We start from the raw sequence: 112,388 nt of genomic DNA, 5'->3' as shown, positions 1-112,388 counted from the left end.
TCATAAGCCCGCGCGGACAGGTTTTCGCCCAGATAGAACAATATTTGCGCGCGCAGGTGGCCGGTCGTCTTGGCCCAGCCTTTGGCACCATGCGCGGCCTCAACGGCGTTGCGGATGTCCTTGCGGCTGGCGATGCTGACCAGCCCCGCCAATGCGCCATCGGCCTGCCAGACGGGCTGGGAATAGCCGCCATCGGGCCGCGCTTGTTTGCCGCCGATGTACAGCTTGGCCGTCCGGTCGATGGCGTCCACGGGCAGGCCGTCACCCTCTTTGGGCTCGACCTTGGCCAGCTCACGGGGCTCGCGGTTCGGGCGGGTGTAGGCGCTCAGTCCCTCCCATCCGCCTTCGCGGCCAAAGCCACTCTCGCGCACACCGCCGAAACCGGCAGCTGCGTCGAAAAGGTTGGTCCCGTTCACCCAGACCACGCCAGCGGCCAGCTGCGGAGCCAAATCCAAAGCACGGTTGATATTCTCGGTCCACACACTGGCGGCAAGGCCATAGCGCGTGTTGTTCGCGATCTGCACTGCCTCTGACGGCAAGCGGAAGGTGGTCGAGACCAGCACCGGCCCAAAGATTTCCTCTTGCATCAGCGTGTCGGCGGGCGACAGGCCAGTGATCAGGGTCGGCGGATAATAGCAGCCCTCTGTGGGCATCTCGGCGGCGCTACGATAGAGATCACCCGAGGTGTTGCTACCAACCAGTTTCGTGATGGTTTCCACCTGCACGTGGTCCACGATCGCGCCCACGTCGATGCATTTGTCCAAGGGGTTCCCGACCCGCAGCCGATCCATCCGTGCCCTCAGCCGCGCATGGAAGTCATCGGCGATGCCCTCTTGCACGATCAGGCGCGAACCTGCGCAGCAGACCTGCCCTTGGTTAAACCAGATCGCATCGACGAGGCCCTCGACCGCGCTGTCCAGATCGGCGTCCTCGAACACGATGTAGGCGGACTTGCCCCCCAACTCGAGCGTCAGCCCTTTGCCAGCGCCAGCCGTCGCCTCGCGAATTTTGCGGCCAACAGAAGTTGAACCAGTGAACGCGACCTTATCAACGTCGGCATTCACCACCATTTCGCCGACCGCGCCGTCGCCTGTCACGATGTTCACCACACCCGCAGGCAGGCCGATCTGACGGCAGATGTCGGCAAAGCACAGGGCGGTCAGGCTGGTGTATTCGGCGGGCTTCAGAACCACGGTGTTGCCCATTGCGATGGCAGGCGCGACCTTCCACGCCAGCATCAGCAGCGGGAAATTCCACGGGATCACATGTCCGCACACACCCACGGGGGCACGGTCTGCCATGGTCTTGTCCATCAACTGCGCGTGGCCTGCGTGGTGGTAGAAGTGGCGCTGCACCAAGGGGATGTCGATGTCGCGCGACTCGCGGATCGGCTTGCCGTTGTCCAAAGTCTCCAGCACGGCAAGCAGCCGCCCGTGTTTCTGCAGCGCACGGGCGAGCGCGTACATGTACCGCGCACGGCCTGCCCCGCCCAAAGCCTCCCACTTCGGCTGGGCTGCGCGGGCGGCATCCACGGCGGCATCAACGTCGGCTTGGGTGGCTTGGGTCAGTTCGGCCAGAACCTCGCCCGTCGCAGGGTTGCGGGTTTCAAAGGTGTCGCCAACCTCGGTGAAGGCACCGTTGATAAAATGGCCAAAGCTGCTGCCATTATCGACCAGCCAAGCCAGCGCCTCGGCGGCGGATTCGGGGGCGGGACCGTAGCTCATGGTCTCAAAAATCTCTTTCACGGACATGTCGGATTACCCCATCGGGTGGCGGTAAGCGGCGGAATAAGCGCCGGTGATGTGGTGTTCGAGCTGGCGTTCAATGTCGCCGAGCAGGGACGACGCGCCAAAGCGGAACAGATCGGGGCGCAGCCAGCGGTCGCCGAGTTCCTCTTTGATCAGGGCCAGATAGTTGATCGCATCCTTGGCCTTGCTGATCCCGCCCGCGGGTTTGTAGCCGACAACATGGCCAGTCTGTGCGTAGTAATCGCGGATCGCCCGCAGCATCACCAGCGTCACAGGCAGGGTCGCGTTCACAGGCTCTTTGCCGGTCGAAGTTTTGATAAAGTCGGCACCCGCCATCATGCAAATCAGGCTGGCTTTGGCGACGTTGCGCAGAGTGCCAAGCTCGCCCGTGGCGAGGATCGCTTTGACATGGGCATGCCCGCAGGCATCGCGGAAGGCGCGCATTTCATCGTACAGCGCCTGCCAGTTGCCACTCAGCACGTGGCGGCGCGAAATCACGATATCGATTTCATGCGCACCCGATTTCACCGACTCTTCGATTTCAGCGATCCGCAGGTGCAAAGGCGACAGACCCGCAGGAAACCCCGTGGACACCGCTGCGACAGGAATGCCAGAGCCATCCAGCCCTTTGACCGCAGCTTCGATCATGTCGTGATACACACAGACGGCGCCAACGGTCAGCCCCTCCATGCCCAAGGCGCTCAGGATGTCGGCGCGGACGGGTTGGCGGGCCTTGGCGGTCAGGCGGGCGACGCGGCCCACAGTGTCATCACCCGACAAGGTGGTCAGGTCGATGCAACTGATCGCGCGGCACAGCCAAGCGGCTTGATAGTCTTTCTTCACGCTGCGGCGACCAGGCAAGGTCGCACATCGGCGTTGAATGGCGGGGGTGTTGGCTTGGGCGGCGTTCACCCATGCCATATCCAGCGGAACGCCCGGATTGCGGGCAAAGTCCGCGTCTGGCGCAAGATCGTAGGTCGAAGGCACGGTGCTTCCTGTGATCTGGAATTGACTCTTTGGTCAACTTGTCACGCCCGCGCCATCGGAACAAGAGCGGCGCAACGTCAGGCGGGCGGGTTAAACACCTGAGCCAACGCTTCGGCGGTTTCCCGATCCGGCTCCAGATCACTCTGTTGTTTGAGTTGGCGGTTGGATTTCCAGCCCGTGGTCGTCGACCGGCAATGCCAAAACTTGCCCTGCTTCGACTTGAACAGGCTCGGCAAAGGCAATCTTTCCAGCAGATGGGTGTCCCACTGAAAGCCACCTAGCGGCCCCGAAGGATTAATGCACCACTTGGTGGGACAGGGCTTCTCGCTCTTTTTCATGTGCGTGTGGCTGGAATGCAGCGAGGGATCGGATGCCTCTGGGTCGGGATAACGCCAGTATCCCGGCACTCGCACGAACCCGCCCCACGACTTCAAAGCCAGATCAAAGATCGTCGTCCCCGGCGTGTAGATCAGCTCGTCGACATCACAGCTTAGGACAGCGCGCGCCTGTCGCATCCAGCGCAGCCGGAGCACATTAAAGAGCGCAGTTTGCAGATACTTCTCCGTCCGCGCATAAGGTGCACGTCCCCGAGGACCATATTTCCAAGGGACCGACACCACCATGATCCGCTTCAAATCGGTCAAGGACAGCGCATCTTCGATGTCCTGAACGCTGTAACTCGTCGAGCCGTTGTCCAGCAGCACCAGCGCCTCGAGCCCGTGCATCTCGACATGGTAACGGGCGAAGTCGGTGATCCAACGCAACTCATTGTCCTTGGACAGACAGAGCGCAGTATTCAGTCCGGCAAATGGATCGGTTTCTTCGGCATGCACTGGGGACGTGATGGTTCCGCCGAAAGCCCTGAGACGCACCTCCGACGGACACGTGGTCGAGGGCAACTCGATGATATCGTGGCGATAAAACTGGCGGATACGCGCAATACGTACGGGCAAGCCATCCAGCGAAAAAGATCCCTTCTGAACCTCGGCCTTCAAGTTATTCAGCTTGGGACACACCAGATGCACGCGGCCCTTTCGATACACAGCGTCGTACCACAGGGTCGTATCGTCGAACGCTTCGGCATACCCTTCGCGGTGGTATTTTGCTGATAGCTTCGATGTGCGGCGTGCGCCATCGGGCAACGCTGCGTGTGCTAGTGTTCGGCCCTGAATTAAGCGCGCATTCAATACGTCTTTGGTCATAGCAGCGGTGTTTCCCGAGCGCCAAGAAAAGTCAAATCCTGATCTATGGCGCGCCTTCGTTTTTAAGACGCCAAACGCGCAGCGATGCCGTCCAGCATGTCCAGACACTCCGCCAGCTGCGAAAGTTCGACATATTCGTCCGGCTTGTGCGCCTGCGCGATGTAGCCGGGACCGCAGACCACAACATCCATGCCAATCGACTGGAACAGCCCACCTTCGGTCGCAAAGGCAACAACGTCCACATCATTCTCGCCGGTCAGCGCCAGCACCAGATCGCGCGCTTCATTGGTGTCCATGGGCTCCAGACCTGCGACCTCGCCAATGGTTTCGGTCACGATGTTCGCGTCGGGCCAATTCTTTTGCATTTCGGGCAGCAGAGTCTCTTGCACGTAGCGGCGCACTTCTCCGGTCACGTAGTCGTAGTCCGAGTTCTGCACCGGACGGAATTCCCATTCCACGTGAGCTTTGCCAGGGATCACGTTGTGGGCGACACCACCGTGCAATCCTCCGATATTCAGTGTCGTCCATGGCGGGTCAAACCTGCCATTTTCCGGTGCTCTGGCTTTCAGACCCTCGCGCACTTCAAGCAGGTGGCTCACGTATTTCACGGCATATTCCACCGCATTCAGGCCGGCATCCGGCGCACTTCCGTGCCCTTCGAGCCCGGTAAAGTGAGTGGTGTACTCGCAGCAGCCTTTGTGCCCTTCGATCACGCGCATGCCAGTTGGCTCGCCAATTACGCAAATCGCCGGTTTTAGTGGAAAACTCCGTAACTCCTCCACCAACGACTGCGCTCCAAGGCAGCCTGTCTCCTCGTCATAGGTGAACGCAAAGTGCAGAGGTCGTTGCAGCGTGTCTGCCTCGACCTTTTCCAATAGGGCCAGACAGCACGCAATAAAGCCCTTCATGTCGCAGGTGCCGCGACCATACAGCCGACCATCGCGCAGGGACATTTCGAAGGGGTCCTCGGTCCAGTCCTGATCTGCCACAGGCACCACGTCAGTGTGGCCAGACAGAACAATCCCGCCGTCCAGCTTGGGCCCTAGCGTTGCCCAAAGATTCGCCTTTGTCCCCGTCGGGTCCGACTGAATCATAACCTCGGCACCAGCATCGGTCAGGGTCTGTTTGAGATATTCGATCATCTGCAAATTGCTATCAACCGAGATCGTCGGAAAGCGTATCAGATCACCCAGAATGTCTTGTGCACGGGATAAGGTGCTCATGTTGCGTCACTTTTCGAATTGGTCTTTGCCCGCATACTGAAGGGCGCGGTTCAGGAATCAAGACACTTTGTGCAGCCCTGCCCACACACGCGCATGGACGGGACGTTAGCGGGCGAATCAATTGATTCGATTCGCCCAATCTGCAGGCAGCGGACCACGCCGCCGAGATTTCGGAAAGAGCGTCGCGAAAATTTTACCTTTCCGCGCTAAGGGCTTGTCGCGGGTATAATACGGCTTAGTTCCGGCCTCGGAGACATCCAGCCCGCAGCTATCTTCCAGTCGGAACCAGACCTCTGGCTGCGTCCTCATAGCCTTGTATGCCTAGGAAAAGTGCACCCTTGGTGCGCACCGGATTCACCGTATGGGTCGTTTTCGCAGTCCATTTGGTCGGCTTCCACGCAGCAAATTAAACGTTTGGACTGACTTGCTTGGCGAGTACCGAATTCACCAAAACCCACTGTTGCAAGACTCGACTGCACGGGTTTTAGTCGAGAGCGAAAAAGTGCAGCACAAAAGCTGCCGCATACACAGGGAGCCAGTTTTGGCGCAAACACATTCAAACGATGCGTTCGTTGCCTTCGAACGCGTGCAAAAAAGCTATGACGGCGAAACATTAGTCGTCAAAGACCTTAACCTGTCGCTGCCGAAGGGCGAGTTCCTCACGATGCTCGGGCCGTCGGGTTCTGGCAAAACCACCTGCCTGATGATGCTGGCAGGCTTTGAGACCGCCACCTACGGCGAGATCAAGCTAGATGGGAAGCCCATCAACAACATCCCGCCCCACAAGCGCGGCATCGGGATGGTCTTTCAGAACTACGCGCTTTTCCCCCACATGACCGTCGCCGAGAACCTCGCCTTCCCTCTGGAAGTGCGCAAGCTCGGCAAGTCCGAACGCGAAGCGAAAGTAAAGCGCGCTCTGGACATGGTTCAGATGGGTGCCTTTGGCGGTCGTCGCCCTGCGCAGCTCTCGGGTGGTCAGCAGCAGCGTATTGCTCTGGCCCGCGCTTTGGTGTTCGAACCCGAGCTGGTTCTGATGGACGAACCACTCGGTGCGCTCGACAAGCAGCTGCGCGAACACATGCAGTTCGAAATCACCCGCATCGCGCATGATCTGGGCATCACAACTGTGTATGTGACGCACGACCAGACCGAAGCGCTTACCATGTCGGACCGCGTCGCCGTATTTAACGACGGCCGCATTCAACAGTTGGCCCCACCGGACGAACTATACGAAGCGCCGCAAAACAGCTTCGTTGCGCAGTTCATCGGCGAGAATAACACACTGGACGGCACTGTGCAGGAGATCAGGGACGGCTATGCAATCGTCAAGCTGGACAGCGGTGAAACGATCGACTGCAAGCCTGTGAATGTCAGCAAGCCTGGCGAGCGCACGCTTGTTTCGATCCGCCCAGAGCGTGTCGAGATCGACAAATCCCGTCTGCACCCCGACGCACACACATTGCAGGCCGAAGTGCTGGAATTCGTCTACATGGGCGACATCTTCCGCACGCGCCTGCGTGTCGCGGGCCGCGAAGACTTTGTGATCAAAACCCGTAACGCTCCGGATCAGCGTCGCCTCAAGCCCGGCGAGATGATCGAAATCGGCTGGCTGGCAGATGACTGCCGCGCGCTGGACGCCTGATAATTAAGCGTTACACTCAGAGATACCGCAGCGAACAAAATCGCTGCGGCGCCTCGCAGACGAGGTCGGATGCGAGGGAAGGATTTCACGGCCTGTCCCGGGGCTGGGAATCATCAATATCAAAATCCGGGCGCCTATTAGGGAGTAAGAAATGAAACTCACCAAAATGATGCTGACCACCACGGCTCTGACCGTTGCCGCCGGTGCTGCATTCGCCGAAGGCCATGGCTCGATGGCTGACTCGATGACCGTTGTGTCGTGGGGCGGCGCCTATCAGAACAGCCAGGTGAAAGCATACGTCGAACCCTACGTCGAAATGAACGAAGGCCTCGAAGTTGTCACCGACGAAAGCTCGGCCGAAGCAGTGACCAAGCTGCGCGCGATGTCCGAAGCTGGCAACATCACTTGGGACGTCGTTGACGTTGTGGCCGCAGACGCGATGCGTCTTTGCGACGAAGGCCTGGCGCTGGAAATCGACCCTGACACCATGCTGGCAGACGCGCCTGACGGCACCAAAGCGTCCGAAGACTTTGGCGATCTGATCGTCAGCGAGTGCTTCATCCCGCAGATCGTCTATTCGACCACCTTCGGCTATCGCACCGACCTGCTGGACACCGCTCCGACCAGCGTTTGTGACATCTTCGACACCGAAACCTTCCCCGGCAAGCGCGCACTCGAAAAGCGCCCGATCGGCAACATGGAGTGGGCTCTGATCTGTGACGGCGTCGCAATCGAAGACGTCTACGACACTCTGGAAACCGAAGAAGGCGTCCAGCGCGCATTCGCCAAGCTCGACACCATCAAGGACGATGTTGTCTGGTGGTCGGCTGGCGCCGAAACACCCCAGCTGCTGGCTGACGGCGAAGTGACCATTGGTTCGACCTACAATGGTCGTCTGTTCTCGGCGATTGCCGAGCAGGGTCAGCCCATCGGCATGCTCTGGGACTGGCAGATGTTTGACCTCGACGGTTGGATCATCCCCGCTGGTCTGCCCGCAGACCGTGAAGCACGTGCGCTGGACTTCGTGAAGTTCGCGACCGACACTCAGCGTCTGGCAGATCAGGCCAAGTACATCTCGTACGGCCCTGCACGCGCATCGTCGGCACCGCTGGTTGGTCAGCACGCCGAACTGGGCATCGAAATGGCGCCTCACATGCCGACAGATCCCAACAACGCGCAGAACACCTTCCTGTTCAACTACGACTGGTGGGCAAGCTACCGCGATGACCTGGATGCACAGTACCAGGCATGGCTGCTGCAGTAATCTGCATTCGGAAGGGGGGCACCTGCCCCCTTTCCACCTCTCGCACTTTTCAGAGCATTCGGTTCTTGCGCCAAGCCGTCCGCGGCTTTGCCCAACAACCATTTAAGAGACGCCGGATAACTGGCGCTGACCTCAACAGGGATAACTATGGCTGATACCACGACCGATGGCCCGATGTTGGCCGCCGACGGCACCCCGCTAAAACAGAGCCTCGCTAGAGCTCTGCGGCGGCAAAAAATCCGAGCTTTGATGCTGACCGCACCGCTGCTGATTTTTGTTCTGGTGTCGTTCATCATGCCGATTGGCTCGATGCTGATGCGCTCGATCCAGAACACTGCAGGCACCGAATACGTGCCAGACATCCTGCCCAACGTTGTCGCCGAACTCGAAGAGTGGGATCCGACAACCGGAGAGTTGCCATCTGAAGCCGCGTTCAAGGCCATGATCATCGACTTTCAGGTGGCGTTCGAGAACAAGCAGCACACCCAGTTGGGACGCCGCTTTAACTACGAAACCCCGGGCATGTCCTCGCTCTTCCGTAAATCGGGCCGCAAAGTCTCTCGGATGGACGTAGCAGAGATCACCGATGCCAAGGCTGCGTTGCTCGACGTGGATGAAGACTGGGGGAATCTCCAGTATTGGGCCACAATCAAAGCGAACTCGGGCTACTACACGTCCAGCTACTACATGGCGGCCTTTGACGCGGAACGCACCATTGAGGGCGTTCAAATGAAGGACCCTGATCAGCGGATCTACCAAAAGCTGATGCTGCGAACCTTGTGGCTGAGCGGTTTGATTACCTTCTGCACTCTGGCGATTGGCTATCCTGTGGCTTGGCTTCTGGCAGACCTACCGCTCCGGACCTCGAACCTCCTGATGATCTTGGTTCTGCTGCCCTTCTGGACCTCACTGCTTGTTCGGACCTCTGCTTGGAAAATTCTACTGCAAGAACAAGGCGTGATTAACGACATCTGGATTGCCCTTGGCTTCTCGGACCGCCTGAGTTTGATCAACAATCAGCTTGGCGTGGTGATTGCGATGACCCACATCCTGCTGCCGTTTATGATCCTACCGCTCTACTCCGTGATGAAAACGATCCCGCCCTCGTACCTGCGTGCTGCCAAGTCGCTTGGCGCGACCAACACCACTGCCTTCCTGCGGGTCTACTTCCCGCAGACCACTCCGGGCATTGGTGCGGGCGCTCTGCTGGTCTTCATTCTGGCGGTTGGTTACTTCATTACCCCCGAACTCGTCGGTGGTGCTGATGGTACCTTCATCTCGAACCGGATTTACTTCCAGTTCTCGACCTTGGGCAACTGGGGTCTGGCCGCGGCACTTGGCACCATCATGCTCGCCGTCGTCCTTCTGCTCTACTACGTCTACGACAAGCTCGTTGGCATCGATAACGTGAAGCTGGGGTAATCTATCATGGCAACGACACTTCCTCCCTATGCGACAACGGGTCAGAAGATTTGGTACTACGGCTTCCGTGTCTTCTGCGGTCTGGTCTTCTTTTACCTGATCTTCCCAATCTTGATCGTGATCCCGCTCAGCTTCAACGCGCAGGACTTCTTTACCTTCACGCCGGAAATGCTGCGGCTTGATCCCGAAGGCTACTCGCTGAAACACTACAAGGACTTCCTCGGCGCGAATGGTGACTACAGCTGGCTGCAAGCTTTCAGCAACTCGCTGATCATCGCCCCGCTGGCGACCCTGCTCTCGGTGAGCCTTGGGACACTCGCTGCGATTGGCCTGAGCCAACCGCACGTGCCCTTCAAGCGTCAGATCATGGCTCTGCTGATTTCGCCGATGATTGTTCCGCTGATCATCACCTCGGCTGGTATGTTCTTCTTTTACTCCAGCGTCAGCCTGCAAGGCACTCTGTTCGGTGTTGTTTTGGCCCACGCTGCTCTGGGTATCCCGTTCGTCATCATCACGGTGACAGCGACCCTCAGCAGCTTTGACACCAGTTTGACCCGTGCAGCGGCGAACATGGGCGCCGATCCGGTGACCACGTTCTTCAAGATCCAGATGCCTTTGATCTTGCCCGGCGTCATCTCGGGTGGCCTCTTTGCCTTTATCACCTCGTTCGACGAAGTTGTGGTGGTGCTGCTCGTCGGCTCGGCTGGTCAGAAAACCCTGCCTTGGCAGATGTTCATTGGTCTGCGCGAACAGATCTCGCCCACAATTCTGGCCGTTGCGACAATCCTCGTGGTGATCTCGATCGCACTTCTGACAACCGTAGAACTACTCCGCCGCCGCAGCGAGCGTCTGCGCGGCATGAGCCCGGGCTAAAGTCCGGCGACATCCTGAAACACGCGAAAGGGCGCCCGTTTCGGAGCGCCCTTTTTGCTGCTGATAGGTTTGGTCTTACTTGGTCAGGATCAGCTTGCCCTGACGCGTGATGCGCAACGTGTAGATCTGATCCCCCAATTGGATCAGCGCCTGTGCGCCACCTGCGGTCAGCTCTTCGGCGATGTGCAGGGGCAGTTCGGGGGAATGCGGGCTGGCGGTGCGGAATGTCGAAGTCATGACGGTCATCGGAAAGTTCCTTGCGGTGCGCGCGGCATCAATGGTCGCGGGTTTCTATATGGTCCAGCAAACGTTCGGCACACAGGTCCACTGGCCATGTCAGCTCTGCAAGGATTGCGCGCAATTCTGATGCACGAGAGGTATTCTCCTGAATGCGGTCGGCCTTGGGCGGTTGGGTCATGGGATGTGTCCTGTTTGACAAAAACGCTGGCTGACCCGATTCAGGTTGGCTGACTTAAACCTGACTATTTTAGTCGCCTTCGTCAATCCCCTTCCTGATCCAAAAGAAAAGGCCCGCCAAAAACAGCGGGCCTTGCCTTAAGTCCATGCAGACAGGTCAGAGCTGTTCGAGGACAGTCTCCCCAGCCGACAGCTCGCAAACGCCCGGGTTCTCATCAACGTTCAGCTGCGTCACGACGCCATCTTCGGCAACCAGAGTAAAGCGCTTGGAGCGACCAAAGAATCCGACCGGGGGTGCGGTAAAGTCCATGCCGATCGCTTTGATCCACGCGCCCTCGGCATCACCCAGCATGGTCAGACCAGCCTCGTCCGCGCCGGTGTCTTTGGCCCACGCGGCCATCACAAAGGGGTCGTTCACGGAGACGCAGATCACCTCGTCCACGCCCTTTTCAGCCAAAGCGTCTTTGGTCCGCATGAAGCTGGGCACGTGCGCAGTGCTGCAAGTCCCAGTGTACGCGCCGGGTAGGCCAAAAAGAACGACTTTGCGCCCTTTGAACTTGTCAGCCAACTCCACGGTTTGCGGGCCTTCTGCCCCCAGCATCAACAAGGTGCCACCGGGCAGCGTATCCCCAATCGAAATAGTCATTTATTTTCCCTCTGAAGAATTGCGTTCGCAGTCAGGCTGCGTTTAATCAGATCCTGTGCAGACCCATTGAACTACATAGGAGCGCGCAGGGAAATGTCTCACATTGCTGTTATCGGGGCGGGCCAAGCCGCCGCGTCGTTGATTGCCGAGTTGCGCAAGCGTGGATTTGATGGGGACATCACTCTGTTCGGTGCCGAGCCCGTCCTGCCCTATCAGCGCCCCCCGCTGTCCAAGGCTTATCTCTTGGGGGAAATGCCGCTTGAGCGTCTCTATCTGCGTCCCGAACAATGGTATATCGACAACAACGTAACCCTGCGTCTGGGCACCCATGTGGATGCAATCGACGTGTCAGGCAAAACACTGACTGTCGAGAACGAACATATCGCGTGGGACCAACTGGTTTTGACCACTGGTTCGTCGCCGCGTCACCTCCCGGCCGCGATTGGTGGTGATCTAGAAGGCGTCTATGTCGTGCGCAACCTCGCAGACGTGGATGCGATGGGCCCCGAAGCAACAGAAGGCAAGCGCGTCTTGATTGTGGGGGGCGGCTACATCGGGCTAGAGGCTGCGGCTGTTTGCGCCAAACGCAAAATGGACGTCACCCTGATTGAAGCGGCTCCGCGCATCTTGGGCCGCGTCGCCTCGCCCGAAGCAGCAGACTATTTCCGCAATCTGCACCAATCAAACGGAGTCAAAATCCACGAAGGGCTTGGCCTCGCGCGCCTTAACGGTACTGATGGTCGCGTCACATCGGCCGAGTTGGCCGACGGCGCCACGTTGGACGTCGACCTTGTGATTGTTGGGGTCGGCATCACACCGGCAACTGGTCTGGCCGAAGCGGCTGGCATCGCTTTGGATAACGGGATTGCTGTTGATGAACAGGGCCGCACCAGCGCGCCGGACATCTGGGCCGCAGGCGACTGCGCCAGCTTCCCCCATGGCGAGGGGCGGATGCGGCTGGAAAGCGTGCCGAACGCCATCGACCAAGCCGAATGCGTTGCACGGAACATCTTGGGCGGCACAGAAACCTATGTACCGAAACCATGGTTCTGGTCTGATCAGTACGACACAAAACTGCAGATCGCGGGCCTGAACACTGGCTATGATCGGATCATCACCCGCGAGAGTGGCGATGGTGCGATGTCCTTCTGGTACTATGCGGGCGACACCCTGCTTGCGGTAGACGCCATGAACGATGCCAAAGCCTTTATGGTCGCCAAACGCCTGATCGAGGCAGGCCGCAGCCCCTCGGCCGAGGCTGTCGCTGACCCGAGCACAAACCTCAAGGCGCTGTTGAAATGAGAATTATCGCAGGACAATGGCGCGGGTTAAAACTGGCCGATGTGGGCGAAGGTGATGCCGCCGCTCACCTTCGCCCAACCTCCGACCGCGTCCGCGAAAGCTTATTCAATATTCTTGGCAATCAGGGTGGCGTTTCGCCACTTGTCGGGGCCCGCGTGCTGGATCTATTCGCCGGAACAGGAGCGCTGGGGCTAGAAGCGTTATCACGGGGCGCCAAGCATATCACTTTCGTTGACGACGGCACCAAGGCGCATTCGCTGCTTAAGCAAAACATTGACAAGTGCCGCGCCAAAGATGTCACGGAAATCTTGCGCGGAAATGCCTGCGATCTAGGCCCGAACAAAGGCGAGCCCTTCGATGTAGTCTTTCTCGACCCGCCCTATGGCAAAGGCATGGGAGATCGCGCCCTATCTTCAGCAATACGGAACGGATGGATTGCCCCAAACGCACTGATTGTTTGGGAAGAAAACAGCCCCCAGCTCCCACCAGCAGGTTTTTTCCTGAAAGAGCACCGCAAGTTCGGCGACACACATATCACCTTTGCGGTGCCCGCCTGATCAGAAGGCCAAGGTCACAACGCAGCCAGCTGTCGTCGCACCAACGTCCTGTGGATCAAACCGCGCACCTTGGTTTTTGTCATAAGCCTCTTTGGCAACCCCAAGGGCCAACGCTGTGCCGCATCCAGCAAGCCGTGATCCTGTGTAATGTGTGACTGCTGCTGAACTCGCGGCACCAACTGCGAAATGCGCAGCTTTATCGTCTGTACAAGCTGAAACCAAAACAATCGCTACCAGCAAAAAACACTTTTTCATGGAAATATCCGCCTATGTTTCAATCTCTGGCGCAGCCACACTCCCATTGATCGTAACTTTCTCCAAATGCTTTCTCAAAATTAGAGACCGCTTTGATGAAAAAGCAAAACGGGCAGGCAAAGTGCCCACCCGCTTTGAATCTTTTCAGAATACTTACAGCGCATCGATGGACGCGCTTGGGCGATCACCAAGTGGGATGGAATTTGTCCGCAGGAGACAGAGTGAAGATTTCGCAACCATCCGCTGTCACGCCGATTGAGTGCTCAAACTGCGCGCTCAGGGATTTATCACGCGTTACCGCAGTCCAATCGTCGGCCAGCACTTTGGTCTCTGGACGGCCCAAATTCACCATCGGCTCGATCGTAAAGAACATGCCCTCTTCCAGAACCGGACCCGTGCCCGCGCGACCATAGTGCAGGACGTTCGGCGGCGCGTGGAAGACAGTGCCAAGACCGTGACCACAGAAGTCGCGGACCACAGACATCCGCTGCGCTTCGACAAAGCTCTGAATCGCGTAGCCAATGTCACCGAATGTGTTGCCCGGCTTGACCACTTCGATCCCGCGCATGAGCGCCTCGTGGGTGACGTCCAGCAGACGCTCTGCCTTGCGGGACACTTTGCCCGCAACGTACATGCGGCTTGTGTCACCGAACCAGCCATCGACGATCACGGTCACGTCGATGTTCAGGATGTCGCCTTCCTTCAGCTTCTTGTCACCGGGGATGCCGTGGCAAACCACGTGGTTCACGCTGATGCAGCTGGCATGTTTGTACCCGCGATATCCGATCGTGGCCGAGGTCGCGCCAGACGCATTCACCTTGTCTTCGATGATCCGATCAATCTCGCCGGTGGTCTGACCAACAAACACATGCTCTGCGATTTCGTCCAGAATTTGGGCGGCCAGACGGCCCGCGGCATGCATTCCGGCAAAGTCGGCGGCCTCGTGTATACGGATCCCGTCTTTGGTCATCCGCCCTTGGTGTCGCTTTTCCAATGGGCTCTCCTTTGTATTCGCTGAGCCATATCTAAGAAAATTTGTGGCCATTTGCCAGAAGCTGCGCATCTTTGGCAATTCACAACGCCTGTGTATTTGGATCCACCGGCAACTCCTGACCGAAAAACACACCGTTCACGGTGATATCTGTACCATAGCAGATGGCTTCGACACCAGCCGCGCGGGCTGCGTCAAAGGCGCGTGCATAGGCCGGATCAAGGTCTGCTGCCAATTTGAACCGCCCACAATCGGTCCGCTGGATCAAGAACAGCATTACAGCGCGGTGCCCTTGGGCAACCATCTCGGTCAGTTCGGCCAGATGCTTTGCGCCACGCGCGGTGACGCAGTCGGGAAACTCGGCCCAGTCGCTTTCGCGGCGCAGGTGCACATTCTTGACCTCGACATAGGCGTCCGGCAGCCCCTCGCCCGTCAGTAGGAAATCCACGCGGCTGTTGGTGCCGTATTTCACCTCGGGGCGGATCGTTGTGTAGTGGCTCAGACTGGCGACCTTGCCCGCCCGCAGCCCTTCGCCCACCACACGGTTCGGGATGGATGTGTCGATGCCCGCCATGTGCCCATCCTCTAGCTCGGCCAGCCGCCAGCCATAGTCGAGTTTCTTTTTCGGGTCGTCATTCGGCTCGAGCCAGCAGCGCATTCCCGGATCTTTGAGGCCCAGCATCGCGCCGGGGTTCGGGCAGTGGGCGCGCACCTCTTGTCCGGTTTCCTCGATAATCATATCGGACAGAAATCGGTTATAGCGGCGCACCAGCCGCGCGGGGATCAAAGGGGTCGCAAATTCCATGGCTTTGGATTTAGGCGGATCAGCCAGTTTTGGCAAATCGATCCAGTCCCTATGGAAAAGACCCCATCGCTGCCCTAGCATCTGCGCGTAACATCGAAACGGAGCCGTCCATGCCCAATCCTACCGCAGCCATGCTCGTGATCGGAGACGAAATCCTGTCCGGTCGCACACGCGATTCCAACATGAATTATCTGGCTGGCGAACTAACCAAGATCGGGATCGACCTGAAGGAAGCCCGCGTGGTCAGCGACGACCGCGAGGCCATTATCGCAGCGGTTCAGGCGCTGTCGGTAGCCTATGACCATGTGTTTACATCGGGCGGGATTGGGCCGACCCACGATGATATCACCGCAGAGTGCATTGCCGCCGCGTTCAATACGCACATCGACGTGCGCGACGATGCCCGTGCGCTGCTACAGGCCCACTACGACGCGCGCGGACAAGAACTGAACGAAGCGCGCTTGCGCATGGCCCGCATTCCGGATGGTGCCGCCCTGATCGACAATCCGGTCAGCACCGCGCCTGGCTTCACCCTGCAGAACGTGAATGTCATGGCGGGTGTTCCCAGCGTGTTTCAGGCCATGGTCGCCAGCGTCCTACCCCATCTTGTCGGCGGCGCGCCTCTACTATCTCAAACCCTATGCCTGATGCGCGGCGAAGGTGATGTGGCAACGCCTCTGTCTGCGCTGGCAGCGGATTTTCCAGACCTGTCGATCGGCTCCTACCCGTTCCAGCGCGATGGTGCGTATGGCACCAATATCGTGGTGCGCGGAACAGACGGCGTAATGATCGACGCTGCAATGACCCGCCTCGCGGCAGAGGTCGGCACCTGATGGACCTGCGCTACTTCGACGTGGTGGACGCCACGTGGCCGCCCTATGCCATCACGCGGACCGGCCCTTGGCTGATCCGCGAGGGGCGCGGTGGTGGTAAACGAGTGAGCGCCGCCTCTGCGGCGGACATTGCCAAGGCCAACGACATTCCGCAGGCAATCGAAGCTATGCGCGCCTTGGGACAGCAAAACCTGTTCATGCTGCGCCCCGTGGACAACGAACTGGATCAAGCGCTCGCAGACCGAGGCTACGAAATCGTCGATCCCGTGCACATCTACACCTGCGATCCGACGCAAGTCGGCGCAGGGGACATCCCTGCAGTGACCTGCTTCGAGACCGAGACCCCCTTGGCGATCATGCAGGAAATCTGGGCCGAAGGCGGCATAGGACCCAACCGGCTTGCCGTGATGGCCCGCGCCAAGGGACCGAAGACCTATCTCTTGGGCCGGACACAGGACCGCGCGGCGGGCACAGCCTTAGTCGCCATCCATGACGGGGTCGCGATGCTCCACGCGCTAGAAGTGCTAGAGACGTTTCGTGGCAAAGGCTTGGGTCGATACCTGATGCGCGCTGCCGCACGCTGGGCCGCCCGTCACGGGGCGGCAGAACTGGCCCTTCTGGTCACGCGCAAGAATGCGCCTGCGAATGCGCTATACGCTTCCTTGGGCATGTCGGTTGTGGGAAGCTACCACTACCGCATTAAGGAAAACGCAGAATGACCGACCAGCCGACCGCCCTGAACCTGCCTCCGGTGAATCCCCTACCCGAGGACACGCAGAAGTATTTTGACATCTGCATGGAAAAGCTTGGCATGGTCCCGAACGTTCTGCGCGCTTATGCCTTTGACATCGACAAGCTGAACACCTTTACCGCGATGTATAACGACCTGATGCTGGCAGATAGTGGTCTGACCAAGCTGGAGCGCGAGATGATCGCGGTCGCCGTGTCCGCGCAGAATAAGTGCTTCTATTGCCTTGTTGCGCATGGGGCCGCTGTGCGCCAATTGTCCGGCGATCCGGCGTTGGGCGAGGCACTGGTGATGAACTACCGCGTGGCCCCCATCACAGCCCGACAGCGCGCAATGCTCGACTTTGCGGTCCAGATGACGATCGCCAGCAGCACCATCGAAGAAGCGGACAGGCAAGCCTTGCGCGATCATGACTTCACGGATCGCGACATCTGGGACATCGCCTCGGTCGCGTCGTTCTACAACATGACGAACCGCATGGCCTCTGCCGTGGATATGCGTCCAAACAGTGAATATCACGCCATCGCCCGATGAAACGTTTTTGTACGAGTGTCTTGGTTGGTCTGTTGGCGGCAGGTCAGGCCGCTGCGTTGGATTTAGCGGTCCCAGCTGGCGCGAATTTGGTGTTCTCTGAAACCTCTGACAATGACAGCTACAACATGCCAATCGGCCCCTATAACGACGGGCTGGTACCGACCAAGCCGGTGTCGGGCAGAACCAGCGTGCAGGTCTGGCAGGTCGAGAACCGCGATCTCACCAGCCGATCGCTGCTGGACATGCTCAAGGCCCAAGTGGCGCTGCAAGGGTTCGAGACAGTCTACAGCTGCACGACTTTGAAATGCGGGGGATTTGATTTCCGCTTTGGTACGCGCGTCGCGCCCGGTCCAGAGATGTACGTCAACCTGCGTGATTTCCGCTTTACCTCGGCTCAAAAGGACAGTGGTGAGGCTATCAGCCTCTTGGTCAGTCGTCAGGACTCGCACGGGTTCATTCAATTGATCCACGTCGCGCCCACTGCGGATGCAGACACCGAGACAGAGGGCACGGCAGCCGCACCAGCTGTATCGGTCAGCTATGCGACGCCGGTCCTGAAGGAATTGGTTGGCAAAGGGCACGCCGTCCTCAGCGATCTGACTTTTGAAAGTGGCAAGAGCCAACTGGCCACGGCAGACCATGCCAGCCTAAAAGCACTGGCGGAATATCTGTCCGAAAATCCCTCGCGCCGCATTCTGTTGGTCGGCCACACGGATGCGACTGGCAGTCTGGACGGCAACATCGCCGTATCGCGCAGCCGCGCGCAGTCAGTGCGAGACGCGTTGGTCCGCGACCTTGGTGTCCCAGCAGCCCAGATTGAGGCTCAGGGGGCCGGCTACGTGGCGCCTGTGGCCAGCAACGAGACAGAAGAGGGACGCACAGCCAACCGGCGGGTCGAAGCTGTGCTCTTGCCCGAGTAGCTCACCAGCTCTCGGGCCCTTTTTCCGAGAAAGCATCCACAAGGAAATCGATGAACGCACGGACCTTGGGCTGCGGGAAGCGGCCCGGTGGGTACACCGCGTAAATCCCCTGAGTGTCGACCGGCAAATCGGGGATCACATCTTCGATCTCGCCATTCTTCATCGCGTCGGCATAGAGGAACGACGGCAGATAGGCGATGCCAAGGCCCGACTTGGCCGCGTTCAACAGGGACTGGCCGTCATTGACGCTCAGCCAGCCAGCAGTGCGGATCTGACGTTTTTCGCCCGACGGCGCACTGACCTTCCAGACCGAGCCGTTCGCTTGGTTCGAGTAATGCAGCAGCTTGTGCTCGTTCAGATCATCCAGCCGCTTCGGCCTTCCGTATTTCTCAAGATACGCAGGAGAGGCGATCATCCGCATCTTGGTTTCGGTCAATTTGCGGGCCCGCAAAGAGCTGTCTTCCAGTTCGCCAATGCGCACAGCCAGATCGAACCCTTCAGAGATCAGTTCAACGTAGCGGTTATTCAGCACCATGTTGACGCTGATGTCCGGATAGGTCGCCAAGAAGTCCCCCAAGACGGGGCTCAGGTGGTTCACGCCAAAGTCAGTTGCCACCGAAATTCGCAATTGCCCCGAAGGCGCGGCTTGCATGGATGTGACCAGCGCATCCGCTTCTCCAGCGTCGGTCAGCACGCGACGGGCCCGGTCGTAATAGGCCAGTCCGATCTCTGTCGGGCTCACCCGTCTGGTTGTACGGTTCAACAATCTAGCGCCCAATCGCGCTTCGAGTGATGAGACGTGTTTCGAGACCGCCGACTTTGAAATCCCCATTTTCTTTGCCGCATCCGTAAACCCACCTTGGTCTACGACTGTTGCGAAAGCTTCCATTTCAGTGAGCCGATCCATGCCCCATCCTCGATACTCTTTGACCTGCCCTTGTCCTGCCCAGAGATTGGGGCAGGACTGTGTCCAAGGGCGGACAATTGCGGGGAATGATAGGGATCGTTCCTCAAACCGAAACAACAATTATGTAGGATTACCCCCTCCGAACGGGTCTATCTTTTGCATCTTTAACGCTCGGTCAAATTTCAGCTGCGACTCGCGTGCCTTGGTTAATTGCGCGCTTTGCATCCAGCTCGGATGCGACGTCCGCGCCGCCAATTACACGGCATGTAACACCCGCTAACTTGAGAGCATCCACCAGATCACGACGGCTTTCCTGTCCGGCACACAGAACGATGGTGTCCACCTCGATCAACTGCGGATTGTCCCGGTCTTCGCCGGTAGAGATGTGCAGCCCATTCGCATCAATACGCTCATAGTTCACGCCACCGATCATCTTCACCTGCTTCATCATCAAAGACATGCGATGGATCCAGCCGGTGGTCTTGCCTAGCCGTTTGCCGGGCTTCTCCGCCTTGCGCTGCAGCAGTGTGACCTGCCGCGCGGGCGGCGTCGGACGCGCGCCAACCTCGGCCAAGCCACCACGGGTCTGCTCGGGGTCGCCGACGCCCCATTCGGCACGCCATTCTTCGGGATGCTCGGTCGGGCTATCGTCCATCACCAAATATTCAGCCACGTCAAAGCCAATGCCCCCAGCGCCAACGACAGCAACACGCGCGCCAACATCGGCGCCCCCCGACAGCACGTCGACATAGGAAACGACATTCGGCCCGTCTTGACCCGGTATCTGCGGGTCACGCGGCAACACGCCAGTCGCAACGATCACTTCGTCAAATCCCTTCAGATCATCCGCCGAAACCTGCTGCCCAAGCTTCAGGTCAATGCCAGAGCGTGCGACGCTGGACTCAAACCAATCAACGAGACCGTGGAACTCCTCTTTGCCTGGGATCTGGCGGGCCATGTTCAGCTGACCGCCCACGCGATCCGCTGCATCAAACAGAATGACCCGATGACCCCGCTCCGCTGCCGTGAGCGCTGCTGACAGCCCTGCAGGCCCCGCGCCAACGACAGCGACAGACTTTGGAGTATCTGCGGGTGTGATGACCAACTCTGTCTCGTAGCAGGCGCGCGGGTTTACCAGGCAGCTGCTGATCTTGCCGCTAAACGTGTGATCCAGACAGGCCTGATTGCAGGCGATACAGGGCGCGATTTCATCCGCGCGTCCGCTAGCGGCCTTGGCCACGAACTGGCTGTCCGCCAAGAAAGGCCGCGCCATGCTGACCATATCCGCACAACCATCTGCGAGCACCTTCTCCGCCACGTCTGGCATATTGATCCGGTTGCTGGTGATCACGGGGATGCCGACTTTGCCCATCAGTTTCTTGGTCACCCAAGCAAAGCCTGCACGCGGGACGCTGGTTGCGATGGTCGGAATGCGTGCCTCGTGCCAGCCGATACCGGTATTCAGTATGGTGGCCCCTGCGGCCTCGATTTCTTGGGCCAGCTGCACCACCTCTTCGTGGGTAGAGCCATCTGGGATCAGGTCGATCATCGACAACCGGAAGATCACGATGAAGTCTTCGCCCACTGCTGCACGAACGCGCTTCATCACCTCGATGGCAAATCGCATCCTGTTCTCATAGCTGCCGCCCCAACGGTCGGTCCGTTTGTTGGTGTGTGCCACGAGGAATTGGTTGATCAGGTAACCCTCGGAGCCCATAACCTCTACCCCGTCGTAGCCCGCCTTGCGGGCGCGGGCTGCAGCGGTTGCAATGTCGGCGATCTGCTTTTCGATCCCGTCTTCGTCCAACTCATTGGGTGGGAAGGGCGAGATCGGGGACCGGATGCCCGAAGGGGCCACGCAGTCCTTGCCATACGCGTACCGGCCCGCATGCAAGATCTGCATCGCGATCTTGCCACCCGCCGCATGAACGCGGTCTGTCACAATGCGGTGGTTCGCAATGTCCTCGTCCGAGAACAGACCAGCTGCGCCGGGAAACACCCCGCCCTCGCGGTTCGGGGCCATGCCGCCGGTGACAATCAAACCGACATCGCCCTTAGCACGCTCTTCGTAGAACGTCGCCACGCGGTTCCAATCACGGGTTTCTTCGAGCCCCGTATGCATCGAGCCCATCAGCACGCGGTTTTTCAGCGTGGTGAATCCAAGATCGAGCGGTGCCAGCAGGTGCGGGTATTCTGTCATCGGTGCCTCCCTAGTGGACCGATGACACAGCATTCCTGCGGCGAAGTCATCACCTACGCCGCGTCAGAAAGGCGGCTGGTTACCCGCGGTCAGTTCCAGTCTCGACGCAATGGCGTCGGAAGGCACGTTTCAAGAGGTCCAGCTCCTCGCGCAAGAGGTCCACTTCGACGCGTATGTCGTGCGCCAAGGCCTGTCCCGCGATCAAGTTAAAGGCTCCAACCTCCTCGTGTGTCGCGGAGTCGACAATCAAATAGGTCTGAACGCCCTCGGAAATGGTGTGCGGCGGGATCGGGACGCGCAGCTGCCAGCCCCCATCCATGTCGTCCAATGCAACGCCCTCAATCGGTTCACCCAAGTGCGAAACCGAAATCGCCGGGGTTTCGCCATTACGGCCACCGTTCCTCAGGACCACGCCTTCCCAGACGCCCTCGATGATACGGGTTTTGGTGACGGACAAATCGGTCATCAAGAAATCCTTTTATTACAGATCGGCGCGGGGCAAACGGCAGAAGGTCAGATCGCGGATCGTGACCTGATTCATCTGGGCCCCTTCGAAAATCAGATCGACCCAAGCACTTTCGAGCCGGTTCTCCGCGATATCGCTGTAGCCAAGGTCGAACTCGACCATCATTTCGCCCCCTTGCTGCAAGGGCACCTCGCGCACAATCTGCTCTGTGTTCGGGCCGTGCTTGATATTCAGACGCGCAAAAATTTCCAGCGTTTTCTCAGCTTCAATCTGCGTATCCATGCGGATCAGGTGTTTGCGACGCAAACCATTCAGCGCGTCTTTTGGCAGATCGACCGCGATCGACAAGAAGCTGCCATCGAACCGAAAGACATCCATGCGTACGGCATAGGGCGCGAGGTCTGACTCTCGGGTATTCCGGATCTGGCGCAGGGTCAGTTCTGAGGCAGAGCAATCGTGGAAAATGGTCGATCCCGGCCCAAACTCCGTATTGCTGGGAACCGATGCAACGCCCTTGTGCGGGATGGGCTCACGCCACAAGGGCGGCCTCCATCCCCAGTCGGAATCGCGCGGCTGGCGAAAAATTTCGGTCCCAATGGCAGGCAGGGCAAGACGGCTGTCAGCAACAGCGATGATCCGGTCCAGATGGTGACGTAGCAACTTAGCCCGATTATTCTGCACCCGAAGGCGGCTCAGGTCCACCACATCGGCGCGCTGTGCCAGCGCAGCCCAGCGTGTCAAAATACGCCGAAACACAACCGCGTTCACCAGTTGTCTGGTCTTACCCATACTGTGCTGTCCCTTTCTTGGGTCTTTTCTGAACCTTATCAAGAAAACTGACAAAGAAACCTAGGGAAGAATAGCCAACGCACCCAGTTTTTTATTCTGTTTCGTCAACAATCGCCCAAGCGTCGTGCGCCCGCAGGATCAGACCGTCGGTCCTGGATCATACAGCCTATTGGCCAAAGATTTCAGAATGGCATTTCCGCGAGCCTGCGCCTCGTCCGCTCCGGCAGGCGCGTAGAGCGCCATCGAGACCAAGCGCCCCGACACAACGCGGATTGCGCGCCAGTAACGATCATCCCCACCAGGCAAAGTATCCTGCCCACCCGACGCGATGTGCAGCAGGGACACGGCACCTGCCTCCTCGCTTGCTAAGACCACGGGGTTACCCAAGGCATCGGCAAACGCAGCTGGCGACACTTGGGACGCGCCAACCTTTGGGCCAATGGAAATTGTGATAATCGCCGGTGACGCTGCGACCCCCAGCAAGGATCGGCAGCTGGAGACCAGAGCGAAACCGCCCTTGGCTCCGAAATCCGACGTGTTCCCCGTATCGATGCAGTAGCCCGCCGGCGCGGCAATCCCGACGTCGCCGCCAGCCAATGCAACGGTGCGAGGACTTGCCTCAAGCAAAGGCAGGCGATCACAGCTCGCAGCGACAATCACCCCGACCAAAATCAGCAATGCTCGAAAGGTACGTCTCATTCTGGGAAAAACCCTTCCTCCGTCGCGTTCAACCAAACAACAAATCACGCGAATCACCAAGCCTACATATCGGCATTACCCCAAGTAAAAAAGGCAAATTGGAGCATTTCGCTACGGATTCAACGGAACCCAGCGGCAACCAAATTCCATTTTTCGGTAACTGTGCACAAAGTCCGCGATTCCGAGTTTGAGATTACCACATTTGCGAACAATCCGATTTGTCCGGATTGTCGGCGCGGGTGTCCCTGCTACAGATAAAGATATGAAACGTCCCTCGCCCTACGCCCCCCACGACTCACTTGCCGCACCGTCCCACGCTCGACCAGAGCCTTGGCGGTTAGGACTGGGCATGGTGGTCCTGCTGGTTGCTGGCTACGGGATCATGTCGACCTATTGGGCCTTGGTCCAAGCTCTCGCCGGTGCGCAGGCCCCAGCCGTGATCAGCGATGCCGAGAACGGGTCGAGCCCAATCGGGCTGATCCTGCTTCTGATCAGTTTTGGCGCCCTTGGCCTAGGCCTCGCCTTATCTGTCCAGCAAGTGCACAAGCGATCCTTTCTTGGGCTCTTTGGCCCGCTCGATCTGGCTTGGGCCCAGTTCAAGACAGTGCTCTTGCCCGTCGCTGGCTTGACATTTTTCGTAGCAATACTGCCTAGTCCCGGCGACACGCCAACACTGCAAACAAACCTGCCATTTGGATACTGGCTGGTCCTCCTGCCTCTGTCCCTCTTTGCTTTGGCTGTGCAAATCGTCACCGAAGAGCTGCTTTTTCGCGGCTATTTGCAGCAACATTTGTCTGCTCTGACCAACGATCCGCGCATTTGGATCGGCGTTCCTTCTGCCCTCTTTGCACTAGGGCACTACGCGCCCGCCGAAGCAGGCGCAAATGCGGTCCCCTTGGCAATTTGGGCTGGCCTCTTTGGCCTTGCGATGGCGGATCTCACAGCGAGGTCAGGCACGTTGGGCCCTGCTATCGCAGTGCATTTCGTCAACAATGCCCTCGCCATCCTCTTTGTCTCGTTCAAAGGGGATCTTTCAGGTCTGGCCTTGTTTACCCTGCCCTCTGCGATGGACGATGTCGCGCCAGTGCGCGCGGCTTTACCCGTAGATCTGCTTATGCTGCTCGTCACTTGGCTTGCGGCACGCGTGGCACTGCGCCGATGAAGTCCTATGCCCCCCACGACCGCTATGTCGCCCCAGCCAAAGAGAGCGCGGACCTTGGACGACTGATCATCGGCTTTGCCCTGATCGAGGCCGCGTATTTCGTCTCGCAACGCGCATTTTCACTGCTGCTTATCCTGATCGGAGAGACCGTCGGGCCGTCAGATCTAAAGCCCAGTTATGAATTCGGGGACACCGCTCTCGGGCTTTTACTTCAGCTCTTCTCCTTTGGTTTCCTTGGACTGGCTGTCTTGGCCATTGTCTGGATCCAGCACAATCGCAGCGGCTGGACGATCTTTGGCGATCGTACTGGCTTTGGTCATACACTGTTCTGGTCTGCTTTGGCCTGCTTCGCAGTCTTTGCTGCGCTCGAGTTTCTGCCGCCGTTTTACAGTTACGACGGTGGGGAGTTGCAACTCGGTCGAATGATCCTGCTGCCACTATCGCTTGTTGCGATCCTTGTCCAAACGGGGGCCGAGGAAATGCTATACCGCGGGTACCTTCAGCAGCAATTCGCGGCACGCTTTCAAAGTCCCGTGATCTGGATGGTAGCACCGAACGTCTTGTTCGCGATCGCCCATCTGGACCTGAGCGGTGATCCCATTCTGAGCCTGCAATACGTCGCGTGGACCTTCGTATTCGGGCTGGCCTGCAGTGACCTGACTGCCCGCACGGGCAGTTTGGCGGCGGCCATGGGCTTTCACTTCGCCAATAATGCCTACGTATTCCTGTTCTGGGCCGAGGAATTCACGCCCGACTCAGGACTGGCGCTCCTGCTGTTTCCCGAATGGGATGGGGCCGCCGCGCCCGAAGCTGTGCCCCTGATTGACCTGATTTTCTTGAGCGACCTCGCCTTGCCTCTGGTTCTGTGGCTCGCCGTGCGGCTGGCTATTCGCCGCTGATTGCAATCCTGCGCCATGACGCTTATTTGTGCGCCAACGCGCCGCAGTAGGCCTCAGGGGTATGCAATGAACTGGATCACCAACTACGTCCGTCCGACAATCAACTCGTTCTTCTCGCGCCGTGAAGTTCCCGAGAACCTGTGGACCAAGTGTGAGTCGTGCGGAACCATGCTGTTCCACCGTGAACTCAGGGATAACCAGAACGTCTGCACCAACTGTGGTCACCACATGGCGATCACGCCGCGCGAGCGTTTCGAGCACCTGTTCGACGGCGGCGTCTTTACCGAGGTAGCCGTGCCAGAGCCGATCGCGGACCCCTTGCAGTTCCGCGACCAGAAGAAATACCCCGACCGCATGAAAGCGGCCCAGAAAAAGACCGGCGAGAAAGAAGCCATGCTGGTCGCCGAAGGCGAAATCGGCCGGACCCCCATTGTGGCGGCGGCGCAGGACTTCACCTTTATGGGTGGCTCCATGGGCATGTACGTGGGCAACGCGATCATCGCTGGTGCCGAGCGTGCAGTTGAAATGGGCCGTCCCTTTGTTCTGTTCTCGGCCGCTGGTGGCGCCCGCATGCAAGAGGGTATCCTGTCCCTGATGCAGATGCCCCGCACCACCGTCGCCGTGCAGATGCTCAAAGAAGCGAACCTTCCCTACATTGTCGTCCTGACCCACCCCACCACAGGTGGCGTGACCGCGTCCTATGCGATGCTCGGCGACATCCAGATTGCCGAACCCAATGCCCTGATCTGCTTTGCAGGTCCCCGCGTGATCGAGCAGACCATCCGTGAAAAGCTGCCCGAGGGGTTCCAGCGCGCCGAATACCTGCTGGACCATGGCATGCTGGACCGCGTGACCCCGCGCACCAAGCTGCGTGACGAGCTGATCACCATCACCCGTATGCTCATGGGACAACCACCAGCCGTGGCCGGTGACCTGCCTGCCCCTGACGAAGCCGCCGAGGCACCTGCCCTCGACGCACCTGCAGAAGAGCAGAAATGACTGAGGTGACATCGGACGTCATCCTTGACCGGATGATGGCGCTGCACCCCAAAGTCATCGACCTTACGCTAGACCGTGTCTGGCGTTTGCTCGAAGCTCTGGATAACCCGCAGAACGCGATGCCCCCCGTGATTCATCTGGCGGGCACAAATGGCAAGGGCAGCACCCAAGCCATGATCCGCGCAGGCCTCGAGGCGATGGGCAAGAAGGTCCACGCCTACACCTCGCCCCATTTGGCCCGTTTCCACGAGCGCATTCGTCTGGCGGGCGAGTTGATCAGCGAACCCGCTCTGACCGCCCTTCTCGACGAGTGCTACGAGAAGAATGGCGGCGAGAATATCACCTATTTCGAGATCACGACCTGCGCAGCCCTACTGGCCTTTGCGCGGGCACCGGCGGATTACACTCTGCTGGAAGTTGGGCTTGGCGGACGCCTCGACGCAACCAATGTGATCGACAAACCCGCGCTGACCATCATCACGCCCGTGGACATCGACCACCAGCAGTTCCTTGGCGAGACGCTGCCAGAGATCGCAGGCGAGAAAGCCGGCATCATCAAGCGTGGCGTACCAGTGATCGTCGGCCCTCAGAAGGACGAAGGCCTCGAAGTGATCGAAGCCCGCGCCGAGCGCCTTGGCGCTCCGGTTCTGGCCTACGGTCAGCACTGGCACGTCGGGACCGAGAATGGCCGCCTGGTTTATCAGGACGAACAGGGTCTGCTGGATCTGCCTCTGCCCAACCTGCCCGGTCCACACCAGATCATGAACGCAGGCGCCGCGCTGGCTGCCCTGCGCCATCTTGGCGCGGACGAAGCGGCCTGCGAAGCGGCCGTTACCCAAGCGTTCTGGCCTGCCCGCATGCAGCGCCTGCGCGAGGGCCCCCTGTTCGACATCGCCGGTGACGCAGAACTCTGGCTGGACGGCGGGCACAACCCCGCCGCCGGTGACGCGATTGCGGCGACCCTGTCGCAGATGCCCGAACGCGAGACGCACCTGATCTGCGGGATGCTGAACACCAAGGACATCACAGGCTACCTTCGCCCCATCGCACAGTATGCCAGCAGCCTGACTGCCGTTTCGATCCCAGGTGAACCGAACACTCTGCCTGCGGAAACCACAGCAGAGGCAGCTGCAAAGGTCGGGATGACTGCGTCGACTGCGCCTGATGTCGACACCGCCTTGCGCCAGCTAACCGAAGGCAACCAGAATATCCGCGTTCTGATTTGTGGATCGCTGTATCTAGCGGGTCAGATTCTACAGAAAAACGGCTGAACCCGTGGGGGTCCAGCCGCTTTCATTCCGATGTGAGCGGTCGGGTTATTAAGCTTTGCGGTTCGACACGCGGCGCTGCGCACGGCCCTGTGCGCGCATCACGGTCGCAACGACGTCTGCTTCAGACGCAGGCATAACGACCACATTTGCGGTCGGAACACGCTTGCGTGCGACGTTGCAGGCACCGCTTCCAGGGCGAACCATCATAACAACGGGGCTGTTGCCCTGTTCGATAATGCTCAGCAGTGCTTCGGCGTGCTCCTCGTCAGAGGCGCTGTCCTCTAGGCAAAGAATTACGGTGTGAAAGGTCATGCCGCTGTTGCGCATGATAGACACGGCCAACGTTGGATCGTCTGATCCGGCAACCTCGAGCCCTTCTTCGGACAGGAGCTGGGTCATCGCCCCAAGTGCTTCTGTCGAATCCGTGACCAGCAAGACAGGCAACGATGCAGGGCCAGCGGCGCTTTTCGCATCAGGCGCCCATGTCCGCACAGGCTCATTCGCTACCAGATGCATCGCGCGGCCGTACCGCTCGAAATGAATGCCACCATCCGCGCTGCACACGAATGTCAGGCCACGGGGCTCCTTGCGAGGAAGGTAGCCACATGTGCGAACGCTACGGCGCCCACCAGAGGGGGTGTTATCGTTTTCGAACATCGTATCGCGCCACCGTAGAAGGGTGTGTCAAATTCATGAAAACCCTACTCCACTTGAGGCGTACTCGACAGACATCCTTCGGTATCGAGTTATATCCTTTGGGGTGCTCCATACATCCGTAGGATTGTCCCGAGCGGAACGTCCGTGGTGGTTGAGCGCTGTATCGGCAGGAATTGTCTCGCGTTTTTGCCAATCAGAGCGGATATGCGCCGACTTTCATATCCGAAGCGCAGTCAACTGCCCATCTCGCAGACGGCGAGTCGCACCAGATCATCGTGTAGGTTTAACTATCACCTCGACCGTAGAAGATATCTCATATGGGTATTCGCGAGTCGCGCTCAGGCCGTCTGCGCTGCAACCGCGATTCGCCGACCGGCGTCGCAAACCCTTGGCCGGCGGGATCACTCCCGATCGTCACCCCAGCCTTCGGATTGCATCTCACGCAGGCGGCTGGCGGTACGGGTAAATTCAAACGCACCGTCCCCTTCGACATACAACATCTCGGGTTTATCAGCTGCGCTCGCAATCAGGCGAACCTTCGCTTCGTACAGGGCATCGATCAGAGTTACGAACCGTTTGGCCTCGTTGAAATTCGAGCGGCCCAAAGTCGGGATATTCTCGATCACCAGCACGCGTAGCGCATGGGCAATCGCCAAATAATCTGCAGGCCCCAGCGCCGCTCCGCAAAGTTCGTGGAAACCAGCGCGTCCGACACCGTTATGATGGCGCGGTATTTCAAGTTTCCGGCCTTTGACAGTCAAAACCAACGAGTCCTCTTGTCCGCCCGTCAGGTCCTTCCAAATTGCATTGATCTCTGTGCGAGCGGCTTCGTTGGCGGGCGAGAAATAGACAGGGCTCCCAGCCAGACGGTCCTGACGATAATCTCGGGGGCTTGCCATCTCCCACACGACCAGTTGCTCTTTGATCAAAGCAATAAATGGCAGGAAAAGCTGGCGGTTCAGACCATTCTTATACAGATCGTCCGGCACGCGGTTCGAAGTAGTCACCACGACCACCCCGGCATCGAAGAGCATCTGGAACAAGCGTCCGACTATCATCGCATCGGTAATGTCAGTGATCTGCATCTCGTCAAAAGCGAGCAGCTTCACATCATCGATGATCTTTTGTGCTGCGGGTTTCAGAGCATCCTCAACACCCTCGGCACGGGCTTTGTGCATCGCCTCGTGGATTTCCTGCATAAAGGCATGAAAGTGAACGCGGCGCGCCGGCACGTTCAACTCAGAGACGAACAGATCCATCACCATGGATTTACCGCGGCCCACCCCGCCCCATAGGTACAGACCCTTTGGAGGCGGTGGCGCCTTGCGAAAGAGCCCGCGTTTTACCGGAGTCGCCAACTCGGCGCGAATGCGCTCGAATTCGGGCAGAACAGCCTCTTGGGCAGGGTCGCTCTGGATGTCACCGGCAGCGACTCGGGCCGCATAAATATGTTGGATCGTCTGTGTCATAGGGCCTGATTAACTTGGCAGGCGAACTAGGCCAATAGGTCAAAAGACTTCACCTAGAACACATTCAAAAAAACATATTATACTTTTTGCTATTTTACTTTTGCCTTCCTCAGCGTTCCCCAGTAGACTTTGATAGTGTTTTGTTGTGCGTCGGTTATCATTTAGAACAACACTACAAACGTACGAGCGGGTAGAATGATTGCTGAGCAAGCATCCGAGAAGACTAAAGTCCTGATTGCAGACGACCACTCGATGGTCCTCGAGGTTCTCAGCCTATTCCTGGCCTCACAGCCCGATTTGGCAGTTGTTTCTGCGACAAATCTGGACGAAGCCCTTGATAAGCTAAAAGAAGAAGGCACGGTCGACGTGGTTCTTCTGGATTACAACATGCCTGGCATGAATGGTCTCGAGGGTCTGAAAAAGATGCTGGACAGCACCGCTGGCAAACCAGTTGGTATCATCACCGGCACGCCGACGCGGAAGTTGCTGGATGAGACTCTGGAAATGGGCGGCGCAGGCCTGATCCCCAAAACGATGCAGGCGCGCAGCTTGGCAAATGCCATCCGCTTTATCGCGTCGGGCGAGGTGTATACACCGCTCAGCCTCATGCACGAGGAACCGGCACAGGCTGCGAACCCTGACAGCCCGCTCAGCGACCGTGAAATGACCGTTCTGAATTTCCTTGGCGAAGGCAAACAGAACAAAGAGATCGCATACGAGCTCGACCTGTCCGAAGCGACGATCAAGATGCACGTTCGTTCGATCTGCACCAAGCTGTCTGCCAACAACCGCACCCATGCGGTGTTCATCGCGCGGAACTCTGGCCTGCTGTAATTTAAGTGGGGCGCTGTAGAAGCGCGCCCCGCTAGTTCACTTCGCCGATCAACCCACGGAGCCGCATGATCGCGGCTTTTTTGATTTGTGACACACGGCCTGTGGTCACACCAAGGATCGCCGCGACCTCGTAGACGTTCAGCTCCTCGACATAGTACAGGTGCAAGAGCAGCGCCTCGCGCTCTGGCAGCTTTTCCAGTGCATTGCGTAACAGCTGTTTGAGCTGCGACTGATGCGTCAGGTCTTCGGAGTTCTGGTTTCGATCTTCGAACAGCATAGACTGATCCGAGTATACCTCGTCCAGCGACTGCACGCGGTTTGCTTGGAACCGTGCTTGCCATTCCTCGTATTCCTCAATGGGAATTTCCAGTTTGGCCGCGACCTCTTCGGCCTCGGGCGTCCGCCCGAATTCGCCTTCGAGGGCCTGAATGGCTTTCTTGACCTCTTGCTGCATCGCAATTGTCTTGCGGCACAGGTTCGAATTTCGCCGCAGCAGATCGACGATTGATCCCCGAACACGGATCGCAGCATAGGCAGAGAAAGAGACCCCTTCGCGCACGCTGTAGCGCTGCGAGGCGTCGACGAGGCCGAGATACCCGGCCTGCATTAAGTCTTCGAGTTCTACGAACCGTCCGACTCGTCCCAAGAAATGCCAGGCCAATCGCTTGACCAGATGCATGTGATCTTTGACCAGTTTTTCGGGGCTCGGCGCCTGCTCGGCATAGGATTTTGGCGCAATCATTCCACACCTCCGGAACTTGAGGGCTTTTGTGCGTATAGGCTTTGGATGCCCGCAGGCAGGGTTTGGCTCAGGGCTGCGGATATCTGGTCGCGGTCAGCAGCTGTCAGCGCGCCCACCACGGATTTCATTGCGCTGATCCATGTCAGCGGCAGACCGGCATCGACCAGACCCGTAATGTCATCAGGGTCCAACTCTTCTCCGGGGTTGGTGGTCAAGGCGACCACAGGGTCCAGCGCGCGCCATTGGCTCGCACTGGTCAGGACAGCCTTGCGCCGCATCCCCAAAGGCAGCGTGAGAACTGCGACTGTGTCTTCTTGCGTCGCCATGGCGTCGATGACGTCCTCTGGCAGAGCGCTACGGCCCGACACGACCACGATGTGCAAATCGCAATCAGTCGGTGATTTCTTGAGCATATCGGCATTGGCGAAGTCCATCGGACAGCCCAAAAGCCGCGACTTGGACATCAGGTACGCACCATCCGCATGCGAGGCGCCGACGAAACTGACTTGGACGTCGCGGCCTGCTTGTGCCTGAGCTGCGGCAATTTGCAGAGACAGCAGGGACTTACCCGCGCCAACGCGGCCCACCAGCACCAAACGGCGTGCCCGCAGGACAGTAGCCGCAGGTGCGATCTGGGTGCGGCGCATCAGAGCAGCCACGCCATCTGTATCGGCGTTCGGGGCAGGAGTCGCCACGACCTTGGCTGTTTCACCGGGCACGGGGTTCATCCGCGACTTGAACAGTTTGGCGAACCCCGCTTTGGGCGCCTCTGCGCCAGAGGCCGTAGATACAGGCGACTTGGGCTGCTCGACCTGAGGCATCGGTACGATCTCCGCCGTGCTAGGAACCGCGGCCGGCGCTTCGGGGGCCGGCTGTGTGGCAATAGCGACGGCTTCTTTCGGTGGTACGGGGTCGGTGGTCGCCGTAATCTCGACCATCCCGTTCCGTTTAACCGTAGACAGGATCAGGGCATCGGGCCCCAGACGGGCGACGATCTCGTCCATCGCCTGTGCGCTATCTTCTGCTCGTACGACTGTTGTCGGCATCAGAGGGTCTCGTCACTTCAGTTCTGGGGGGCCTGACCGATTTGGCGATTTCCGCCCACGGTGGCCACGATTTCGATCTTGCGGTTGTCCGGCAGTTCATTCACCGCCAGCACAATGGCATCGCTGCCATGTCCACGCAGGAAGCCCGCAAAGGGTCTACGCAGCGCATTCGAGACGATCACCACGGGCTGCCGCCCCTGAGAGAGCATCTCTTCGTTTGCCTGGTTCAGCGCCTGCAGCATCTGCTGGGTCAGGCCCTGATCCACGATCAGCCCCGCCCCTTTCTGGTAGCTGCGAGTCAGCAGCTCTTCGAAGTCAGGCGACAGCGTGATCAAAGGCAGGTTTTGGTTCAGCGGCGCGATCTGTTGCAGCAAGAGCGGCGTCAGTGCGGGGCGCAGAGCCTCGGCCATGTCTTGGGGGTCTTGCAAACGGCTTGCCACATCGGCCAATCCTTCCAAGATTCTGCGCAAATCGCTGACAGGAATACGTTCGGACAGCAGATGACGCATGACAGAGGTGACGGTGTGCAGCGGCACGGGCTTGGGGACGACCGACTCGACCAGTGTGGGGCTGACCTCTGCCAGACGATCAAGCAGACCTTGGACATCGTCGGGGCCAATCAGGTTGGCCGCGTGCTGGTACAGCATCTGGCTCAGGTGGGTCGCAATGACAGAGTCGGGCTCGACCACCACATGATCGTCGGCTTCGGCCTCGGCGCGCTGATGGGGCATGATCCACGTCGCATCCATACCGAATGACGGATCTTTGACATCTACGCCCTTCAGTTTCTTGGTCGACATACCGCCCTGTAGGGCCAGAATACGGTCTGGGTAGACGGTATCCTCGGCCACAATCGCCTGACCAATGCGGATGCGATAGGTGTTCGAAGGCAGGTTCAGGTCGTCGCGGATACGCACGCCAGGCACCACGAAGCCCATGGATTTCGACACCTCGCGGCGAATGCCGGTAATGCGCGACAACAGCTCTCCGCCCGACGCGGTATCGATCATTCCGACCAGACCAAAGCCGATCTGGATTGAGATGGGTGCGTAGTCGGTGACCTCTTCTGCAGTAATGGTCCCGCTGTTTTGCGCCTCGCCTTCAGCGCCCGGAAGGGCGGGCAGATTGGCACCGCCAGATGCCTCGTCCTGTTTGGGATTGATCTCGTTTTGGCGAGAATACCAGTAGGCCGCACCCGCACCAGACGCCCCCAAGAGGAACAGGATATTGGGCATGCCAGGAACCATCCCCAGCAGGGCCATTACACCTGCAACGGGTAGCCATGCGCGGCTGATGTTGACCTGTTCGGTAATGTGCTCGGCCATGTCAGCCTCGCCCGAAACGCGCGTCACGATGATTGCAGTCGCGATCGAGAGAAGCAGCGACGGGATCTGAGCAACCAGACCGTCACCGATCGACAGCAGAACATAGGTCTCTGCCGCGGTTCCAGCCGACAATCCATATTGAGTGGTACCGATGATGATACCGCCCAAGATGTTGGCCGCGAGGATCATGATACCGGCAACGGCGTCACCTTTGACAAACTTCGATGCACCGTCCATGGCCCCGTAGAAATCAGCCTCTTCCGCGACCTCCTTGCGACGCGCGCGCGCATCTTCGGGGCTCATGATGCCAGCGTTCAGGTCGGCGTCGATTGCCATCTGCTTGCCTGGCATCGCGTCCAGAGTGAAGCGCGCCGAGACTTCGGACACGCGGCCCGCACCTTTGGTAATCACCACAAGGTTGATGATCATCAGGATGATAAAGACGACGATACCAACCGCAAAGTTACCGCCGATGACAAAGGCACCAAAGGCCTCGATCACCTTGCCCGCAGCGCCAGCGCCCGTGTGGCCGTCGGTCAGAACGATACGGGTCGAGGCCACGTTCAAGGCCAGTCGCAGGGTGGTCGCCATTAGCAAAAGGCTGGGGAAACTGCTGAAGTCCAGCGGCTTGTAGGTGTTGATCGCAACCATCAGCACGAGCAGCGACAGCAGGATGTTAAATACAAAGAAAACGTCGAGCAGGAATACCGGCAGCGGCAGGACCATCATGGCGATCATCGCCAGAATGCCTAAGGGCAGGAACATGCCGCCCATCTTCTCTGTCGCCGAAGGATTTGAAATGTCAGCCATGCTGGCGGTCTCTTTCGCAGTTGACGGTTTTTCGACGCTTTGCGCCGTTCGTCGGATAATCTGCAAAAGGCGTGCCAGTCGCCCCTATCCCATTGGTTTTAGGGAATAGCCGATCTGCGGGGCAGGATGGCACAGGGCTTGCAGACTCTCCGGCATCCACCGGCCCGCAACAGGAGAGCCTGATGCCCACGACCCCCTATTTCATGCGCCTTGCATGTGCCGCCAGCATCGGAATGGCGCTGGCAGGTTGCCAAATGCCCCATCGCGCCGTTCAGGATCTGCCCTCGGACCCTGACCCGCAGACCCGCGAACTGGCAGAACTGAAGGACGCGATTGACCAGAACACCCCCGCCATGATGGCCCGCGCCAAAAAGGCCGAAGAGATCGTGCCGCTCACCGGCATGGGCTTTTCGCAAGTGGCAGGCCAACCCGGCAAAACCACCAATGAAAAGCGCCTGATGGCCATTCGCGCTGCCCGCCTAGAGGCGATGCGCGATCTGACCGAACAGGTGCACGGTCTGCGTCTGGATTCGACCTCGACCGTGAACGACATGGTGCTGCGCAGCGACTACATTCGCGGCCTTGTCGACGGTGAAATCCGCGGCGCCCGCACGACCAGCATCAAGCCCAAGAGCAGCGACACTTTCGAAGTTGTCCTGACCCTCGACCCTGATGTTGTTCGTTACATCGTCAAAGCTGCTAAAACCGGGAACTAAGCCATGATCCCTTCGCCCCTCGCTCTGCTGATCCGTCTGGCCACCATTGCCACAGTTCTGCTGTCTCTTGCGCTGCCCGTATCGGCCGCGACCAAGAATGATCAGGCTGTCTGGATCGAGGCTTGGGGCCATGCAGCGCCCGCCCGCGGCGAAAGTCAGGACAGCGCCAAGCGCCGTGCCTTGATCGACGCGCTGGTGAATGCGGGCCTGCAAGGCGGCGCGACCATCCGCGGCTATACCTTTATGGACAAGAGCAACATCGTCGCCGACCGCGCGCTGATGCTGGCCAAGGGGCGTGTGATGCGCCACAAAATCCTGTCCTCGAATTTCGACGGCAATCTGTGGCAAGTTCGCGTACAAGCCTTGGTGGGCCCCGTGCCCGCAGGCTACTGCGGCAGCAAGCGGAGCCTCGTGATCAGCGCCCATGCGCCGACCTATCGCATGTCGCCCCACGTACCTGCCTTTACCCTGCCCATGGCGCAGGAAGTCTACAAAGACATGCTCTACACCATCGAGCGCAACCCCGCGACTAGGCTAGAGCGTGTGATGGCGAGCACCGGACGCGAGTCCAGCACCGTGCGCGCCAGCGGCATGGACTACAACAGCCTGACCCGTGGCACCGCGCCCTCTTCGGTACCTGGTGACCACGTGCTGCGCGTGACCTTCAACGGCGATGTCGCGCTGCAGAACGGAATGCAAACGGTTGTGCTGAACATCGACATCGACATGCGCGAGAGCAACGGCAACATCCGCACTCACCGCATCCAGCGCGCGGCGCCTGTGCCAAAGAATACCACCCTGCACGGTCTGACACTGCGCACCCGCACCACGACCGAAGCGCTTTTGCTGCGCGGCGTTGGTGACGAATTCAACCAAGTGCTCAGCGCCTTGGGATGTGAGCCACCAGCCGCACGCGTCGATTACGCAAGCAACACCCTGAGTGTGCCTGTCGGCGCCCGTCACGGGATCACACGCGGCGCGCTCGCCGTACTTGAAGACCCCAATGACAGCTTTGGTCTGCTCGAGATCACCAAATTGGAAAACAATCGTGCTGTTCTGCGCCCGCTCGACCCGACCCGCAGCGCCTCTAGCTTTGCCGGACGTCTGGTGTACTTCATGGAGGCTGGCCTGTGAAACTGCGCGCACTTCTTCTAGCTTTGATGCCGACGGTTGCGATGGCCTCCCCCTATGCGGATGGGATCAGCCCGACCGAAGTGACCGATCTGGTTAGTCAGGCGATGGTCGCTGCCGGTCAGAACGGGCAAATCCAAGTCAGCCAGATGCGCGGCTTTCCCGCCTGTTCAGATGCGCCAGCGGTGAGCCCCCGCAGCGGAGACTGGCGCACTGTCGAACTGCGCTGCGCCGCCCCCCGCAGTTGGAGCCGCTCTGTTCGGACCTCTGCATCGGCGGGCGCATTGCCCCAACGCACCACGCGCGCCGAACCCGCCGGTATTCCCGTGTTGACCCTGACCGAAAGTCTGGCTGCCGGAACGGTGATCGAACCTACACATTTGACTCTAAAACCTGTCCGAGATGGGTCGTTAGATGGCCTGATGACAGATCCAAACTCTGTGATTGGCCGCACTCTGACGGTCAATCTAGGCGAGGGTCGCCCTGTTCTGGCGCGTCATCTGGAACACAACTGGTTGGTTACCGAAGGGACACCCGTCGCAATTGTCTACAATGCTGCAGGAATGTTGATCTTAGCATCAGGAATTGCAGCCGAGAACGGCCAACGTGGCCAGATAATTGCAGTACGGAATGTAGGAAGCGACAGGCTCGTCAAAGCCATCGTAACCGAACGCAATAAAGTACGAGTGGCGGCTAAAATGAACTAGCCATCCGTCGTTGTACTGTCCGAGAGTATTTGTATGCCTGTTTCTGTCTAAACCCGAGGAGAACGTCATGGTAGACTCCATCAATCCGTCCCTCGCCCGCGCCCGAATTCAAAAGACGCAGGGTGATACGCCCGCCCAAAGCTCCAAAGGTGCCGAGGGTTCAACGAGCGTCAACGCGCCCGCTGCAACTGACAGCGTGTCGCTCAGTGCCGCTGTGGCCCAGATGCCTGCTGGCGTCGACGAAACGAGCCCGCCGTTCGACGTCGAAGCCGTGAAGCGCATCAAGGATGCCATTTCGCAGGGCAACTACCCTGTCGATCTGGACCGGATCACGGACAGCCTCTTCGAAGGCTACCGTGAGCTGATGCTCTAAGAACAAAAACTCGAAGCAATAAAACTGGAATCCCGAACGTGACCAGCGAACTGATCCTTTTGACCACCGCCGCAGCAGTTTCCACTCTTCTGGCGGGTGGTGCCTATGTCGCCCTGCGCCGTAAGCGTGCCCAGAAATCCGCGACCAAAGCCGAAAAGGCAGTCCTGGCCAACGTTGCCGAGGAACAGGCCAAGATCGGAGCAACGATCGAAGCAATTGCCACCGAGATCAAAGACATGCGCTCAGACATCCAGTGGCTGACCAGCGAACGCATGATTGATCAGGCCATCAACATGGCCCGTGAAGGGGAAAGCGGCTCCGAGATTGCGCGCCAGACCGGCATTTCAGCCGATGAACTGGTGGCAATGCAGGCTTTCCGCCGCCACTAATCAACTCTTGTTGCAGGTTGCCGGCAGCTTGTTTTCCGGCAACTTACCACACCATTCTGTAAACAACTGACGAGCGCGGGCCTGAATGGTCAGGCGCTCTTGTTTTGAGATCTCCTGGCTCACGCCTTCGCGGAAGAGCGCCGCATAAGGGGCCTCGAACGCAGCCGCGACCGTGAACCACAACAGGGCCTCTGCCTTTTGCGAGGGTTCGCTAACCTCGTTATAAACGCGGCCAAGAGCGGTGAGCGCTCCAAGGTCACCGCGCAGCGCCGTATCCGTCAAATCCTTGATCAGCCTCGCAGCTACGTCGGCGCGGCCTTCCTCGGTCAGGCGTTCACGCAGCAATTTGATCATGTCGATTGCCGCCTTCTCGCCCGAGAACCGCGATCGCCAAGCCCAGTAATAGGCATCTTGGTCATTCTGCGGAACGCCCTGCCCGATCGCGTAGAGCACGGCCAGATTGGCCTGTGCGGCACCATCGTTGTGATCGGCCAGGTCACGAAACAGAACTACCGCGCGGTCTAGGTCTCCCCCCTTGAAGGCCGCCATCGCTTCGTCGAACTGGTCCGCCGAAGCAGGCAGTGCCACTGCCAGAGCCAAGGCCGCTGCGCTGAGTGTTCTGGTCAAAGTTGCTTTCATCGTCCCGCCATCATCACGAGCTGTAGATACAAGAGCCGCCGCTTCCGGCCGCCAAGGCTGATCTGGTAGACCACAATCCGCGGGCGCTTTCCTGGCTCGGTCTCGACCTCGATCTCGACCGCGTCTGGCAGGTGCACATCATAAGTCGCCAGCATCCGCTTGGGGTCATCCATGAACGCCGATTGAAAAGGTTTGTCGATCCAGCCACGCGCTAGCGCGCGGCCCAGAATGTCAGGCAGGTGACGCTCAATCTCATCCAGCGTCATCAGGCGGGTGATCCGTTCGACCAGCACAAATTCTTCGGCAGGCAAGGTGCCCTGAGCTTCTGCCGCAGGGGGCGGCGTCCAGTCCGGATCCGCAGGCAACACCTCGGCCGTGGGCGTTCGTACGCCACGTCCAAACAAAAGCCTGAATGGGGCCAGCGCCCATTTCATAGCGAATGCCATCTACGTCCTCTCTTGCCCCGATGTGGGTCACGGGTGCAGTGCTCTTGTATTTATCTTTCGGTCATCTTCCGAAATTTTTTAGCCCTGCGTTAAAGTCTAACAGGTTTGGCACCTGCCTTGCACAACCTTTTGCAGATTTGAAAAGCCCAAGGAGGCACGCGCCTATGTCGGCCGAGCCGATTTCATCCAAAGCCAGCATCCTGCTCACCATCCTCCCCGCCATTGTTGTGGTCGGGGCCTTTGGGGGCGGTCTGTACTTTTCTCTGACAGCCAAACCCGATCTTCCCGAACCTGAAATTGTTGAGGAAGAGGTGTTGGAAGAAGAGACAGAGGACCTGCCGGATCGGACTTATATCGACATCATCAACCCGATCAAAGCGACCCTGCCCCAGCTTGGCGGGACCGTCCTGATCAACATAGGGCTCGCGATCCGCGAGGATGTCGGCAAAAAGGTCTACGATATGCTTAAGGATAATCCGGGCCCGCTTATGGCGCCCATGACGGACGCTGTTCAGGATCTGGTAGACCAGATGCCTCCGGACAGTGACTGGCAGGATTTGCGTGCTGAGCTGCCTGCGGTGATCCGCGACAAAATGAACGTCGAACTGACTTCTGAAGACCGCCCAAATCCGGTTTACGAGGTCCTGATCCTGAATTTCACCATAGGCGGCTAAATTGGCCCGCCTCTTGCAGGGTTTCTATCAAGAGACACAGGAGACCCTGCCATGAACATGATCTACGACCCCAAAACCGCACCCGCCACGCCCGCGCCTGTGATGATGGTGGAAACCGTTTTCTGCGATAAGAACGGTGCCCCTCGGAACCGCAAGCGTGTGTCGCTCACTTCGCTGGTCGAAGCGCTCAAGACACCTCTGCGGATCGGCTAACCCTCACACATCCGCGACAAGATCAAAGCCAGACCTGAGGATGTCCCTCAGCTCTGGCTTTTGTATTTTCTATATTTGACGATGAAGCTGATACTACCAACAACCATCATAGCGGTTGCAATCCAGCCCGCATCAGGCACCAAGCCAGCCAGACGGACCACGCCCTCGGGTCGCAGGCCGATCAGGATCACGATGGGTAGCGCACACATCATGAAAACGCGAATGCGCATGCAAGAACGGCAGGGTTTACCGAGCAATGCCATGGCTCAATCCTTGCGCTTGTAGGCCAGACGCAACCGGCGTGACTGGTCTATTTTATGTTTCAATTGTTTTTGCTGTAGCTTCACCGACGATATCGCAAGCTCGATTGCTTTGAGCGCATCTCTGACGGATTCCAGCTGCTCGACCAATGGGGCTTCGCCCTTTGGCACCGTGCCAACAACCGCCAGCGCCGCGCACCGCAGCTCGTGGTCCAGCCGCGCGACCTCGTCCAGAGCGCCCGCGTTTGCGGCCAACTCTAGGCGCTGCGCGATATCGGACAGTCGCTCGAGCGACTGGGCCGATGTCATATGCCGGACCAGATCACTGCTCACGACGGTTTACCCCCGACTTCGGGGCCAATCTGGCGCCATGCAGACATCACGTCCGAGATGCAATCGCGGGCCGCAACAATCTGTGCCTCGGGATCGCGGCGCATCAGTGCCAGGATCTGCTGGCGCGAATATTCGTACAGCTGGAACAGGCTTGTTGCGATGTCGCCGCCTTTTTCAAAGTCCAAAGAGGACTGCAGAATGTAGATCGCGGTTAGGGCGCGGCTGGTATGTTCGTCCGGCGCCTTCACTCCTTCGCCGAACGAGGTCGCCAAAACCGACAGGGACCGTTCGAGCTCTCGTAGGGTAACAAGGATAATCTCGTGCGGATTGTCGACCTCGGCCGCGTTCGCGGATTGGGCTTGGCGATAGCGCGATCGTGCTAGGGCAATGGACATTTTGATGCTCCTTCAGTTTCCCTGACGCTTCCATCGTCGTGTTAAATTCAACGACAATTCCTTTGCATCTTTTAGGCCAAATTGCCTGTTCTGGCCGAGTTAAGTGTTTGTCAAAAAATAAAAAAACCACGCCCCGAGGGGCGTGGCCAAAAAGAGTCCGATATCAAGCAGTTATGCCGAGGCAAAGCTGCTGACAGACAGAACCATGCCAACGTCACCGCCGGTCAGGATCGCAATTCCCGACAGATCGCGCATGCCAGACAGCACACCGCGCAGCGGACGAAGCAAGACCAACTGCTGCCCCAGCAGCTCGTCGACCGGGATTGCGCGACGGATGTCGCTATAGCGCACAATCACATAGAGGCCGTCTGGGCTGTCGCCGTTCTTGAATTTGCCGTTCGACAGGGGCTGGATCTTGATCAGGTCCCCGTCGTCCAACCGCAGCATCGCCATGTTACGAGCGGCAACGACAGGAACGACGTCTTTGCCCTGATGGATCCGCTGGATCGATTCAATCGGCAGCACGTAGCGCACATCCCCAACCCGAACGACCATGCCGTCCAGAACGATCATGTGCAGAGGCAAACTGAGGTGGAAACGCTGACCGCCCTTGGGAATGGACGTTGTTTTCAGCGCGCCGCCCTTGCTCTTCACGTCTTCGACCAGCTTTGCGAAATCAGCATTGCCTTCGATAAACGCGCCGTCGTCGCTCAGATCGACCACCACACGGTCGTCTTCGTTCGCCAGCGAAATGTGGAACTTGGCCGGTTTGGCGTCAGATTCCATACGCAGAGTCACCAGTGCCTTCAGGAAGTGGCGCAAATCGGTGATCATAGTCTGATCGAGCATCGCTTCGCCGCCCGCCGCCGACAAGCGCGCGCTTCCACCGTGCTTGCGCGCCATCGTTTCCACAAAGGACGCCAGCGGCTTGAGCAAGACGTTCGCAGGACGCGAACGCATCGCGACGCTTTCTTCCTGCAACTGCCCCAGCTGGCTGGCCAATTGCGTTTCCGCTTCGGCCAACTGCTGCAGACGACCCATGTGGTTGTCCATCACGTCCCGCAGGATGGTGCGGTGACGTGCATTCAACGGCGGAGCATCCGAATGCTGGATGCTCATCTCGATTTCCTGCATCAGGTCGGACATCGCCATCTGGCGAACCATTTCCTGAACCATCGCCTGACCAGAGCTAATCTCGCCAATGGTTTCCAACAGACGCAGCCCGTCACCGCCCGATCCCATCGCAACGTTAAAGTCGATCGGATCGTCGCTCGCTGCCTGTTGGGTTGCGCCCTCTTCTTCTTGGACTTCCAGACGCATGGTGCTGAACAACTTGGTCGACGAGGGGTCGATCTGGATCAGCGTTTCATGCAGGTGGTCATCCGGCAGCGTGGTCGCCACCAAGAAGTCAAACAGGGTGATGTCGTCTTGGAACACCGTCACGTTGGTGATCATGCGCGCTTGCTTGGACGACACCCAATCGAGAAACGCTTGCGCGATATCTTCGTCATCGTTCAAGTCGGCACGGATCACGTGGAAGTTCAGACCCGCTTCGATCGCCGACTGCGCCTTCTTTACGCTGTCTGGCGACAGAACGCGGTGGAACTCTTTGGGCAGGCCCAGACGCTGCTCGATGCTCTTGGCCGTCACCATGCCCGAGGCAAGGAAGCAGACGGTCGATGCTTCTTCGAACAGCTTTTCGATCTTACTCGTATCAGGGTTGTCCCCCTGATCCAGCGCGTCGAAAACCAGCTCCATCGTATCTACAAAGCCGCGGGCGATCTGGATCAGGATGACGTCCGGCTTGACCCCGTCCACGCGAACACGTGCGAACAAGTCGATCAGCGCCATGGTCAGCTGAGCCGCTGTCTCCATGCGGAAGTAGTTACAGGCGTGGAACGCACGGCGCATCAGCCCGTCGAAGCCGACAAACCAAGTCTCGCCTTGGCCGTTGTTTTCCTCGAGCCCTGTGCGCAGTTCAGTCAGGGTATCAAAGATGTTGTCTGCACCCCAGATGCGCAGCAACTTGGTCGGGGTCAGCAGATCTTCGGGCACCGCGCCTTGGGGCAGGACCGCCTCAACAGCAGCCAGTTCTTCGTAGAACTGAAGTTCGGCAGCGCGGAAGCTGGTTGCCGTGGTCGCCATTGCGATTAGTTCCGCAGCGCGGGTCACACGGACATAGCCCTGCTCTTCGACCATTTTGATGATCGATTGGCTCAGCTCGTCCAGTTCTTTGCCGGTAGGCTTGTTCGCCCCGCCAAAGCGCATGCCGGTTTCCGAAACACGCTTGAACATGTCCGACAGGTCGCTCAGCACCTTGGTGGTAGAGTCCTTGTCGGTTGCCGCCGCCGCTGCGGGCGCAACTGGTGCCGGAGCGGGTGCTGCAGGTGCCGGAGCCGCTGCTGGCGCAGGGATAGGCTCGGGTGCAGGAGCAGGCTCTGCAGGTGCCTCTGCCGCCGGGGCAGGCTCTGCGGGCGCGGGGGCCGCTGCGGGTGCGTCATCCTCGACATCGTCGCCGCCGATGCCCAGATCACGCTTGCGCAGTTGCTTGATCCGCTTGATCACCTGAGTGAGCACGTCCGTCGCGCTGCCCTCGCCAGCCTTCAGCTTGTCGATCTCGGCAACCCAATCATCCAGACCCAGCTGCTTTGCAGCATAGGCCAGACCGTCACCCTTTTTGATGGTGTCGGCGGGCATGTCGCCAGGCGCATCTGCAAGCGATTTCTCGAAATGCTCGAGCGTTTCGGCGACCATGTCGCTGTAGATCTTGTGATAAACCTTGTCCTCGAGCAAGCGCTTGGCCGCTTCGGAGGGCGACGCGTCATCGGCCGCAGCCTCTTCTGCCGGCGCTTCCTCAGCCGGGGCAGGTTCGGGCGCAGCTTCGACCACAGGCTCTGGCTCGGGGGCCGGTTCGGGCTCTGCCGGAGCTGCCGCTGCTTCGGGCTCTTCGTCCTCTGCAGGGGCGTCGGAACCGTCCTCCATCTCGCCGAACAGATCGTCGTCATCGCCGTAGTTCGTGGGCGCGTCACCCAAATCGTCCAGCGCAGCGAACATCGATGCCATCGGATCATCCGCTGCGGGTGCAGCAGGCGCAGCCGGAGCTTCTGCCTCGACTTCAGCCGGAGCAGGATCCTCTTCGTCAGTGGCAGCCTCGGTGGCTGCGTCTTCGGTGGAGGCCGCAGCCTCTTCCTCACCGCCTTCGCCAGAATACTTGGCTACCATGCGCTTCAGATCCTCATGCAGTTTTTCCGAAGGGCCGGGGTCAACGTCTGCGCGGGTGGCAGCTGTTTCGTCCAGCATGCCGCGGAGGGTGTCCCCCGTCAGCATCAAAATATCCAAAATCTCGGCATTCAGCGGCACACCCTGATCGCGGACCAGACCAATCAGGTCTTCGCCAACGTGGGCACGGCTCTCGACGGTCGCCAGACCCAGAACACGGGAGTTCCCCTTGAAGGTATGCACAGCGCGGAACAGAGCACCGATGTGATCCTTGGGGTCACCCTCGCCGTCCTGCAACGACTCGAGCGCCTCTTCCATAGCATCAAGGGCCTGCGCACCATCGTCTGCGTAGAGTTCCCAGATTTCGTCCATTTCGTCGTTCATGGTCTACTTCCTTGATGCAACGAGATTCATGGAAAGAGCGAGCGGGGCGGCCAGTTAGGCCGCTTCGACCAGCGAACGCATCACGCGGCGCAGTTCGTCGCCAACACGTTCTTCGAGGTCGTGAGACACGGTGCCCGAGGGTTTGGTCACAACACCATCAGCACCCAGTTCGCGAGCTTTGGCCGCCAGAGGAGAGCCGGACACGGTCACCGAGGACAGCATGCAAATCTTGGCTCGGGTCTTGAGCTTGGCGTGGCGCAGGAACTCGAGGCCGTCCATGACGGGCATTTCGATGTCCAAGAGGATCAGATCTAGATCTTCGTGGTCCGACAGCTTGTCCAGCGCGTCCTGACCGTTGGCCGCCTGAGCAACCATTTTGAAATCAGGGAGGGTCTTGAGGAAGCTGGAGATGTACAGGCGCATCATCGCCGCGTCATCTACGATCATTACTTTGTATGGCATGTGAGGTTCTCCAAAAATCGACGATTGGGGGAGAGCGCCGAGCCGGTCTTGGCTCGGCACAGTGTCAGTTTAGAAATTTCCGAAGCCACGCTCGTCGCGGTCTGCGTTCGATGCACCACCCGCACCGGCCATAGCCATGTTGCCACCCATCATCTTGGTGATCTGGGCCATCATTTCCGGCGAAAGGTTGCTGAGGTCAGGCATACCGCCCATGGTTTTCTGAGTTTCACGCAGCTTGAAGCGACCGATCTCGTTACGCATCTGTGTGGTGGCAGAGGTCATCTGAGAGCTGGTCGATGCCAGTTCCTCGGCCTGCTGGCTGGTGGCCAGTGCGGCTTTGGCGATCTCGCCGATTGCGTCGTTGATCTGCGCCACACCGCGGGACTGTTCGCCCGACGCTTGGTCGATCTCGGAAACGATGTCGCGGACTTTCTGGATGTCGCCTGCGATTTGGCTGAACGCTTCGCTGGTTTCGCTTGCGATCCGCACACCAGAGGTCACACGGTTTGCCGAGCTCTCGATCAGATCAGAGGTTTCGCGTGCAGCTTTGGCCGAGCGACCAGCCAGGTTGCGAACTTCCTGAGCTACCACCGCGAAGCCGCGGCCATGCTGTCCGGCGCGGGCCGCTTCAACAGCAGCGTTCAGCGCAAGCAGGTTGGTCTGGAAGGCGATCTCGTCGATGACCTTGATGATCTTGGCAATGTCCTGCGAAGAGGTATTGATACCTTCCATCGCTTCGACCATCTGCGTGATCTTCTGGTTGCCCACCTCGGCGACTTGTGCAGCTGCCTGCACCAGCTTCGACGCTTCTTGGGCGTTCGAGGCGTTGGCGCGGACCTGTGCGTCGGTTTCTTCGACCGATGCCGACACTTCGTCCACCGACGACGATGCGATCTGGCTATTGGTGGCCAGCTTCTGCGAGGCGTCGTTCATCTGGCTCGACGTCCCCGCGATCTGTTCGATCTGGTTCGAGAACATGCTGAACACATTGTCCAGATTGTTGAAGGCACGCTCGAAGCTGCGAACGATACGACCGTATTCGCCATTGAACTTCGACGGGTCCACGACGATGTCGAGGTTACCTGCTACAATTGCATCCGACATTCTCTCGATTTCGTCGGTCAGCGAACGGAAGGTCGCGCGCTGAAGCTCGACAGTCTCGTGCAGGAAGGCCTTCTTGCGAGGCTGCTTGGGATATTCGATGTCAAAGTCGCCCTTGCTGAACGCATCAAACACTTTCATGACTGTGGTCTTGGTGTTGATGTGCGCGCGCACCATTTCGTTGACCATCATCGCCGCATCGCGGAACTTGGTCACTGGGTTGGTCGAGCCATCCATGAATACATCAATGTCACCAGCGTCGTGTGCCATCGCCATGTTGTTCATCTCAGCGATGAACTGGCGGATGCCTTCTTCGTTAGCCACGTCTTTGGTCACGTCCTGAAACTCGACCATGTAGTAATCTTCGCCGCCCTCATTGTGCTTCGAGATTGTAGCGTCGATCGCAGACCCAGGCACACGGATCGGAACTTCCATGGCGCCATTCATCGAACGCATGGCGCCGCGCTGCTTTTCAGGAACCGCGTGGAAAATATCGATGTTCGCGCCAACCAAACCAGCGGCCGAGAAGGCAGGTACAGCGGTCTTTAGCTTTGCTTCGTGCGCAACCATCAATTCGCCGCAAGCGCCGTTGGCGTAGCGAATGATCATGTCGCCATCCACCAAGGCAACAGCTGTACGAAGCTGAGCAAGCACTCCGGACTCAGCTACTTTCTGCCAACCGGCTGTGGAGGTGTCTTTCTGACTGGCGTTCATTTCTTCGGTCCTTTGTGGAACTTCCGCCTCTTGGGGAGCGGGTACTGGTTCAATGGGGGTGGCGCTGAGGCCGGGTTCTGTCGATTTCGCCGCGGATTGAGTGGTCTTTGGCGACGTTCTGCGCGTCGGGGATTTGCGAACTGGTTTGTTGCCTTCGGTCATTCTTCCGTTCTCCTCCTTCCGAGCGTCTCAGACTGCTTGGGCCTCAGGGGGTTCCGCCCGCGGCTCGCATACGCAAACAGAGGGACGGTCCGGGCCTCTCTTGGGGCCGTCGCCCGTCGGAGCCGCTGTCGCAGCGCCTCGACGATCCGGCTTGCGTATGTGGACTCGCGGGCCATCAGATCAGGACTTCGCGAGCTTGGGTGCGATGACGTCCATGTCGGACACCAGCAGCGGCACATCCAGCAGGATGACGACGCGCTCATCGACACGGCCCAGGCCGCTCACGACGCTGCGGCCGTCGCCGGACCCAAAGCTGTTCGCGCTGTCGATATTGCCATCGGGGATATCGATCACTTCGCGCACGCGGTCCACGATCAGGCCCATAGGCGCATCGTTAACCTCGAGAACGATGACAACCGTACGGTCGTCATAGGGGCGCTCGTTCATGCCAAAACGCAGACGGACATCCATCAGCGGAATGACCTTGCCGCGCAGGTTGATCACGCCCTTGATGTAATCGGGCACATCGGGCACGACCATGATGCGCTGCATGCCGACGATCTCGGTCACCATGCCGATCGACATGCCGTAGTCTTCTTCGCCGACGGCAAAGGTCAGGTACATGCTGTCGATGCTTTCCGCTTCGACAACCCCTTCGTCCACTGCCATCCGTGCTTCGTTCACGGCGTCTGTTGCAACTTGTGCAGTCATCTTCAGATTCCTTTCCTGAGAGGCCTGGAAAAAATATTCTCTTCGGGTAGCGGAGGCGGTGCGATCCCGATCGAGGACATCATCACCCCAGCCATGTTATTCAGCGAAACCAGAGACTCGGCCGAACCTGCTTCCCAGGCTGCGGCGGGCATTCCCCACACAACACTACTGGCCTCGTCCTGCGCGAATGTCCGACCACCCACACGGCGGATCATCCCAAGGCTTTGTGCCCCATCGCGACCCATGCCCGTCAGCAACGCACCGGTCACATTGGGCGCCGCGTAGTTGGCAACCGAAGCAAACATCACGTCCACAGAGGGGCGCGAGTAACACACAGGCTCACCCTCGTTCAGGACCACGCACAGCCCATTCGGGCTTGGTCTCACGACCATGTGGCGTTCCCCTCCGGGGGCCAGAAGGACGAGTCCCTGGCGCAGCATATCTCCGTGCTGTGCCTCGCGGACTTCGACCTGACACATATCGTTCAAACGACGCGCAAACGCATTCGTAAAGCCCTCGGGCATATGTTGTACGACGACAGTTGGCGGCGCATCAGCAGGCAGCAGTGCCAAAAGCGTGCCAAGTGCCTGAACGCCCCCGGTCGAGGCACCGATTGCAAACACCCACCGCGCATTCTGCGAGGGGTTTGAAGAATACGCATTCGCAGGCGCCGTCGGACGGTTTGCCGTGGACATGGTGTGGCGCTGCGCAGGTTTAGGGTCGCCCACGCTCTGGATATGGGCGTGGCGCGCCGCCTTCAGGCTGACGCGGATCTGGCTGGTGATCCCCGCAATATCCTGTCCAGCCACCATCTGAGGCTTGGGCAGCACATCCACAGCACCGGCCTGCAACGCTTCGATGGTGGCGCGTGCACCATTCGAGGTCTGCGAAGACACGATGACCGTGGGGATCGGATCCTTGGAGATCTCTTCCTTGAGAAAGGTCAGTCCGTCCATCTGCGGCATCTCGATATCCAACGAGATCACATCAGGACGACGGATGCCGATAAACTGGCGCGCCTGCTCTGCGTTTGCAGCAGTGCCGACCAATTCGAATTCAGGGTCACTCTTGATGCCTTGGGCCAGAAACCGGCGGAACAGCGCGGAATCGTCGATGATCAAGACTCGGATAGGACGCTCAGTGATCATGCCGGCCTCCGATAGATGCCTGCACAAACAGGTTCCCAACGGGATCCCAGATCGCGAATGGACTCTGTGACAGAGGTGATCAACCAGCCACCAGGCTCGGTCGCGTCGTAGATTGCTTCGAGCGTTCCGATCTGATCCTCGCGGTCGAAATAATAGAGGATATTGCGGCAGAACACGACTTGGAACGGATGAATGAACGGATAGGGCCGCGCCTTCAGGTTCATGCGGCGGAAGGTGCAGCTTTCCCGCAATTCGGGACGGATCTGGAACTGATCCATGCCCGTCGGCTCGAAGTAGCGGCGCAGGATCATTGGATCGGTGTGCGCGAACTGGCGCTGCGGGAACACGCCCATCTCTGCGCGCTGCACGACGGGTTCACTGATGTCAGTACCCAGAATGCGCAGGCGCTTGAGCGCGCCCATACCAAGCGCCTCGGCGATCATAATCGCAACGGTATACGCCTCGTCACCGGTCGACGCGGCGGCGCTCCAGACGCGCATTTCGGGGCGCTCTGCAATGATCGGGATAATCATGCTCTTGAAGTTGTCCAGAACCTCTGGCTCGCGGAAGAAATAGGTATGGTTGGTCGAGGCCGCGCTCATGACAGCCAGTTCGACATCTTGGGGTGGGTTGTTCAGCAGGTCCCGCGCCAAGCCATTCAGATCCGAATATTCGAACCGGCGCGTCACACGCGCCAGACGCTGCCGCAACAGGTCTTGCTTGTTCTCGGCAAAATTGATGCCGCAGCGATGCGACAGCCAACTTCTGATTTGCTCATATCCGGTTTGATCGACTGCGGTCATCGCTCTTCCCCGGATGCAAGGCGCTCACAATCGAGCACAATTGCGACTTCACCCGATGCCAAAAGAGCGCAGCCCCAGCTCGCACGGACTTTGGCCAGTGACCCGACCAGCGGCTTCATAACGACTTGCTGGCGATCCAAGACCTCGTCTACGGGGACAGCAATCGTGCCGCGGGCGGTGTTGAAGACAATGCAGACCATGTCATTCAGCGGTGACATCTTATCGACGTTCTTGCCGTAAAACTTCTCGAGCCGCAGGACAGGGATGAAATTGCCACGCAGCTTCAGCATCTCGGTGCCCTTGCTGGCGGACACACCAACCAGATCGGACATGCCGGGTTTGACGATTTCAGCCACGTCATCGACAGGCACGGTGAACAACTGGTGCCCCAGTCGCAGCAGAATGCTGTCGAGAAAGGCCAAGGAAACCGGAATGTGCAGCGACACGGTGGTGCCGTTGTTCTCTTCGGAGTCCACAGCGATGCGGCCGCGCAAGTCGGACATCGTGGTGTTCAGAACATCCATGCCCACGCCACGCCCTGACAGGGTCGAGACTTTTTCTGCGGTCGAGAAGCCTGGCTCAAAAATGACTTTCCACAGACGCTCGGGCTCGGGCTCTTCGGTTTCGCCGAAAAATCCGCGTTTACGAGCGATCTTGAGGATTTTTTCACGGTTCAGGCCGCGACCATCGTCGATCACCTGAATGCGCACTTCGCTACCGACTTGCTGCGCAGCCAGACGGATCATGCCCTTTTTGGATTTCCCATTGGCCACACGCTCGTCCGGCGGCTCAAGACCGTGGTCGGCAGAGTTCCGGACAACGTGGAGCAGTGGGTCATAGAGTTTATCCGCAACCAGCTTGTCGATTGCAGTCTCGGCGCCAACGATATCAAGGTCGATAATCTTGCCGGTTTCGCGCTCGAGCTCGCGGATCATGCGCTTCAGACGGCGAAAGACCTCGCCAACAGGAACCAGACGCAGTTCGGTTGCGGCGTCCTGCACTTCGCGTACGATCATGGATAGACGGTGGGCGGCAGCATCGAACCCGACAAGGTCAAGCCCCGCGAGATCAGGTGAATTTACAGTCTCGGACACGCTCAGCGACAGCTCGCCAACGAGATCCATAAGACGACCGATCTTGTCCGACGAAACGCGCAGAAGCGCGCCGCCGCTGGACTTGTCTGCTGTAGGCTCAGGATTTGCGCTCATCGCGCCTCTCTCACTTCGCTTTGGTTATTTCTTTACGAGTGGCACCAACGATATTCCGCCAGCGCGCACTGCCTCGTCGTCACGTCTGCAAGCCCCGTGCCGAGTCCGGGGCAAAGCGGTTAAGCCGCGTCGCTTGAATCGAAATTAAAAATGCAGACCCCGTCGAAACCGGTCGATCGGAACAAGAAGGTCGACTTCATCGCATCGACAAAACCGCCGTGGTTTTTCTCGAAAGCTTTCAGCTCTACCGCCGACGGAAAGAAGACATTCACAGAAATGTCGCCCTCTTTACTAATCAGCACGGTCAGACCGGACATATTACAATTGGGAATCGCATTCCCCAGAGTCTCGGTCACGAACGGGGCTGCAATCTGCGCCGCATCCAGACTCGGGAACTTAAGATGATAGGTTTTCGACAACATGACAGCCCACGCCTTTTCAATAATGGCAACTGAGTCTGTTAACGGCCCTGCTTCAGATTCTTTCATAGGCCTTTTGAAGGTGGACTTTATATCCGAACGGGTAACCCTTTGACGGGCAAAGCGGTTCGGGTATGGTCGAAGGGTGCAAAGGATATGCGAAGGGCCGCCTCGATGCACCTAACGAGGTGTCGAGAATCCGTCGGGTGTCAGATATACCAACCCCAGTGACGGGGTTCTGACATCGCCTCTTGGGCTATCACTGTGAGTATCGGCTCGTTTGAGCTCCGTTTTAGGGCCGATCTGAAATTTTTTTGGTTTTTTTCGAGTTTGGCACGACTCCTGCCTTGTTTGTTTCCAACAGCAACACGAGGACCACCATGACCGACATTCTGATCAACGAGACTGCTTTCATCGCTGCCACCGGCCTGATCGAACTGCTCAAGCGTCGTCGTGCCAAAGTCAGCAACGCCGCGGATACCAAAGCCACAACTTACGTCGCATCGGCCGCCGCCGAAGCCGAAATGGGCGGCCAGCGCGGCATCGTCGAAGCCGCCAAGACTGCAGGCGCCAAGCGCGTCATTATTGTAGACGAGGCTGCAACCGAGCTGACCATCACCGAAGAACTAGGTGGCCGCATGATCCGGTTCGGTCTGCCCGCAGGTTCGACTGACCCGCTGCGCAACGGCCCCGTCCTGATGCTGTCGGACCTGATCGCTGCTCCTTATGGTGGCATGGTCGCGGCAGACGCGCAGACCGGTGCCCTGATTGACATGACCGCCCGCGTCGCTCGTACCGACGTCACCGTCTTTATCAACGGCCCCACCGGCAGCGGCAAAGAAGTGCTGGCTCGCACCGTGCACGATCACTCCAGCCGCGCGGACAAGCCCTTTGTCGCGATCAACTGCGCAGCGATCCCCGAGAACATGCTCGAAGCGATCCTGTTCGGTTACGAGAAGGGTTCGTTCACCGGCGCATCGACCGCAAACAAAGGCATCGTCCGCGCAGCTGACGGCGGCACCCTGCTGCTGGACGAAATTTCGGAAATGCCCTTGGGTCTGCAAGCCAAGCTGCTGCGCGTCCTGCAGGAAAAGAAAGTCACCCCGCTGGGTTCTCAGAACGAATGCGCCGTGGATATCCGCGTGATCGCCACCTCGAACCGTGACATGGCAGAGGCTGTGCAGGCCGGCACCTTCCGTGAAGACCTGTACTACCGCCTGAACGTCTTCCCCCTCGCGACCCAGTCGCTGGCCGAGCGCGCACAGGACATCCCTGCACTGGCTGCTGCCCTTCTGCGCCGTCACTGCGGTGAAAACCTGCCCGTTCTGACCGAAGAAGCCTGCGACGTGCTGATGGCCCACAGCTGGCCCGGCAATGTTCGCGAGCTGGAGAACGTGATCCAGCGCGCACTGGTTCTGCATGACGGCGTCCAGATCACTGGCGCAGACATCATGCTGAACGGCCGTCCGGGCCTGATGCCCGCACCCATGATGGCAGAGGCTGCGTAAGACAGCCCCGCCTCCCCGCCCCAAAAAAATAAAATCGAGCAGGCAACTTTAACCAGAGGATCAGAGACATGAGCATCTCCGGAGCGACATCAGCACTCGGCGCACTCCCTCTTTCTTCTACGACGTCGTCGACCAACCCGACGCAGAACCTCAAGCCTTCGGGTAATGAAGGTCCTTCGTTCGGGGATCGGGTCAACGACGCGATCAATAACGTCGCACAGGCGCAGAACAACGCGGCAGACGCTGCCAAGGCTTATGAAACCGGCAAGACCGACGACATCGCTTCGGTGATGGTTGAACAGCAGGTCGCTTCGCTGGGGTTCCAGATGACCCTCCAGGTCCGGAACAAGGCTCTGAGCGCCTATCGCGACATCATGAACATGCCGGTCTGATTTTAGACCAGAGCATCGTATTAGTTTTGAAGACAGGGACACACCATGGTTGACACATCGACAGCACCGGTACCCGTGAACGGCCAGAAAAACGAACTGGTCGCCAAGGGTGAAGCCGCGCTCGCGTGGACCAAAGGCGTCACAGATCAACCCGGCATCCGCCGTGCGATGCCCGCCATCGTGCTGGTCTCGGCCGCCGTGCTGGGTCTGATGGTTTACATGTTCCTGAATACTTCCGGTCAGGTCGCCCTGAACACCGGCCTTCCGGACTCTGAGAAAACCCAAGCAATCGAGCTGCTGAATGGTCAGGGCATTGCTGCCACGATCAACAGCGCCAATGGCCAGATCGAAGTTCCCAAGGGCGATCTGTACAAGGCCCGCATGGCGCTGGCCGCCGAAGGTCTGCCCGCAGGCACCCCTGACGGTCTGTCCACCATCACCGACATGCCCATGGGCACCAGCCGCAGCGTCGAAAGCGCGCGTCTGCGCCGTATGCACGAACTGGATCTGGCCCGCTCGATCTCGGAAATCAAATCGATCACCCAGTCGCGCGTGCACCTTGCCCTGCCAGAACGCACGGCGTTTGTCCGCGACAGCCAGCCGCCCCGCGCCTCGGTTTTCGTCCAGGTCGCGCCCGGCCACACTCTGGGCCAGAGCCAGGTTGACGCGATCGTCAGCCTTGTCAGCACGTCGATCCCCGGCATGCCCCGCAGCAACGTGTCTATCGTGGACCAGACCGGCCGCCTGCTAACCAACAATACCGAAGACGAATTCACCGCGCAGACCGACCAGCAGACCCGCCAGCGGATCGAGCAGGAAACTCTGTTCCGTCAGCGGATCGAAGCATTGATCATGCCCATCGTCGGCCTTGGTAACGCGGCTGTTCAGGTCACACTGGACATGGACTTCACCCGCTCCGAGGTGATGAACGAACAGTATAACCCGAACCAGACCGCCCTGCGCAGCGAGCAGAGCATGCTGGACGAGAGCAGCAACGGCAAAGCTGGCGGCATCCCCGGCGCGGTTTCGAACACCCCGCCCAAGGAAATGGATCTGGACGCCGAGCAGCCCGGTGCAGGCTCGAAATCGAACGAGACCCTGCAGAACCGCTCGTCCTCGTCGACCAAGAACTACGAAGTCAGCCGCCGTGTGGAAACCATCGTTCCGCAGTCCAGCCGCATCACTCGCGTGAACGCTGCCGTGCTGCTGCGCGCACCGACCAGCGCCGACCCAACCGAACCCGCCGTTCTGCCCGAGGCCGTCCTGCGCGAGATCGAGGCTCTGACCCGCACCGCAGTTGGATACGATGAATCGCGCGGCGACATCATCACCGTGTCGTCCAGCCCCTTCATCGACACCTTCGATGTCTACGAGGCCCCTTGGTACGAAGCCGAATGGCTGCCCCGCGTTGGCCGCATTCTGGCCCAGCTGGTTGCTCTGGCGATCGTCATCCTCGGCATTATCCGCCCGCTGATGTCTCGCCTGCTGCCCAAGCCCATGGAGTATGGCATCAGCCCCGCTCTAGCCGACACTGTCGAAGTTGGCGAAGGCGACACCCTGTCCACTCTGCGGGCCCGTCTCGCGGGACAGGATGCCCCCGAGGGCGCCGCCGAAGGCAAGAAGAACGGCAAGTCCGACAAAGCCAAAGGCGATGTTGTACCGCGCGGTCCCGAGAGCGAACTGCTCAAGAACGAAGCCGCGACCTACGAAGAAAAAGTTACCCTGCTGCGCCATCTGGCCGAAGTCGAAAGCGCCCGCGTTGCTGCTGTGTTCCAGCAGATGATCGAGCGTGACAAGGAGATCTCGAAATGAACGCTCTGGTCCCCGTGAATGAGGAAAACACCCAGCTGGCCGAATTGAATGGCACCCAGCGCGCCGCGGTTCTGATGCTCCTCTTCGGAGAAGCGGCCGCCGCGTCGGTCCTGCGGGAACTGACCCCCGGACAGGTTCAGGATTTGGGCGCCGCGATGTTCTCGGTCCGTCAGATCCACCACAAGACCATCGCAGCCGTCGTCGACGAATTCCTGGGGGAACTGAACGAACAGACCAACATCGGCATCGGCGCAGGCGCCTACGTGGACAGCGTCCTGCACGAGGCGCTGGGTCCGGACAAGGCGCAGTCGGTTCTGTCGCGCATTACCCGCTCTACCGCCGACCACCCGATCGAAATCTTCGACTGGATGGACGCCAAGGCGATCTCGGAACTCATCATGGACGAACACCCGCAGATCATGGCGCTGGTCATCGCGTCCATCGACGCACAGCTGGCAAACGAAGTGCTGCGCCTGCTGCCCGAGGACGTCCAGCCCGATATCATCTTCCGCATCGCGACACTGACCAACGTGCAGCCTGACGCATTGAAAGAGCTGGAGCAGGTCATGCAGCGCAAGTTCAAGGCCAACACCACCCTGCGCGCCAGCCAGATCGGCGGTATTCGTTCTGCTGCTCGTATCATGAACTTCGCAAAGCAGGACATGGAACAGCGCATCATGAAGGCGATCCGCACCGAGGACAAAGACCTCATGGAGACCCTGCAGGACAACATGTTCGTCTTCGACAATCTGGTTCAGTCGCAGGACCGCGCAATCCAGACGCTGCTGCGCGAGATCGACGCCGAAATCCTTACGGTCGCGCTCAAAGGCTCGGACGACTACGTCACCGACCGCCTGCTGTCGTGCATGTCCACCCGCGCCGCCGCCAACATCCGCGACGAGATGGAGGCCATGGGCCCGATCCGGCTTACCGCCGTCCAAGAAGCGCAGAAACAGGTTGTCGCCGTTGCGCGCCGCCTTGCCGACGCAGGCACAATCACGCTGGCCGGTCGCGGCGGTGAGGAGATGGTCTAATGTCCCAGCAGTCGCGCCCCAACCCTGCGCTCGACCGCGCACTCGACCACGAAGACATCATGCGCCTGATCCGCGAGGCCGATCAGTCCGGGTTCGTGCAGACCGGAGGCCTGCCGACCAAGGTGTCTGCCACCCCCGAGAACTTCCGCCCCAAGGGCTTCGTTGCGGTCTCCGAAGATGAACTGCCTGATCTGTCGGACGAACTCCCCGAAGATCAGGTCGAGCTATCAGCGAACGCCGCGCCCCAAGAGGCCCCCGCTACAGACGCACCTAGCGCGCAGCCCGCAGCCCAGCAGATCGACGTAGAGGCGATCCGCAAAGCCGCATGGGCTGAGGGCTATCAGGCCGGTCTCGCCGAGGCCGAAGCCAAAGCGGCCCTGACCGCGCCAGAGCCCGAGGCACAGCCGGAGCTTATGAACGACGAGGCCGCCATCGCCGCCGCCCGCGAAGAGGCCTATGCCGAGGCGCAAGCCCAATTCGCCGAGGCCCGCGATGCATTCATCGCGGCAACGGATCGCCTGATGACCCCTGACACAGACGCGCTGGCTGGTCTGCGCGAGCAACTGACCGAAGCCGTCCGCAAACTGGCGTCCGACCGCGCGGGCGTGCAGATCGACACCACCCCTGCCCGTTTTGTGAACAAGATCGAAGCGCTGGTCGAAACCGTGGCTGCCGGTGTCAGCGACGTCACGATCCGTCTGAGCCCCAAGGATCTGGACGCTGTCTCCCCCTTCCTGTCCGAAGCGCCAGTGGTGCAGCAAAGCCGCCTGATCGCGGACGCAAATCTGCGCCGCGGCGATGTTGGCATCAGCACGCCCGACATCTCTTTGACCGACAGCCTGACCAAGAAAGGCGCGAAATGAGCTCCTTGTTGACCTCTCTGACCGGCACTCTGGATGATTTAGCCGTCAAACCGACACCGGAAATGAGCGGCAAGGTCCTGCGCTATGATGGTCTGATCCTCGAATGCACAGGTTTTCCCGCCAGCCCCGGCGCGATCTGCGAAGTTGAAACCGAAGATGGCAGCCGCGTGCAGGGCGAAATCGTGGGCTTCCGCGACGGGCGCAACATGTTGTTTCTGGACACCCCCGGTGCGCGCATCGTCTCCGGTGCCCGCGTGCGTCGTCTGGACGGTGGCCACGACGCGCTGATGGGCGAAGCGCTGCTTGGCCGCGTCATTGATGCCGAAGGTCACGCACTGGATGATGGCCCGAACCCGCAGGGCGACATTCGTTGGCCGCTGGCTGGCAAGGTGCAGAACCCGCTGGCCCGTCAGCCTGTTGATCAGGTTCTGGACGTGGGCGTGCGCATCATCAACAGCGCTCTGACCGTGGGCCGCGGCCAGCGCGTCGGCATCATCGCAGGCTCTGGCGTCGGTAAGTCGGTCCTGATCGAGATGATGACCAAGAACACCAACGCAGACGTCGTTGTCGTCGGTCTGATCGGGGAACGTGCCCGAGAAGTCGGCGCCTTTGTCGGCCATATCATGCATGGCGAGAACGCGCACAAAACCTGCGTCGTGGCCGTGCCTGCCGACCGCTCGCCCCTGCTGCGCTTGCGGGCCGCGAACCGCGCCACCGCAATCGCCGAGTACTTCCGCAGCAAGGGCAAAGACGTCCTCTTGATCATGGACTCGCTCACCCGCTGTGCCCACGCCCGTCGTGAAATCGGTCTGGCCTTGGGTGAACAGCCCACTGCCAAGGGCTACACCCCCTCGGTCGTTTCGATGATCCCCACGCTGATCGAACGCGCAGGTCCGGGTTTGAAGGGCGAAGGGTCGATCACCGCCTTCTACACCATTCTGGCCGACGGCGATGACACCAACGATCCCGTGGTGGACACCGCCCGCGCCATTCTGGACGGTCACCTTGTTCTGTCGCGCAAGCAGGCGCAGATGGGCATTTATCCCGCTATCGACATTCCCCAGTCGGTCAGCCGCGTGATGAACGACATTGTGGACAAGGACCACCAACGCGGCGCCCTGAAACTGCGCCGGATGATCAGTCTATACATGGACAACCGCGACATGATGCTGATGGGCGCCTACACGCCCGGTCAGGACCCTGAACTGGACGAGGCCGTCCAGACATGGCCGCGCATCAAGACCCTGATCCAACAGCCCGTCGACGAAAAGTCGAACTTCGTCGACAGCCGCAAGTCCCTTCTTAATCTCGCCGGAGGCGCTCTCGGATGACCCGCAAGGAAAAGCTGATGGACCTGATGGTCCGCAAAGAAAAAGCGAAACTGGGGCAGGAAAGCAAAGAGTTGGGGCAAATTGCGCAGCAAGCCGCACGGGCCGAGGCGCAATCAAACCAACTGAAAAACCTGTTGGACGAGTCCGTTTCCCAGCGCCCCGCGATCCAGTCCAAGGCGCAGTTGGCTTCGACCATGTGGTTCGGCAACGCCATCGCGCAGCAGCTGACCAATGTCGAAGTTCAGCGCGAACAAAGCGCAGCCCGTCTGGCCGAAGCACGCGGCCGCGTGGCCCAAGCCGAACAGCGCGTTCGCATCTATGGCGAAAAGGCCGTGGAAACCCGCCGCGAAGCCCGTGCCGAAGCCGACGCCAAAGAAGATAGCCGTCTGGGAGAGCGCGGGCGCACACCGCGCTGACCCCGACTTGGCACTGCTCTTGCAATGTTTGTCCTGATTGAACTCCTCCGATTTGCCCCGAAAGGATCGCTATGACCCCGCTGACGATCGCAGAGCAAAGCTTTCTCAAGCTGGACACCCCGCAACAGGCCAAGCCTGCGGCGGCCAAAGCTGTGTCCGGTGCAGGGTTCGGCAATGTGATGGCGCAGGCCCAAGAAGATGCCCCTGCCAAGGCGCAGACCGCGATTGCCACGGACACCTCTGACCAGCAGAGCGGCGAAGGCCACACCCCCGCAAAGGCCGAGGCCGCGAATTCTGACGCGGCGCCTGCAGACGCGCAAACCAAAGCGAAAGTACCCGCAGAAGCAGCCTCGTCTACCGCGAAGGCCGTCACCGCAAATGTATCCGAAGACGTGTTGCCCATGATGGCGCGCCTGCCCGAAGGCGGCCTGACGACCAAAGCGGCCGCCAGCGACACAGCGATTGCCCGAATGACAGTGAAGAGCACGGCAGACGGCGGAAAAACCGTCGCTGCCGCTGCAAAGATTCAAGAGACGGTCTCGCTTGAAGTCGCGCAGCCCGCATCTCGGGCACAGGACGCCATCGAGGCGACCTCTCTGAATATCGAGGGATTGAGGCCTGCGGTAGAGGGCTCTGCCAAAGCGCCAGCAGCACCTGAACTGGTCGCGCTTGGCGCGGGCAAGGAAACCGCTGCCCTAACAGAACCGCAGGTGGACGGAGAGATTGCGCTCGTGCAGCCTCAGGCCAAGGAAAAACTGCAGGCGCTGAACACAACAACCAGTACTGCCGCGCTGACCCTGCAGCAGGCAGGCGAACCGACCTCGGCAGAGGGCGACGCGCCCGTGACGACCCACGCATCCTTGTCCCTGCGCGCTCAAGTCGGCGTGAAAGCTGCCAAGCCTCAGGCTGAGAGCCAGGCCGCGTCAGCAGCTGCTGAGCAGATCGTGGCAAAGGCCAACGATGGCACTGAGCCTGCGAAATCCGATAGTCTGGAGATTGCTTCGCCCGAGATTGCGGCCCTGCAACCCGAGGCAAGCCTGAAAGACGCCGTGTCTGAAGCCGCACAGCCCGAGGTCGCACAGGCTGAGGCCGTTGCTGATCCCGCCACCGATGCCGCGCTGAAAGTCGCGACCGTTGGGGCAGCTGTTGCCGCACCAGTTGCAGCGCGTCAGTCGGACAGCGCGCAACCTGCCGGACGCCAGTCCAAAGCAGCGCCCGTGATGACCGCTGACGCGTCCAAGGCACCAAAAGCACAGGCACAAGGCACCCCACAGCAGACCACTGCGCAGCCCATAGCACCGCAAGCGGGCAAGACCGCGCAAGCAGATGCCCCCCTGACCGAAGACACTCCCAAGTCCAAAGGCGTAGAGTCCAAGGTCGCCTCGGCGCCCTCAAGCTTTGAGCAGGCAATGCAACAGGCTGTGACCAAAGATGCGGGTCCAGAACTCAGCGAAGTCGCTGCCAAACCCGCAGAGCTGCCCCAACAGGCGGCCGCCCCGCAGCAACCCTTGGCCGCAGTTGCGCCTCAGGTTCAGGTGACGAACGCGCCCGAAGCGTTCCAGCAGCTTGAAACCGCCGCACGTGATGTCGCAACTACCGAGCTGGCTATGGATCAAGCCGAATGGCCCGAGAATATGATCGAGTCCATAGGCCTCGAAACGCTCGCTGATGGCGAGGCGATGGAAATCCAACTGACGCCGGAAAACATGGGCCGCGTACAGCTGCGCATGGAACTGCGGGATGGCGCCGCCTCGATCTCGATCGTGACTGAGACGTCCGAAGCAGCAAAGCAATTTAACGACAACCAGCAGAAGCTGGCCGAACTTCTGGCCAAGCAGGGTGTCGAACTGGCGAACCACAATGCCAGCACCGGTCGTGATCACGGCCGCAACGATCAGGGCGGCCAGAACGGCAGCGCCCAAGCAAATAATAACCAGAGTGACGCCACCAACGGTATCGAACAGACCGAGGCAATAACTGCCCGCAAAGATCCGAACCGGCTGGTCGATGTACAGGCATAAGGCATTGAAACATGAGTGACGCAAACACAGATGCGCCCAAAAAGAAGGGCAAGATCCTAAAGATCATTCTCATGATCCTTGGGTTCCTGCTGTTCCTTGGCGGCGGCTTTGCTGGCGGCATTTATTACGCCGGCATGCAGATGTCCCCTTCTGAAGAAGTTCTGCGACTGGTCGAACGGACCAACGGCGAAGGCGGCGGCAGCGGCGGCGAAGAGGGCGGCGAAGGCGAAGGTGAGGACGGCGAAGGTGGCCCCCAGAGAATGGTCAAGGACATCCCCGAAACACCCGTCTTCCAGACCAGCTACTATGAATTCCCGGACACCCTGACCACGAACCTCAAGGGCTCTCGCCGGTTCCTGCAGGTCGGGATCGGCATGTCGACCCAGTACGACGCCAGCGTCATCACCAACGTGGAGACACACGCAATGGCGATCCGCTCTGACTTTCTGGCTGTGATCAGCGGCTTTTCGGAAGAAGACGTCGCAGGCATGGAAGGCCGCGATCGTCTGGCCGCCGCGATGAAGAAGGCCGTGAACAACCGCCTCGAACAGCTCGAAGGCTTTGGCGGGATCGAGAACGTCTTCTTCCCCTCGTTCGTGTTGCAGTAAAGGACGCACTGCGATGGCAAAGGCAACAAAACTTTCCAGCTTCGAGGTCGCCGCGCTCGTCGACGGCCTCAAGAACCTGGACGATGACGCGGGCGACAGCAATGACGCCTCCAGTCAGGCCAAACCGTATAAGTTTGGCGAAGACAACGTTTCGGCGCTGGGGGATTACTACGGCCTGCGTATGGTGAACGAACGCTTCAACCGTCTGGCGCGCAGTGTTTTTCTGCCGTTCTTGCGCATGCAGCCGCGGATTTCATCCTTCCCCCCAGAGATCAAAGCCTATGATCACTACACCGACGAGTTGGACAACTTCAGCAGCCTGACCATCAGCCGCATCGACGAATTGCGCGGCACTCAGATGGTGGTACTGCAGCCCAGCTTCGTGTCGCTGCTGACCAATGTGTACTATGGCGGCGAGCTGAAAACACCCCCTCCGACGAACCGCAGCGAATTCACGGCGACAGAGCTTAGGGTCATCGAACTGGTCGTTGGCGGCCTGAACCGTGCGCTGGAGATGGCATGGCGCGATCTGTATCCGGTGCATTTCACGGGCTCTGCTCACGAGGAAAATCTGCAATTCGCCAGTTTCCTGGATGGTCAGGAACAGGTGGTGAAATGTTCCTTTATTGTGCAGCTGCCTGGCGGCGATCCGGCGGACGTTGATATCTTGTATCCGCTTCAAACGCTGAAACCGATCGCGGCGCAACTGCGCTCGCGCAGCCAGTCCGACATTGTCGGCGAAGACCTAAGCTGGCGCGCCCGCCTAGAGCGTGCCGTCATGAACGTACCGCTGACCATCACCGCCCACCTGGACGAACCGCAGGTCCAGTTGCGTGCGATCACCGACCCCACTCCGGGCAAAGTTGTGCCCGTCGATCTCAAACCTGCCCCGCGCCTGTTGGTCGAGGGTCAGCACTTCTTCAACGGCGACATTGGCGAAGTGAACGGCAAAGCCGCAATCAACATTACCGAATGCGTGGCCACCATCCCGCAGGCTGAAAAAGAAAGGATGACCGGATGAGCGATAACCCAGTTGCCGCTGCTGACAACGTCAACGCCAAGCTCGGAATGCTGGCCAACGTCAAAGTGCGCATGACGGTCGAAGTCGGCCGCACCGAAATCACCATTCAGGACCTGCTGCGCCTGAACGAAGGCTCAGTCATCGAACTGGACCGGATGGCGGGCGATCCGCTGGATATTCTGGTCAACGGCACCATCATCGCCCGAGGCGAAGTCGTCGTGGTCGGCGAACGGTTCGGCATCCGCTTTGGCGAGATTGTCGATCCCGAAACACGGATGGCCTCTGTCTAAGGGCGCCTCATGGCCCCAAATCCCGAAAACCTGACGCGGTGCATACTATTGCGCTGCGCCCCTCTATCGTTTGGATAGGGGGGCTTTGTCCCGTTTGGCATGAAACCTGCTCCCGTATTCCTGACAGATGCACGGGAATTGGAGCAGAGCCTTGGACATCCTGGAAATACAACAGATCATCACAGTCCTCGCATTTCTGGGGGTTTTGGGTCTGGCATGGCTGGTCGTTCAAATGAACAAGACCAAACTGGCCAGCAAAACCGCTGCGGGACGCCGCCTGATCGTGCGGGAAAGCACCGCACTGGGAAACGGTGAGCGCGCGCTGCTGATCGAAGCAGACGGTCATTCCGTTCTGGCGATTATGCCTCGCAAAGGACAGGCACAGATGCTGGCTCTGACCGCAACCGCTGGTGCGGAGGTGGCAGAATGATCCGCCGTTATGCTCTGCCTGCCACAGCTGCTCTGATTGCCCTATCGGGCGCCGCTCAGGCCCAAGGGCTGCCTGCCCTACAACTCGAGGGCGCGGATGGCGAAGTCACCTATTCGTTGACCCTGCAAATTCTGGCGCTGATGACGGCGCTGACCGTCCTGCCCTCGATCGTTTTCGGGATGAGCGCGTTCACCCGCATCATTATCGTACTGTCGATCCTGCGTCAGGCCTTGGGCACGCAGCAGACCCCACCAAACCAAGTGCTTGTGTCGATCGCTCTGTTCCTCAGCTTCTTTGTCATGCAGCCCATGCTGACCGAGCTCTACGACACCTCGATTGCACCCTATCTGGACGGCGAACTGGCTGCTCCGGTCGCGCTAGAACAAGGCCGCTCCATCGTCACCGGCTACATGCTGGGGAATACCCGCCAGAACGACCTGATGATGTTCGCCGAGCTCGCAAATGCCGCGCCGTTCGAGGCGAACGAAGATGTGCCCCTGTCAATCCTGCTGCCCGCTTACATCACGTCCGAACTGAAAACCGCGTTCCAGATCGGTTTCCTGATCTTCCTGCCGTTCCTTGTCATCGACATGGTGATCGCCTCGATCCTGATGGCGCTGGGTATGATGATGCTGTCGCCGATGCTGGTCTCGCTGCCGTTCAAACTTTTGCTCTTCGTTCTGGTGGACGGATGGGCCCTGATGATGGGGTCGCTGGCCTCTAGCTTTATGGGGAGCTAACCCAATGGATTTCGACGCAAATATCGAGCACCTGCAGATCGCTTACTGGAATATCCTGCTGACTGCGGGGCCTGTTCTGGGCATCGCATTGGCCGTCGGTCTGATGGTCGGGGTCCTGCAAGCCGCAACCTCGATCAACGAAGCGACGCTCAGCTTTGTCCCCAAACTGGCCATTGTCCTGATCTCGATGGCCCTGATGTCCGGCTTCATGCTGCGCGTGATGTCTGACTATTTCGCTCTGATCTTCGAAACCATCGCGACCATCAACTGATGCTGCAACCACCGGCCTTCAACTATGACTCGGGCATTCCCGGCCTCGAACTGGCAGAACTGCTGAGCTATGCTGTTCAGTATGCCTTTGGAATGCTGCGGATCGGCGCGTTCATCTTGTCCGCTCCATTTTTCGCTGCGCGTTACATCATGCTGCCTGTGCGGATCATGATGTCGGTGATCCTGACCCTGCCGGTGGTCAACAGCGTCCCAATGCCTCCGGTCGATCAGCTGGTCGCTCTCACCGCTGTTCCGATGATCCTGACAGAGTTGACCATCGGCCTTGCCGCTGGATTGGTTCTGTCGATCATCTTTGGCTCCGCGTCGGTGGCCGGTGACCGGATCGCAGCCACGGCGGGTCTGGGCTTTGCTGCGCAGATCGACCCCGCGTCTGGCACCAGCGTTCCTGTGGTCTCGCAACTTTTTAGCCTGTTCATGCTGGCGACCTTTGTCGCCGTGGATGGGCACCTGATTGCTCTGAATATCCTGATTGACAGCTACACCTTGCTGCCGCCCGGTGGCCCGATGAATGCTGGCCCGTTATTGGCGGCTGGCAAAGAAGCTGTTAGCTATATGTTCAACTTCAGTGTCCAACTGATGATGCCTGTGGTATCGGTCCTGCTCTTGGTGAACGTCCTGATCGGCGTGATCACCCGTTCGGCCCCGCAGATGAACATCTTTTCGTTCGGCTTTCCGATGACGCTGACTATGACTGTGGTTCTTCTGTTTTTCGGCGCCCCTGTTCTGGGCAAGGCATGCGAATGGGTCCTTGGATCCTCGCTCGAACTGATGGAACACATGTTCCGGGAGATGGCGAATGGCTGAAGGTGACGACGGTCAGGAAAAGACAGAAGACCCAACGCCGAAACGAAAAGAACAGGCGAAAGAAGACGGCAAAATTGTCACTTCCAAAGAGGTGTTCGTTCTCTTTAGCATCGTGTCCGCGATGGGCATTGTCATGGTTGCCGGCATTTTCGGCGAGACCCTGTCTGGCACCTGGGCCAGCTGGTTGCGCTGGGACAGCACAGAGCAATTAGACACGATCATCCTGTCGCGGCTCAAGGAATCCATTATCGCCCTGTTTCTGATCGGCATGGCCATCGGTATCCCAATGTTGGTGCTGACCATTGCAGTCCAGGGGGCCATGGGCGGACTAAACTGGGCCCCCAAAGCGATGGCATTCAAGCCTGACAAGATGGACCTCCTCAAGGGCCTAAAGCGCATGGTTTCGATGAAATCGCTGGTCGAACTGGGCAAGGCACTAATGAAGGTCGGCTTGCTTGGCGGGGCTGCTTACGGCGTCGTGATGTCTATGATCCCCGAGATGGATCTGATGTACACCATGCCGGTTGGCAGCTCGATCGGACTGTTCCAATCGGGCGTGATCAAACTTCTCAGCGCGCTCATCGTCGGATTGCTGATCATCGGCGCCGTCGATCTGGGTTACCAGATTTACAGCCTGAACAAGAGTCTGAAGATGTCCCGTCAAGAACTGAAGGACGAATTCAAGCAGACCGAAGGCTCGCCCGAACTCAAGGGCGCGATCCGCCGCCGTCAGATGGAAGCGTCACAAGGGGCGACACGGGCCAAAGCGTTGGACGACGTGCCAAACGCTACAGCCGTGATCACCAACCCGACGCACTTTGCGATTGCCCTGCGCTATGACCCTGAACAGGCCGACGCCCCGGTCGTTCTTGCGATGGGCAAAGGCGCAATGGCTCACCGGATCATGGAGCGTGCCGCCGCTGCCCGCATCACCACCGTGCAAGCGCCGCCTTTGGCCCGTGCGCTCTACTTTACCGGCCAGATTGGTCAAATGATCCCAGAGGCTCTGTTCGTGGCCGTGGCTGCGATTCTGGCGCACGTCTACCGACTGGACCACGACATGCCGACCGAAATGCCCGATCTGGAGATTCCCAAGGAACTGCGCCTCGACGAACATGGCCGACCAGAGGAGACCGCCTGAGATGCGTGTAAAAAAGCATAAACAGAGTGTTGGAACCCTGATATCGACCGTCAGCTTTGCAGGGGTATCAGTCGCTCTTGCGGATCAGGCAATGCAGGCCGAAGGCCTGCGCGCTGCGGCAATATGGGCCTCTGCTGCCATGTGTTTGGCGGCGGCCCTGCGCTTCCGCATCGCGGACTTGGTACAAAGATGGCGCGGTCAGTAACCTGCCGCGCCACGTGAAACAATTTCTTGCCGAGCGCCTCAGAGCACGGGCATGATCTGCGCACCCGCACCCAGACGTTCGGCCCAGCCAACCATATCTGCGGACACTTCCATCTCGAGATCGGGCGAAACTTTGACCAGCGCAGCCACTGCGCGGTCTTTCTCTTTCTCCATCGAGATTTCTTTGATCTTCACCGTAGTCCACGCACCAGAGCCAACACGGATCTCGACCAGGTTGAGATCGTCAGTCTCGCGGATGAGCCAAGCCACGTCCTCGAGTTTGTACTCAACCGCGCCATCGTCGCGATGTTCTTCGATCTTGACCACGTGCGTGCGCACGAAACGCTCTAGGGCATTGCTCTGGCTCAGGATGATGCCGCCACCGATGCGGGGCCAGCCCTCTTCGAGTTGCATGCCCAGCGAAGTCCATTCGCCGGAAAATCCCTCGGGGCGATAGGCCAAGGTCGCGCCGTCGCCGCAGCGGGCCACTTCGTGCGCGCCATCCCCGAAAACGATTTTGGCGAACGGCTGCAAGTTTTCCATAGAGACGAATGCGCCAGCTTCGTCAGCGTTTCCAGTCGTGCCTGCAGTTTGCGACATCTGTGCCTCTTTCGAATAAACGGTCAGGAAGACCCCATGAGTGACATCAGGGGCTAAGTTCTGAATCTGATAACGGCCCCGGACTGGAAAACTTTAGCGCGTGCGCCCGGCCGCGGATGGCATGGAACATGCATTCCTATGCTCCAAAGGGTCCCCTCAGCCGTCAGGAGCCACCATGAACAAGAAGACCGCCTCGGACGCGACCGAGACAGAAAACAGCGAAACCACTGAACTTCAGGAAGCCATCAAACTGGCGTTGGAGGCGGCCGAAGCTGCCAACGACGCCGCTTCCGAGGTCTCTCGGCTCCAGAGCGAAACCTCTGCCGCCGCAGCCCGTCTCGACCGCTTTGGCGCACGGTTGCGCCCCATGATGATCGGCCTTTTGGTCGGAGCAGGAGTATCTATCGCCTTGGGTGGACTGGTTTATTTCAAAACGCTCGCCGAAATGCGCCGCACCAGCGCCACGCAGATCGAGGCTCTGGCCATTTTTCAAGAGAGCGTCACAGAGTTGAACGGGCAGCTTGATGCCGTTGCGGGCCTGAGCGAGCGCATGGCCAAACTAGAAGGTCTGAGCAACGAAAACCGTGATTTGGTCATGGCTGAACTGACCCAGATGTCAGAACAAATGGCATCTCAGCTTGGCAACTATTCTGACACTGCCGGAAATCTGCAATCCCAAATTGCCACGACTCTGACCGAACGGGTAGATGCGGGCACACAAACGACAGTCGAAGCGATGAAGGCCGGAATCTCTGACCTGCAGCTTGCCCTGAGCAAGATGATCGCCGCTGCAGTGACCAGCACGCCACCGGCTGCAAACACCGCGTCCAAGCCAGCGACCACCGCAAAACCCACACCCAAGCCGCGGACCACCACGACCCGCAAGACGACGTCGAAACCCGCATCCAAAGCAGAACCTAATCCATTCTCATACCCATGACAGACGACACCACCGACACCGAGAATGACCGAAAAGGCAGGCATCTGGCTCTGGCCTCTCTCGAGGTGGGATCCATTGCACTGGGCCTAAAGGTCGGCGACGAATTGATCGCCGTGAACGGATTGCCCTTTGATGGCACCACTCAGGATCTGCGCGACCGGTTCGGGCGAGGCACGCCTACAATCGCGCTGACCTTTTTACGTGACGAGCGAAAGTTCGTGGTCCTATCAAACACCCCCAATCTGGGGCAATGGAAAGAGGGCCGCGAATACGATGCAGAAGAAGCCGAGAAAAAGGCGAAACGCATCCTGCCTGATGGACTGATCAACTGGGAAGTCTATCAGGATGCCAACGGCAACTACGACATCCAGACGCAGCGGCCTTCGACACTGGCTATCGCGCTAACCCCGTTATGGTATGCCCAGATGCGCCTGTGGACGCCACTGGCCATATGGATCGCGACGATCATCGTGACGCTGCCTATCGGCATCTGGGTGATGGTTCTGACGCAAGCGTTGGCGTGGTCCTACTTCTGGAATACGGCGCCAGAGTTCTTTCGCCGCGACCGGATTGAGCGCGGGATGACATTGCTTCAGGTGATCGCCGCAAAGAATGAACAGCGCGTTCATCAGTATATGAAGCGCGAGTTCCCCGAGATGCGGTTCGTTTACGAGCCTATCCAAGAAGAACCCGATATAACCGAGGCCGAGGGGCTCTAAGCTCCTCGGCCTGTCCGTTTCTACAGTCTGAGCCCCCAGACATCCCGAGCCCCCATATATCGCTATGCATATCGACCCTCCGGACACAAAAAAGACCGCCGGAGCGGTCTGATTTGCGTCGGACGAGGGATTAAACCGACTTAGTTGGCCAATTTTGCACGGCGCTTACGCTGGAAGGACGAGGGGATTTTCAGCATTTCGCGGTATTTCGCGACAGTGCGGCGCGCCAGATGGGTGCCCTCATCCGTGATAATTTTCGCGATCGCGTCGTCGCTCAGGGGCTTCGAAGGATCTTCGTCTTTGACCAGCTGCTGAACGCGGTGACGGATCGCAGCCGAGGACGACGCCTCGTCACCATCGGTCGACAGCGCGGTGCTGAAGAAAGTTTTCAAGCCAAAAGTGCCCTGAGGGGTCACGATCAGCATGCCGGTGGTTACGCGGCTCACGGTGCTTTCGTGAACGCCAACGGCCTCGGCCACGTCCTTGAGGGTCATGGGAACGATGTGCGCGGGACCATGCTCGAGGAAAGCGGCCTGACGGCGCACGATTTCTGCACCCACCAACAGGATAGTCTGGTTACGGTGTTCAACCGCGCGGCGAAGCCAGCGAGCAAGGCTCAGACGCTCGCCGACGAACTCGGTTGCCGTCTTGTCACGGGTGACAGTTTCCGCTTTGGCTTCGTCCACGACAACCGCAGGCAGGGTCGAGCGGTTCAGGTCAACCAGCCATCCCTCTTCGCCTTTGGACACGATCAGATCGGGCTCGCGCTGAGCGATATCACCGTAGATGAAATCGGCACCGGGCTTGGGGTTCAGGCGGCGCACTTCTTTCAGCTCGTTGCGCAGCTCTTCCATCGAGCAGCCACAAGCGCGGGACAGACCGTTCAGGTCCGCGGCCGCCAGCTTTGGCAGGTTCGACAGGATGCCCGACATGATCGGGGTCAGCATATTCTTGTCTGCAGCTTGCAGGGTCAGGCACTCGGCCAAGCTGCGGGCAAACAGACCGGCGGGGTCTACCTGCTGAACGCGGGCCAGCATGTCTTCGGCTTCTTCCATGGTGATGGCGGCACGGAATGCGATGTCTTCCAGGCTCTCACCCAGCCAACCGCTGGGCTCGATGGCTTCGAGGAAACATTCGGCAACAACGCGATCGCGAGGGGTGTCGAACATAAGATCGAACTGTGCAGCTACATGACCATAGAGGGAGGGAGCGTGGTCAGCGGCACGGGCAGTCACATCGTCGTAGTCAGAGGCAGACCGCTTCGACAGAGCAGGTTCACGCAGACGGTCGCTGGTAGGACGCGCAACTTCAACAAACGGATTCTCTTCCGCCTCGGATTCGATGTACGACTGTAAGTCAGTGTTGCTAAGCTGAAGCAGGCAGATCGCTTGCTGAAGCTGAGCGGTCATTACAAGTGACTGACGTTGGCCGAGTTGTTGAGTGTAGCTGAGTTGCATGTCGTTCCCTCCTGGAATGACCCAATTAGGGCCCCAGTGAGAGATTCTCGCAAGGCAGCTTATTTGACACCTAACGGTGATCCTTTCGGATATTTTAGCAAAAAAATGAAAAAATTGTTAATCCCTGATTTCAAACAAAAAAGTCCGGCGCGGGGGCGCCGGACTCTCTTTTGGCTGTCAATTTTACGTCAGCCGCGGAGCAGCGACAGGACGTTCTGGTTCGAAGCGTTGGCCTGAGCCAGCATCGAAGTTGCCGCCTGCGACAGGATTTTGCCGCGTGCCAGGTCAGACGATTCTTTCGCGAAATCGGCGTCCTGGATCTGGCTACGTGCTGCCTCGACGTTGGTGGTGATGTTGGTCAGGTTCGAGATGGTGCTGTCCAGACGGTTGGAAACCGCACCAAGGTCAGAGCGAGACTGCGAGACTTTGGACAGAGCAACGTCCAGAACCTTAATCGCCTTCGACGCGCCCTCGGCAGTGGTCAGATCGATGTCCGACACTTTTTCCAGAGTCGAGGTGTTCGAGTCAGAGTCAAGAAAGTCAACGTCTGCGCCAGCGTTCTCACCCGAGACGGAGAAAGTCTTCATCGAAGTGAACTCAACCTGACCTGCAACAGTCGCATCACCAGCGCTACCGTCGGCTGCCAGAGTCTGCGACGCGTTGTCCGAAGTACCGTCACGCTCCAGTGCGGTCACGGTCATGGCCGATGCAGGTGTGGTCTGCTGGTCTTCGAAGCCCGAGATCGAGATGTCCGCACCGGTTTTGTCGGTCAGGATGATCGAGCTATTGTCGTCGCCCATCTTTGCAGTCACGCCGGTGGTACCCGCTTTGTTGTTGATCGCGTCACGCAGACCGGTCAGGTCGGTGGCGTCGGTCACAGCGACGGTGCCGATGTCGGTGCCGTTCACTGCGAAGCTGACGTTACCAGCAGCAGACAGCGAGATTTCAGCGTTGGTTTCTGCCGAAGCGTCCACACCGGTCGAAGCCGACACTTTGTTCACTGCATCGGCCAGATCTTTTGCCGAAGAGTTTGCAGCAACCGAGATAGTCTCTGTGCCGGTGTGACCAGTGATCGAGATATCTTCTGCTGCGATGCCGTTGTCGGTTGCGTCAGCGTTGCTCTTGATCGAGGTGCTGAAGGTGTGTGCACCGATCTCGGTCGAGTGGACGCTGTCCACGTTAACTTCGATCGACTGGCCGGTGTCCGCACCGATCTGCAGCTGCTTGCCGGTGAACGAACCGTCGAGGATCTTCATACCGTTGAAGGTGGTGTCGGTTGCGACGCGGTTAACTTCGGTGATCAGCTGCGAACCTTCTGCAGCGATGTTACCACGGTCGCTTGCGGTGTTGGTGTCGTTCGACGATTGAACAGCAAGTTCGCGCAGACGCTGCAGCATGGAGGAGACTTCGACCTGGGCGCCTTCGGTGGTGTCCAGCAGGTTCTTACCATCGTTCGCGTTGCGGACCGCTTGGTTCAGACCCATGATCTGCGAGGTCATCTTTTCTGCGATGGCCATGCCCGCCGAGTCGTCCTTTGCAGAGTTGATCCGCATACCGGTCGACAGACGCTCCATCGAGGTTTCCATGGTGTTGTTTACGCGGCTCAAGCTAGCCTGAGCATTGATTGCGCCAATGTTCGTGTTGATGATGGCCATTGTGCCGTCTCCTGTGTTCGGTGTTTGTGTGCGCCCCTCGGCGTCTGGTTATTGGAACGGCGGCTCGGCCAAATTTGTTTAAGGTTTTTTTTCGGGGCTCCGCGATTTATCCACAAGGCGTTGAATCCATTGCGATTCACCAAAAGGGCCCCGATCGCCCTATTTGTCTCTAGTATATAACGCGCGCATGGCATGCCGTTTGCACATTACAGGACGACACTGTTTTGGAGCTACCGGACATGGATCTCGCAACTATTATCGGCTTCATCGGCGCCATTGGCATGATCGTGGGTGCTATGATCTCGGCGGGCGGCGTTGGGCCGTTCATCGACGTGCCCTCTATTCTGATCGTTTTCGGCGGCGCCTTCTTTGCTGTTATGTATACCGCGCCCATGGGCGTCTTTCTGGGCAGCTTTGGCGCAATGGCCAAAGCCTTCATGCCCAAGGCACCCAAGCCTGAAGAACTGATCGAAAAGATGGTCGAGCTGTCTAACATGGCCCGTAAAGACGGCATGATGGCGCTCGAAGGTCAGGAGGTCCCTGACAAGTTCTTTGAAAAGGGGCTGCAGATGCTGGTCGACGGTGCAGACGAGCACAAGATGGCCAAAATGCTGAACCAAGAGATTACCTCGATGAAGGCCCGCCATGAATCGGCACAGGGTGTTCTAAAGGCTTGGGTCGATATTGCGCCTGCAATGGGCATGATCGGCACACTGATCGGTCTGGTGCAGATGCTTGGGAACATGGCCGACCCCAAGGCGATTGGCCCCGCAATGGCGGTGGCCCTGTTGACCACTCTATATGGTGCGTTCATCGCGAACGTTCTGTTCGGGCCCATGAACACCAAGCTTGAGGGCTACACCTCGGACGAGATCGCCTACCGCGAGATGGTGATTGAAGGCCTGCGCAACATCGCGCGTGGTGAATCCGGCCGTAACGTGCAGGACAATCTGGTCTCGAACCTCGCGCCCAAAGCCCAAGCCAAATTCGAAGACGCCGCCTGATCCAATCTGGCGCAATAGAGAAACGGACCTATGGCAAAGAAACCCATCCCTCTCCCGATCCCGGTCGAAGAACCCAAATCCGAGGATTGCCCAAAGTGCCCCCCAGTGGGTGCTCCGGCGTGGATGGCGACATTTGCGGACATGGCGACGCTTCTTATGGCGTTCTTCGTTCTTATTCTGTCATTTGCTGAATTCAACCAGCCCAAGTTCAAAATGATCGCGGGCAGTCTGAAGAACAGCTTTGGTGTGCAGAAACAGGTCCCCGTGATCGAACAGCCCAAAGGCACAACCGTCCTTAAACTCGAATTTAGTCCGTCGCCTGACATGTCTGTAATCGACGAGATCAAACAAGAAACGACCGAAACCGAGAAGAAACAGCTTGAGACTAAACCCGATGAGACCGAGGGCGATGGCGCCAGCGGTCAGGGGGATGAACAGGCGCAGGCTCAGGAAAAAGCCATGCAGGAATTGGCCGAGGCCCTGTCCGAGGCGCTGCAATCCGGCGCAGTTCAAGCCGAAGTCGAAAACGGCGAGGTCAAACTGAACTTCAACGAACAGGCCCAGTCGTCCGAACAGTTGGCCCAGCAGTTGAACGAAGCCGCCGATGCCGTTGAACAGGCGGCCGCACAGACCGGCGCAAGCCCTGATGACGTCAGCCTTGGCGGTTTGGCCGATGATCTGCGGCAAATGGCCGACATGGCCAGCGGCACCGGACAGCAAGGCACCGATAGCGGTGACGGGACCGGCGGCGCCTCTGATGGTGAAACCCAGCGCAAAGCCGAACTGGCAGCGGCCGAACTGACCGTCGCGTTGCGTCAGGAAATTGGCGAAGGCCTCGTGACCGTCGAACAAGAAGACGGCAAGGTCAAAGTCACCGTGGGTGCAGGCGGGGCCTTCCCTTCTGGCACGGCGGATCTGACCGCGCAGGCCCAAGAGATCATGTCGCGCATCGCCTTTGAATCCATGGAAGACAGCAGCGAGATCGTGGTCACTGGCCACACCGATGATGTGCCTGTGGGCGCAGGGTCTGAATTCCGCGACAACCTTGGCCTTGCTTCGGCCCGTGCCTCGAGCGTCGTACGTGAAATTGCGAACTCCGGCCTGATTGATGCATCGCGCATGACAGCCGTGTCCAAAGGCGAAACCGACCCGATTGCGGACAACTCCACCGCCGAAGGCCGCGAACAAAACCGCCGTATCGAAATCGAAATCAAGTACTAGGCCTAATCCTTTTGGCCGTTGAGCCGTAAAGAAGGTCAGGAGGGTGCAGCATGGTCACCGACATCATAAGTACTCTGAACACCGGCGGGTCCGGGCTGAACATCACCCAGCTCGCCGAAGATCTGACGAACGCAGAATATTCTGTGAAGAAATCGATCGTGCAGGATCGCTCTGACTCTGCCGAGCTTTCGATGACTGCGATTGATCGACTCAAGTCGCAGTTCACCGCCCTGCAAGGGTCGGTGGAAAACGCTGCGTCGGCATCCGCCACGGCGATCAGCAGCGACAGCGCCGCCATCGTTCTGACAGCAGAGCAGGCCGATCAGCTTCGCCCTGGCACGACCACAATCGAGGTCGAGCAGATGGCGCAGCCGCAGGTTCTGGCTTTTGGTGGCTTTACGGGCCTGACCGAAGAGCTGAAAGCTGGCACGCTGACCATCGAGTTCGGTGCATGGGATGACGCAACGCCTTCAGCCTTTACCGCCGATGCCGCGCGCACCGCAGAGACCATCAATATCACCGAGGGCATGACCCTATCAGACTTGGCCGAACAACTGACCGCCCTAGAGGGGACTGCAGCCCAAGTCATTGATATCGGTGACGGAACCTTCTCATTGGGTGTGCTAGCTGACTATGGTCTGAACAACGCGATCCGCATTACAGCCGTCGACGACGCTGCAGCGACCACTGGTACATCTTTGGCCGCGCTCGACATGACGGATCAGGTCGAAGACGTACAGATGCAGGCCGCCTCAAACGCAAAATTCACGGTCAACGGCATCGCGATCACCCGCGCCTCGAACGAGGTCGACGACGTCATCCCTGGCGTCAGCTTTAATATCGCGGGGTACACTGGCGTGCCTGCAACGGTGACCGTGGCCGTCGATACCGAAGCTGCGAAATCCGCGATGCAGAATCTGGTGGATGCCTTCAACACTTCGATCAGACTCGTCGACGAGTTGGGCAGCCGCGGGTTCAATGGATCGGAAAAAGGTGATCTGGCAGGCGATCCTGCAATCAGCACACTGCAGCGTCAGATGGAATCCCTGATTGCCAATGGCATCGAGGGCTTTGGCGACCGACCGCTCTATCTGGCTGACATCGGTGTTCGGACGGAACGGGATGGATCGCTTTCGCTCGATATGAACGTGCTCGAAAAGGCGATGGAAGAGAACCCAGAGATTTTCGAAGCCATCATGCGAGACGGGGTCAAATCCAATACGGCGGGCGTGACTGTGTCGGGTGATCCGTCGGCCTCGGCGGCGGCGGGGCGTTATACCGTGACCCGCGATCCGATCACAGGCGAAGCCTCTATTGACGGCATCAACATGTCCAACAAGGGCACGGATGACGACGGCATGACGACCTACGTGATGAATATCGGTCCCCTCAAGGGCCTGACAATCACAATGGAGGCCGCAATCGAGACGGCGACGTTCGACTTCGGGCGCAGCTTTACTTCTGCTGCAGGCAAGCAGATCGAGGACTGGCTTTCGAACAACGGTACCCTCGCCCGCCGCGAAGACGTCTTTGCTGACCAGATCACAGATGCTTCCATCGAGCTCGAAGATCTGGACTCCGACGCCGATGCCCGCAAAAGCTACTATCTGACCCGCTTCACCCAGATGGAGATGATCGTCACGCAGTTGAACTCAACGGGCGACTATTTGACCAGTCTGGTCGATGCCTGGAACGCTCAGGACTAAAGCTTGCGCTTGCCTCAAAAAACAAGGCCGCCCGAAAGAGGCGGCCTTTGTCTTTGAGCGCAAAGGATGGACTTAATTCATCATCACCGCTTCACGGGTGATCGACAGTTTTTTCATCTTTTCGATCAAGGTGGTGCGCTGCAGACGCAGGGTACGTGCCGCTTGGCTGACGCACCCGCCATTTTTACGCAGCGCCGCGTCGATCAAGCGCTCTTCGATGTCACGCAGGTAGCTCCGCATGTCCACGCTGCCTTCGGCTTCTAGGATGGTGCGAATGGCATCCTGATCGTCGCCTGCAATGATGGTGGGCTGCATGGTCACGGGTTCTGCCGGAACGCTGGTCATCCCTTGCGAGGGCAGCAGAACATTTTGCACAGCCTCGGCGGTGACAACGCGGCCAGCAAACAGAACTGCGGCACGTTCGAACATGTTGCGCAGCTCGCGCACATTGCCCGGCCACGAGTGCGCAGACAGAGCACGCAAGGCACCTTGGTTAAAGTGCGGAGGCATCGCGTCGGGGTTGCGGTCCTGCTGGCGACCAATCATCGCCTCTAGGATCAGCGGGATATCATCGGTGCGCTGGGACAAAGACGGCACGCTGACGGGAAAGACGTTGATGCGGAAGTAAAGATCCGAACGGAAGCGGCCGGCCTCGGCATCCGACGCCAAAGCGCGGTGCGTCGCTGTCACCAGACGGAAATCAACATCAATCTCGCCTCGGCCACCAACACGCTGAATGCGGCGGGTTTCCAGAACACGCAACAATTTGGCCTGCAGCGCCAGCGGCATATCCCCGATTTCATCCAAGAACAGAGTGCCCCCCTGTGCCTGTTCAATCCGGCCAATGCGGCGCTGATCCGCACCTGTGAAGGCGCCCTTTTCATGGCCGAACAGCTCGGACTCCAGCAGGTCTGCAGGAATGGCCGCGCAGTTCACAGCGACCAGATCACCAGAGCGACCCGACGCTTTGTGCAGTGCCTCGCAGACCAGTTCTTTGCCCACGCCGGTTTCGCCCTGCACCATCACGGGCGCTTCGGTGGGTGCAACCACGGAAAGGACTTGCTTGAGTTGCTGCATCGCAGCGGAACGACCGATCAAGATACGATCCAGAACCGAGATTTTCTTGGTGTCCACATCACTGACTGCGGTTTGCCAAATCTGGGTCATGGTACGGGCCTTTGGTCTAAGTTCGACTTACACCCTGAACTTACCGACTCCTTCGGTGGGGCTCATAGCTGCTCATTGGTTTTTTTAGATCGCCAAAGGGATAGTTTTAAAAATCTATAGGTCCGGTGACTATTCTGCAAAGGTAGCGGATTTCTAGAAACCTATCCCATGGCTCGCCTTAAGAGAGGCAATTAGGGCCTGCGCATCCTCACGGCCGCTCACGGAGCGGTCGAAATCAAAAACCTTTGGGGGAATCGCTTTGGGGCGAGATTGTGGCATTTCCGGCAGATTGCCGGCTGGAAGATTTAGTTTGCCGACATATCCGGTTAAATCGCCCAATGCAGTTCGCATCCGGCGCGTTCCCGATTCTGTGATCGGAGCGGAGGCCAAAGTGACTTGCTCGGTTGGGAAGCCGTCTTTGCTAAAGGCGCTGAAGGCCGTCTGAACCTTCTTCAGGTACTTATTTCCAAGGCTATCGGTGGCCGAATGGTAATGTTTCACAGCCTCGTCCCAGCCGCCGTGCCTATCCTTTAGCGTCGTCAGAAAGCGCGCAGCATAGGCCGTATTTGAAGCTGGATCGAACATATCCTCAAGTGACGCAAATGCCTCTCCGTGCCAACGGTAGTTCACCTGCATGCAGCCGACATCGATACTGGTCAGTCCTTCGCTCATGGCCTGCCGCATTGCAGCAATCGCTTCGTCTTTAGTGTCGAAGTAATAGCCCTTGCCCTTGATATTCAGGGTCCACGGCCATGCGCCAAAGCCGCGTCCACGGCGGGTGTGGCCAGTTTCCGTGCGCGAGATCGATGCTAGAAGATAGGTGGGAATGCCTGCATCCTTTTCCGCGCGCAGCGCAAAAGCCTCGCAACTTGGCGTGCGGGCCACAGCAGAGCCCGCCCCAAAGGCCGCCAGAAAAGCAGCCAAGAGGACGGCACCTGTCTTGGGAAAAGAAATGCGCAGTGTCATACCGCCCCTTCTGCAAGGGGCGGGCCAGTTGCCTAGCGCAAGTAGTCGAAAAGCGACGACTGACTGATTTTCACGTAGCTCGACTGGGATGCACTGCGGGTCGTCATCAGGGACTGCACCTTAGTGATCGCTTCGGCGATGTCCAAATCCTGCAGGCCGCTGATCGCCTCGTCCATGATCACACGGCGGTCGATAACCAGCGCCTGATAGCGGTCGACAGATTGCCCCTGAGAACCAACAACCGCCCGCATGTTTGCGATGTGCGAAGACAGCGAGGTCACGTCATCAATCATGCCGGTCTTGGTACGCCCAGGCGCAACCATCCGCATCGTGTCGCCGTCCACAGTGACCTTGGCCAGTTCACCCACCTTTGCGGGGTCAACCTTGAGTGCGCTCAGGTTCACGCCGGATGGGCCGGACAAGACCATGCCTTTGCCGTCTTCGCTAAATGCGGCTGTAACGCCAGTCTGCGAGCTGACTTTGTTGATTGCCGCAATCGCAGGCGCAGGCTGACCGTTGACCAGCTCTGCATTGATCGTCACGGCTGCGGCACCCTCACCCAAAGTAAACGACCAGTTGGATTTGCCCTGTGTCGACGTCAGATGCATCTCCATTGAGGTATCGGTCTGGATGTTGTCATGCAGCGTTTCGTTGTTCTTGAGCGCGAAAATAAAGTCATCGACGATCTCGAACATACTGCGAATTTCGCCAGAGCGGGTGGGTACGGCCATAAAGGTCTCATTCCCGTCCACGCCGGTTGCGACGCTCGCGCTTTCGGACACGCGCAAGGTGTGCTTGCCGCCATCGCCGATGTATTTCACACCCTCGTCCGTATCTACGAACGGATCGCCCCGCCCCATGAAACCACCGAACAGTGGGCGGCCCGTGTCATCCCGCAGGTTCGCCTGAGAGATCAGCGCCTCGCGGTATTCGCGGACTTCCAGCACCAGCGCAGTACGCTCATCTGGGGTCACGTTGGCGTCCGCCGCGCGGACCGAGATGGTGCGCAGATATTGCAGGATGTCGATCGTATCGCCGAGCGTATCGTCGGTCAGTGACAGACGCTTTTCCGCGATGATCAGGTTGCCTTCGAACCGGTCCAGCATGTCTTTCTGCTCTTTGGCGACCGACAAGCGCTGTGCCCGTACCGCGTCCGCCGAAGACCGCGGGTCTTCGGTCCCCCGAGAAATGTCCTCTTGCAGACCTGCGATCTTGGTATCCAGACGATTGAACGCCCGCGCGTTCAGCACCTGAAAAAGAGAGGTTCCGAGTGTCATACTATCCTCACAGCGCGTTCAACAGGGTGTCAAACAGGGACCGAGCCACCGAGATCACCTGAGCGTTGGCCTGATAGGCCTGTTGTTGCGAAATCAGGTTTGCCGCCTCTGTATCTAGATCAACGGCACTGACTCGCGCTTCTGCAGCCATTGCGCTCTCCAAAAGCGAATTTGCTGTTTCTTTTCTGGATTCAGCGCCTGCGACTTTGCCGCCGACGTCTGTCACCATTTCGTTGAAGATGGCGGTAAAGCCACCCAGTCCGGTGTCCGTATTCCGCATCTGCAGGTCAGCCAGACGCTCGACCGTGCGCGAGTCCGCATAGTCGGGCTGGGACGGATCGATCGAGAACATGTCGCCGGTCTGGTAGCCCTTGGACAGGGTCACGCTGTAGCGGCCGATCTGCGCGTTTCCATTGGCGTCCAGCGTACGCTGCGCGATCTCGTCGCCGGTCTCTGCGTCATACAGCCCGATCAGGGCGTTATCGCCATCCAGAATACGGATTTCGACCGGACGGTCGGCCTGCGCGTCCAGACGCGGCGTCACATCTGCCGCAAGCTTGGTCGCCCCATTGGAACCCATCGCTACGATCAGCTGTTCATTCGGCAGATTGCTCAGCGTCAAACGACGACCAGAGGATTGCATCTGGCCCGTCACGTCCAGAATACGGTTGTCGGTCGCGTGCAGCTCTAGCGCGCCATCCGACGTCACCAGTAGCGAGGTGTTCGATGTCCGGAAACCCAGATCCTCGGCGCCTGCCTGCGGGAGAATTTCAATCTCTCCGGTGCCTGCGGGGGGCGTGATAGTGATCCGCTGAGTGGCCGCGTCATAGGTGACACCGCCCGGGAAACCGCCCGCGCTGACAGAGATCGCCCCTGCCCCGCCATTGGTCACGCTCATGGTATAGCTGGTGCCACCGTGGCGGAAGTTCAGGGAATGCCCGCCTGCAGCGAGGGTCTGGATGTTAATCTCGCCGCCGATAGCTTCGTTCGAAATCGTATTGGACGCGCCCATGCCAAAGGCCGCAACGTCGCCAGGGTTCGCCGCGACCTTGAGCATCGCGCCATTCAGCGCGCCATCTGCTGTCTCGATCACCAGCTGATTGGACCCATCGAAATAGGCATTCAGGCGGCCTTCTTCGGGGCCGGTGACTTTGGGTGCGCCGCCCGCCATCGAGATGGCGTAAGTCTGGTCGCCCAAGGACACGCGCATCATGGTGCCTTCGGCTGGGATGGTGCCGATCGCTTCGCCGGTCAGACGGCTGGAGGGCGACCCTTCGCGCAGCGCGGACGCCATACCGTAGGCCGCATCAATGTCATCCATCGCGCCAAATTCAGCGGGATCAAAGGTTGCACTGATCGTGCCTGCTACTGGATCATCGATGTTCAGCGTGTAGAACGCAGACGCCGCCGTCTGGGACAAACCGTCATCCGAGGGCCCGTCCAGCGCCGCATCATACGAGAAACGCATCACCTGCGTCGCACCTGCGTCCTGAATTTCACGGGTTGCTCGGCCACCGTTGAACGGATCCGCTTCGGCGCCGATCGACAGCGCCCCTTCGGACACGCTGAAGTCATCCTGCGCCGCAACCGAGACAGTGCCGACAGCCTTGAGGTTATCAAGACCCGATGCGCCCAGCGACACTGTGCCCAGACCAAGTGAGTTCCCGAACGCGTCCACCTTGTCCACCACCATTGAACCGCCGGTGCTGTGGGTGAAGAGCGAAAGGTTGATGTCTGCGCCAGTGTCGCTGGTCAGCACCAGTCGACCCGCGGACGGGTCGATCTGTGCCTTTACCCCTGTCGAGGGGCTGGCGAGGTTGATCGCTTGCGCGAGTTCGGTCACGTCGCCGCCATAGACGTCCGCGTCGATCTGGAAGGGCGTGACGTTGTCGCCCTGAATTTTGAACCGGACTTTGCCGTCATCGGGGAAATCCAGCGTGATGTCCGTGCGGGCTGTGACGGTCGCATCGACCTCTGCCGCAACAAGGCTGGCCATCTGCTGCGCACTCGTGCCTGCGGGCACGTCGATGAACCCACCCTGCAACGCGTTCACGTCCAGCGTCACCGCAGGCGTGATCGGTGCAGTGGTGTAGGTCGTCCATGCTTGCAGACCTTGGGTTTCACGCATGGTGGCGACGTAGTTTCCGATAGCGCTGGATTGCTCCATCGTGATGCCGCGATAACCTTCGGGGTTGTTCAGGTCGGCCATGCGGTATGTCGCACCGGGCAGGAAGCCGTTAGCCTCTGTTAGGAACGCTTCGGCCTCGGCTGGGTCCATCGGCGCGCCTGCGATCTGCAGGCCATCGCGGGTAAACACAGCCAGATCGGCGGCCTTTTCGGGATCGGACAGAATCGTGCCAGGCACGGCGCCTGCGCCTGTAGTCAAGGTCGCGGTCACGCTGGTCGAGGCGCCAGCCACGTCCAACATCACCTCGGTGCCATTTGTGGCCAGTCGGCCGCCCAAGTTGCTGAGTGCTTCGCCATCATCATTTAGGATGACGCCGTCATTGATTTGGCTGATGAAGTCCGCTTCCGTCAGCGGCCCGGACGCGGTGAAGTCATGGGGAACCCCGTCGATCACCACGTTCATCGCAGAAATGGTCGCGCCACCACTGGCAAAGCTTAGGCTGGCCTGACGGTCCAGCGAGGCCAGCGTAAAGGTATCGGTGCCCTCGGGGATCACACCGACGACGCCGGCGGACAGGAACTCTGCCGCATTCAGCGCGTCAGGCGCGGTCAGCGCAGACATCTGCCCCACGCTCGTGACTTCGGCCACAGAGCTGGCCACGACAATCTTGGCATCGCCCTGATTGGCAGAATTCGCAGTCACAGTCGAAGGCGCCGCGCTGGCGATGTGCGATGGCTTCTTGATCAGGAATGCGAGGTCAGCCGCATTGCCTTCGCGGCGGGTCAGATCAATCCGGTCACCGTTCTGAGGCTTGCCCGCAAAGCTGATGACCATGCCGGGCAGCGTGATCTGATTGTTACCATTGCCCAGCTCCGTTCCGCCGGAATCATAGGCTCGCCAGACGCCCGCCAGATGGTCGCGGACCAGATCCAGTGGCCCTTCGAGCATAACAGTCGGATCGGTCACGGTCACTTCGGCGGTGCCCGTGCCACGGTTTACGATCGAGTTCTGGACCTTCCAGCCTTCCATCGAGAACATGTCGCCACCGGGCGCACCGTCCAGATCGATGCCTTCGCTGTGGATCGAATTCATCTGGTCCGCGATTGCCTTGGCCCAGTCGTTCGTATCGGTCAGGGCAGAGTTGATGACGCCAACGGCCGTCGACATACCAAAGAGTGATCCACCCGACACCGCGCGGCTCTGAGAGGTCTCGTCAGGATCTTGGGGGATAATACGAACGCGGTCGATGTTGACCTGTTCCAGCTGCGAAACATAGTCGCCCTCAATTAGAACGACACCGCCCTTGGCCTTGCCCCAAGACAGGGTCATCATGTTGAAGTCGTCGATTTCGACGTGAATATCGTTGATCTTGGCCAGATCGGTCAGCAACTTGTCACGGCGATCAAACAGCGGGTTCAGCGCGGCGGTATCCTGCGTCACAGCAACCTTTTGCTGCAACTCGCCCAACTCCTTGAGCATCAGGTTTGCCTGATCGATCTGCAGCGCCGCGTCTTCGGTCGTGGTTGCGACCATGTTCTCCATGTCTTTGGCCAGCGATTTTACCCCTTCGACAAAGGAGTTCGCCGTGTCGATCATGATCTGGCGCAAACCTTCGTCAACGGGGTCACCAGCAACACTGGCAATCCCGTCAAAGAAGGTGTCCATCATTTCCAGAACGCCGCCATCCTGAGGGGTCAAACGTGCCTCGAGGAAGTTCATTGGGGTCAGCGCCGCCTCTTGCACTTCGACAGCACCAGACGCCGTGCGCACGCGCTCGGCCAGAATGCTGTTGAAGGCGCGCTTAATCTCGCTGATGTCCACACCTTGCGACTGCGTGCCCGAATGGATCGGACTCATTTTGCCGCCGCCGATTTCCTCGGAGACGGCAATGCGCCTGTGGTACCCTTCGGTATCTGCGTTCGCGATATTTTCACTGGTGACCTGCAGTTTCGCTTGCGCCGCGCGCAAGCCACTGCGGCCGATGTCCATGATGCCGCTCATTATTTATCGCCTCCGGGGACGAACTGCGCGAATTGTTTATAAAGGGCGGCGCCAATACCAAGGCCTGTATGGCTGGCGCCGATCTGGGTCATCTTTTCATCCAAGAGGCTCTGCATCGTATCGACCGATGAGCCCCCGAGTAGGTCTTCGCCTAAACTGGTTTCGCGAGCGGTCTTCATCACCTGCTGCATGAACAGCGCTTCGAAAGCTTGTGTCGCTTCCTTGAGCTGCTGATGCTTGGTGCTGGCCGACGTGACGTTCGTCGTCGCAGAGTACATGCGCAGATCGGATGCTTTGGTCGCGTCTATCATGGCTGTCTCCTTAGATGATGATCAGTTCGGCGCGCAGGGCGCCTGCGGTGTTCAGGGCCTCTAGGATGGCGACCAGATCGACGGGGCTTGCCCCGACTGCGTTGATCGCGTCCACCAGCGAGGACAAGGAAATACCGGGGTCAAAGAGGAAGGCACGCGCGGGGTCTTGTTCGATGTCGATCTCGCTGTCGGGGGTCACGACAGGATCACCTGCGGGAACCACAACCTCTCCGCCATCGGCCACCACGGTCGCGCCGCCCTGATCGACGTTGAAATCTTCGTTCACGCGGACAGTCAATGAACCATGGGTCACGGCTGCGGGCGAAACGCGCACGTCACCGCTGATCACAACCGTCCCCGTGCGGCTGTTCACGATAATCTTGGCGCGGGCTTCTGCGGGCTCGACGTCAATGCTTTCGAGCATTCCCATGAAGGACACGCGCTGACCGGGATCAGCAGGCGCGCGAACACGGACCGAGGTCCCGTCCAGAGGCAGCGCAACACCGCCACCGAACATGCCGTTGATTGCTTCGGCCATCCGGTTCGACGTGCTGAAGTCGCTGCGGTGTAGGTTCAGAACAAAGTATTCGGACTCGAGGAAAGGCGTTTCCACCAGACGCTCGACCGTCGCACCACCGGGGATGCGGCCCACGGTCGGGATATTGACCATCACGGAGGATCCATCACCGGCCTCGACACCCAGACCACCGACCACAAGGTTGCCTTGGGCGATCGCGTAGACTTCGCCATCTGCGCCCATTAGCGGGGTCATAAGCAGGGTACCACCCTGTAGCGATTTGGCTTTGCCCGCAGTAGACACAGTGATGTCCATCTTCTGGCCAGGCTTCAAGAAGGGGGACATCTCGGCGGTCACCATCACGGCCGCCGCGTTTTTGGCATCCAGATTATTGGCATCTGTTTCCAGGCCAAGGCGCGAGATGATCGACTGCATGGACTGCTGCGTCAGCGTCGAGCCACCGTCGCCGGTGCCCGCCAGACCGACAACCAGACCGTAGCCCACCAAAGGGTTCGACCGCACACCAGCGACAGAGGCCAGATCTTTGATCCGGTCGGCTTTGGCCATCATAGGGGCCAAGAGGCTAAGGATGATAATCAGGACAAGACGGCACATGGCGGCGACCCTTTCGGTTGCGCTTTAGAACGGCGAAGCGGTGTTGATGGCGCGGCTGAGCCAGCCACGTTTGCCGGCATCCGCAAGCTGACCGGCGCCGATGTATTTGATGTCGGCGTTGGCGATGCGGTCCGATTCGACGATGTTGTCGGGCGAGATATCCGAGGGACGCACGATGCCCGTCAGGCGGATGTACTCGTCGCCATTGTTCAGGGTCAGCTTCTTCTGGCCAACGATTTCCAGATTACCGCCGGGCAGAACACGCACGACGTTCACCGACATGCGGCCTGTCAGGCTGTTCGACTGGCTGGCGCTGCCACGGCCAGAGAAGCTGCTTTCTGACCCGCTGGCCAAGTCTGCACCAGTGAAATTCAGCGGCAGGATCGAGGGCAGGTTCACGCCATACTCGTCGCTGCGGCTGGTGCTGGCGTTCTGGCTTTTGGTGGCCGCGAAACGCTCGGACAATTTGACGGTCAGGATGTCGCCGACGCTGGCCGCTTTGCGGTCGGTCGCAAACAGACCCATCGAACCGTTGCCGTAGATGCCACCGGTGGGCATCAGAGATGCGGTTTCGGGAGCCTCGACAGGATACACGGGTGCATAGTTGGCAGAGGCGTTTTCTTCGATCTGCTGCGAGCAACCGGCGACGGTCAGGGCAGCACATCCAGCGATAAGAGCAAAGCGAAGGGTCATGAGGATCACAGCTTGTTAGAGAGGTACTGCATCATCTCGTCCGAAGCCGAGATGGATTTGGAGTTCAGTTCGTAGGCGCGTTGGGCTTCGATCATGTCGACCAATTCCTGCACCACGTTCACGTTCGAGCTTTCGAGTGTGCCTTGCATCAGGCTGCCCATTCCGTCCGCGACAGGGTTCGCTACGATGGGCGCACCGCTGGCAGGGGTTTCGACAAGGAAGTTCTCGCCTCGAGAATCAAGACCCGCTGGGTTCGAGAACGTCGCCAGAGTCAGCTGGCCAACTTCCTGATAGATGTTGTTACCGGGCGTGGTGACGCTGACGATACCGTCGGCCGAAATGTTGATCTCCATCGCATCCGCAGGGATCTGAATTTCTGGCTGAACCACGTAGCCCGAGCTGGTGGTCATGGTGCCTTCGGCGTTCCGAGAAAAGGTGCCGTCACGGGTGTAGCCAATCTGGCCGTCCGGCAGCAGCACCTGAAAGAAGCCTTGCCCGTTGATCGCGATATCAAGGTTATTGCCGGTATTAACGAGGCTACCCTGACTGTGCAGCTTCTGGGTGTTAACCATGCGCACACCGGTACCAACGGCCGATGCCGAGGTCAGCTGGGTCGCTTCCGAGGTCTGTGCCCCACCCGATTTCCAGGTTTGATAAAGTAGGGTCTCGAAGTTGGCGCGGTCGCGCTTGAAGCCGGTTGTGTTAACGTTCGCCAGGTTGTTCGAGATCACCTGGATCCGGGCTTGTTGGGCGTTCAGCCCCGTCTTTGCGACGTGCATGGATGCGCTGGACATCTTGGACGCTCCTTAAAGAGTGGCGGTTCACCAAGATGTCTGCAAAAGCTGTGCCAAGATGCTAAAACATCCGGGCACAGTGCCGTTATTATTCCATTGGAGCCTGCATCAGGCTGGCGCCGGCTTCGTCGATCTTCTGAGTTTCGGCGATCATTTTCATCCCGAACTCAAAACCACGTTGGTTTTCAATGGTTGCCAGCAGCTCGTCGATCGGGTTGACGTTGGACCGCTCCAGTGTCCCTTGCAGAACCTTGGCCTGCTGATCTACTGGAGGCATTGTGCCGTCCTTGTTACGGATATGTCCGTCTAAACCCTTTTGAAGCGTTCCTTCGGGCGGCATCGTTGTGGCCAGAGCGCCAATATTTAGCTGTTCGCCCGGGGCGCCATCAATTGGTTCGATGATAATCTCGCCGATTTCGTTGATAACGATCTGGCGGAAGGGCGGGATATTGATCGGCTGCATCTGCGCGTTCAACATCTCTTCGCCTGCGCCATTGCGCAGGATGCCGTCATTGCCCACCGCAAGGTCCCCGCGGCGGGTTAGGGCGGGCGGACCACCGTTGTCAGGCTTCATAAAGAAGTACCCCTGATCCGCGATGGCAACGTCCAGTAAGTTGTCAGTCTTATCCAGAAATCCGCTGTCTTCGGAGAAACCAGCTGGCCCTTTTTCCAGCTGGAATGCGCGAACGCTGGCCTGATCCAAGGCTGCTGCGAACCGTGTACCACCAGGGTTGTCCAAGTCAGCGCGATAGCCGGGGACATTCATGTTGGCCAAGTTCTGGGCTTGGGTCACGTTGCTGTCTCGGCGGTTATGCAGAGAGTTCAGCGCAGTATAAATCAAGCGGTCCATGGATCAGGTTCCTTTAGTCAGCGGAAAGAGCGCTTTAGCGCAGCTGGAGGATGGTCTGCGACAGCGAGTTCGAGGTCTCTAGCGCCTTGGCCGAGGCCTGATAGTTCCGCTGTGCAGCAATCAGTTCGACCAGTTCAGATGTCAGATCGACGTTCGCTTGCTCCAGCGAGCCTGCGCGGATGTTACCAAAGCCGCTGATACCGGACTGACCGTAATAGGGCTCGCCCGAGGTCGCGGTTGCTTTGTAGGATGAGTCACCGACCGGAGACAGACCATTCAGGTTCGTGAAGTTCGCCAACACCACCTGACCCAAAGCAATGGTTTCAGTGCCCGAGTAGTTCGCCCAGACGATGCCGTTGCCATCCACTTCCAAGTTCGACAGACCGCGCGGCGCCTCGCCGTCATGCTCCAGAGTGACGACAGCGAAATCGTCTGCCAGCATCGACGAGTCCGCGAAATCCAGATTGATGGTACGGCCGTCACTGGTGAACGCGATCGGATCTTCGCCTTCGATCTGTACACCCGATTCATCGAACGCAACAGTCAGAGGGCTTGCAGGCGTGAAGGGTACGCCATCCACCGACATGTGAACTTCGTAGCGGGTCTCAGTGTTGGTCGCATCGGGGATGTCGGTCATCACAAAGTACAGCTCGGCCTCTTGGGCGATGCCCTCGTCGTTAAAGATCGAGAAGGGCGAGGTGAAGGCGTAGCTGGTGTTGTCATCGGGGTCGAATGCATTGGTTGCAGGTACTGCGTCCTGCGTGCCCTGCGACTTCGATCCAGTTGGTACCGCCAATGTGACCGAAGTGTTTGAAGTGGCGGTGGGATTGCCGCGGAACGACGGTACGTTCAGGGGCTGAATGATTGATTTCGACAGCACGGTGCCATCTTCGGCGCTGGGATAGCTCAGCATGAAGCTACCGCCTGCGTTCACCACGTTGCCATCAGAGTTCAGACCAAAGGAACCAGCGCGGCTAAAGCTCATTTCGCCGTTATCCTTTTCAGGCTGCAGCGCAAAGAAGCCCTGACCCTGAATAGCAAGGTCCAGTGTATTACCGGTCTGCTCGAACGAGCCTTGGTTGAAGCTCTTGCCCACATGCGCCAGACGGGTACCTAGACCGGTCTGTTTCTTGGGGTCCGAGAACGGCGGGGTCGAGTAAAGGTCCGCAAATTCTGTGCGGCTCTTGTGGTAGCCGACGGTGTTTACGTTGGCGATGTTGTTCGACGTATTCGCGATGTCAGCCTGCGCTGCGTGCAGACCTGTCAGGGCGGTAAGTGCGGACATTGGGCTCTCCTATCTTAGGCGTTCGAGCGGGAATTGGGGGGCGTTCAGAGGGGTTGGAGATCAACGCAGCGCGCTGATTTCCAAGTAGTTGCGTTCACCATAGTCTTCGACATTCAGGGTCATATCGCTGCCATCGGTCGGCATCTGGACCCCCATCACGCGGGCGTAGACCGAGGGGCCTATCACCTGTGTTCCTTCATCGGTCGTCACCTCAACAGAGACGCGGACCGATCCGTGGCTGTTCACGATGTTATCCGGCACATCCGTCCAGTCGAAACCAACCAGACCCGGGCGCTGACCGCCAAGCTGCTCTTTGTGCAGGATGGTAGAGTTATTACTGTCGAGGAACGTCACCGTGACATTGTTTGCGGCTTCGGCCAGATCGACCACACCGTGAATTTCACCCTGCGCATCGGGGCGGGCGATGGTCCCCGGCACCAGAACGCTCTGACCCAGCAACGAGGATGCGGTCGCGATCCGGCCACTGTTCAACTCGCTGGACATATCGCCAAGGGTTTCGTTGATCCGATCCAGACCCGCGACCGAGCTGAACTGCGCCATCTGCGCCAAGAAGTCCCCATTTTCCATCGGGGCAAACGGGTCTTGGTTCTGCAGCTGGGTTGTCATCAGGGTCAGGAAATCCTCCTGCCCCAGATCCTTGTTATTCGGGGCGACATTCGTCTTGAGGCTCTCCGTGTCATATTCACGGACCCCCGAAATGTTTGCATATGCGCCGCTGACTGTGCTCATCTAGGTCTCTCCTGATTGCAGCGTTACTGGCCCATCTTGACCGTGCGCGACATCAGGGTGCGCAGGGTCGAGACGACCTCGAGGGTGTTCTGGTACTGACGGCTGGCTTCGGTCATTTCGACCATCTCTTCGTCGACGTTGACCGCAGCCTCGTAGACAAAGCCGTCTTCATTCGCGAGCGGATGGTCGGGACGGAAAACCTTGGCAGGTTCGCGGTCCAGCGAAACGATGTCGCTGACGCTGGTGGTCGACAGACCGCTCTCGCGGACATCGGCGGCGTAGTCGATTTCGAATACCGGGCGGATTGCGCGAAACGCGCCATCCTCTGTGGTTGAGACAGAGCCCGCGTTTGCGATGTTCGATGCAATCGTGTTCAGACGTGTCATCTGCGATGACATCGAACGGGCGGCTACATCATATACGTTGTTGATCGACGACATGATTATTCTCCACGGATCGCTTGGTTCAGGCCGGCGATCTTGCGGTTCAGCAAGGTCAGCGTAGCTTGGTACCGTTGGGTATTTTCCGAGAATTCCATTTGCTCAACCGCCAGTTCGACGGTGTTGCCATCCAGAGCGGGGTTCAGGTTCTGGCGATATCCCAGACCTTGGGCCAGCCCGCCCCCGACAGTGAAATGTTGATCATCACTGGCACGCAAATTGCCTACACCCTGCGCACGGTCCAGTGCGCTGGCGAAGTCGATGTCCCGTGCCTTGAACCCCGGCGTTGCGGCGTTCGCGATATTAGAGGCAAGGACATTATTGCGGCGCTCACGCAGCACCAACGCATCTGCGTGTAGGCTGATATGGTCGCGTATACCCGTCATTCCGGTCCTCGTTGACTTTCTTTCTAAAAAGTTCGGCGTTGCGGCCGTTCTGGTCTGGGAATTGCAAGTGCCATGCCAAATGGAAGCAAAGCGGCAGGAGCACCGAAAATGACCTCGGCCAAATCGGGAAGTTCAGACACCAAGAGCACCGGCACACGTAAAGTGAAGCCGATGACAAAGATTCTGAGCAAGATGCGCGGTGTCGAACCGCTCGTCGGAGCCGAGGCTCTGGCCGATCTCTATGAAGAAGAGAATGACCCAGCGCGCCGCAACCTGCTGATGCAGGCACGGCTAAAGCTGCTGCAGGACGCTCTAAAAGGAGAAAAGCCCGCGCCAAAGAAGCCCAAGCGCCGCAAAGCTGCGAAACCTGCGCCCGAGCCTGTGCCGGAACCCGAGCCTATCCCAGAGCCCGAACCCGCACCGCCGCCCCCGCCCAAGAAAGCGCCAAAGCTAGACATGATGGATCTGAGCGATCCCTCTGTCTTTGACGTGTTCGGCGATCTCGATGCCGAGGACGAGCCCGAAGATACCCCAGCTGCAGCCCCGACTGCCGCGCCCCCAGCACCAGCCGAAGAGGAGGCCCCAGACCCCTTTGCCGCCCTCGCGGGTCTCGGCGGGGATAGCCCAACCGCATCCGACGATCCTTTTGCGGCCTTCGGTGATGACGATGGCGACGACCCGTTTGCCGCGTTCTCGGATGACACCCCCAAAGCTGCCATCCCTGCTGCCGCCCCCGCAGCGAAAAAAGACGAAGACCCGTTTGCTGCATTTGCAGACGACGGAGACGATCCCTTCGCGGCATTCGGAGAGTTAGACGCCACATCCGCTGATGACACGCCAGCGGAAGCGGAAGCAGCCCCCAAAGAAAACGATCCATTCGCCGCATTTGCAGATGAGGGTGACGACCCGTTCGCGGCGTTCGAAAATGACGCCGACGCGCCTGCGGAGGCCGAGAGCAAGCCCGCCGAACCGGCAGCCGAAGACCCTTTCGCTGCATTTGCGGACGAGAGCGACGATCCGTTCGCAGCTTTTAAAGAAGACGATGCAGCACCGGCAGAACCAGAAAGCAGGCCAGCCAAACCGGAAGCAGAAGATCCATTCGCCGCATTTGCAGACGAGAGAGACGATCCGTTCACAGCTCTCAAAGAAGACGACGCTGCACCGGCTGAGCCAGTAGGCACACCAGGCGAACCGGAAGCTGAGGACCCTTTCGCCGCATTTGCGGACGAGAGCGACGATCCCTTCGCGGCCTTTAAAGAAGACGATGCAGCACCGGAAGAACCAGTAGGCACGCCAGCCAAACCGGAAGCAGAAGATCCGTTCGCTGCATTTGCGGACGAAAGCGACGATCCCTTCGCGGCCTTTGAAGAAGACGATGCAGCACTGGAAGAACCAGTAAGCACGCCAGCCGAACCGGAAGCAGAAGATCCGTTCGCTGCATTTGCGGACGAAAGCGACGATCCCTTCGCGGCCTTTGAAGAAGACGATGCAGCACTGGAAGAACCAGTAAGCACGCCAGCCGAACCGGAAGCAGAAGATCCGTTCGCTGCATTTGCGGACGAAAGCGACGATCCCTTCGCGGCCTTTGAAGAAGACGATGCAGCACTGGAAGAACCAGTAAGCACGCCAGCCAAACCGGAAGCAGAAGATCCGTTCGCAGCTTTTGCAGACGAGAGCGACGATCCCTTCACAGCTTTCAAAGAAGACGACGCAGCACCGTCAGAACCAGAAAGCACGCCAGACGAACCGGAAGCAGAAGATCCGTTCGCCGCATTTGCAGACGAGAGCGACGATCCCTTCGCAGCTTTTAAAGAAGACGACGCTGCACCGGATGCGCCAGAAGGCACATCAGGCGAACCGGCAGCTGAGGACCCTTTCGCCGCTTTTGCGGACGAGAGCGGCGACCCATTTTCTGAACTGGAAGAAGAGGACGAAACGACTTCAGAGACAGAAGCTGAAGATCCTCTTGCTGCGTTGGCTGCGTTCGAAAGCGATCCAGAGGCATTGGCACAAATTTCCGAAGATTTGGACGATGCCGAAAAAGAGGCCGTGGACTTGTCTCTGCAAGAAGAGGCCGAGGCGGCTTCGGAAGCGCCGGCTATTGTGCCTGAGGATGAGCCTGAAGCGGTTGCTGCTGAGTTTGCGGACGACAGCCAAGAGCTTGTGGAAAACGCAGAGGCGCTCGCCGAAAGTGATCCCTTTGAATTGGAAGAAGCGGATGATCCCTTTGCTGCTCTGGCGGAGATGGAGCAGACAGGCATCGGCGCGGAGAATCAGAACGAAGACATGTTCGAACCGTTCGAGGTGGCGAAGCCATCCAGTGAAGAGGAAAGCACCGCCCATCTGCAAAACATGGCCGCGAGCGGTTTTGCGGCACTGACAGAAGCGGACGACGATCTCGATACGCCGGAGACTGAGCAGGACGCTGACGACGCAGACGATGATCCGTTTGCTGCTTTCGCAGACCTAGAGGGAGAAGAGACCGCCCCAACGACCAACGAGGAAGAGTTGGCTGAACTTGCGCCTGCGGATGAGGTAGCAGACCGTCCCGAAGATATCGATGAGTCCGTCGTCTCTGACACCGCCGAGACTTCAGATCCCGAGGGGTTTGAAGAGCATCAGGAGGATAACGAGGAAGACGCGGATCCCTTTGCGGCTCTGGCTGGTCTAGACGATATGGAATTGGGGTCGGACAGCGACAATGACGAGATGTTCGAGCCATTTGAGATCGGGTCGACTGTGAATGACGCCGAAAGCAGTGCTCACCTGCAAGCCTTGGCGTCGAACGGGTTTGCCGCATTCGCGGATGATACAAATCCAGAAGAGACTGAGGCGGTTCACCTGAACGAAGAGCCAGAAGCTGCGGAGAACGTTGCCGATACTGACCTCACGTCGGCTGAGGAAGAGTCACTGTCAGACGGTCTGCCAGAGGCGCAAGACGCCGTAGACGACGTGCTGGCTGAGACGCCTATTGCTGCGGACACGTGGGCCGAGGAAAAATCCGTCGCCGAAGACCCCATGCCCGGTGATACCGGAGCAAGCGACGTTAGCGATCTGATGGCCCAATTCGATGACGCTGGATCAGAGCCGGCGGAGGTATCAGACACAGACCCTACTATCGCAGACGCTCTAGAGGAAAGCTCTGGCGCACTGTCTGATGAGGCTGAACCCTTTGCAGCATTCATCGACGAGCCTGCGACACGCGATGAAGAGACTGTGACGGCTCAGATTGACGCCTCCGCGGCTGCAGAGGATCTTGAAAAGAGCGAGACGTCTTCCACCAACAACGCAGCCGATCATCCGACCTCTGAAGAAATCGAGCCGAGTGCGGACCTGGCTGGTGGGATCGAAGACTCGCAGGAAATCTCCGAGGATATCCCGACTGTTGTTGACGAAGATGCGTTCGCATTGGTCGCAGACGACGTGCCTCAGCCACTTGGAGAGGCAGAAAATCAGAACTTCCCAGCCGACGCAGACTCGGTGGACCGGAACGTCAACGCGGCCAATGTTTCGCAGGAGGATGAAGGCGCCGTTTTCGCATCTTTACTTGGAGACGACGTTGGCGATTTCGATGATATCGAGAACGCTACGCCCGCCTCGGCCGACGAGCAGGACGAGCAGGACGAGCAGGACGAGCAGGACGAGCAGGACGAGCAGGACGAGCAGAACCTCGAGGAAGACGTTGATCAACCACTTTCTCAAGACCCCGCGCAGTTCGCGCAGTCAAAAGCAAGTGCCGAGACTGCACAGGACGATACCGCTCCGCACGACTGCGCCTTCGATACTCTAGACCCACTGTCGGAACTCTCTGACCAGCTCGAGGATACGAGGGGTCTTGAGCCGGAGAGCCATGATATCGTGGAAGCCGAAGGCGATGCTTCGATCGCTACGGAAGAGATAACCGTCGAGCCGCTCTCTTTGGGTGATGCTGGCGCCGCGGACGATGAGACCGAAAGCGAGACCGATTTGCACACCGCGCTCGTCGCGGATGAGGTGAATGAAGCAGAGGTGCTAGAGCAAGCTCTGGAAGCACTGGCGCCACTTGCTGCAGAGAAGTCTGAGCCTGAGCCTGAGCCTGAGCCTGAGCCTGAGCCTGAGCCTGAGCCTGAGCCTGAGCCTGAGCCTGAGCCTGAGCCTGAGCCTGAGCCTGAGAAAGCAGTCATACCTGCGACCTCAGCGCAAGAGCTTGGCCTTACAAAGTTGGAAATGTTGCTCCTCAGGAAGCTGTCTTCCGGGCAGAAGATTCCTGAGGGCATCAATCGTGATGCTCTAAAGGACATTCCAGCGCACGGGCATATGGAGGCGGTCAAACCAGAGGAGGCACTTGAGGAGGAGGTTTCCGAACCTGAGACTGTGCCTACCCCCGTGCCCCCGAGGGACGCGGCAATGGATGCACTGTTTTCAGAACTGGACTTTCCGGACAGCACGCCGTCCAGCACATACACGTGGAACGACGACATCTTTGATGACTAACCACGGGCTGGCCCATCACAATCCTTGATTTGACGACCGCCTGTCATCTTCTAATGTCGGGCGGTCGAAAAACAGGAGCGCGGAATGGAACGCAGCAGCCCTTTGGTGACACCTGTATTGATTGCGGGCTGTCTGGTGATCATGGTCGGATTTGCAATTCGTGCCAGCTTTGGGGTGTTCCAGATCCCCATCGCCGAAGAGTTTGGCTGGGTGCGTGCGGACTTCAGTTTGGCAATCGCGATCCAGAACTTGGCTTGGGGTATTGGACAGCCCTTATTCGGGGCCTTCGCGGAACGGCTAGGGGATCGCAAGGCGATCATCTTGGGTGCCGTGATGTATGCAGCGGGCCTTGTGGCCTCCAGCTTTGCGGTCACGCCCGCCGCACACCAGTTCTTGGAGATTTTGGTCGGCTTCGGCGTGGCAGGTACTGGCTTTGGCGTGATCCTCGCTGTGGTTGGGCGCGCGGCGAGTGACGAAAACCGCTCTATGGCTTTGGCGATTGCGACAGCTGCGGGCAGCGCGGGCCAAGTCTTTGGCGCACCACTGGCTGAGTGGTTGCTGGGGTTCATGACGTGGCAGCAGGTCTTCTTGCTGTTCGCGGTGTCGATCCTTGCGGTACTCATGGTTTTGCCGATGATGCGGGTCGAACCGCCAGCTTCTAAAAAAGAGCTAGAAGAAAGCATGGGCCAAATCCTTGGCCGTGCGTTCCGCGACCCAAGCTACACCATGATTTTCCTTGGGTTCTTTAGCTGCGGATATCAGCTGGCTTTTGTCACCGCGCACTTTCCGGCCTTTGTGACCGAGGTGTGCAGCCCTATCGCGGCAGGCGGCGTCTTGAGTTCGCTGGGGATCGAGACGACCTCCGCCCTTGGGGCGGTGTCGATCAGCCTGATCGGTCTGGCGAATATCGCGGGGACGCTCTTGGCCGGATATCTGGGCAAGCGCTATTCCAAGAAGTACTTGCTGGCAGGGGTTTATGCGATGCGGACCATCGTGGCTGCTGCGTTCATCATGTTCCCGATGACGCCTGCGACGGTGATCCTGTTCTCACTTGTGATGGGCTCGCTCTGGCTGGCGACCGTGCCGCTGACCTCTGGACTGGTCGCGCACCTCTACGGGCTGCGCTACATGGGCACGCTATATGGGATCGTATTCTTCAGCCATCAGCTTGGCAGCTTCATGGGCGTTTGGCTGGGGGGCAAGATGTACGACATCACCGGAGACTACACGGCGGTTTGGTGGGTCGGTGTTGGGGTTGGCGCTTTCTCGGCGCTAGTGCACTTGCCCATCAAAGAAAAGCGCATTCAGCTGGCAGCGTAACATCAGGGGCCTTCGGGCCCCTTTGTCATTGTGCTGCGCGCCACGCGTCCAGAATGTAACGGCTGACCATTAGGTCCAAATGCGCGCCGCCGCCGTTCTTGCAGATGGTGATCTCTTCGGGCGTTTGACGGGCAAAGGCATCGCCATCGTAGAAGTCCGCGATCACATGGTCAGGCGTGATTTCCTCCGCAGCGATGGGCAGCTTCAACTCGCCAATGTGGTCGATCGCCGTATCACGGCTGTCCACGAACAGCCGCGCCCGCGTCAGGGCCTCGGTATCAGCCTCGCGCATGTCGGGGCGGTAGGCGCCGATCAGGTCCACGTGCTGGCCAGGTTGCAGCCATGCGCCCTTTAGCACCGGCTCTGTGCTCATGGTGGCACAGCAGATGATGTCGGCCTCTGCAACCGCTTCGGGCAAGTCGGTCGCGACTTGCAGGCCCGGAATACCGGCGGCCATTTCAGTGGCACGGGCCGTGGTGCGGTTCCAGACGGTGAATTCAGCGTCGGGGAAGGCGCTGGCATAGGCGTCAATCATGTTCGTGCCTACAGTCCCTGCCCCGATGATCAGGATGTTCCGGCTGTCGGGCCGCGCCAGACGGCGGGCGGCCAGCAGGCTGTCGCCCGCAGTTTTCCACTTGGTCACCAGATGGAAGTCCACCACGGCCTCGAGCAGACCATGATCATCGCCGAACAGCGACACGCCGCCATTTACGCGGGGCAAGTCAGAGGCTGGGTTTTCGGGGAACACCGTCGCGGCCTTGACCGCCAATCCCAGTCCATTGATCCACGCGGAGCGCAGCAGCAGAGTGTCATCGCCCCGATACAGGAAGCTGTCCGAAATCTGTGCCTTTGGCAGGCTGTGCGCCTGCCACATAGCGTCGGTCAGGGCGACCCAGTCCAGATAGGCGTCGGCTTCGAACGGAACGATGGCAGGTGTCATACAGCTTCTTCCTCGGTCAAAAGGCCCTTGGCCACCAGACAGTCGGCCCAGCCTTGGGGGCCGGTGAACAAGTGCGTTTGCCACCCGCGCGACGCCGCCATCTCAATGTTATCCGTGCGGTCGTCTGCGAACAGCAAACCGGCAGGCGCAACACCGCAGTCATCTTCAACCATTTCGTAGATGCGGGCCTCGGGCTTGATCACCTGCATGTGGCCCGAGATGTAGCGTTTGTCGAATTCCGTCAGGAACGGGTAGACGGGCTCGGCGATTTCAAACGTCTGAACACCGAAATTGGTCAGCGCGAATACAGGCACACCTTTGGCTCGCAATGCGCGCAGAAGTCGGACGGAGTGTGGGATTTCGGGGCTGGCCATCTCGATCCACTGGTCGTGCCAGATACCCAATTCTTCGCGCCATTCAGGGTGCTGATCCGCCATAGAGGCCAGCAATTCGTGAAAGTTTGCGCCCCGGTCTACCTGATCGTTCATTGCGTGCAGATCCACGGCGGCGAACAGTTCTTTACGACGTTCCTCTCCGATCACCTTGTCGAAGTGGCGCTCTGGTTGCCATTCGATCAAGACGTTGCCGATGTCGAAAACCACAGCTTCGGGGGTCATGGATTATCCTTTGCGTTTCACGCGGCGCAGCGCGTCTTCCAGTGCATTCAGAAAGCGGGATCGGTCTGCCTTGGTGAACCCTTTGCCGCCCCCTTGTCGGAACGGGTCGGCGGCGCGCAGGTCGGTCATAAGATCGCGGGTTGCCAGCGCATTGCCCACATTCGCAGCCGTCAGAAATTCGCCGTTGGGCTTGATGACGATCGCCCCCGCAGGCACGCATTTCGCCGCCAACGGGATATCATTTGTGATGACCACGTCGCCCGTCTGCGCCCGATCTGCAATCCACATATCCGCGACGTCTGGCCCCTCGGGCACGATGACGAGTTGGATCAGTGGGTTTTGCGAGGGGCGGAGCCCCCCGTTGCAGACCATTGCCACCTCGGTCTTGTGCCGCGTGGCAATGCGCTCGACTTCGTCTTTCACCGGACAGGCGTCCGCGTCCACGTAGATCATAGGGCGTAAAGCGCCTCTGCGTGGAAGGCCACGTGCTCTTCCATAAAGGTCGAGACGAAGAAATAGCTGTGGTCATAGCCCTTTTGCATGCGGAATGCGCCATCCTGACGGCGCGCCGCCATGGCGTGCGCAAGAGCTTCGGGTTTCAAGAGCTCAAGAAATTGGTCGCTGGCGCCCTGATCAACCAGCACAGAGCCGTCAAAGCCACGATCCAGCATCAGCAGGCTGGAGTCATGTGCCTTCCACGCCTCTTCATCGGACCCCAAATAGGCTCCTAGCTGTTTGCGGCCCCAGTCGCTTTGGGTCGGGTTCGCGATAGGCGAGAACGCCGAAACAGACGCGTAACGGCCGGGCAAGGACATCGCGAGCGTCAGGGCACCGTGGCCGCCCATAGAATGGCCCGTGATCGACTGGCGGTCGGGATCGACGGCAAAGTTGTGGTCCACGACGCGCGGCAGTTCTTCGGCAATGTAGTCCCACATCTGGAAATGCGGCTTCCAAGGGTCTTGGGTCGCGTTCACATAGAACCCCGCGCCCTGCCCCAGATCATAGGCGTCATCATTCGCCACACCTTCGCCGCGGGGCGAAGTGTCGGGGAAACACAGAGCGATCCCGTGTTCAGCGGCCCAAGCCTGCGCGCCCGCTTTGGTCATGGCATTTTCATGGGTGCAAGTCAGACCCGACAGGTACCACAGAAGCGGCACGCTGCCATGCTCTGCCTCTTCGGGCAGGAACAGACCGAATGTCATCTTGCCGCCAGTCACCGCGCTATCGTGGGAATAGACCCCTTGCACGCCGCCAAAGCACCGGTTTTCCGAAATCGTTTCCATGAAATCTTCCTTTTTCTTTCCGCCCTTAGGGTAGCGTCAGAACACAGACACCCACGCGATCACTGCCGACACTGTAGCGATGCTGAGCGTCGTTGAAATCAAAATCGAGGTCGAAACACGCTGTGCCGCCACCCCGTAATGCACCGCCAACATGTAGACGTTTCCAGCCACTGGCAAGGACGCCGCTGCAATCATCACACTGGCCGCAAACGGTTCCACGTGGAACAACACGAGCGCCGCATAGGCGACAGCGGCAGGGTGCAGGATCAGCTTGCAAAAGGACAGCCAGCCCGCGATCTCAATCCGCTCGGCTGATTTTCCGGCCAGAGAAGCCCCGATTGCAAACAGCGCCCCGGGCGTGGCCGCGGCCCCGAGGATCGAGACAAAGTCCATCAGCGGCGCGGGCGTCGGCAATGACGCCGTAGACCAAAGCAGCCCCAAGGCAATCGAGACGATCATTGGGTTCTTGATCAGGCCAACAGCGACGGTTTTCAGCACGCTCAGCCTCATCCGTCCGTCGCGCGATCCGGTAATCAGAATGACGATCAGGCTCGAGAACACGATCAAGTCGATGGCCAGCACCATCATCACAGGGCCAATGGCTTGCGGGCCCATCAGCATGGTCAACATCGGGATGCCCAGAAAGCCCGTATTGCCGATCACTGCGCACTGTGCCTCAACGGCGGACTCGTCAACAGGCCTGCCACGAAAGATCGCAAACCCCATCGCAACCACATAGATCAACCCAGTCGCGCTCAGGTAGGCAAGGATGAACGGACCGTCAAAGACCTCTGACATGCTGAGATCTGCCGAGAACCGGAACAGCATGGCCGAGAGGGCAAAGTAGAACACAAACTTGGTGATGGCTGCGGTGGCTTCCTCGCTGAAAAAGCGGGTACGCGCTGCGCCGTAGCCAAGGCCGATCATCGCAAAGAAGGGTAATGTTCTAAAGAAAATCTCGATCATACCCAAAGCGATAGAGAGCGCCGCTGCCTAAGGCAACGACGCGTTTCTGCAATTTCCATTATACGGGAGGGCGCGGCAGCCCTGCATCAGCCCCCGCCGATCAAAACACCAGCCGCAAAGACCAGTGCCCCGCCAAGAACGACTTGGAATGTGGCCCGCATGAAGGGCGTATCCATGTAGCGGTTCTGGATCCAAACGATGGCCCAAAGCTCGATGAACACCACAAAGAACGCGGTGATCGTCGCAGTCCAGAAATGCGGGATCAGGTAGGGTAGCGCGTGCCCCAGCCCCCCTACGGCCGTCATGATCCCCGATGCAAAGCCGCGCTTGGCTGGTGATCCACGCCCCGACAGCTCGCCATCGTCAGAGGCCGCTTCGGTAAAGCCCATGCTGATGCCCGCGCCCACACTTGCGGCCAAACCGACCAGAAAAGTGGTATGCGTGTCTTGGGTCGCAAAGGCAGTCGCAAAGATCGGAGCCAGCGTGCTAACGGAACCGTCCATCAAACCCGCCAACCCGGGCTGCACGTAGGTCAGCACGAACTGACGATGGGCCGAGGCGTTCTCGTCCTCTTTCTCTGCGCCGCTGAGATGCGCCTTTTCCAACTCCGATGCGGTGGTCTGGTGCCCCGCCTCCGCCTGCGCCAATCGGCCCAACAAGTCCCGTGTGGCTGCGTCAGAAGTGCGTTGCGCGGCCATAGTATAGAACCGCTCGGCCTCGCGCTCCATGCCTTCGGCCTCTTCGCGGATACGGTCCAACCCAAGATTTTCTACCAGCCAAATGGGGCGGCGGGCATAGTACCCCGCCACATGCTCGCGGCGGATCAATGGGATTGTTTCGCCGAACCGCTCGCGGTGCAACGTAATCAGTTGCCCGCGGTGGCCGTCCTCTTCTTCGGCCATGCCGTCAAAGACGGCTGCCGTGGCAGGATAGTCATGACGCAGGCGCGAAGCATAGGTCCGGTAAATCTGCGCATCATCCTCTTCGGACGAGATGGCCAGAGCCAGAACCTCTTGCTCTGATAAATCCGAGAAACGTCGGCGCTGAGTGATAAAACGCATATCGATGCCTCATAATTTTAGAATTATTCTAAATTTATACATCTCCATTTTCGCATTCAAGCGCCAATTGCGCGCACCGCTTCGCCGTTTCCACAAACACGTGTGTGCGCCCACAAAGGCACCGGACTTCTTGCTGAACTGAACCGTGCGGTTTACTGTGATCGCCTAGCTTGGAGGTCTACATGACTGTCGCCACCGAAGTCCGCAGAGGCCGCAAATTTGATCAGGTGCTCGAAGGGGCCCGACAAATCTTTATGCGCGACGGGTTCGAAGGGGCGAGCGTCGACGATATCGCGCAAGCCGCAGGTGTCTCCAAGGCTACGCTCTACAGCTACTTCCCTGACAAGCGCCTGCTTTTCAGGGAGGTTGCCCGCTGTGAATGCGCCGAACAGGCAGATCAAACTTCTGTCGAGATCACGGCGGATGCCGGTGCCCGCAAGGTCATGACCTATGTGGCAGAGCGGATCATGAATTTCACCACGAGCCAGATGGGCTTGCAGATGTACCGAATCTGCGTCGCGGAGTCCGTCCGCTTTCCCGAGTTGGGCGAAGCTTTCTTTTCCTCTGGCCCCGAGGTGATGGTTGCGCGCCTGTCCGAGTATTTCGAACAGGCAGAGGCCTTGGGCGAGTTATCCATTCCAGACAAGCGGCTCGCCAGCTTCCAATTCGCCGAGATGTGCAAATCAGATATGTGGCTGCAAATGATTTTGGGTCTACGCACCGAGATCACGCCCGAGGAAAGGCAGCGCGTGATTGAAGGCGCCGTCGACATGTTTATCGCTCGTTACGGGACCTGAACAGCCTCTAGAATGCCTTCGGTTTGCAGACGCTCTTGCAGGCCCTCGTGGCCGGTGAAGACATGACCGCGCATTCCCGCGCGTTCGGCTCCAGCGACGTTCTCTGCCTTGTCGTCCACAAAAAATCCCTTTTGGGGCGCCACGCCTAGCAGCGACATGCAATTCAAGAAGCACGCCTTATCGGGCTTGGCCGCGCCGAATTTCGAAGACGGGAAAATCAGATCACCAAACAGAGGCCGCAACTCTGGGAACAGGTAGTCAATATTATCGCCGACTAGTTCCGAGTTATTGGTCAGTACCGCGATCTGGTAATCCTTCTTGATCTCTTCGACCAAAGACAGAACGCTCGGGTTCGGCGTCATTGAGGCCTTGCGCGCCTCGAGCCATTGTTCCGCCGAAAAAGGGGCACCTAGCTGCAAGGCCACTTCGCGTAGATAGGTTGAGGTGCTGATTATTCCCGCATCCGCCGCCGCATCAATGCCAGACCCCCAAATCGCGGCCCAAACACGGTCCGGCGAGGTATTCGTCAGCTTGGCCAAGTGGGCCGCACGGTACTTGCGATCCGAGTGGCACAGAACGTCATCCATATCAAAAAGGATCAAATCGAAATCGGGCATGGCAAAAGCTTTCTGAAAATGCGGCTATCCTTTGATGCTGTGTCCTGTACCCGCTCCAATCAAGTGCACAATGACGCAACACCGCCCGAACGGCTCGCTTTTGCCTATGAAAGTAGCTGATACATGATGTGCGCATCCACCAGACCCGCAGAGGGATGCCGGAATGCGCGAGTCAAGGTGCCGACGATCTCGAATCCATTGCGCTGCCAAAGAGCAATCGCCCCAGTGTTGGTCGCGACCACAAAGTTGAACTGCATCGCGCCGAAACCGGCGACCCGCGCCTCTGCCAGCACGTGATTGAGCAGCCCTTGGGCCACGCCACGCCCTCGCGCCGCAGGAGCCGTTACAAAGCCTGCGTTACAGATGTGGTCCGCATTACCCTGATGGTTGGGGCAGAGATATGCTGTACCGATCACCCCTATGTCAGCCTCCGCCACCCAAGCCCGGTGCGTGCCGCCCATCCAATATGCCACCGCATCATCACGCGAGATGTCCGGCGGGATCGCATAAGTCTCTCCGGCGCGGAAAACGGGCTCCAGCATGGCCCAGATCGCGTCGGCGTCTTGGGATGTCGCGGGGCGGATCAGCATCGGCGAAGCTCCTGAGTGGAGTGTTTTCCTGACCATCTGATCATCCAGAAGGCAATCAAGTGATTACCCCACGGGCATTCAGGTGACAATTCCTGTCAGTTTTGCTTCTCAAATTGGCAAAAGCTTGATTAATGTTCTGCAAGGGTGCCGCTGCCACGAGCGCCCACAGACTGGAGACGAACTGATGAGAACCGTAGCCATTTTGATCGCAGCCGCTTTTCTTAGCTCCTGCGCCCAAACCAAGGACGTCGCCGAAGAGATCGTGGGCGTCAGCACTCCGTGGGAAGAGACGAATGCCATCGCCGACACCTGCGGTTCGGAAAAGCTGCAGCATCTGTTGGGTCACAGCATCACCGAGTTTGACGCTGCAAGCTACGATGGCCCTGTGCGCGTTCTGGGTGTGAATGACATTTACACCGAAGATTACCGCCCCGAGCGTCTGAACATCTTTGTCGATGCAAACGGGACCGTCGTGAACCTGTACTGTCAGTAAAAGCGAGGACCCCGGTGCAACGGACCTTCGTGGGGGCTAGGGACCACCGCACCGGGTTAGCGCATCGCTAGGACCAAGATTGCCCATGGCTTGTGGAAACCGCTTGGCGGGATCAGGGCATTTTCAGGGCGAAACACTCCGATTTGCTTGATTTACGAAGATCGAAGCGCAAGTCTGAGAGAATGAATATACAAACGCCCCCTCACCTAAGCAGCGGGATGGATCGCGTCGCGTTCGACCGCCACGAGTTATCAGTGATTCTTTCCCTGTACGGGCGCATGGTGGCTGCCGGTGAATGGCGCGACTATGGTCTGTCGATGCTGCGCGATGTCGCCGTGTTTTCTGTCTTTCGCAGGACAGCGGAAAACCCGATCTATCGTATCGAAAAACGTCCCAAACTGAGAAATCGCCAAGGCATGTATGCTGTGATCGGGATCGACGGGCAGATCCTGAAACGTGGTCAGGATCTGCGCACGGTGCTCAGAGTGCTGGAACGCAAACTTATCCGGTCGGTCGAGTGATCCTGCGCATCGCGGTGACGGGACCGTCCCCCGCTGCGCCGATCCGGAAAATCGCGGCATCCAGCGGCTCGTAGGCCACAGACATCGTGTGTGCGTTGGCATGGATAAGAACCTGCTCATCCACCATCATTGCCACGTGGCCCTTCCAAAAGACCAGATCGCCCCGCTGCAAGTCACTCCCCTGCGGCAGCGCGTCGCCGAGTTCTAGAGCCTGCATATCGCTATCGCCCGGACAGTCGATCCCGCAAGCGCGGCACGCCGCTTGGATCAGCCCCGAACAGTCGATGCCCCAGATGCTGTTGCCGCCCCACAGATACGGAACGCCAAAATACAGCTGCGCAATCGTCGCCGGATCGCGCATAGGCGCATTGAACGCGCGCAGATGCTGGCGCGGCACGAACCAACCCTCGACGGTCTCGTAGAAATCGCCCTCGGCCCCGACAATGCGCAGATGGCTGCCGTGGGACAGTCCCATGATTTCGCGCGATTTCAGGTCGGCACGCGGATAAACGTGGGTCGCAGGAACACTCACGACCTGATTATGGGCGCTCAGAGGCCCAAGTGCATCACTACGGACATAGCCCACGTAGTCATCTTCCTTGGCCTGAACAAAGGACCAGCCGTCCCGCGGCTCTATCACTAGAACTTCTGCCCCATAGAGCACTTGCCGATCCCGAGGCCCCTCGGGTGCAGAGCAAACGTCAGCAACAGGGGTTACGATCTGCATAGCCGTGCCATCAACGAAGCGCTCGGCTTGAACGATCCCTTGAAGATGGGTCAGTGCCACGCGGCCATTGGCGGGGGTGCGTCGACGATCGGTCACAGCCCCAGCACCTGCGGCAAGGCCATAGACAAGGCGCGCGCGCCCTGTTGGACGCCGCCCTTGGGCCGCGCAGGTTGCGGTACAGGTGTCCAGCCATAGATGTCGAAGTGGGCGTAGCGTCCATCGCCTGCGAAGCGGCGGAGGAACAGTGCAGCGGTGATTGATCCGGCGAACCCGCCCGAAGGCGCATTATCCAGATCGGCGATACCAGGCTCGATCATCGCCTCATAAGGCGCATGGAAGGGCATCTGCCAAACGGGGTCTGCCATCTGCGGACCAGCGGAGATGAGGGCCTGCGCCAATGCGGCGTCATCAGTGTAGAACGGGGCAATATCAGGCCCAACGGCCACGCGTGCCGCGCCTGTCAGGGTCGCCATCGTCAGCATCAGATCAGGGTTTTCCTCAGCCCCGTAGGCCAGCGCATCGGCCAGCACCAGACGCCCCTCGGCGTCTGTATTGTTGATTTCGACCGTCAGGCCGTTGCGCGCGGTCAGGATATCGCCGGGGCGGAAGCTGTTGCCGGACACGTTGTTTTCCACCGCAGGGATCAGAACGCGCAGGCGGACTTTCCAACCGGACGCCATGATGATCTGAGCCAGCCCCAGCACAGTGGCCGAGCCGCCCATATCCTTTTTCATCAGCCCCATAGAGCCGCCAGGCTTTAGGTTCAGACCGCCAGTGTCAAAGCAAACGCCTTTACCGACCAGCGTCAGCGTTGGCCCTTCGTCACCCCAGCGCATTTCGATCAAGCGGGGCTCTTGCTCTGCGGCGCGGCCTACCGCGTGGATCATCGGAAAGTTCTGTTCCAGCAGCGCGTCGCCAACCGTCACGTCGATCGAGGCTCCGTGCGCATCTGCCAACCCGCGCGCAGATGCCTCCAACTCTGCGGGGCCCATATCCGCGGCTGGCGTATTGATCAGGGTGCGGGTCAGGGCTTCGGCATTGGCCAGAATTTCGACGCGGGTTTCGTCGACACCTTCGGGCGCGACCAACGCTGCGCCATCGGGAGCCTGCGATTTGTAGCGGTCAAAACGATATGCCGTCAGCAACCAGCCCAGACATTCCTGCTCTAGCTTGTCTGCTGGAACGCCCCCCGCGAGCGCAAAGGTCAATGCTGGCAAAGACGGCACAGCTGCGGCCAAAACGAAACGGGCCCGCGCCCGCGCGGTCTCTGTCCCATAGCCGATCAACGCAGCGGCGGGCGCGCCATCTTCGCCGGGCAGGACCAAAGACTGACCGATCGCGCCAGAAAAAACAGACGCCCGAACCCATGCGGCATGGGCGGGCGTCAATGTCTCGATAAAGCTATCCAGATCATCCGATCCGACCACATGAAGTGGCAGAGCATCGGGGGACTGTTGCGCGAATTGCAATGTCATTGCGGCCTCCTGACTGCGGTGTTGCCGCGCAGCCTAGCGTGCCGCGCGGTGACCGCAAGGCCGACTGGATCACAACTTTCGCTGGTTCGCCCAGAGCGCCGCTTGGGTGCGGTTATCCACGCCGATTTTCGAGTAAATCGAGCGCAGGTGCATCTTTACGGTGGTTTCGCTCAAGCCCAGTTCGTTGGCCACGTCCTTGTTCGAGCGCCCCTCTGCGACCAGCAAGAGAACGTCGCTCTCACGCGAGGACAGGTTTTCGATGCGGGGTTTCTTGGGCTCTGCCTTGCGGGTAAAAAACTCGGCGGGCAGGAAAGTTTCGCCCATCAGCAGGAACCGGATCGCGTTGGCGAACGCTTCGGCGCGGCTGGTTTTTGGGATGTAGCCTTTGGCACCCATCGCCATCGCATCGTAAATTGCCTCGCGGGGCAGGTCCGAAGAGATCAGCGCGGTGGGTGTGTTGTTCGAACGCTCCAGAACCTGCGACAGACCGCTCAGGCCAGAGATGCCTGGCAAATTGTAGTCCAGCAGGATCAGGTCATAGTCGTGCTCGTCAATCAGGTCCAGCGCCGCGTCCAGATCGGGTGCGGTGTCGACCTGTGCATCGAGCGCCGCATTGAAATAGCGCATCAGCACATCAAGGATAAGTTGATGATCATCGATCATCAGGATGCGTTTTGACCCGGAAACTTCAGCGATCATAGGCCTGTTACTCCACTTAGTTGAGCTTGACAGCCAAGCCCGTTCGTTCGTTTGACCGAACGCCCGAGCGTGCAGTCGTTGATCCACCCCGCCGCACACCAAAGGTGCACCTCATTGCGAAGCTCGGTTGACCAAAGAGCGTCTGACCCTGACCAATCTGTCACCGCGACCCAATGCGATTGATTCAAAAGGTCACTGTAACCAAGCATATGTCAGCCCAAGGTGTTCACGAGAGGTACCTGTCTGGGCCGCTTTGCCTGTTGAGAGGTGATCGTTGTGGTGCGCTCGATACCCAACGAGTGCGAGATTAAATCAAAGAATGGCCGCGTAAATCGCCCGCATACCATTTAAACGAAGGAGTATACCTTAGTGTCCCACAGTTAACGTTAGTATAAGCTGTGTTTACATTTTGATCCCCTGCGCGAGCCTTTTCTCACGCGCAAAACCGTTATTTCGCGGAAGAACAAATATTTAAATCCCCTCGCCATTTGGGATATAGAGCGCTAATTTTGCTCAAAATGCCTCGGAGGATGATGAATGAAGTTCGCGAAGCCGCTGCCGTCCTACCTGCTTCAGCGCTATCAGGGCTGGCACGCAACCACCTATACCGAGAACAAAGCGTGGTATCGCCGACTCGCTGACGAGGGCCAGCGCCCCCGTGCGATGGTAATTTCTTGCTGTGATTCTCGTGTGCACGTGACCTCCATCTTTGGTGCGGACACTGGTGAGTTCTTTATTCACAGAAACATTGCAAACCTCGTACCACCCTACGAGCCTGACGGGCTGCAGCACGGTACGTCTGCCACAGTCGAGTACGCCGTAACCGCGCTCAAGGTCGCGCACCTGATCGTGCTGGGTCACTCGAATTGTGGGGGTGTTGCAGGCTGCATGAGCATGTGCAGTGGGCATGCGCCCGAGCTGGATGAAAAAACCAGCTTTGTCGGTCGCTGGATGGACATTTTGCGCCCCGGCTATGCCGCCATCGAACACGTCGAAGGTGAGCAAGAGCGTCTTCGCGCGCTGGAAAAGAAAGCGGTCTGTGTGTCGCTGGAAAACTTGATGACCTTCCCCTTCATCGAAGAGGCTGTGAACAACGGCACTTTGTCGCTTCACGGTCTATGGACCGATATCGGCGAAGGGTCGCTGGAATACTACGAAGCCAAAGACGACAAGTTCCTACCCGTCTGATCGCGGCACATTAGGGGGCAGCGCGCTGCGCCATTATCTCTGATTTTGCCTGAAGGTCCGATTTGAACAGCCGCTCTATTTCAGAGCGGCTGACTTTTTTCCGGATGGGTGCATCGGACTGCTCTGCCACGTGATCCGCCGAAGCTGCAGCGAGTTTACGTGCAGCAATCAGGTGTCCGAATGTGAACATGGCGTGCCTCCATCCTTTGGTGAGTCCATCTTATTTTAGACTGTTCAGCGCGGCGGCACTTGCTGGCCCTTAGGATGATTCAGGGATGGATAAGAATAGTGACCCCGTCTTTCGGTGACGCGCGCCACCCAAAATGTCCGCGATCTACAGAGAAGCCGTTTGATCAACGGACAAGCGGCCAAAGAAAAAGGCGCAGCCGAAGCTGCGCCTGCACTCACGACACGTGAAATCGTTATTGGGTCATGGTGACGTTATCTTGGTCCGTCACACGGGCGACGATGAAGCACTCACCGTAGCCTTCGAGCAGGGCCGCGTTACAGATATCCAGTGCCACCTTGTCCGAGTCTTCAAAGCTCTGGAAATCGGTCGCGGTGCCGGTCACCACTTCGGCGTTTTGAACGCCACAGTTATCCGGTACATCGGCAGGCAATTGCGGTACGGCCAGCGAAGCGTAGCCTTCGGTTTCAGCGGCCCAATCAATAATGTCCGCTTTGTCGTTCTCGCAAACAGTCTCTGCGACGGTCAGGTGACGAGCTTCTGGGTACATGGTACCATCGTTCACAACGGGGACCATTGGCGAGTCAGGACCGTGATACTGTACCGAACCTTCGGTGTCCTCAATCAGTTCTACTTCAGATTCAGCAAAGCCCATCGCGGGCACAAGGGCAATAGTCGAAGTAAGTACGAAGGTCTTGAAAGTCATAACTAATTCCTCTCGATCATGTTCTGGACACCCAACGTAGCGGGGCGCAATACGTTCCGAGGAAAACTTACAAAACGGGGCAGCTCACGCGTCTGTTACAGCGCGTGATTGGGCATTTTTCTGGCAAAGCTGCGCGAAAATCTTTGCAAAGCCATGGCTTAAGTCCATTTTTCCGGTGGCTCAGCGACCGTCCGCAACCCGTGCCACAAGGATACATTTTTCGTACCCATCCAGCCGAGTCGCCTCGCATCTGGCCAAAGCTGTGCGCTCTGCCCCCTCTTGTGTCGCGAAACCATCGGCAAACCCGCCCCGCAGGTTTGGGTTCAGGATATTACAGTCGGGCTCTACTCCATCGGGCAGTTTTGGGCTGGCCACAGCACCGTATCCAGTCGTCTTAGCGGCCCAGTCCAGAATCCGCTCGCGGTCGTTGGTGCACATACCTTCGGGCACCACCACGTAGCGTCCTCCCGCCACAGTCACGCTGGGGGCATAGACAATCGATTTGAGTTCATAATGGCTGCGGTATTGGTAGGCATTTCCGGTCGACTGGATAAATTCCCGTTCACCGGCCATCAACGGCGAGACCCATAGGGTCAGCGCGCCGCACGCTGCTACACACAGTCTGCGCATCGGGCTTTCCAAACATAACTACAAGAAAAGATCCCCCACAGTATGCGTGAAAGTCGCACCCCCAAACAACCTCAGGAAGAATTACATATGGCAAAAGCCAATGAAAAAAGGCGCACTCTTGCCGAGCACGCCTCTAATTTCATGTCGCATTTGAGCGGATTTCAGCCCTTTTTCAGGACCCGCTTGCCCAGCGTCTCGGCGATCTGGACTGCGTTCAGGGCAGCGCCCTTGCGCAGGTTGTCCGAAACGCACCAAAGGTTGATGCCGTTCTCGATGGTCACGTCCTGACGGATGCGGCTGATGAAGGTCGCATAGTCACCAACGCATTCTACGGGGGTGACGTAGCCACCGTCTTCGCGCTTGTCGATGACCATGATACCGGGCGCTTCGCGCAGGATGTCACGAGCTTCGTCTTCGTCGAGGAAGTCTTCGAATTCGATGTTGATCGACTCCGCGTGGCCAACGAACACAGGAACGCGCACGCAGGTTGCAGTCACCTTGATCGAGGGATCCACGATCTTCTTGGTTTCGGTGACCATCTTCCACTCTTCTTTGGTGTCGCCGCTATCGAGGAACACGTCGATATGCGGGATCACGTTGAAGGCGATCTGCTTGGGGTACACCTTAGGCTCTTTTTCCTGACCGGGGACATACATGCCCTTGGTCTGGTCCCACAGCTCGTCAATCGCCTCTTTGCCGCTGCCCGACACCGACTGGTAGGTGCTGACGACGACGCGCTTGATCTTGGCGCGGTCATGCAAAGGCTTCAGCGCGACAACCATCTGCGCGGTCGAGCAGTTGGGGTTCGCGATGATGTTCTTCTTGCCGTAGTTGTCGACGGCTTCGGGGTTCACTTCGGGAACGACGAGCGGCACGTCGGGATCGTAGCGGTAGAGCGAGCTGTTATCGATGACAACACAGCCAGCCGCTGCTGCGATCGGCGCGTATTTTTTGGTCGCATCCGACCCGATGGCGAACAGAGCGATATCCCAACCCGAGAAATCGAACTGTTCGATATCCTGAGTCGTGAGTGTCTTGTCGCCAAAGCTTACTTCTGTGCCGAGGCTGCGGCGGCTTGCCAGCGCTGCCAACTCATCGACGGGGAACTGGCGTTCCGCCAGAATGTTCAGCATTTCGCGGCCCACATTGCCTGTGGCGCCGGCGACGACGACCTTATAGCCCATATTTGGGTCCTCCGTTACAGTACGGCGGGCGGTGTACTCTATCCTACGGCTGTCGAAAAGGGCTTCACCCTCGCGATTGCGTGTGAAACAGAGGGATGACGTCAGAAAGTTGCAGATATGACCCGCCGCAAGCCTTTTGAAATTGCCGGATGCTCTATTCCGGCTGGCCTTCGGGCCACGGTCGACCTTCCGGTTACGGTTCAGTCCGACCACACCCCCGTTAATCTATCGGTCCATGTGATTCATGGCGCCAAAGAGGGCCCGACCATGTTCGTCAGCGCTGGCGTTCACGGAGACGAGGTGATCGGCGTGGAAATCGTGCGCCGACTCTTGCGCGTGCCCTCGCTGAATCGCTTGGCGGGCACCCTGCTGGTAGTACCGATCGTGAACTCCTTTGGCTTTCTCAGCCACTCGCGATATCTGCCAGACCGACGCGACCTGAACCGCAGCTTTCCAGGGCATCCGACTGGATCACTGGCCAGCCGTCTCGCCCACATCTTCTTGAACGACGTAGTTTTGCGCGCGGATTTGGGCATCGACCTGCATTCGGCGGCCGTACACCGCACCAACCTGCCACAAATCCGCATCTCGCCCGGCAATGATCGCCTGATGGACTTGGCCAAAAGCTTTGGCGCGCCTGTGATCATGACCTCGAAACTGCGGGACGGATCGCTCCGTGGCGTCGCCAAAGAGCGCGGCGTCGACATTCTGCTGTACGAAGCGGGCGAAGGATTGCGCTTTGACGAGATGGCCGTGCGTACGGGCGTCGCCGGTATCCTGCGGGTGATGCGCGACCTTGGAATGATCGCGAAAAAGGGCGTGCCAACTGCGAAAACTGCTCCGTTGATGTCGCTAAACTCTGCTTGGACACGTGCCCCGATGGGCGGACTGATGCGGACTTTCAAGCGGCGCGGCGAAATGGTCAGCGAAGGCGATGTCATGGGCATGATCTCTGACCCCTTTGGTGAAAAAGAGACAGAGATCATCGCCGAAAGCAGCGGGATCATAGTGGGCCGAGCTGTCATGCCCGTCGTGAACGAAGGCGACGCGATCTACCACATCGCGCAGGTCAAACAGACCGCGGCCGCCGAGGACACTGTTGAGTTGATGCACGCCGAACTTCTGGCCGCACCCATGTTCGACGAAGACGAGATTATTTGAGCTCTAGCGTAGCCGCTGCAGGAGCCTGAGCGACGGATACCCATCAGGTATCAGGCCTGCGGACTGCTGATAAGACCGCACGGCGTCGATTGTGTTCGGCCCAATCCTTCCGTCGATCCCTTGGGTCGAGAAACCGGCACGGGTCAGGCGGTCCTGCAACTCTTTGCGCTCAGCAAAGGTCAGGGCCCGATCCCCGCGCGGCCAATCCGATTGGATTGGACCTGCCCCCTTGAGACGGTCACTCAAGTGCCCAACTCCGATCACATAAGCATCGGCGGTGTTGTACCGCTCAATGACCTCAAAATTCTTGAAGATCATAAACGCTGCGCCTTGCGCCCCCGCAGGCAGCAAGATCGAGGCAGACCCGAAATCTCGCACAGGCTTGCCCGACATGTCCGTGATCCCCAACCGCGCCCAATCTGAGGGCATGCGCAGGGTTTTGCGATCCGCGAGCGTGTAGTCGAACCCTTGGGGTATCTTCACCTCGACTCCCCAAGGCATTCCGCTGACCCAGCCAAACTGCGCCAAATAGGCCGCAGTCGAGGCCAGCGCATCTGTGGGATCGTCGCTCCAGATATCGCGGCGGCCATCACCGTTAAAATCGACCGCATAGTCCAGATAACTGGTCGGAATAAACTGCGTGTGTCCCATCGCTCCCGCCCATGATCCGGTCATATTCCGAGGTGCGACATCCCCTGACTGCAGGATTCCCAGCGCCGCCACGAGCTGCTGCTCGAAAAATGCGCCGCGCCGTCCATCGAAAGCCAGAGTCGACAATGCGCTGACAATATCAGTATCGCCGCGATAACTGCCGTATGCACTTTCCAACCCCCAAACAGCTGCCACCACTTCTTTGTCCACGCCATAGCGCTTTTCAATCGCGTTTAGGGTGCTCGCATACTTTTGCAGAGCGGCTTTGCCATTTCGGATCCGCGCGTCCGACGCTGCACTGTCCAGATAGTCCCAAAGTGTCTTGGTAAATTCTGATTGGTTGCGGTCACGCCGGATCACATCAGGCAGATATTGCGCACCAGAAAAGGCACGTTTCAGCGTGGCCTCGCTGATCCCGCCTGCCCGCGCCCGCCTATAAAAGGCACGAACCCAGTCATTATAT

At 58.9% G+C, this 112,388-nt stretch carries 115 protein-coding genes and 1 pseudogene (2 of these 116 running past the window's edge); 51 read left to right on the top strand and 65 right to left on the bottom strand.

Annotated features, from left to right (window positions below; all coding sequences use genetic code 11):
- From BM225_RS06155 to argE, 4 genes are all read right to left on the bottom strand, one after another.
- Positions 1-1,751: the 5' portion of an aldehyde dehydrogenase family protein gene (locus tag BM225_RS06155; RefSeq protein WP_072708241.1), read on the bottom strand. The gene continues 592 nt to the left of window position 1, outside the view; 1,751 of the gene's 2,343 nt are visible here — the first part of the coding sequence; its start codon is at positions 1,749-1,751; the stop codon falls past the left edge of the window.
- Between the two features lie 6 nt (positions 1,752-1,757).
- Positions 1,758-2,735, bottom strand: a complete 978-nt coding sequence (gene deoC / locus BM225_RS06150) for a deoxyribose-phosphate aldolase (RefSeq protein WP_072708243.1) — start codon at positions 2,733-2,735, stop codon at positions 1,758-1,760.
- A gap of 77 nt (positions 2,736-2,812) precedes the next feature.
- Complete coding sequence (locus BM225_RS06145; protein WP_072708245.1) at positions 2,813-3,937, bottom strand: hypothetical protein; 1,125 nt, start codon at positions 3,935-3,937, stop codon at positions 2,813-2,815.
- A 62-nt stretch (positions 3,938-3,999) separates the two neighbouring features.
- Positions 4,000-5,160, bottom strand: a complete 1,161-nt coding sequence (argE, locus tag BM225_RS06140) for an acetylornithine deacetylase (protein WP_072708247.1) — start codon at positions 5,158-5,160, stop codon at positions 4,000-4,002.
- 541 nt (positions 5,161-5,701) lie between these two features.
- Here argE and BM225_RS06135 point away from each other — a divergent pair.
- From BM225_RS06135 to BM225_RS06120, 4 genes and pseudogenes are all read left to right on the top strand, one after another.
- Positions 5,702-6,802 carry an ABC transporter ATP-binding protein gene (locus BM225_RS06135; protein ID WP_072708249.1) on the top strand — a complete coding sequence of 367 codons (1,101 nt, stop codon included), beginning with the start codon at positions 5,702-5,704 and terminating at the stop codon, positions 6,800-6,802.
- Between the two features lie 151 nt (positions 6,803-6,953).
- On the top strand, positions 6,954-8,066 hold the full coding sequence (locus BM225_RS06130) for an extracellular solute-binding protein (RefSeq protein ID WP_072708250.1): 1,113 nt from the start codon (positions 6,954-6,956) through the stop codon (positions 8,064-8,066).
- A 147-nt stretch (positions 8,067-8,213) separates the two neighbouring features.
- The gene (locus tag BM225_RS06125; RefSeq protein ID WP_072708252.1) at positions 8,214-9,488 is read left to right on the top strand and encodes an ABC transporter permease; all 1,275 of its coding nucleotides are present in this window, start codon (positions 8,214-8,216) and stop codon (positions 9,486-9,488) included.
- A gap of 18 nt (positions 9,489-9,506) precedes the next feature.
- Positions 9,507-10,361 (top strand): annotated as a pseudogene (locus tag BM225_RS06120) (ABC transporter permease); the annotation flags it as partial.
- Positions 10,362-10,436: 75 nt separating this feature from the next.
- Here BM225_RS06120 and hemP read toward each other — a convergent pair.
- The 3 genes from hemP to BM225_RS06110 form a co-directional block, all read right to left on the bottom strand.
- On the bottom strand, positions 10,437-10,598 hold the full coding sequence (gene hemP / locus BM225_RS06115) for a hemin uptake protein HemP (RefSeq protein WP_072708415.1): 162 nt from the start codon (positions 10,596-10,598) through the stop codon (positions 10,437-10,439).
- A 37-nt stretch (positions 10,599-10,635) separates the two neighbouring features.
- Positions 10,636-10,779, bottom strand: a complete 144-nt coding sequence (locus BM225_RS21785; RefSeq protein WP_177218576.1) for a hypothetical protein — start codon at positions 10,777-10,779, stop codon at positions 10,636-10,638.
- A gap of 156 nt (positions 10,780-10,935) precedes the next feature.
- Complete coding sequence (locus tag BM225_RS06110) at positions 10,936-11,424, bottom strand: peroxiredoxin (RefSeq protein WP_072708255.1); 489 nt, start codon at positions 11,422-11,424, stop codon at positions 10,936-10,938.
- 93 nt (positions 11,425-11,517) lie between these two features.
- Between BM225_RS06110 and BM225_RS06105 the strand changes: the two genes are divergently transcribed.
- Together BM225_RS06105 and rsmD are read left to right on the top strand one after the other, a co-directional pair.
- Positions 11,518-12,726, top strand: a complete 1,209-nt coding sequence (locus BM225_RS06105; protein WP_072708257.1) for an NAD(P)/FAD-dependent oxidoreductase — start codon at positions 11,518-11,520, stop codon at positions 12,724-12,726.
- Entirely contained in the window at positions 12,723-13,283 is a 561-nt protein-coding gene (gene rsmD / locus BM225_RS06100; protein WP_072708259.1) for a 16S rRNA (guanine(966)-N(2))-methyltransferase RsmD, read from the top strand. The genes BM225_RS06105 and rsmD overlap by 4 nt, the downstream gene beginning before the upstream one ends.
- Here the strand turns inward: rsmD and BM225_RS06095 are convergent, their stop codons facing one another.
- The 3 genes from BM225_RS06095 to sfsA form a co-directional block, all read right to left on the bottom strand.
- Positions 13,284-13,538 carry a YfiM family lipoprotein gene (locus BM225_RS06095; protein ID WP_072708261.1) on the bottom strand — a complete coding sequence of 85 codons (255 nt, stop codon included), beginning with the start codon at positions 13,536-13,538 and terminating at the stop codon, positions 13,284-13,286.
- A gap of 184 nt (positions 13,539-13,722) precedes the next feature.
- Entirely contained in the window at positions 13,723-14,508 is a 786-nt protein-coding gene (map, locus tag BM225_RS06090) for a type I methionyl aminopeptidase (RefSeq protein WP_072708263.1), read from the bottom strand.
- Positions 14,509-14,611: 103 nt separating this feature from the next.
- Positions 14,612-15,334: a DNA/RNA nuclease SfsA gene (gene sfsA, locus BM225_RS06085; RefSeq protein WP_072708265.1), complete on the bottom strand. Its 723-nt coding sequence runs from the start codon at positions 15,332-15,334 to the stop codon at positions 14,612-14,614.
- Between the two features lie 110 nt (positions 15,335-15,444).
- Here sfsA and BM225_RS06080 point away from each other — a divergent pair, with 110 nt between their 5' ends.
- The 4 genes from BM225_RS06080 to BM225_RS06065 are packed head-to-tail and all read left to right on the top strand — an operon-like array spanning position 15,445 to position 18,369.
- Complete coding sequence (locus tag BM225_RS06080; protein WP_072708267.1) at positions 15,445-16,167, top strand: competence/damage-inducible protein A; 723 nt, start codon at positions 15,445-15,447, stop codon at positions 16,165-16,167.
- On the top strand, positions 16,167-16,886 hold the full coding sequence (locus tag BM225_RS06075; protein WP_072708269.1) for a GNAT family N-acetyltransferase: 720 nt from the start codon (positions 16,167-16,169) through the stop codon (positions 16,884-16,886). Before BM225_RS06080 ends, BM225_RS06075 begins: the two co-directional genes overlap by 1 nt.
- Positions 16,883-17,449, top strand: a complete 567-nt coding sequence (locus BM225_RS06070) for a peroxidase-related enzyme (RefSeq protein WP_072708271.1) — start codon at positions 16,883-16,885, stop codon at positions 17,447-17,449. Before BM225_RS06075 ends, BM225_RS06070 begins: the two co-directional genes overlap by 4 nt.
- Positions 17,446-18,369, top strand: a complete 924-nt coding sequence (locus BM225_RS06065) for an OmpA family protein (protein WP_072708273.1) — start codon at positions 17,446-17,448, stop codon at positions 18,367-18,369. Before BM225_RS06070 ends, BM225_RS06065 begins: the two co-directional genes overlap by 4 nt.
- Position 18,370: 1 nt before the next feature.
- Here the strand turns inward: BM225_RS06065 and BM225_RS06060 are convergent, their stop codons facing one another.
- The 5 genes from BM225_RS06060 to BM225_RS06040 form a co-directional block, all read right to left on the bottom strand.
- Positions 18,371-19,276, bottom strand: a complete 906-nt coding sequence (locus BM225_RS06060; protein ID WP_072708275.1) for a LysR family transcriptional regulator — start codon at positions 19,274-19,276, stop codon at positions 18,371-18,373.
- A gap of 175 nt (positions 19,277-19,451) precedes the next feature.
- Positions 19,452-21,476 (bottom strand): NADPH-dependent 2,4-dienoyl-CoA reductase, encoded by a 2,025-nt coding sequence (locus BM225_RS06055; RefSeq protein ID WP_072708276.1) that lies wholly within the window; start codon positions 21,474-21,476, stop codon positions 19,452-19,454.
- Positions 21,477-21,555: 79 nt separating this feature from the next.
- Positions 21,556-21,942 (bottom strand): hypothetical protein, encoded by a 387-nt coding sequence (locus tag BM225_RS06050; RefSeq protein WP_072708278.1) that lies wholly within the window; start codon positions 21,940-21,942, stop codon positions 21,556-21,558.
- A gap of 15 nt (positions 21,943-21,957) precedes the next feature.
- Positions 21,958-22,731 carry a DUF6478 family protein gene (locus BM225_RS06045; protein WP_072708280.1) on the bottom strand — a complete coding sequence of 258 codons (774 nt, stop codon included), beginning with the start codon at positions 22,729-22,731 and terminating at the stop codon, positions 21,958-21,960.
- A gap of 138 nt (positions 22,732-22,869) precedes the next feature.
- Positions 22,870-23,430, bottom strand: a complete 561-nt coding sequence (locus BM225_RS06040) for a hypothetical protein (protein WP_072708281.1) — start codon at positions 23,428-23,430, stop codon at positions 22,870-22,872.
- 262 nt (positions 23,431-23,692) lie between these two features.
- On the opposite strand from BM225_RS06040, the gene BM225_RS06035 reads away from it, so the two are divergent.
- The 4 genes from BM225_RS06035 (at position 23,693) to BM225_RS06020 (ending at position 27,761) form a co-directional block, all read left to right on the top strand.
- Positions 23,693-24,592, top strand: a complete 900-nt coding sequence (locus tag BM225_RS06035) for a CPBP family intramembrane glutamic endopeptidase (RefSeq protein WP_072708283.1) — start codon at positions 23,693-23,695, stop codon at positions 24,590-24,592.
- On the top strand, positions 24,589-25,491 hold the full coding sequence (locus BM225_RS06030) for a CPBP family intramembrane glutamic endopeptidase (protein WP_072708285.1): 903 nt from the start codon (positions 24,589-24,591) through the stop codon (positions 25,489-25,491). Before BM225_RS06035 ends, BM225_RS06030 begins: the two co-directional genes overlap by 4 nt.
- 66 nt (positions 25,492-25,557) lie before the next feature.
- Positions 25,558-26,490: an acetyl-CoA carboxylase, carboxyltransferase subunit beta gene (accD, locus tag BM225_RS06025; RefSeq protein ID WP_072708287.1), complete on the top strand. Its 933-nt coding sequence runs from the start codon at positions 25,558-25,560 to the stop codon at positions 26,488-26,490.
- Positions 26,487-27,761, top strand: a complete 1,275-nt coding sequence (locus BM225_RS06020; protein ID WP_072708289.1) for a bifunctional folylpolyglutamate synthase/dihydrofolate synthase — start codon at positions 26,487-26,489, stop codon at positions 27,759-27,761. Before accD ends, BM225_RS06020 begins: the two co-directional genes overlap by 4 nt.
- A gap of 48 nt (positions 27,762-27,809) precedes the next feature.
- Here BM225_RS06020 and BM225_RS06015 read toward each other — a convergent pair whose 3' ends face one another.
- On the bottom strand, positions 27,810-28,418 hold the full coding sequence (locus tag BM225_RS06015) for an ANTAR domain-containing protein (protein ID WP_072708291.1): 609 nt from the start codon (positions 28,416-28,418) through the stop codon (positions 27,810-27,812).
- Between the two features lie 401 nt (positions 28,419-28,819).
- Positions 28,820-29,887, bottom strand: coding sequence for a cell division protein ZapE (zapE, locus tag BM225_RS06010; RefSeq protein ID WP_072708293.1), 1,068 nt, complete (start codon positions 29,885-29,887; stop codon positions 28,820-28,822).
- Between the two features lie 195 nt (positions 29,888-30,082).
- Between zapE and BM225_RS06005 the strand changes: the two genes are divergently transcribed.
- Positions 30,083-30,721 (top strand): response regulator transcription factor, encoded by a 639-nt coding sequence (locus BM225_RS06005; protein ID WP_072708295.1) that lies wholly within the window; start codon positions 30,083-30,085, stop codon positions 30,719-30,721.
- A gap of 31 nt (positions 30,722-30,752) precedes the next feature.
- On the opposite strand, the gene BM225_RS06000 is transcribed toward BM225_RS06005, so the two are convergent.
- The 3 genes from BM225_RS06000 to flhA are packed head-to-tail and all read right to left on the bottom strand — an operon-like array spanning position 30,753 to position 34,644.
- The gene (locus tag BM225_RS06000; RefSeq protein ID WP_072708297.1) at positions 30,753-31,463 is read right to left on the bottom strand and encodes a sigma-70 family RNA polymerase sigma factor; all 711 of its coding nucleotides are present in this window, start codon (positions 31,461-31,463) and stop codon (positions 30,753-30,755) included.
- On the bottom strand, positions 31,460-32,509 hold the full coding sequence (locus BM225_RS05995; RefSeq protein ID WP_143095350.1) for a hypothetical protein: 1,050 nt from the start codon (positions 32,507-32,509) through the stop codon (positions 31,460-31,462). The genes BM225_RS06000 and BM225_RS05995 overlap by 4 nt, the downstream gene beginning before the upstream one ends.
- Positions 32,510-32,526: 17 nt before the next feature.
- Positions 32,527-34,644 (bottom strand): flagellar biosynthesis protein FlhA, encoded by a 2,118-nt coding sequence (gene flhA / locus BM225_RS05990; RefSeq protein ID WP_092463994.1) that lies wholly within the window; start codon positions 34,642-34,644, stop codon positions 32,527-32,529.
- A gap of 182 nt (positions 34,645-34,826) precedes the next feature.
- Here flhA and BM225_RS05985 point away from each other — a divergent pair, with 182 nt between their 5' ends.
- From BM225_RS05985 to BM225_RS05965, 5 genes are all read left to right on the top strand, one after another.
- Positions 34,827-35,360 (top strand): LPP20 family lipoprotein, encoded by a 534-nt coding sequence (locus tag BM225_RS05985; protein WP_072708301.1) that lies wholly within the window; start codon positions 34,827-34,829, stop codon positions 35,358-35,360.
- A gap of 3 nt (positions 35,361-35,363) precedes the next feature.
- On the top strand, positions 35,364-36,494 hold the full coding sequence (locus BM225_RS05980; protein WP_072708303.1) for a hypothetical protein: 1,131 nt from the start codon (positions 35,364-35,366) through the stop codon (positions 36,492-36,494).
- On the top strand, positions 36,491-37,198 hold the full coding sequence (gene flgA, locus BM225_RS05975; protein ID WP_083595746.1) for a flagellar basal body P-ring formation chaperone FlgA: 708 nt from the start codon (positions 36,491-36,493) through the stop codon (positions 37,196-37,198). Before BM225_RS05980 ends, flgA begins: the two co-directional genes overlap by 4 nt.
- 67 nt (positions 37,199-37,265) lie before the next feature.
- Positions 37,266-37,571, top strand: coding sequence for a flagellar biosynthesis anti-sigma factor FlgM (gene flgM, locus BM225_RS05970; RefSeq protein WP_072708305.1), 306 nt, complete (start codon positions 37,266-37,268; stop codon positions 37,569-37,571).
- 38 nt (positions 37,572-37,609) lie between these two features.
- On the top strand, positions 37,610-37,960 hold the full coding sequence (locus BM225_RS05965; protein WP_072708307.1) for a hypothetical protein: 351 nt from the start codon (positions 37,610-37,612) through the stop codon (positions 37,958-37,960).
- On the opposite strand, the gene BM225_RS05960 is transcribed toward BM225_RS05965, so the two are convergent.
- Positions 37,961-38,587: an SEL1-like repeat protein gene (locus BM225_RS05960; protein ID WP_143095349.1), complete on the bottom strand. Its 627-nt coding sequence runs from the start codon at positions 38,585-38,587 to the stop codon at positions 37,961-37,963.
- 8 nt (positions 38,588-38,595) lie between these two features.
- Positions 38,596-39,045: a hypothetical protein gene (locus BM225_RS05955; RefSeq protein ID WP_092463991.1), complete on the bottom strand. Its 450-nt coding sequence runs from the start codon at positions 39,043-39,045 to the stop codon at positions 38,596-38,598.
- Between the two features lie 164 nt (positions 39,046-39,209).
- Here BM225_RS05955 and BM225_RS05950 point away from each other — a divergent pair, with 164 nt between their 5' ends.
- Both BM225_RS05950 and BM225_RS21780 read left to right on the top strand, forming a co-directional pair.
- Entirely contained in the window at positions 39,210-39,719 is a 510-nt protein-coding gene (locus BM225_RS05950; protein WP_072708311.1) for a hypothetical protein, read from the top strand.
- A gap of 51 nt (positions 39,720-39,770) precedes the next feature.
- Entirely contained in the window at positions 39,771-39,932 is a 162-nt protein-coding gene (locus BM225_RS21780; protein ID WP_177218575.1) for a hypothetical protein, read from the top strand.
- Between the two features lie 47 nt (positions 39,933-39,979).
- On the opposite strand, the gene BM225_RS05945 is transcribed toward BM225_RS21780, so the two are convergent.
- The 11 genes from BM225_RS05945 to BM225_RS05895 all read right to left on the bottom strand — a co-directional run bounded on the left by BM225_RS05945 (position 39,980) and on the right by BM225_RS05895 (position 51,320).
- Entirely contained in the window at positions 39,980-40,195 is a 216-nt protein-coding gene (locus BM225_RS05945; RefSeq protein WP_072708313.1) for a hypothetical protein, read from the bottom strand.
- Positions 40,196-40,198: 3 nt separating this feature from the next.
- Complete coding sequence (locus tag BM225_RS05940; RefSeq protein WP_143095348.1) at positions 40,199-40,525, bottom strand: molybdenum cofactor biosynthesis protein MoaE; 327 nt, start codon at positions 40,523-40,525, stop codon at positions 40,199-40,201.
- On the bottom strand, positions 40,522-40,920 hold the full coding sequence (locus BM225_RS05935) for a flagellar export chaperone FliS (RefSeq protein WP_072708317.1): 399 nt from the start codon (positions 40,918-40,920) through the stop codon (positions 40,522-40,524). The genes BM225_RS05940 and BM225_RS05935 overlap by 4 nt, the downstream gene beginning before the upstream one ends.
- A gap of 171 nt (positions 40,921-41,091) precedes the next feature.
- Positions 41,092-44,523 carry an Hpt domain-containing protein gene (locus BM225_RS05930; RefSeq protein ID WP_092463986.1) on the bottom strand — a complete coding sequence of 1,144 codons (3,432 nt, stop codon included), beginning with the start codon at positions 44,521-44,523 and terminating at the stop codon, positions 41,092-41,094.
- 54 nt (positions 44,524-44,577) lie between these two features.
- Positions 44,578-44,985, bottom strand: coding sequence for a response regulator (locus BM225_RS05925; protein WP_072708322.1), 408 nt, complete (start codon positions 44,983-44,985; stop codon positions 44,578-44,580).
- A 69-nt stretch (positions 44,986-45,054) separates the two neighbouring features.
- The gene (locus BM225_RS05920) at positions 45,055-46,800 is read right to left on the bottom strand and encodes a methyl-accepting chemotaxis protein (protein WP_072708324.1); all 1,746 of its coding nucleotides are present in this window, start codon (positions 46,798-46,800) and stop codon (positions 45,055-45,057) included.
- Positions 46,801-47,142: 342 nt separating this feature from the next.
- The gene (locus BM225_RS05915) at positions 47,143-47,673 is read right to left on the bottom strand and encodes a chemotaxis protein CheW (protein ID WP_072708326.1); all 531 of its coding nucleotides are present in this window, start codon (positions 47,671-47,673) and stop codon (positions 47,143-47,145) included.
- Positions 47,674-47,675: 2 nt separating this feature from the next.
- Positions 47,676-48,821 carry a protein-glutamate methylesterase/protein-glutamine glutaminase gene (locus BM225_RS05910; protein ID WP_072708328.1) on the bottom strand — a complete coding sequence of 382 codons (1,146 nt, stop codon included), beginning with the start codon at positions 48,819-48,821 and terminating at the stop codon, positions 47,676-47,678.
- Positions 48,818-49,624, bottom strand: a complete 807-nt coding sequence (locus BM225_RS05905) for a CheR family methyltransferase (RefSeq protein WP_072708330.1) — start codon at positions 49,622-49,624, stop codon at positions 48,818-48,820. The genes BM225_RS05910 and BM225_RS05905 overlap by 4 nt, the downstream gene beginning before the upstream one ends.
- The gene (locus BM225_RS05900) at positions 49,621-50,832 is read right to left on the bottom strand and encodes a chemotaxis protein CheA (RefSeq protein ID WP_072708332.1); all 1,212 of its coding nucleotides are present in this window, start codon (positions 50,830-50,832) and stop codon (positions 49,621-49,623) included. Before BM225_RS05900 ends, BM225_RS05905 begins: the two co-directional genes overlap by 4 nt.
- Positions 50,833-50,951: 119 nt before the next feature.
- A complete protein-coding gene (locus tag BM225_RS05895; protein WP_245780429.1) occupies positions 50,952-51,320 on the bottom strand; it encodes a hypothetical protein in 369 nt (122 codons plus the stop codon).
- 311 nt (positions 51,321-51,631) lie between these two features.
- Here BM225_RS05895 and BM225_RS05890 point away from each other — a divergent pair, with 311 nt between their 5' ends.
- The 17 genes from BM225_RS05890 (at position 51,632) to BM225_RS05810 (ending at position 66,158) form a co-directional block, all read left to right on the top strand.
- Complete coding sequence (locus tag BM225_RS05890) at positions 51,632-52,759, top strand: sigma 54-interacting transcriptional regulator (protein WP_072708334.1); 1,128 nt, start codon at positions 51,632-51,634, stop codon at positions 52,757-52,759.
- A gap of 68 nt (positions 52,760-52,827) precedes the next feature.
- On the top strand, positions 52,828-53,151 hold the full coding sequence (fliE, locus tag BM225_RS05885; RefSeq protein ID WP_072708336.1) for a flagellar hook-basal body complex protein FliE: 324 nt from the start codon (positions 52,828-52,830) through the stop codon (positions 53,149-53,151).
- A gap of 45 nt (positions 53,152-53,196) precedes the next feature.
- Entirely contained in the window at positions 53,197-54,963 is a 1,767-nt protein-coding gene (gene fliF / locus BM225_RS05880; protein WP_072708338.1) for a flagellar basal-body MS-ring/collar protein FliF, read from the top strand.
- Positions 54,960-55,997, top strand: coding sequence for a flagellar motor switch protein FliG (gene fliG / locus BM225_RS05875; RefSeq protein WP_072708340.1), 1,038 nt, complete (start codon positions 54,960-54,962; stop codon positions 55,995-55,997). Before fliF ends, fliG begins: the two co-directional genes overlap by 4 nt.
- Positions 55,997-56,860, top strand: coding sequence for a FliH/SctL family protein (locus tag BM225_RS05870; RefSeq protein WP_072708342.1), 864 nt, complete (start codon positions 55,997-55,999; stop codon positions 56,858-56,860). Before fliG ends, BM225_RS05870 begins: the two co-directional genes overlap by 1 nt.
- Positions 56,857-58,191, top strand: a complete 1,335-nt coding sequence (locus tag BM225_RS05865; protein ID WP_072708344.1) for a FliI/YscN family ATPase — start codon at positions 56,857-56,859, stop codon at positions 58,189-58,191. The genes BM225_RS05870 and BM225_RS05865 overlap by 4 nt, the downstream gene beginning before the upstream one ends.
- Positions 58,188-58,607: a hypothetical protein gene (locus BM225_RS05860; protein WP_072708347.1), complete on the top strand. Its 420-nt coding sequence runs from the start codon at positions 58,188-58,190 to the stop codon at positions 58,605-58,607. Before BM225_RS05865 ends, BM225_RS05860 begins: the two co-directional genes overlap by 4 nt.
- Before the next feature lie 71 nt (positions 58,608-58,678).
- On the top strand, positions 58,679-60,628 hold the full coding sequence (locus tag BM225_RS05855) for a flagellar hook-length control protein FliK (protein ID WP_072708349.1): 1,950 nt from the start codon (positions 58,679-58,681) through the stop codon (positions 60,626-60,628).
- Between the two features lie 11 nt (positions 60,629-60,639).
- A complete protein-coding gene (locus tag BM225_RS05850; protein ID WP_072708351.1) occupies positions 60,640-61,236 on the top strand; it encodes a flagellar basal body-associated FliL family protein in 597 nt (198 codons plus the stop codon).
- Between the two features lie 13 nt (positions 61,237-61,249).
- On the top strand, positions 61,250-62,257 hold the full coding sequence (fliM, locus tag BM225_RS05845) for a flagellar motor switch protein FliM (RefSeq protein WP_072708354.1): 1,008 nt from the start codon (positions 61,250-61,252) through the stop codon (positions 62,255-62,257).
- The gene (gene fliN, locus BM225_RS05840) at positions 62,254-62,547 is read left to right on the top strand and encodes a flagellar motor switch protein FliN (RefSeq protein WP_072708356.1); all 294 of its coding nucleotides are present in this window, start codon (positions 62,254-62,256) and stop codon (positions 62,545-62,547) included. The genes fliM and fliN overlap by 4 nt, the downstream gene beginning before the upstream one ends.
- A gap of 151 nt (positions 62,548-62,698) precedes the next feature.
- Positions 62,699-62,977, top strand: coding sequence for a hypothetical protein (locus BM225_RS05835; RefSeq protein ID WP_072708358.1), 279 nt, complete (start codon positions 62,699-62,701; stop codon positions 62,975-62,977).
- On the top strand, positions 62,974-63,717 hold the full coding sequence (fliP, locus tag BM225_RS05830) for a flagellar type III secretion system pore protein FliP (RefSeq protein WP_072708361.1): 744 nt from the start codon (positions 62,974-62,976) through the stop codon (positions 63,715-63,717). The genes BM225_RS05835 and fliP overlap by 4 nt, the downstream gene beginning before the upstream one ends.
- 4 nt (positions 63,718-63,721) lie before the next feature.
- Positions 63,722-63,988, top strand: a complete 267-nt coding sequence (gene fliQ, locus BM225_RS05825; protein WP_072708363.1) for a flagellar biosynthesis protein FliQ — start codon at positions 63,722-63,724, stop codon at positions 63,986-63,988.
- On the top strand, positions 63,988-64,812 hold the full coding sequence (gene fliR, locus BM225_RS05820; RefSeq protein WP_072708365.1) for a flagellar biosynthetic protein FliR: 825 nt from the start codon (positions 63,988-63,990) through the stop codon (positions 64,810-64,812). The genes fliQ and fliR overlap by 1 nt, the downstream gene beginning before the upstream one ends.
- Positions 64,805-65,953, top strand: coding sequence for a flagellar biosynthesis protein FlhB (gene flhB / locus BM225_RS05815; protein ID WP_072708367.1), 1,149 nt, complete (start codon positions 64,805-64,807; stop codon positions 65,951-65,953). Before fliR ends, flhB begins: the two co-directional genes overlap by 8 nt.
- 1 nt (position 65,954) lies before the next feature.
- Entirely contained in the window at positions 65,955-66,158 is a 204-nt protein-coding gene (locus BM225_RS05810; RefSeq protein WP_072708369.1) for a hypothetical protein, read from the top strand.
- A 38-nt stretch (positions 66,159-66,196) separates the two neighbouring features.
- On the opposite strand, the gene BM225_RS05805 is transcribed toward BM225_RS05810, so the two are convergent.
- The gene (locus BM225_RS05805) at positions 66,197-66,757 is read right to left on the bottom strand and encodes a hypothetical protein (RefSeq protein ID WP_072708371.1); all 561 of its coding nucleotides are present in this window, start codon (positions 66,755-66,757) and stop codon (positions 66,197-66,199) included.
- Between the two features lie 175 nt (positions 66,758-66,932).
- On the opposite strand from BM225_RS05805, the gene BM225_RS05800 reads away from it, so the two are divergent.
- On the top strand, positions 66,933-67,697 hold the full coding sequence (locus BM225_RS05800) for a hypothetical protein (RefSeq protein ID WP_072708373.1): 765 nt from the start codon (positions 66,933-66,935) through the stop codon (positions 67,695-67,697).
- Positions 67,694-68,416 (top strand): PDZ domain-containing protein, encoded by a 723-nt coding sequence (locus BM225_RS05795; RefSeq protein WP_072708375.1) that lies wholly within the window; start codon positions 67,694-67,696, stop codon positions 68,414-68,416. Before BM225_RS05800 ends, BM225_RS05795 begins: the two co-directional genes overlap by 4 nt.
- Positions 68,417-68,556: 140 nt before the next feature.
- Here the strand turns inward: BM225_RS05795 and rpoN are convergent, their stop codons facing one another.
- Positions 68,557-69,873, bottom strand: a complete 1,317-nt coding sequence (gene rpoN / locus BM225_RS05790) for an RNA polymerase factor sigma-54 (RefSeq protein WP_092463984.1) — start codon at positions 69,871-69,873, stop codon at positions 68,557-68,559.
- Between the two features lie 188 nt (positions 69,874-70,061).
- Complete coding sequence (locus BM225_RS05785; RefSeq protein WP_072708378.1) at positions 70,062-71,528, bottom strand: flagellin N-terminal helical domain-containing protein; 1,467 nt, start codon at positions 71,526-71,528, stop codon at positions 70,062-70,064.
- 239 nt (positions 71,529-71,767) lie between these two features.
- On the opposite strand from BM225_RS05785, the gene BM225_RS05780 reads away from it, so the two are divergent.
- The 3 genes from BM225_RS05780 to fliD are packed head-to-tail and all read left to right on the top strand — an operon-like array spanning position 71,768 to position 75,459.
- The gene (locus tag BM225_RS05780) at positions 71,768-72,532 is read left to right on the top strand and encodes a motility protein A (RefSeq protein WP_072708380.1); all 765 of its coding nucleotides are present in this window, start codon (positions 71,768-71,770) and stop codon (positions 72,530-72,532) included.
- Positions 72,533-72,562: 30 nt separating this feature from the next.
- Positions 72,563-73,753, top strand: a complete 1,191-nt coding sequence (locus tag BM225_RS05775) for a flagellar motor protein MotB (RefSeq protein WP_072708382.1) — start codon at positions 72,563-72,565, stop codon at positions 73,751-73,753.
- A 50-nt stretch (positions 73,754-73,803) separates the two neighbouring features.
- Positions 73,804-75,459 (top strand): flagellar filament capping protein FliD, encoded by a 1,656-nt coding sequence (fliD, locus tag BM225_RS05770; RefSeq protein ID WP_072708384.1) that lies wholly within the window; start codon positions 73,804-73,806, stop codon positions 75,457-75,459.
- 72 nt (positions 75,460-75,531) lie between these two features.
- Here fliD and BM225_RS05765 read toward each other — a convergent pair whose 3' ends face one another.
- From BM225_RS05765 to flgB, 13 genes are all read right to left on the bottom strand, one after another.
- Positions 75,532-76,626 (bottom strand): sigma-54 interaction domain-containing protein, encoded by a 1,095-nt coding sequence (locus tag BM225_RS05765; protein ID WP_072708386.1) that lies wholly within the window; start codon positions 76,624-76,626, stop codon positions 75,532-75,534.
- Positions 76,627-76,779: 153 nt separating this feature from the next.
- Positions 76,780-77,592, bottom strand: a complete 813-nt coding sequence (locus BM225_RS05760) for a lytic transglycosylase domain-containing protein (RefSeq protein WP_072708387.1) — start codon at positions 77,590-77,592, stop codon at positions 76,780-76,782.
- A 32-nt stretch (positions 77,593-77,624) separates the two neighbouring features.
- On the bottom strand, positions 77,625-78,869 hold the full coding sequence (flgL, locus tag BM225_RS05755; protein WP_072708389.1) for a flagellar hook-associated protein FlgL: 1,245 nt from the start codon (positions 78,867-78,869) through the stop codon (positions 77,625-77,627).
- Positions 78,870-78,876: 7 nt separating this feature from the next.
- Entirely contained in the window at positions 78,877-82,998 is a 4,122-nt protein-coding gene (locus tag BM225_RS05750) for a FlgK family flagellar hook-associated protein (protein ID WP_072708391.1), read from the bottom strand.
- Complete coding sequence (locus tag BM225_RS05745) at positions 82,998-83,309, bottom strand: rod-binding protein (protein WP_072708393.1); 312 nt, start codon at positions 83,307-83,309, stop codon at positions 82,998-83,000. The genes BM225_RS05750 and BM225_RS05745 overlap by 1 nt, the downstream gene beginning before the upstream one ends.
- A 10-nt stretch (positions 83,310-83,319) precedes the next feature.
- Positions 83,320-84,441: a flagellar basal body P-ring protein FlgI gene (locus BM225_RS05740; protein ID WP_072708395.1), complete on the bottom strand. Its 1,122-nt coding sequence runs from the start codon at positions 84,439-84,441 to the stop codon at positions 83,320-83,322.
- A gap of 24 nt (positions 84,442-84,465) precedes the next feature.
- Positions 84,466-85,134 (bottom strand): flagellar basal body L-ring protein FlgH, encoded by a 669-nt coding sequence (locus BM225_RS05735; protein ID WP_072708397.1) that lies wholly within the window; start codon positions 85,132-85,134, stop codon positions 84,466-84,468.
- A 5-nt stretch (positions 85,135-85,139) separates the two neighbouring features.
- Positions 85,140-85,928, bottom strand: a complete 789-nt coding sequence (gene flgG, locus BM225_RS05730; protein WP_072708399.1) for a flagellar basal-body rod protein FlgG — start codon at positions 85,926-85,928, stop codon at positions 85,140-85,142.
- A gap of 88 nt (positions 85,929-86,016) precedes the next feature.
- Positions 86,017-86,778, bottom strand: coding sequence for a flagellar basal body rod C-terminal domain-containing protein (locus tag BM225_RS05725; protein ID WP_072708400.1), 762 nt, complete (start codon positions 86,776-86,778; stop codon positions 86,017-86,019).
- A gap of 34 nt (positions 86,779-86,812) precedes the next feature.
- A complete protein-coding gene (locus BM225_RS05720) occupies positions 86,813-88,063 on the bottom strand; it encodes a flagellar hook protein FlgE (protein WP_072708402.1) in 1,251 nt (416 codons plus the stop codon).
- A 60-nt stretch (positions 88,064-88,123) separates the two neighbouring features.
- Positions 88,124-88,813 (bottom strand): flagellar hook assembly protein FlgD, encoded by a 690-nt coding sequence (locus tag BM225_RS05715; RefSeq protein ID WP_072708404.1) that lies wholly within the window; start codon positions 88,811-88,813, stop codon positions 88,124-88,126.
- 23 nt (positions 88,814-88,836) lie between these two features.
- Entirely contained in the window at positions 88,837-89,253 is a 417-nt protein-coding gene (flgC, locus tag BM225_RS05710) for a flagellar basal body rod protein FlgC (protein WP_072708407.1), read from the bottom strand.
- Positions 89,254-89,255: 2 nt separating this feature from the next.
- On the bottom strand, positions 89,256-89,639 hold the full coding sequence (flgB, locus tag BM225_RS05705) for a flagellar basal body rod protein FlgB (RefSeq protein WP_072708409.1): 384 nt from the start codon (positions 89,637-89,639) through the stop codon (positions 89,256-89,258).
- A 171-nt stretch (positions 89,640-89,810) separates the two neighbouring features.
- Between flgB and BM225_RS05700 the strand changes: the two genes are divergently transcribed.
- Positions 89,811-94,112, top strand: coding sequence for a midas domain-containing protein (locus tag BM225_RS05700; RefSeq protein ID WP_143095347.1), 4,302 nt, complete (start codon positions 89,811-89,813; stop codon positions 94,110-94,112).
- A gap of 84 nt (positions 94,113-94,196) precedes the next feature.
- Positions 94,197-95,432 (top strand): MFS transporter, encoded by a 1,236-nt coding sequence (locus tag BM225_RS05695; RefSeq protein WP_072708426.1) that lies wholly within the window; start codon positions 94,197-94,199, stop codon positions 95,430-95,432.
- Between the two features lie 25 nt (positions 95,433-95,457).
- Here the strand turns inward: BM225_RS05695 and BM225_RS05690 are convergent, their stop codons facing one another.
- From BM225_RS05690 to mbfA, 6 genes are all read right to left on the bottom strand, one after another.
- Positions 95,458-96,372, bottom strand: a complete 915-nt coding sequence (locus BM225_RS05690; RefSeq protein ID WP_072708428.1) for an ornithine cyclodeaminase family protein — start codon at positions 96,370-96,372, stop codon at positions 95,458-95,460.
- Entirely contained in the window at positions 96,369-96,989 is a 621-nt protein-coding gene (locus BM225_RS05685; protein ID WP_072708430.1) for an HAD family hydrolase, read from the bottom strand. The genes BM225_RS05690 and BM225_RS05685 overlap by 4 nt, the downstream gene beginning before the upstream one ends.
- 3 nt (positions 96,990-96,992) lie before the next feature.
- Positions 96,993-97,442 carry a YaiI/YqxD family protein gene (locus tag BM225_RS05680; RefSeq protein WP_072708432.1) on the bottom strand — a complete coding sequence of 150 codons (450 nt, stop codon included), beginning with the start codon at positions 97,440-97,442 and terminating at the stop codon, positions 96,993-96,995.
- Positions 97,439-98,272 (bottom strand): S-formylglutathione hydrolase, encoded by an 834-nt coding sequence (fghA, locus tag BM225_RS05675; protein ID WP_072708434.1) that lies wholly within the window; start codon positions 98,270-98,272, stop codon positions 97,439-97,441. Before fghA ends, BM225_RS05680 begins: the two co-directional genes overlap by 4 nt.
- A 36-nt stretch (positions 98,273-98,308) precedes the next feature.
- Positions 98,309-99,238 (bottom strand): AEC family transporter, encoded by a 930-nt coding sequence (locus BM225_RS05670; protein ID WP_072708436.1) that lies wholly within the window; start codon positions 99,236-99,238, stop codon positions 98,309-98,311.
- Between the two features lie 86 nt (positions 99,239-99,324).
- On the bottom strand, positions 99,325-100,299 hold the full coding sequence (gene mbfA, locus BM225_RS05665; RefSeq protein WP_072708438.1) for an iron exporter MbfA: 975 nt from the start codon (positions 100,297-100,299) through the stop codon (positions 99,325-99,327).
- A gap of 182 nt (positions 100,300-100,481) precedes the next feature.
- On the opposite strand from mbfA, the gene BM225_RS05660 reads away from it, so the two are divergent.
- A complete protein-coding gene (locus BM225_RS05660) occupies positions 100,482-101,096 on the top strand; it encodes a TetR/AcrR family transcriptional regulator (RefSeq protein ID WP_072708439.1) in 615 nt (204 codons plus the stop codon).
- Here BM225_RS05660 and BM225_RS05655 read toward each other — a convergent pair.
- Together BM225_RS05655 and BM225_RS05650 are read right to left on the bottom strand one after the other, a co-directional pair.
- On the bottom strand, positions 101,084-101,713 hold the full coding sequence (locus BM225_RS05655) for an HAD family hydrolase (protein WP_072708441.1): 630 nt from the start codon (positions 101,711-101,713) through the stop codon (positions 101,084-101,086). The genes BM225_RS05660 and BM225_RS05655 overlap by 13 nt on opposite strands.
- Before the next feature lie 104 nt (positions 101,714-101,817).
- Positions 101,818-102,303, bottom strand: coding sequence for a GNAT family N-acetyltransferase (locus BM225_RS05650; RefSeq protein WP_072708443.1), 486 nt, complete (start codon positions 102,301-102,303; stop codon positions 101,818-101,820).
- A gap of 184 nt (positions 102,304-102,487) precedes the next feature.
- On the opposite strand from BM225_RS05650, the gene BM225_RS05645 reads away from it, so the two are divergent.
- Both BM225_RS05645 and BM225_RS05640 read left to right on the top strand, forming a co-directional pair.
- Entirely contained in the window at positions 102,488-102,796 is a 309-nt protein-coding gene (locus tag BM225_RS05645; RefSeq protein WP_083595751.1) for an I78 family peptidase inhibitor, read from the top strand.
- 182 nt (positions 102,797-102,978) lie between these two features.
- A complete protein-coding gene (locus BM225_RS05640; protein WP_072708445.1) occupies positions 102,979-103,317 on the top strand; it encodes a DUF2794 domain-containing protein in 339 nt (112 codons plus the stop codon).
- On the opposite strand, the gene BM225_RS05635 is transcribed toward BM225_RS05640, so the two are convergent.
- The 3 genes from BM225_RS05635 to BM225_RS05625 all read right to left on the bottom strand — a co-directional run bounded on the left by BM225_RS05635 (position 103,298) and on the right by BM225_RS05625 (position 106,218).
- On the bottom strand, positions 103,298-104,140 hold the full coding sequence (locus BM225_RS05635; protein ID WP_072708447.1) for a C40 family peptidase: 843 nt from the start codon (positions 104,138-104,140) through the stop codon (positions 103,298-103,300). The two genes, BM225_RS05640 and BM225_RS05635, sit on opposite strands and share 20 nt — an antisense overlap.
- A complete protein-coding gene (locus BM225_RS05630; protein WP_072708449.1) occupies positions 104,137-105,519 on the bottom strand; it encodes a leucyl aminopeptidase family protein in 1,383 nt (460 codons plus the stop codon). The genes BM225_RS05635 and BM225_RS05630 overlap by 4 nt, the downstream gene beginning before the upstream one ends.
- Before the next feature lie 69 nt (positions 105,520-105,588).
- Positions 105,589-106,218, bottom strand: coding sequence for a response regulator transcription factor (locus tag BM225_RS05625; RefSeq protein ID WP_072708450.1), 630 nt, complete (start codon positions 106,216-106,218; stop codon positions 105,589-105,591).
- A gap of 537 nt (positions 106,219-106,755) precedes the next feature.
- Here BM225_RS05625 and BM225_RS05620 point away from each other — a divergent pair.
- On the top strand, positions 106,756-107,406 hold the full coding sequence (locus BM225_RS05620; protein ID WP_072708452.1) for a carbonic anhydrase: 651 nt from the start codon (positions 106,756-106,758) through the stop codon (positions 107,404-107,406).
- Positions 107,407-107,416: 10 nt separating this feature from the next.
- On the opposite strand, the gene BM225_RS05615 is transcribed toward BM225_RS05620, so the two are convergent.
- From BM225_RS05615 to BM225_RS05600, 4 genes are all read right to left on the bottom strand, one after another.
- Positions 107,417-107,596 (bottom strand): hypothetical protein, encoded by a 180-nt coding sequence (locus BM225_RS05615; protein WP_072708454.1) that lies wholly within the window; start codon positions 107,594-107,596, stop codon positions 107,417-107,419.
- Positions 107,597-107,828: 232 nt separating this feature from the next.
- Positions 107,829-108,299 carry a hypothetical protein gene (locus BM225_RS05610; RefSeq protein WP_072708456.1) on the bottom strand — a complete coding sequence of 157 codons (471 nt, stop codon included), beginning with the start codon at positions 108,297-108,299 and terminating at the stop codon, positions 107,829-107,831.
- A 180-nt stretch (positions 108,300-108,479) separates the two neighbouring features.
- Positions 108,480-108,929, bottom strand: a complete 450-nt coding sequence (locus BM225_RS05605) for a hypothetical protein (RefSeq protein ID WP_072708458.1) — start codon at positions 108,927-108,929, stop codon at positions 108,480-108,482.
- 161 nt (positions 108,930-109,090) lie between these two features.
- On the bottom strand, positions 109,091-110,113 hold the full coding sequence (locus BM225_RS05600; RefSeq protein ID WP_072708461.1) for an aspartate-semialdehyde dehydrogenase: 1,023 nt from the start codon (positions 110,111-110,113) through the stop codon (positions 109,091-109,093).
- A 117-nt stretch (positions 110,114-110,230) separates the two neighbouring features.
- Between BM225_RS05600 and BM225_RS05595 the strand changes: the two genes are divergently transcribed.
- Entirely contained in the window at positions 110,231-111,274 is a 1,044-nt protein-coding gene (locus tag BM225_RS05595; RefSeq protein ID WP_072708463.1) for a succinylglutamate desuccinylase/aspartoacylase family protein, read from the top strand.
- A 3-nt stretch (positions 111,275-111,277) separates the two neighbouring features.
- Here BM225_RS05595 and BM225_RS05590 read toward each other — a convergent pair whose 3' ends face one another.
- Positions 111,278-112,388, bottom strand: partial view of a lytic murein transglycosylase gene (locus BM225_RS05590; protein WP_072708465.1) — the 3' portion only. The gene runs 221 nt beyond the window's last position; the window shows 1,111 of its 1,332 coding nt (coding positions 222-1,332); its start codon lies off the right edge, out of view; it ends in the stop codon at positions 111,278-111,280.

The organism is Donghicola eburneus, assembly GCF_900115865.1.
In the GTDB taxonomy this organism is placed as follows: Bacteria; Pseudomonadota; Alphaproteobacteria; order Rhodobacterales; family Rhodobacteraceae; genus Donghicola; species Donghicola eburneus.
Note: the sequence above shows the minus strand (reverse complement) of the source record. Positions and strands in the feature narration are given on the sequence as shown.

Excerpts from the sequence above, each read along its gene's own strand:
- BM225_RS05850 (WP_072708351.1), top strand. The coding sequence starts at position 60,640 with ATGAGTGACGCAAACACAGATGCGCCCAAAAAGAAGGGCAAGATCCTA.
- BM225_RS06145 (WP_072708245.1), bottom strand. The coding sequence starts at position 3,937 with ATGACCAAAGACGTATTGAATGCGCGCTTAATTCAGGGCCGAACACTA.
- BM225_RS05855 (WP_072708349.1), top strand. The coding sequence starts at position 58,679 with ATGACCCCGCTGACGATCGCAGAGCAAAGCTTTCTCAAGCTGGACACC.
- BM225_RS06110 (WP_072708255.1), bottom strand. The coding sequence starts at position 11,424 with ATGACTATTTCGATTGGGGATACGCTGCCCGGTGGCACCTTGTTGATG.
- BM225_RS05860 (WP_072708347.1), top strand. The coding sequence starts at position 58,188 with ATGACCCGCAAGGAAAAGCTGATGGACCTGATGGTCCGCAAAGAAAAA.
- fliD (WP_072708384.1), top strand. The coding sequence starts at position 73,804 with ATGGTCACCGACATCATAAGTACTCTGAACACCGGCGGGTCCGGGCTG.
- fliQ (WP_072708363.1), top strand. The coding sequence starts at position 63,722 with ATGGATTTCGACGCAAATATCGAGCACCTGCAGATCGCTTACTGGAAT.
- BM225_RS05735 (WP_072708397.1), bottom strand. The coding sequence starts at position 85,134 with ATGACCCTTCGCTTTGCTCTTATCGCTGGATGTGCTGCCCTGACCGTC.
- BM225_RS05935 (WP_072708317.1), bottom strand. The coding sequence starts at position 40,920 with ATGTCCATTGCCCTAGCACGATCGCGCTATCGCCAAGCCCAATCCGCG.
- BM225_RS06015 (WP_072708291.1), bottom strand. The coding sequence starts at position 28,418 with ATGTTCGAAAACGATAACACCCCCTCTGGTGGGCGCCGTAGCGTTCGC.
- BM225_RS05995 (WP_143095350.1), bottom strand. The coding sequence starts at position 32,509 with ATGCCGACAACAGTCGTACGAGCAGAAGATAGCGCACAGGCGATGGAC.
- BM225_RS05620 (WP_072708452.1), top strand. The coding sequence starts at position 106,756 with ATGAAGTTCGCGAAGCCGCTGCCGTCCTACCTGCTTCAGCGCTATCAG.
- accD (WP_072708287.1), top strand. The coding sequence starts at position 25,558 with ATGAACTGGATCACCAACTACGTCCGTCCGACAATCAACTCGTTCTTC.
- BM225_RS06125 (WP_072708252.1), top strand. The coding sequence starts at position 8,214 with ATGGCTGATACCACGACCGATGGCCCGATGTTGGCCGCCGACGGCACC.
- BM225_RS05725 (WP_072708400.1), bottom strand. The coding sequence starts at position 86,778 with ATGGACCGCTTGATTTATACTGCGCTGAACTCTCTGCATAACCGCCGA.
- BM225_RS05660 (WP_072708439.1), top strand. The coding sequence starts at position 100,482 with ATGACTGTCGCCACCGAAGTCCGCAGAGGCCGCAAATTTGATCAGGTG.
- BM225_RS05640 (WP_072708445.1), top strand. The coding sequence starts at position 102,979 with ATGAATATACAAACGCCCCCTCACCTAAGCAGCGGGATGGATCGCGTC.
- BM225_RS06075 (WP_072708269.1), top strand. The coding sequence starts at position 16,167 with ATGGACCTGCGCTACTTCGACGTGGTGGACGCCACGTGGCCGCCCTAT.
- BM225_RS05655 (WP_072708441.1), bottom strand. The coding sequence starts at position 101,713 with ATGCCCGATTTCGATTTGATCCTTTTTGATATGGATGACGTTCTGTGC.
- mbfA (WP_072708438.1), bottom strand. The coding sequence starts at position 100,299 with ATGCGTTTTATCACTCAGCGCCGACGTTTCTCGGATTTATCAGAGCAA.
- BM225_RS05785 (WP_072708378.1), bottom strand. The coding sequence starts at position 71,528 with ATGGCCATCATCAACACGAACATTGGCGCAATCAATGCTCAGGCTAGC.
- flgB (WP_072708409.1), bottom strand. The coding sequence starts at position 89,639 with ATGACGGGTATACGCGACCATATCAGCCTACACGCAGATGCGTTGGTG.
- BM225_RS05615 (WP_072708454.1), bottom strand. The coding sequence starts at position 107,596 with ATGTTCACATTCGGACACCTGATTGCTGCACGTAAACTCGCTGCAGCT.
- BM225_RS05955 (WP_092463991.1), bottom strand. The coding sequence starts at position 39,045 with ATGGCATTCGCTATGAAATGGGCGCTGGCCCCATTCAGGCTTTTGTTT.
- BM225_RS06095 (WP_072708261.1), bottom strand. The coding sequence starts at position 13,538 with ATGAAAAAGTGTTTTTTGCTGGTAGCGATTGTTTTGGTTTCAGCTTGT.
- BM225_RS05720 (WP_072708402.1), bottom strand. The coding sequence starts at position 88,063 with ATGTCCGCACTTACCGCCCTGACAGGTCTGCACGCAGCGCAGGCTGAC.
- BM225_RS06105 (WP_072708257.1), top strand. The coding sequence starts at position 11,518 with ATGTCTCACATTGCTGTTATCGGGGCGGGCCAAGCCGCCGCGTCGTTG.
- flgC (WP_072708407.1), bottom strand. The coding sequence starts at position 89,253 with ATGTCGTCGATCAACAACGTATATGATGTAGCCGCCCGTTCGATGTCA.
- BM225_RS06060 (WP_072708275.1), bottom strand. The coding sequence starts at position 19,276 with ATGGATCGGCTCACTGAAATGGAAGCTTTCGCAACAGTCGTAGACCAA.
- BM225_RS05980 (WP_072708303.1), top strand. The coding sequence starts at position 35,364 with ATGATCCCTTCGCCCCTCGCTCTGCTGATCCGTCTGGCCACCATTGCC.
- BM225_RS06065 (WP_072708273.1), top strand. The coding sequence starts at position 17,446 with ATGAAACGTTTTTGTACGAGTGTCTTGGTTGGTCTGTTGGCGGCAGGT.
- BM225_RS05945 (WP_072708313.1), bottom strand. The coding sequence starts at position 40,195 with ATGGCATTGCTCGGTAAACCCTGCCGTTCTTGCATGCGCATTCGCGTT.
- BM225_RS21780 (WP_177218575.1), top strand. The coding sequence starts at position 39,771 with ATGAACATGATCTACGACCCCAAAACCGCACCCGCCACGCCCGCGCCT.
- BM225_RS05890 (WP_072708334.1), top strand. The coding sequence starts at position 51,632 with ATGACCGACATTCTGATCAACGAGACTGCTTTCATCGCTGCCACCGGC.
- BM225_RS05810 (WP_072708369.1), top strand. The coding sequence starts at position 65,955 with ATGCGTGTAAAAAAGCATAAACAGAGTGTTGGAACCCTGATATCGACC.
- BM225_RS05985 (WP_072708301.1), top strand. The coding sequence starts at position 34,827 with ATGCCCACGACCCCCTATTTCATGCGCCTTGCATGTGCCGCCAGCATC.
- BM225_RS05605 (WP_072708458.1), bottom strand. The coding sequence starts at position 108,929 with ATGCGCAGACTGTGTGTAGCAGCGTGCGGCGCGCTGACCCTATGGGTC.
- BM225_RS05915 (WP_072708326.1), bottom strand. The coding sequence starts at position 47,673 with ATGACTGCACAAGTTGCAACAGACGCCGTGAACGAAGCACGGATGGCA.
- zapE (WP_072708293.1), bottom strand. The coding sequence starts at position 29,887 with ATGACACAGACGATCCAACATATTTATGCGGCCCGAGTCGCTGCCGGT.
- BM225_RS05895 (WP_245780429.1), bottom strand. The coding sequence starts at position 51,320 with ATGAAAGAATCTGAAGCAGGGCCGTTAACAGACTCAGTTGCCATTATT.
- BM225_RS05760 (WP_072708387.1), bottom strand. The coding sequence starts at position 77,592 with ATGACACTGCGCATTTCTTTTCCCAAGACAGGTGCCGTCCTCTTGGCT.
- BM225_RS05670 (WP_072708436.1), bottom strand. The coding sequence starts at position 99,238 with ATGATCGAGATTTTCTTTAGAACATTACCCTTCTTTGCGATGATCGGC.
- BM225_RS05910 (WP_072708328.1), bottom strand. The coding sequence starts at position 48,821 with ATGATCACTGAGCGTCCTATCCGAGTCTTGATCATCGACGATTCCGCG.
- map (WP_072708263.1), bottom strand. The coding sequence starts at position 14,508 with ATGACCAAAGACGGGATCCGTATACACGAGGCCGCCGACTTTGCCGGA.
- BM225_RS06055 (WP_072708276.1), bottom strand. The coding sequence starts at position 21,476 with ATGACAGAATACCCGCACCTGCTGGCACCGCTCGATCTTGGATTCACC.
- BM225_RS06030 (WP_072708285.1), top strand. The coding sequence starts at position 24,589 with ATGAAGTCCTATGCCCCCCACGACCGCTATGTCGCCCCAGCCAAAGAG.
- BM225_RS05695 (WP_072708426.1), top strand. The coding sequence starts at position 94,197 with ATGGAACGCAGCAGCCCTTTGGTGACACCTGTATTGATTGCGGGCTGT.
- fliN (WP_072708356.1), top strand. The coding sequence starts at position 62,254 with ATGAGCGATAACCCAGTTGCCGCTGCTGACAACGTCAACGCCAAGCTC.
- BM225_RS05610 (WP_072708456.1), bottom strand. The coding sequence starts at position 108,299 with ATGACTTTCAAGACCTTCGTACTTACTTCGACTATTGCCCTTGTGCCC.
- flgL (WP_072708389.1), bottom strand. The coding sequence starts at position 78,869 with ATGACACTCGGAACCTCTCTTTTTCAGGTGCTGAACGCGCGGGCGTTC.
- BM225_RS06000 (WP_072708297.1), bottom strand. The coding sequence starts at position 31,463 with ATGATTGCGCCAAAATCCTATGCCGAGCAGGCGCCGAGCCCCGAAAAA.
- BM225_RS05595 (WP_072708463.1), top strand. The coding sequence starts at position 110,231 with ATGACCCGCCGCAAGCCTTTTGAAATTGCCGGATGCTCTATTCCGGCT.
- BM225_RS05765 (WP_072708386.1), bottom strand. The coding sequence starts at position 76,626 with ATGACCCAGATTTGGCAAACCGCAGTCAGTGATGTGGACACCAAGAAA.
- rpoN (WP_092463984.1), bottom strand. The coding sequence starts at position 69,873 with ATGCAACTCAGCTACACTCAACAACTCGGCCAACGTCAGTCACTTGTA.
- BM225_RS05600 (WP_072708461.1), bottom strand. The coding sequence starts at position 110,113 with ATGGGCTATAAGGTCGTCGTCGCCGGCGCCACAGGCAATGTGGGCCGC.
- BM225_RS05645 (WP_083595751.1), top strand. The coding sequence starts at position 102,488 with ATGAGAACCGTAGCCATTTTGATCGCAGCCGCTTTTCTTAGCTCCTGC.
- fliM (WP_072708354.1), top strand. The coding sequence starts at position 61,250 with ATGGCAAAGGCAACAAAACTTTCCAGCTTCGAGGTCGCCGCGCTCGTC.
- BM225_RS05745 (WP_072708393.1), bottom strand. The coding sequence starts at position 83,309 with ATGATAGACGCGACCAAAGCATCCGATCTGCGCATGTACTCTGCGACG.
- rsmD (WP_072708259.1), top strand. The coding sequence starts at position 12,723 with ATGAGAATTATCGCAGGACAATGGCGCGGGTTAAAACTGGCCGATGTG.
- BM225_RS05795 (WP_072708375.1), top strand. The coding sequence starts at position 67,694 with ATGACAGACGACACCACCGACACCGAGAATGACCGAAAAGGCAGGCAT.
- BM225_RS06040 (WP_072708281.1), bottom strand. The coding sequence starts at position 23,430 with ATGAGACGTACCTTTCGAGCATTGCTGATTTTGGTCGGGGTGATTGTC.
- BM225_RS06045 (WP_072708280.1), bottom strand. The coding sequence starts at position 22,731 with ATGGGTAAGACCAGACAACTGGTGAACGCGGTTGTGTTTCGGCGTATT.
- hemP (WP_072708415.1), bottom strand. The coding sequence starts at position 10,598 with ATGACTTCGACATTCCGCACCGCCAGCCCGCATTCCCCCGAACTGCCC.
- BM225_RS05920 (WP_072708324.1), bottom strand. The coding sequence starts at position 46,800 with ATGAACGCCAGTCAGAAAGACACCTCCACAGCCGGTTGGCAGAAAGTA.
- BM225_RS05715 (WP_072708404.1), bottom strand. The coding sequence starts at position 88,813 with ATGAGCACAGTCAGCGGCGCATATGCAAACATTTCGGGGGTCCGTGAA.
- BM225_RS06020 (WP_072708289.1), top strand. The coding sequence starts at position 26,487 with ATGACTGAGGTGACATCGGACGTCATCCTTGACCGGATGATGGCGCTG.
- BM225_RS05905 (WP_072708330.1), bottom strand. The coding sequence starts at position 49,624 with ATGACCGCAGTCGATCAAACCGGATATGAGCAAATCAGAAGTTGGCTG.
- BM225_RS05900 (WP_072708332.1), bottom strand. The coding sequence starts at position 50,832 with ATGAGCGCAAATCCTGAGCCTACAGCAGACAAGTCCAGCGGCGGCGCG.
- BM225_RS05805 (WP_072708371.1), bottom strand. The coding sequence starts at position 66,757 with ATGTCGCAAACTGCAGGCACGACTGGAAACGCTGACGAAGCTGGCGCA.
- BM225_RS05775 (WP_072708382.1), top strand. The coding sequence starts at position 72,563 with ATGGCAAAGAAACCCATCCCTCTCCCGATCCCGGTCGAAGAACCCAAA.
- flgM (WP_072708305.1), top strand. The coding sequence starts at position 37,266 with ATGGTAGACTCCATCAATCCGTCCCTCGCCCGCGCCCGAATTCAAAAG.
- BM225_RS05930 (WP_092463986.1), bottom strand. The coding sequence starts at position 44,523 with ATGAACGACGAAATGGACGAAATCTGGGAACTCTACGCAGACGATGGT.
- BM225_RS05630 (WP_072708449.1), bottom strand. The coding sequence starts at position 105,519 with ATGACATTGCAATTCGCGCAACAGTCCCCCGATGCTCTGCCACTTCAT.
- BM225_RS06050 (WP_072708278.1), bottom strand. The coding sequence starts at position 21,942 with ATGACCGATTTGTCCGTCACCAAAACCCGTATCATCGAGGGCGTCTGG.
- BM225_RS06080 (WP_072708267.1), top strand. The coding sequence starts at position 15,445 with ATGCCCAATCCTACCGCAGCCATGCTCGTGATCGGAGACGAAATCCTG.
- BM225_RS05680 (WP_072708432.1), bottom strand. The coding sequence starts at position 97,442 with ATGATCTACGTGGACGCGGACGCCTGTCCGGTGAAAGACGAAGTCGAG.
- fghA (WP_072708434.1), bottom strand. The coding sequence starts at position 98,272 with ATGGAAACGATTTCGGAAAACCGGTGCTTTGGCGGCGTGCAAGGGGTC.
- BM225_RS05700 (WP_143095347.1), top strand. The coding sequence starts at position 89,811 with ATGACAAAGATTCTGAGCAAGATGCGCGGTGTCGAACCGCTCGTCGGA.
- fliR (WP_072708365.1), top strand. The coding sequence starts at position 63,988 with ATGCTGCAACCACCGGCCTTCAACTATGACTCGGGCATTCCCGGCCTC.
- BM225_RS05740 (WP_072708395.1), bottom strand. The coding sequence starts at position 84,441 with ATGTGCCGTCTTGTCCTGATTATCATCCTTAGCCTCTTGGCCCCTATG.
- BM225_RS21785 (WP_177218576.1), bottom strand. The coding sequence starts at position 10,779 with ATGACCCAACCGCCCAAGGCCGACCGCATTCAGGAGAATACCTCTCGT.
- BM225_RS06005 (WP_072708295.1), top strand. The coding sequence starts at position 30,083 with ATGATTGCTGAGCAAGCATCCGAGAAGACTAAAGTCCTGATTGCAGAC.
- BM225_RS05650 (WP_072708443.1), bottom strand. The coding sequence starts at position 102,303 with ATGCTGATCCGCCCCGCGACATCCCAAGACGCCGACGCGATCTGGGCC.
- BM225_RS05870 (WP_072708342.1), top strand. The coding sequence starts at position 55,997 with ATGTCCCAGCAGTCGCGCCCCAACCCTGCGCTCGACCGCGCACTCGAC.
- BM225_RS05690 (WP_072708428.1), bottom strand. The coding sequence starts at position 96,372 with ATGACACCTGCCATCGTTCCGTTCGAAGCCGACGCCTATCTGGACTGG.
- BM225_RS05625 (WP_072708450.1), bottom strand. The coding sequence starts at position 106,218 with ATGATCGCTGAAGTTTCCGGGTCAAAACGCATCCTGATGATCGATGAT.
- fliF (WP_072708338.1), top strand. The coding sequence starts at position 53,197 with ATGGTTGACACATCGACAGCACCGGTACCCGTGAACGGCCAGAAAAAC.
- BM225_RS06130 (WP_072708250.1), top strand. The coding sequence starts at position 6,954 with ATGAAACTCACCAAAATGATGCTGACCACCACGGCTCTGACCGTTGCC.
- BM225_RS06035 (WP_072708283.1), top strand. The coding sequence starts at position 23,693 with ATGAAACGTCCCTCGCCCTACGCCCCCCACGACTCACTTGCCGCACCG.
- fliE (WP_072708336.1), top strand. The coding sequence starts at position 52,828 with ATGAGCATCTCCGGAGCGACATCAGCACTCGGCGCACTCCCTCTTTCT.
- sfsA (WP_072708265.1), bottom strand. The coding sequence starts at position 15,334 with ATGGAATTTGCGACCCCTTTGATCCCCGCGCGGCTGGTGCGCCGCTAT.
- BM225_RS05685 (WP_072708430.1), bottom strand. The coding sequence starts at position 96,989 with ATGACCCCCGAAGCTGTGGTTTTCGACATCGGCAACGTCTTGATCGAA.
- BM225_RS05865 (WP_072708344.1), top strand. The coding sequence starts at position 56,857 with ATGAGCTCCTTGTTGACCTCTCTGACCGGCACTCTGGATGATTTAGCC.
- BM225_RS06070 (WP_072708271.1), top strand. The coding sequence starts at position 16,883 with ATGACCGACCAGCCGACCGCCCTGAACCTGCCTCCGGTGAATCCCCTA.
- fliP (WP_072708361.1), top strand. The coding sequence starts at position 62,974 with ATGATCCGCCGTTATGCTCTGCCTGCCACAGCTGCTCTGATTGCCCTA.
- argE (WP_072708247.1), bottom strand. The coding sequence starts at position 5,160 with ATGAGCACCTTATCCCGTGCACAAGACATTCTGGGTGATCTGATACGC.
- fliG (WP_072708340.1), top strand. The coding sequence starts at position 54,960 with ATGAACGCTCTGGTCCCCGTGAATGAGGAAAACACCCAGCTGGCCGAA.
- BM225_RS05950 (WP_072708311.1), top strand. The coding sequence starts at position 39,210 with ATGTCGGCCGAGCCGATTTCATCCAAAGCCAGCATCCTGCTCACCATC.
- BM225_RS05800 (WP_072708373.1), top strand. The coding sequence starts at position 66,933 with ATGAACAAGAAGACCGCCTCGGACGCGACCGAGACAGAAAACAGCGAA.
- flhA (WP_092463994.1), bottom strand. The coding sequence starts at position 34,644 with ATGGCTGACATTTCAAATCCTTCGGCGACAGAGAAGATGGGCGGCATG.
- flgG (WP_072708399.1), bottom strand. The coding sequence starts at position 85,928 with ATGTCCAGCGCATCCATGCACGTCGCAAAGACGGGGCTGAACGCCCAA.
- BM225_RS05750 (WP_072708391.1), bottom strand. The coding sequence starts at position 82,998 with ATGAGCGGCATCATGGACATCGGCCGCAGTGGCTTGCGCGCGGCGCAA.
- BM225_RS05780 (WP_072708380.1), top strand. The coding sequence starts at position 71,768 with ATGGATCTCGCAACTATTATCGGCTTCATCGGCGCCATTGGCATGATC.
- BM225_RS05925 (WP_072708322.1), bottom strand. The coding sequence starts at position 44,985 with ATGCCATACAAAGTAATGATCGTAGATGACGCGGCGATGATGCGCCTG.
- flhB (WP_072708367.1), top strand. The coding sequence starts at position 64,805 with ATGGCTGAAGGTGACGACGGTCAGGAAAAGACAGAAGACCCAACGCCG.